The sequence below is a fragment of the Rhodanobacter sp. GW835-FHT13D09 genome, assembly GCF_058793995.1.
Genome location: NZ_JBXAGL010000001.1, coordinates 420592 through 535934 on the forward strand (window position 1 = coordinate 420592; position 115343 = coordinate 535934).

General features: G+C 68.2%; 87 protein-coding genes, 3 pseudogenes and 1 riboswitch. Of the genes and pseudogenes, 50 read left to right on the forward strand and 40 right to left on the reverse strand.

The features are described 5' to 3' along the window. Positions 1-83: 83 nt before the first annotated feature. The 3 genes from clpB to rluD form a co-directional block, all read right to left on the reverse strand. Positions 84-2675 (reverse strand): ATP-dependent chaperone ClpB, encoded by a 2592-nt coding sequence (clpB, locus tag AC1Q5A_RS01995; protein WP_492697739.1) that lies wholly within the window; start codon positions 2673-2675, stop codon positions 84-86. A 126-nt stretch (positions 2676-2801) separates the two neighbouring features. Further along, positions 2802-3551 (reverse strand): peptidoglycan editing factor PgeF, encoded by a 750-nt coding sequence (gene pgeF / locus AC1Q5A_RS02000; protein WP_492697741.1) that lies wholly within the window; start codon positions 3549-3551, stop codon positions 2802-2804. A gap of 68 nt (positions 3552-3619) precedes the next feature. Beyond that, positions 3620-4594 carry a 23S rRNA pseudouridine(1911/1915/1917) synthase RluD gene (gene rluD, locus AC1Q5A_RS02005; RefSeq protein ID WP_492697742.1) on the reverse strand — a complete coding sequence of 325 codons (975 nt, stop codon included), beginning with the start codon at positions 4592-4594 and terminating at the stop codon, positions 3620-3622. Between the two features lie 71 nt (positions 4595-4665). On the opposite strand from rluD, the gene AC1Q5A_RS02010 reads away from it, so the two are divergent. Further along, positions 4666-5532 carry an outer membrane protein assembly factor BamD gene (locus AC1Q5A_RS02010; protein ID WP_492697744.1) on the forward strand — a complete coding sequence of 289 codons (867 nt, stop codon included), beginning with the start codon at positions 4666-4668 and terminating at the stop codon, positions 5530-5532. Positions 5533-5688: 156 nt separating this feature from the next. Here the strand turns inward: AC1Q5A_RS02010 and AC1Q5A_RS02015 are convergent, their stop codons facing one another. Together AC1Q5A_RS02015 and AC1Q5A_RS02020 are read right to left on the reverse strand one after the other, a co-directional pair. Next, on the reverse strand, positions 5689-7320 hold the full coding sequence (locus AC1Q5A_RS02015; RefSeq protein WP_492697746.1) for an NAD+ synthase: 1632 nt from the start codon (positions 7318-7320) through the stop codon (positions 5689-5691). A gap of 65 nt (positions 7321-7385) precedes the next feature. Then, entirely contained in the window at positions 7386-8003 is a 618-nt protein-coding gene (locus tag AC1Q5A_RS02020; protein WP_492697748.1) for a LysE/ArgO family amino acid transporter, read from the reverse strand. A 198-nt stretch (positions 8004-8201) separates the two neighbouring features. On the opposite strand from AC1Q5A_RS02020, the gene AC1Q5A_RS02025 reads away from it, so the two are divergent. Then, positions 8202-9107, forward strand: a complete 906-nt coding sequence (locus tag AC1Q5A_RS02025; protein ID WP_492697749.1) for a LysR family transcriptional regulator ArgP — start codon at positions 8202-8204, stop codon at positions 9105-9107. Positions 9108-9180: 73 nt separating this feature from the next. On the opposite strand, the gene sucD is transcribed toward AC1Q5A_RS02025, so the two are convergent. Both sucD and sucC read right to left on the reverse strand, forming a co-directional pair. After that, entirely contained in the window at positions 9181-10056 is an 876-nt protein-coding gene (gene sucD / locus AC1Q5A_RS02030) for a succinate--CoA ligase subunit alpha (RefSeq protein WP_492697750.1), read from the reverse strand. A gap of 14 nt (positions 10057-10070) precedes the next feature. Beyond that, the gene (gene sucC, locus AC1Q5A_RS02035; protein ID WP_492697751.1) at positions 10071-11231 is read right to left on the reverse strand and encodes an ADP-forming succinate--CoA ligase subunit beta; all 1161 of its coding nucleotides are present in this window, start codon (positions 11229-11231) and stop codon (positions 10071-10073) included. Positions 11232-11538: 307 nt separating this feature from the next. Between sucC and AC1Q5A_RS02040 the strand changes: the two genes are divergently transcribed. Then, positions 11539-13188, forward strand: a complete 1650-nt coding sequence (locus tag AC1Q5A_RS02040) for a sensor histidine kinase (protein WP_492697752.1) — start codon at positions 11539-11541, stop codon at positions 13186-13188. Between the two features lie 10 nt (positions 13189-13198). Here AC1Q5A_RS02040 and AC1Q5A_RS02045 read toward each other — a convergent pair whose 3' ends face one another. Then, complete coding sequence (locus tag AC1Q5A_RS02045; protein WP_492697753.1) at positions 13199-14203, reverse strand: LacI family DNA-binding transcriptional regulator; 1005 nt, start codon at positions 14201-14203, stop codon at positions 13199-13201. A gap of 352 nt (positions 14204-14555) precedes the next feature. Between AC1Q5A_RS02045 and pgmB the strand changes: the two genes are divergently transcribed. From pgmB to AC1Q5A_RS02070, 5 genes are all read left to right on the forward strand, one after another. Then, entirely contained in the window at positions 14556-17534 is a 2979-nt protein-coding gene (gene pgmB, locus AC1Q5A_RS02050; RefSeq protein WP_492697754.1) for a beta-phosphoglucomutase, read from the forward strand. A gap of 77 nt (positions 17535-17611) precedes the next feature. After that, on the forward strand, positions 17612-20152 hold the full coding sequence (locus tag AC1Q5A_RS02055) for a TonB-dependent receptor (protein WP_492697755.1): 2541 nt from the start codon (positions 17612-17614) through the stop codon (positions 20150-20152). Between the two features lie 210 nt (positions 20153-20362). Further along, positions 20363-21625, forward strand: coding sequence for an MFS transporter (locus AC1Q5A_RS02060; protein WP_492697757.1), 1263 nt, complete (start codon positions 20363-20365; stop codon positions 21623-21625). A 19-nt stretch (positions 21626-21644) separates the two neighbouring features. Beyond that, positions 21645-23903 carry a glycosyl hydrolase family 65 domain-containing protein gene (locus AC1Q5A_RS02065; protein ID WP_492697759.1) on the forward strand — a complete coding sequence of 753 codons (2259 nt, stop codon included), beginning with the start codon at positions 21645-21647 and terminating at the stop codon, positions 23901-23903. A 268-nt stretch (positions 23904-24171) separates the two neighbouring features. Continuing rightward, positions 24172-25563, forward strand: coding sequence for a sigma-54-dependent transcriptional regulator (locus AC1Q5A_RS02070; RefSeq protein WP_492697761.1), 1392 nt, complete (start codon positions 24172-24174; stop codon positions 25561-25563). A 65-nt stretch (positions 25564-25628) separates the two neighbouring features. Here the strand turns inward: AC1Q5A_RS02070 and AC1Q5A_RS02075 are convergent. From AC1Q5A_RS02075 to AC1Q5A_RS02100, 6 genes and pseudogenes are all read right to left on the reverse strand, one after another. Next, positions 25629-25835 (reverse strand): annotated as a pseudogene (locus tag AC1Q5A_RS02075) (ABC transporter permease); the annotation flags it as partial. Next, a pseudogene (locus tag AC1Q5A_RS02080) lies at positions 25832-26020 on the reverse strand (ABC transporter permease); the annotation flags it as partial. The pseudogenes AC1Q5A_RS02075 and AC1Q5A_RS02080, both read right to left, overlap by 4 nt. Positions 26021-26123: 103 nt before the next feature. Further along, a complete protein-coding gene (locus AC1Q5A_RS02085; RefSeq protein WP_492697763.1) occupies positions 26124-27686 on the reverse strand; it encodes a sensor histidine kinase in 1563 nt (520 codons plus the stop codon). A 91-nt stretch (positions 27687-27777) separates the two neighbouring features. Beyond that, complete coding sequence (locus tag AC1Q5A_RS02090) at positions 27778-28224, reverse strand: response regulator (protein ID WP_492697765.1); 447 nt, start codon at positions 28222-28224, stop codon at positions 27778-27780. Continuing rightward, entirely contained in the window at positions 28221-29993 is a 1773-nt protein-coding gene (locus AC1Q5A_RS02095; protein WP_492697767.1) for a sensor histidine kinase, read from the reverse strand. The genes AC1Q5A_RS02090 and AC1Q5A_RS02095 overlap by 4 nt, the downstream gene beginning before the upstream one ends. A 112-nt stretch (positions 29994-30105) precedes the next feature. Further along, positions 30106-32448: a GH92 family glycosyl hydrolase gene (locus tag AC1Q5A_RS02100; protein WP_492697769.1), complete on the reverse strand. Its 2343-nt coding sequence runs from the start codon at positions 32446-32448 to the stop codon at positions 30106-30108. Positions 32449-32575: 127 nt separating this feature from the next. On the opposite strand from AC1Q5A_RS02100, the gene AC1Q5A_RS02105 reads away from it, so the two are divergent. From AC1Q5A_RS02105 to AC1Q5A_RS02125, 5 genes are all read left to right on the forward strand, one after another. Continuing rightward, entirely contained in the window at positions 32576-33628 is a 1053-nt protein-coding gene (locus AC1Q5A_RS02105; protein WP_492697772.1) for a LacI family DNA-binding transcriptional regulator, read from the forward strand. A gap of 94 nt (positions 33629-33722) precedes the next feature. Continuing rightward, on the forward strand, positions 33723-34979 hold the full coding sequence (gene fucP / locus AC1Q5A_RS02110; protein WP_492698103.1) for an L-fucose:H+ symporter permease: 1257 nt from the start codon (positions 33723-33725) through the stop codon (positions 34977-34979). Beyond that, positions 34976-35962: a carbohydrate kinase family protein gene (locus AC1Q5A_RS02115; RefSeq protein WP_492697776.1), complete on the forward strand. Its 987-nt coding sequence runs from the start codon at positions 34976-34978 to the stop codon at positions 35960-35962. The genes fucP and AC1Q5A_RS02115 overlap by 4 nt, the downstream gene beginning before the upstream one ends. Next, entirely contained in the window at positions 35959-37185 is a 1227-nt protein-coding gene (locus AC1Q5A_RS02120; protein WP_492697779.1) for an AGE family epimerase/isomerase, read from the forward strand. Before AC1Q5A_RS02115 ends, AC1Q5A_RS02120 begins: the two co-directional genes overlap by 4 nt. 25 nt (positions 37186-37210) lie before the next feature. Further along, positions 37211-39193 carry a M1 family aminopeptidase gene (locus AC1Q5A_RS02125; RefSeq protein WP_492697781.1) on the forward strand — a complete coding sequence of 661 codons (1983 nt, stop codon included), beginning with the start codon at positions 37211-37213 and terminating at the stop codon, positions 39191-39193. A 79-nt stretch (positions 39194-39272) separates the two neighbouring features. Here AC1Q5A_RS02125 and AC1Q5A_RS02130 read toward each other — a convergent pair. From AC1Q5A_RS02130 to AC1Q5A_RS02150, 5 genes and pseudogenes are all read right to left on the reverse strand, one after another. Further along, positions 39273-39602 (reverse strand): annotated as a pseudogene (locus AC1Q5A_RS02130) (IS3 family transposase); the annotation flags it as partial. Then, the gene (locus tag AC1Q5A_RS02135) at positions 39503-39892 is read right to left on the reverse strand and encodes a hypothetical protein (protein ID WP_492698110.1); all 390 of its coding nucleotides are present in this window, start codon (positions 39890-39892) and stop codon (positions 39503-39505) included. The gene AC1Q5A_RS02135 and the pseudogene AC1Q5A_RS02130, both read right to left, overlap by 100 nt. Positions 39893-40055: 163 nt before the next feature. Further along, positions 40056-40574, reverse strand: a complete 519-nt coding sequence (ssb, locus tag AC1Q5A_RS02140) for a single-stranded DNA-binding protein (protein ID WP_492697783.1) — start codon at positions 40572-40574, stop codon at positions 40056-40058. Positions 40575-40737: 163 nt separating this feature from the next. Beyond that, positions 40738-41721, reverse strand: coding sequence for a DedA family protein/thiosulfate sulfurtransferase GlpE (locus AC1Q5A_RS02145; RefSeq protein ID WP_492697785.1), 984 nt, complete (start codon positions 41719-41721; stop codon positions 40738-40740). A 101-nt stretch (positions 41722-41822) separates the two neighbouring features. After that, positions 41823-43025 (reverse strand): MFS transporter, encoded by a 1203-nt coding sequence (locus tag AC1Q5A_RS02150; protein WP_492697787.1) that lies wholly within the window; start codon positions 43023-43025, stop codon positions 41823-41825. A gap of 130 nt (positions 43026-43155) precedes the next feature. Here AC1Q5A_RS02150 and AC1Q5A_RS02155 point away from each other — a divergent pair, with 130 nt between their 5' ends. The 6 genes from AC1Q5A_RS02155 (at position 43156) to AC1Q5A_RS02180 (ending at position 48244) form a co-directional block, all read left to right on the forward strand. Then, positions 43156-44157, forward strand: coding sequence for a polyprenyl synthetase family protein (locus tag AC1Q5A_RS02155; protein ID WP_492697789.1), 1002 nt, complete (start codon positions 43156-43158; stop codon positions 44155-44157). A 296-nt stretch (positions 44158-44453) separates the two neighbouring features. Continuing rightward, positions 44454-45074, forward strand: coding sequence for a YceI family protein (locus AC1Q5A_RS02160; protein WP_492697791.1), 621 nt, complete (start codon positions 44454-44456; stop codon positions 45072-45074). After that, entirely contained in the window at positions 45071-45652 is a 582-nt protein-coding gene (locus AC1Q5A_RS02165) for a cytochrome b (protein WP_492697794.1), read from the forward strand. The genes AC1Q5A_RS02160 and AC1Q5A_RS02165 overlap by 4 nt, the downstream gene beginning before the upstream one ends. Next, on the forward strand, positions 45649-46197 hold the full coding sequence (locus AC1Q5A_RS02170; protein ID WP_492697796.1) for a YceI family protein: 549 nt from the start codon (positions 45649-45651) through the stop codon (positions 46195-46197). The genes AC1Q5A_RS02165 and AC1Q5A_RS02170 overlap by 4 nt, the downstream gene beginning before the upstream one ends. 10 nt (positions 46198-46207) lie before the next feature. Then, a complete protein-coding gene (locus AC1Q5A_RS02175; protein WP_492697798.1) occupies positions 46208-47575 on the forward strand; it encodes a DUF697 domain-containing protein in 1368 nt (455 codons plus the stop codon). 96 nt (positions 47576-47671) lie between these two features. After that, entirely contained in the window at positions 47672-48244 is a 573-nt protein-coding gene (locus tag AC1Q5A_RS02180; RefSeq protein ID WP_492697803.1) for a DUF4337 domain-containing protein, read from the forward strand. 79 nt (positions 48245-48323) lie between these two features. Here AC1Q5A_RS02180 and AC1Q5A_RS02185 read toward each other — a convergent pair whose 3' ends face one another. Next, positions 48324-48560, reverse strand: coding sequence for a glutaredoxin family protein (locus AC1Q5A_RS02185; RefSeq protein ID WP_492697805.1), 237 nt, complete (start codon positions 48558-48560; stop codon positions 48324-48326). 77 nt (positions 48561-48637) lie between these two features. On the opposite strand from AC1Q5A_RS02185, the gene AC1Q5A_RS02190 reads away from it, so the two are divergent. Then, positions 48638-50020 (forward strand): L-serine ammonia-lyase, encoded by a 1383-nt coding sequence (locus tag AC1Q5A_RS02190; RefSeq protein WP_492697808.1) that lies wholly within the window; start codon positions 48638-48640, stop codon positions 50018-50020. 209 nt (positions 50021-50229) lie between these two features. Here the strand turns inward: AC1Q5A_RS02190 and AC1Q5A_RS02195 are convergent, their stop codons facing one another. After that, positions 50230-50628, reverse strand: coding sequence for a helix-turn-helix domain-containing protein (locus AC1Q5A_RS02195; RefSeq protein ID WP_492697811.1), 399 nt, complete (start codon positions 50626-50628; stop codon positions 50230-50232). Between the two features lie 106 nt (positions 50629-50734). Between AC1Q5A_RS02195 and AC1Q5A_RS02200 the strand changes: the two genes are divergently transcribed. Next, positions 50735-52714 (forward strand): DNA methyltransferase, encoded by a 1980-nt coding sequence (locus AC1Q5A_RS02200; protein WP_492697813.1) that lies wholly within the window; start codon positions 50735-50737, stop codon positions 52712-52714. 29 nt (positions 52715-52743) lie between these two features. Here AC1Q5A_RS02200 and AC1Q5A_RS02205 read toward each other — a convergent pair whose 3' ends face one another. After that, positions 52744-53049, reverse strand: coding sequence for a HigA family addiction module antitoxin (locus AC1Q5A_RS02205; protein ID WP_492697816.1), 306 nt, complete (start codon positions 53047-53049; stop codon positions 52744-52746). 12 nt (positions 53050-53061) lie between these two features. Beyond that, positions 53062-53343 carry a type II toxin-antitoxin system RelE/ParE family toxin gene (locus tag AC1Q5A_RS02210; protein WP_492698105.1) on the reverse strand — a complete coding sequence of 94 codons (282 nt, stop codon included), beginning with the start codon at positions 53341-53343 and terminating at the stop codon, positions 53062-53064. Between the two features lie 85 nt (positions 53344-53428). On the opposite strand from AC1Q5A_RS02210, the gene AC1Q5A_RS02215 reads away from it, so the two are divergent. Then, entirely contained in the window at positions 53429-56368 is a 2940-nt protein-coding gene (locus tag AC1Q5A_RS02215) for a DEAD/DEAH box helicase family protein (RefSeq protein WP_492697818.1), read from the forward strand. Between the two features lie 268 nt (positions 56369-56636). Then, positions 56637-58301 carry an APC family permease gene (locus AC1Q5A_RS02220; protein WP_492697821.1) on the forward strand — a complete coding sequence of 555 codons (1665 nt, stop codon included), beginning with the start codon at positions 56637-56639 and terminating at the stop codon, positions 58299-58301. Positions 58302-58353: 52 nt separating this feature from the next. Here the strand turns inward: AC1Q5A_RS02220 and AC1Q5A_RS02225 are convergent, their stop codons facing one another. Beyond that, positions 58354-59940: a hypothetical protein gene (locus AC1Q5A_RS02225; protein ID WP_492697824.1), complete on the reverse strand. Its 1587-nt coding sequence runs from the start codon at positions 59938-59940 to the stop codon at positions 58354-58356. A 233-nt stretch (positions 59941-60173) separates the two neighbouring features. On the opposite strand from AC1Q5A_RS02225, the gene AC1Q5A_RS02230 reads away from it, so the two are divergent. After that, a complete protein-coding gene (locus AC1Q5A_RS02230) occupies positions 60174-60773 on the forward strand; it encodes a YceI family protein (protein ID WP_492697826.1) in 600 nt (199 codons plus the stop codon). Positions 60774-60897: 124 nt separating this feature from the next. Continuing rightward, a complete protein-coding gene (locus AC1Q5A_RS02235; RefSeq protein ID WP_492697828.1) occupies positions 60898-61596 on the forward strand; it encodes a CDGSH iron-sulfur domain-containing protein in 699 nt (232 codons plus the stop codon). Between the two features lie 21 nt (positions 61597-61617). Here the strand turns inward: AC1Q5A_RS02235 and AC1Q5A_RS02240 are convergent, their stop codons facing one another. From AC1Q5A_RS02240 to metX, 3 genes are all read right to left on the reverse strand, one after another. Further along, positions 61618-62700, reverse strand: coding sequence for a homoserine dehydrogenase family protein (locus AC1Q5A_RS02240; RefSeq protein ID WP_492697829.1), 1083 nt, complete (start codon positions 62698-62700; stop codon positions 61618-61620). After that, positions 62697-63884 (reverse strand): cystathionine gamma-synthase, encoded by a 1188-nt coding sequence (gene metB, locus AC1Q5A_RS02245; RefSeq protein WP_492697830.1) that lies wholly within the window; start codon positions 63882-63884, stop codon positions 62697-62699. The genes AC1Q5A_RS02240 and metB overlap by 4 nt, the downstream gene beginning before the upstream one ends. A 134-nt stretch (positions 63885-64018) precedes the next feature. After that, entirely contained in the window at positions 64019-65050 is a 1032-nt protein-coding gene (metX, locus tag AC1Q5A_RS02250) for a homoserine O-succinyltransferase MetX (protein WP_492697832.1), read from the reverse strand. A gap of 86 nt (positions 65051-65136) precedes the next feature. Continuing rightward, a riboswitch (SAM riboswitch) is annotated at positions 65137-65252 on the reverse strand. Between the two features lie 146 nt (positions 65253-65398). Here metX and AC1Q5A_RS02255 point away from each other — a divergent pair. The 13 genes from AC1Q5A_RS02255 (at position 65399) to AC1Q5A_RS02315 (ending at position 84308) form a co-directional block, all read left to right on the forward strand. Then, positions 65399-66034, forward strand: coding sequence for a peroxiredoxin (locus tag AC1Q5A_RS02255; RefSeq protein ID WP_492697834.1), 636 nt, complete (start codon positions 65399-65401; stop codon positions 66032-66034). Positions 66035-66210: 176 nt separating this feature from the next. After that, positions 66211-67224, forward strand: a complete 1014-nt coding sequence (locus AC1Q5A_RS02260) for a cysteine synthase A (RefSeq protein ID WP_492697835.1) — start codon at positions 66211-66213, stop codon at positions 67222-67224. Positions 67225-67265: 41 nt separating this feature from the next. Beyond that, the gene (locus AC1Q5A_RS02265; RefSeq protein WP_492697837.1) at positions 67266-67988 is read left to right on the forward strand and encodes a 2OG-Fe dioxygenase family protein; all 723 of its coding nucleotides are present in this window, start codon (positions 67266-67268) and stop codon (positions 67986-67988) included. 54 nt (positions 67989-68042) lie between these two features. Then, positions 68043-68405, forward strand: coding sequence for a DUF1304 domain-containing protein (locus tag AC1Q5A_RS02270; RefSeq protein ID WP_492697838.1), 363 nt, complete (start codon positions 68043-68045; stop codon positions 68403-68405). A gap of 13 nt (positions 68406-68418) precedes the next feature. Next, positions 68419-69081 carry a M24 family metallopeptidase gene (locus tag AC1Q5A_RS02275; protein ID WP_492697839.1) on the forward strand — a complete coding sequence of 221 codons (663 nt, stop codon included), beginning with the start codon at positions 68419-68421 and terminating at the stop codon, positions 69079-69081. A gap of 98 nt (positions 69082-69179) precedes the next feature. After that, positions 69180-71309 carry an elongation factor G gene (fusA, locus tag AC1Q5A_RS02280; RefSeq protein ID WP_492697841.1) on the forward strand — a complete coding sequence of 710 codons (2130 nt, stop codon included), beginning with the start codon at positions 69180-69182 and terminating at the stop codon, positions 71307-71309. A 197-nt stretch (positions 71310-71506) separates the two neighbouring features. Next, positions 71507-74440 carry a TonB-dependent receptor gene (locus tag AC1Q5A_RS02285; protein ID WP_492697842.1) on the forward strand — a complete coding sequence of 978 codons (2934 nt, stop codon included), beginning with the start codon at positions 71507-71509 and terminating at the stop codon, positions 74438-74440. Positions 74441-74681: 241 nt separating this feature from the next. After that, positions 74682-76091, forward strand: a complete 1410-nt coding sequence (locus AC1Q5A_RS02290; RefSeq protein ID WP_492697844.1) for a M20/M25/M40 family metallo-hydrolase — start codon at positions 74682-74684, stop codon at positions 76089-76091. Positions 76092-76408: 317 nt separating this feature from the next. Next, positions 76409-77281 carry a DUF3800 domain-containing protein gene (locus AC1Q5A_RS02295; RefSeq protein WP_492697845.1) on the forward strand — a complete coding sequence of 291 codons (873 nt, stop codon included), beginning with the start codon at positions 76409-76411 and terminating at the stop codon, positions 77279-77281. Between the two features lie 460 nt (positions 77282-77741). After that, positions 77742-79343 carry a peptide chain release factor 3 gene (locus tag AC1Q5A_RS02300; RefSeq protein ID WP_492697847.1) on the forward strand — a complete coding sequence of 534 codons (1602 nt, stop codon included), beginning with the start codon at positions 77742-77744 and terminating at the stop codon, positions 79341-79343. A 91-nt stretch (positions 79344-79434) separates the two neighbouring features. Continuing rightward, positions 79435-80334 carry a CPBP family intramembrane glutamic endopeptidase gene (locus AC1Q5A_RS02305; protein WP_492697849.1) on the forward strand — a complete coding sequence of 300 codons (900 nt, stop codon included), beginning with the start codon at positions 79435-79437 and terminating at the stop codon, positions 80332-80334. Between the two features lie 73 nt (positions 80335-80407). Further along, complete coding sequence (locus AC1Q5A_RS02310; protein WP_492697851.1) at positions 80408-83242, forward strand: ATP-binding protein; 2835 nt, start codon at positions 80408-80410, stop codon at positions 83240-83242. A gap of 73 nt (positions 83243-83315) precedes the next feature. Next, positions 83316-84308, forward strand: coding sequence for a diguanylate cyclase domain-containing protein (locus AC1Q5A_RS02315; protein WP_492697853.1), 993 nt, complete (start codon positions 83316-83318; stop codon positions 84306-84308). Positions 84309-84327: 19 nt separating this feature from the next. On the opposite strand, the gene AC1Q5A_RS02320 is transcribed toward AC1Q5A_RS02315, so the two are convergent. Genes AC1Q5A_RS02320 through AC1Q5A_RS02330 form a run of 3 tightly spaced genes read right to left on the reverse strand, consistent with a single transcriptional unit; the run spans position 84328 to position 88218 of the window. Continuing rightward, positions 84328-84801 carry a hotdog fold domain-containing protein gene (locus AC1Q5A_RS02320; RefSeq protein ID WP_492697855.1) on the reverse strand — a complete coding sequence of 158 codons (474 nt, stop codon included), beginning with the start codon at positions 84799-84801 and terminating at the stop codon, positions 84328-84330. 51 nt (positions 84802-84852) lie between these two features. Continuing rightward, positions 84853-87303: an acyl-CoA dehydrogenase gene (locus AC1Q5A_RS02325; RefSeq protein ID WP_492697856.1), complete on the reverse strand. Its 2451-nt coding sequence runs from the start codon at positions 87301-87303 to the stop codon at positions 84853-84855. A 9-nt stretch (positions 87304-87312) separates the two neighbouring features. Then, positions 87313-88218, reverse strand: a complete 906-nt coding sequence (locus AC1Q5A_RS02330) for an alpha/beta fold hydrolase (RefSeq protein WP_492697858.1) — start codon at positions 88216-88218, stop codon at positions 87313-87315. A 140-nt stretch (positions 88219-88358) separates the two neighbouring features. On the opposite strand from AC1Q5A_RS02330, the gene AC1Q5A_RS02335 reads away from it, so the two are divergent. From AC1Q5A_RS02335 to AC1Q5A_RS02355, 5 genes are all read left to right on the forward strand, one after another. Continuing rightward, positions 88359-88937 (forward strand): TetR/AcrR family transcriptional regulator, encoded by a 579-nt coding sequence (locus tag AC1Q5A_RS02335; RefSeq protein WP_492697860.1) that lies wholly within the window; start codon positions 88359-88361, stop codon positions 88935-88937. Between the two features lie 126 nt (positions 88938-89063). Further along, positions 89064-90848, forward strand: a complete 1785-nt coding sequence (locus tag AC1Q5A_RS02340) for a phosphoenolpyruvate carboxykinase (GTP) (protein ID WP_492697862.1) — start codon at positions 89064-89066, stop codon at positions 90846-90848. Between the two features lie 144 nt (positions 90849-90992). After that, positions 90993-91538: an RNA polymerase sigma factor gene (locus tag AC1Q5A_RS02345; protein ID WP_492697864.1), complete on the forward strand. Its 546-nt coding sequence runs from the start codon at positions 90993-90995 to the stop codon at positions 91536-91538. Then, positions 91535-91978 (forward strand): hypothetical protein, encoded by a 444-nt coding sequence (locus tag AC1Q5A_RS02350; protein ID WP_492697867.1) that lies wholly within the window; start codon positions 91535-91537, stop codon positions 91976-91978. The genes AC1Q5A_RS02345 and AC1Q5A_RS02350 overlap by 4 nt, the downstream gene beginning before the upstream one ends. Before the next feature lie 17 nt (positions 91979-91995). Beyond that, positions 91996-92898 carry a DUF4097 family beta strand repeat-containing protein gene (locus AC1Q5A_RS02355; RefSeq protein ID WP_492697869.1) on the forward strand — a complete coding sequence of 301 codons (903 nt, stop codon included), beginning with the start codon at positions 91996-91998 and terminating at the stop codon, positions 92896-92898. 86 nt (positions 92899-92984) lie between these two features. On the opposite strand, the gene AC1Q5A_RS02360 is transcribed toward AC1Q5A_RS02355, so the two are convergent. Further along, positions 92985-93890 carry a hypothetical protein gene (locus tag AC1Q5A_RS02360; RefSeq protein ID WP_492697871.1) on the reverse strand — a complete coding sequence of 302 codons (906 nt, stop codon included), beginning with the start codon at positions 93888-93890 and terminating at the stop codon, positions 92985-92987. A 245-nt stretch (positions 93891-94135) separates the two neighbouring features. Between AC1Q5A_RS02360 and AC1Q5A_RS02365 the strand changes: the two genes are divergently transcribed. Continuing rightward, entirely contained in the window at positions 94136-97033 is a 2898-nt protein-coding gene (locus tag AC1Q5A_RS02365; RefSeq protein ID WP_492697873.1) for a bifunctional diguanylate cyclase/phosphodiesterase, read from the forward strand. Between the two features lie 56 nt (positions 97034-97089). Here AC1Q5A_RS02365 and hslO read toward each other — a convergent pair whose 3' ends face one another. Further along, a complete protein-coding gene (hslO, locus tag AC1Q5A_RS02370; protein WP_492697875.1) occupies positions 97090-97989 on the reverse strand; it encodes an Hsp33 family molecular chaperone HslO in 900 nt (299 codons plus the stop codon). A gap of 98 nt (positions 97990-98087) precedes the next feature. Between hslO and mtgA the strand changes: the two genes are divergently transcribed. From mtgA to AC1Q5A_RS02385, 3 genes are all read left to right on the forward strand, one after another. Then, complete coding sequence (gene mtgA, locus AC1Q5A_RS02375; RefSeq protein ID WP_492697876.1) at positions 98088-98828, forward strand: monofunctional biosynthetic peptidoglycan transglycosylase; 741 nt, start codon at positions 98088-98090, stop codon at positions 98826-98828. 62 nt (positions 98829-98890) lie between these two features. Next, entirely contained in the window at positions 98891-99829 is a 939-nt protein-coding gene (locus tag AC1Q5A_RS02380; protein WP_492697878.1) for a glycosyltransferase family 2 protein, read from the forward strand. Positions 99830-99924: 95 nt separating this feature from the next. Next, the gene (locus tag AC1Q5A_RS02385) at positions 99925-100353 is read left to right on the forward strand and encodes a CBS domain-containing protein (protein ID WP_492697880.1); all 429 of its coding nucleotides are present in this window, start codon (positions 99925-99927) and stop codon (positions 100351-100353) included. A gap of 52 nt (positions 100354-100405) precedes the next feature. Here AC1Q5A_RS02385 and AC1Q5A_RS02390 read toward each other — a convergent pair whose 3' ends face one another. Further along, complete coding sequence (locus AC1Q5A_RS02390; RefSeq protein WP_492698106.1) at positions 100406-101644, reverse strand: NTP/NDP exchange transporter; 1239 nt, start codon at positions 101642-101644, stop codon at positions 100406-100408. Positions 101645-101765: 121 nt separating this feature from the next. Between AC1Q5A_RS02390 and AC1Q5A_RS02395 the strand changes: the two genes are divergently transcribed. After that, positions 101766-103355: a GMC family oxidoreductase gene (locus tag AC1Q5A_RS02395; protein ID WP_492697882.1), complete on the forward strand. Its 1590-nt coding sequence runs from the start codon at positions 101766-101768 to the stop codon at positions 103353-103355. Positions 103356-103479: 124 nt separating this feature from the next. Beyond that, entirely contained in the window at positions 103480-104775 is a 1296-nt protein-coding gene (locus AC1Q5A_RS02400) for a serine hydrolase domain-containing protein (protein WP_492697884.1), read from the forward strand. 26 nt (positions 104776-104801) lie between these two features. On the opposite strand, the gene AC1Q5A_RS02405 is transcribed toward AC1Q5A_RS02400, so the two are convergent. From AC1Q5A_RS02405 to AC1Q5A_RS02435, 7 genes are all read right to left on the reverse strand, one after another. Further along, a complete protein-coding gene (locus AC1Q5A_RS02405; protein WP_492697886.1) occupies positions 104802-105833 on the reverse strand; it encodes an energy transducer TonB in 1032 nt (343 codons plus the stop codon). A gap of 394 nt (positions 105834-106227) precedes the next feature. Further along, positions 106228-106749, reverse strand: a complete 522-nt coding sequence (gene metJ, locus AC1Q5A_RS02410) for a met regulon transcriptional regulator MetJ (RefSeq protein ID WP_492697888.1) — start codon at positions 106747-106749, stop codon at positions 106228-106230. A 665-nt stretch (positions 106750-107414) separates the two neighbouring features. Beyond that, complete coding sequence (gene gcvH / locus AC1Q5A_RS02415) at positions 107415-107810, reverse strand: glycine cleavage system protein GcvH (protein WP_114340673.1); 396 nt, start codon at positions 107808-107810, stop codon at positions 107415-107417. An 89-nt stretch (positions 107811-107899) separates the two neighbouring features. Continuing rightward, the gene (gcvT, locus tag AC1Q5A_RS02420) at positions 107900-109000 is read right to left on the reverse strand and encodes a glycine cleavage system aminomethyltransferase GcvT (RefSeq protein WP_492697890.1); all 1101 of its coding nucleotides are present in this window, start codon (positions 108998-109000) and stop codon (positions 107900-107902) included. An 88-nt stretch (positions 109001-109088) separates the two neighbouring features. Beyond that, on the reverse strand, positions 109089-110981 hold the full coding sequence (gene cysC / locus AC1Q5A_RS02425; protein ID WP_492697892.1) for an adenylyl-sulfate kinase: 1893 nt from the start codon (positions 110979-110981) through the stop codon (positions 109089-109091). Next, positions 110981-111898 carry a sulfate adenylyltransferase subunit CysD gene (cysD, locus tag AC1Q5A_RS02430; RefSeq protein WP_492697894.1) on the reverse strand — a complete coding sequence of 306 codons (918 nt, stop codon included), beginning with the start codon at positions 111896-111898 and terminating at the stop codon, positions 110981-110983. Before cysD ends, cysC begins: the two co-directional genes overlap by 1 nt. 253 nt (positions 111899-112151) lie before the next feature. After that, positions 112152-113549: an amidase gene (locus AC1Q5A_RS02435; protein ID WP_492697896.1), complete on the reverse strand. Its 1398-nt coding sequence runs from the start codon at positions 113547-113549 to the stop codon at positions 112152-112154. Positions 113550-113716: 167 nt separating this feature from the next. Here AC1Q5A_RS02435 and AC1Q5A_RS02440 point away from each other — a divergent pair, with 167 nt between their 5' ends. Continuing rightward, positions 113717-115330, forward strand: coding sequence for an electron transfer flavoprotein-ubiquinone oxidoreductase (locus AC1Q5A_RS02440; RefSeq protein WP_492697899.1), 1614 nt, complete (start codon positions 113717-113719; stop codon positions 115328-115330). Positions 115331-115343: the final 13 nt, after the last annotated feature.

Here is a 115343-nt window from a genome sequence, read left to right on the forward strand (position 1 = left end):
GAGTGTTTCTGTGTGTCCACACCCTGTTCTCTCTTCATTCCCCCCCCCCCCCCCCCCCCCCCCGGCCGCGCGCAAGGGTTGCCTCAACCCTTGCGGAACACCAGGTGGCCGCCTTCGGCAGCGACCTGGACGGTGTCGCCGGACTGGAAGCGTCCCTCGAGGATTTCCCTCGCCAGCGGGTTCTCCAACTGCTGCTGGATCGCCCGCTTCAGCGGCCGCGCCCCGTAGACCGGATCGAAGCCGACGTTGCCGAGCAGGGCCAGCGCGTCGTCGCTGACCGACATCTTCAGCTGGCGCTCGGCCAGGCGCTGCTCCAGGTAGGCCAGCTGGATGCGGGCGATCGCGCGGATCTGCGTCTTGTCCAGCGGGCGGAACACCACGATCTCGTCGAGCCGGTTGATGAACTCCGGGCGGAAGTGCGCCTGCACCACGCCGAGCACCGAGGCCTTCATCTGCATGTACTGCTCTTCGGCGTCGCCGTTGCCTTCGGCCGCGTCCTGGATCATCTGCGAACCGAGGTTCGAGGTCATCACGATCACCGTGTTGCGGAAGTCCACGGTACGGCCCTGGCCGTCGGTGAGGCGGCCGTCGTCGAGCACCTGCAGCAGGATGTTGAACACGTCCGGGTGCGCCTTCTCCACCTCGTCCAGCAGGATCACGCTGTACGGTCGGCGGCGCACCGCCTCGGTGAGGTAGCCGCCCTCCTCGTAGCCGACGTAGCCCGGCGGCGCGCCGACCAGCCGGCTCACCGAGTGCTTCTCCATGAACTCGCTCATGTCGATGCGCACCATCGCGTCGGTGGTGTCGAACATGAACTCGGCCAGCGCCTTGCACAGCTCGGTCTTGCCCACGCCGGTGGGGCCGAGGAACAGGAACGAGCCATTCGGCCGGTTCGGATCGGACAGCCCGGCACGCGAACGGCGGATCGCGTCGGACACCGCGTGCACCGCCTCCTCCTGGCCGACGACCCGCTTGTGCAGCTCCGTTTCCATGTGCAGCAGCTTGTCGCGCTCGCCTTCCAGCATCTTGCTGACCGGGATGCCGGTCCAACGGCTGACCACCTCGGCGATCTCCTCGGCGGTGACCTTGGTCTGCACCAGCTTGAAATCCTGCGTCTCGGCGGCCTGCGCCGCGGCCAGCTGCTTTTCCAGCGCCGGCAGCTTGCCGTACTGGATCTCGCTCATCTTGGCGTAATCCTGCCGGCGCTGGGCGGCGTCGAGTTCCTGCCGCGCCTGTTCGATCTGTTCCTTCACCCTGGTCGCGCCCTGCAGCGCGGCCTTCTCGGATTTCCAGATCTCGTTCAAGTCGGAGAACTCGCGCTCCAGCTTGCCGATGTCGGTTTCCAGGTCGGCCAGGCGCTGCTTCGACTCGCTGTCCTTCTCCTTCTTCAGCATCTCGCGCTGGATCTTCAGCTGGATCAGCCGGCGCTCCAGCCGGTCGAGCTCCTCCGGCTTGGAGTCGATCTCCATGCGGATGCGGCTGGCGGCCTCGTCCATCAGGTCGATCGCCTTGTCCGGCAGCTGGCGGTCGGCGATGTAGCGGTGCGACAGCGTGGCCGCGGCGACGATCGCCGGGTCGGTGATCTCCACCCCGTGGTGCACCGCGTAGCGCTCCTTCAGACCGCGCAGGATCGCGATGGTGTCCTCCACCGACGGCTCGCCCACGAACACCTTCTGGAAGCGGCGCTCCAGCGCTGCGTCCTTCTCGATGTACTTGCGGTACTCGTCCAGCGTGGTGGCGCCGATGCAGTGCAGCTCGCCGCGCGCCAGCGCCGGCTTCAACATGTTGCCGGCGTCCATCGCGCCTTCGGCCTTGCCGGCGCCGACCATGGTGTGCAGCTCGTCGATGAACAGGATGATCTGGCCTTCGTTCTTGGCCAGGTCGTTCAGCACCGCCTTCAGGCGCTCCTCGAATTCGCCGCGGAACTTCGCGCCGGCGATCAGCGCGCCCATGTCCAGCGCCAGCACGCGGCGGTCGCGCAAGCCCTCGGGCACCTCGCCCTTGATGATGCGCTGGGCCAGGCCCTCGACGATCGCGGTCTTGCCCACGCCAGGCTCCCCGATCAGCACCGGGTTGTTCTTGGTCCGCCGCTGCAGCACCTGGATGGTGCGGCGGATCTCCTCGTCGCGGCCGATCACCGGATCGAGCTTGCCCGACTCGGCGCGCGCGGTGAGGTCGATGCAGTATTTCTCCAGCGCCTGGCGCTGCTCCTCGGCGTTCTCGCTCTGCACCTTCTCGCCGCCGCGCAGTTTCTCGATCGCCGCCTCAAGGTTCGCCTTGGTCGCGCCCGCCGCCTTCAGCGCCGCGCCCAGTTCGCCCTTGTCCTCCAGCGCCGCCAGCACGAACAGCTCGCTGGCGATGAACTGGTCGCCGCGCTGCTGCGCCAGCTTGTCGGTGAGGTTGAGCAGCCGGTTGAGGTCGTTGCCCAGGTTGATGTTGCCTTCCTGTCCGCTGACCTTCGGCAGGCGCTCCAGCAGGTCGTTGACACGCTGGGTCAGCAGCGGCACGTTGACCTGGGCCTGGGTCAGCAGCGGCGCGGTCGAGCCGCCCTGCTGGCCGAGCAGCGCCGCCATCAGGTGCACCGGTTCGAGCATGTTGTGGTCGCGCCCCACGGCCAGTGACTGCGCGTCGGCCAGCGCCTGCTGGAAGCGCGAGGTGAGTTTGTCCATCCGCATGAGTAATCCCCCGCAAGAGGTGAAAGGTTCTGGCGGACGATGCCGCCACTGTCCGGCTAAATGCGGACAACGGGGAGCGATTCAAGCAAACGGCGTGACGACGCCGCGTCAAGGGCCGGCCGTGGCTCAGCCGTCGGCCAGCCAGACCAGGCTGGCGAAGCGGCCGCTGCGGGCACCGTCGCGGCGGTAGGAGTAGAAGCGCGCATCGGCCAGCGTGTCGAAACCGCCGCCATGGATGCGCTGGATGCCGGCCGCCTGCAGCCGGCGCCGTGCCAGGGCGGCGAGGTCGCACAGCCAGTGTCCGGCACGGATGGCCGCGAAGCAGTTCGCGGCGCCGGCATCGGATGCCACGAAGGCGCTGCGCACCTCCTCGCCCACCTCGTAGGAAGCCGCGCCGATGCACGGTCCCAGCCAGGCCAGCAGCCGCGCCGGCGGGGTTTCCAGCTGGGTCAGGGTGGCCTCCAGCACGCCGGCGGCCAGCCCGCGCCAACCCGCGTGGGCCGCGCCGATCTCGCTGCCGTCGGCGGCGCAGAACAGCACCGGCAGGCAGTCGGCGGTGAGGATCGACAGCACCGTACCGGGAATGTGCGACACCGCCGCGTCCGCCTGCGGCTCGTCCGCGCTGGGCAGCGGCCCCAGTTGGGCCACGCCGGTACCGTGCACCTGGCGCAGCCAGCGCGGCGCCGACGGCAGGCGCAGTGCCTGCTGCAGCGCGCTGCGGTTGGCTTCGACCACGTCGGCCGAATCGCCGCTGCGAAGCCCCAGGTTGAAACGGTCGAACGGCGGCGCCGAGATGCCCGGCCCCAGGCGGGTAGCGACTGCCGCGTGGACCCGCGACGGGGCCGGCCAGTCGGGGAAGATCCAGGTATCGGTCATTTTCCGGGAATCGGCAGTCGGGGTGGGGAGTCGGCAAGCATCGCATACCCGCCGCCCCGATTCCCGCCTCAGTAGTGGTCCAGACCGTGCTCGGCCAGGTCCGCGCGCAGCGCCTCGATCAGCGCCTGCTGGTCAGCCGGCCGCTTCGCTTCGAACGACAGCGCCTCGCCGGTGGCCGGGTGGACGAACGACAGCTTCTCGGCATGCAGCGCCTGCCGGCGGAAGCCACGCAGGGTGGCAGCCAGTTCCGCGGTGGCGCCCTTCGGCAGCTTCAGGCCACCGCCGTACAGCGGGTCGCCCACCAGCGGGTGGCCGATGTGCGCGAGGTGCACGCGGATCTGGTGGGTGCGGCCGGTTTCCAGCTGGCACTGCAGCAGGCTGTGGGCGCGGAAGCGTTCGCGCAGGCGGTAGTGGGTCACGGCGTGCTTGCCGTCTTCCTCGTCGCGCACCGCCTGGCGCAGGCGGTCGCCCATGCTGCGCCCGATCGGCGCGTCCACCGTGCCGCCGGCCGCCAGCGTGCCCAGCACCACCGCCTCGTACTGGCGCTCCACCTCGTGCCGCGACAGCAGGTCGACCAGCGCGGTGTACGTCGGCAGGGTACGCGCCACCACCATCAGGCCGGAGGTGTCCTTGTCCAGCCGGTGCACGATGCCCGCCCGCGGCAACTCGGCCAGCTTCGGATCGTGATGCAGCAAGGCGTTGAGCAGGGTGCCGGCGGGGTTGCCGGCGCCGGGGTGGACCACCAGCCCGGCCGGCTTGTCCAGCACCAGCAGGTGCCCGTCCTCGTGCACCACGGTCAGCGCGATGGCCTCCGGCGCGCTGGACACCTCGTTTTCCAGCTCCACCTGCAGGCGCACGCGCTCGCCGCCGCGCAGCAACTGTCGCGGTGGCGCCTGCACGCCGTCCAGGGTCACCGCGCCGGACTTGATCCAGCCGCTGAGCCGCGAACGCGAGTAGTCCGGGAACATCTCGGCCAAAGCCTGGTCGAACCTGCGTCCCGCCGCGCCCAGCGGGACTTCCGCCTCGTGCCGGACCGTGGTCATGCCGCCCACCGCGGCCGGCGGCCGGTTTCGGCTATCATGCCTTTTCGCTCAAACATCCGAATTCCTTCCTTATGCGCCCAACGATCGACCTGCCCAAGCTGCCGATGTCCCCGTTGCCTGTCCTGAAAATGCTTGTGGTGCTCATGCTCGCCGTGTCGATCGGTGCGTGCTCGATGTTCAAGTCGAAAGGCGACTCGATCGACACGATGCCGGTGGACGCGCTGTACAACAACGCGCACAACTCGCTGGAAAACGCCGACTACGCCGCCGCCACCAAGGCCTACCAGCGCCTGATCGCGCGCTTCCCTTCGGGTGATTACAACGAACAGGCGCAGCTCGAGCTGGCCTATTCGCAGTACAAGGACAACGAGCCGGATGATGCCCTGTCGACCGTGAACCGCTTCATCAAGACGTATCCGGCCAACAAGCACGTCGATTATGCCTATTACCTGCGCGGCCTGATCAACTTCGACCGCACCAGCACGTTCCTGGAGCGCTACATCCCCCGTTCCACCGTGAACGCGCGCCGCGACCAGGGCTACAACCTGCAGGCATTCGACGATTTCTCCGAGCTGTCGCGCCGCTTCCCGGACAGCGCCTACACGGCGGATGCGCGCCAGCGCATGATCTACCTGCGCAACGTGCTGGCCCAGTATGAAATCAACGTGGCTGAATTCTACCTGCGCAACAAGGCCTATATCGCCTCCGCCAACCGCGCGCAGTACGTGATCGAGCACTACCAGCAGTCTCCGCAGACCGGCGACGCGCTGGCCATCCTCACCCGCAACTACCTGGCTTTGGACCAGAAGACCCTGGCCGACCAGAGCCGCCAGGTGCTGGCGCTGAACTACCCGAACCACCCTTACCTGACCGATCCCAAGTGGCCGCACGCGCCCTCCACGCTGCGCAAGATGGTGCCGTTCTCGGGGCACCACTGAGTTTTACCGATCCATCCGACCACAGGAAAGCCGGCGCACACGCGCCGGCTTTTTCATGGGGATTTCGCAAACTCCGACCCTCGCCCGAAGGGGAAGGGACGAAGGTGGCATCGGGTGCGGCTTCGCTGATGCCGCTGCGCCTCTTCGCTTCGAGGTTCAATGCCAGCCGGAAGTAATCGGATAACGCCGTTCGCGGCCGAACGCACGGGTGGTCACCCTGGGTCCCGGCGCCGACTGGCGGCGCTTGAACTCGTTCAGCAGCACCAGCCGCACCACCCTGCGCACCACGTCGGCCGGGAAGCCCTGCGCCACGATCTCCGCCTGCGACTGCTCGCGCTCGATGAAGCGCTCGAGGATCGCGTCCAGCTCGTCGTACGGCGGCAGTGAATCCTGGTCGGTCTGATTGTCGCGCAACTCGGCCGACGGTGGGCGTTCGATCACTTCGGTCGGGATGGGGGTTTCGGGACGACTGGTCATCCCGATCTCGTTCCGCCAGCGCGCCAGCCGGTACACCGCGGTCTTGTAGACATCCTTCAGCGGCGCATAGGCGCCGCACATGTCGCCGTACAGCGTGGCGTAGCCCACCGCCATCTCGCTCTTGTTGCCGGTCGCCAGCAGCAGCAGGCGATGCTTGTTGGACAGCGCCATCAACATCGTGCCGCGGATGCGCGACTGCAGGTTTTCCTCGGTGGTGTCGGCGCTCTTGCCGGCAAACGCCGGGGTGAGCGCGTCGATGAAGGCCTGGTAGGTCGCCTCGATCGGGATCACGTGGTAGGCCACGCCCAGTCGCTCCGCCTGGGTGCGCGCGCCGTCCAGCGACAGCTGCGAGGTGTAGCGGGTGGGCATCATCACCGCGGTGACCCGCCCGGCGCCGAGCGCATCGACCGCCAGCGCCAGGGTCAGCGCCGAGTCGATGCCGCCGGACAACCCCAGCAACACGCCGCCGAAACCGTTCTTGTCGATGTAGTCGCGGGTGCCGCGCACCAGCGCGGCGTACAGCGTTGCCTCGGGCGTCGGGTCGGCGACGACCGGCCAGTCCTGCGCCGACAGCGTGCGCGTGGCCGGATCGAATTCGGCCCATAGCAGCGCATCGACAAAGGCCGGCGCACGCGCGGCGACCGTGCCGTCGCCGTTCACCAGCAGCGAGCCGCCGTCGTAGACCACCTCGTCCTGGCCACTGACCAGGTTGAGGTAGGCGAGCGCGCAACCGGTTTCGCGCGCCCGCGCCTGCAGCACTGCCTCGCGCCCGGCCTGTTTCGCGCCGTCCCACGGCGAGGCGTTGATCACCAGCAGCAGCTCCGCGCCCTCGGCCGCGGCCTGCGCGGCCGGCTCCGGCTGCCACACGTCCTCACAGATCAGAAACCCCACCCGCACCCCGTCGACCACTGCGGTGGCCGACTCGTGGCCGGGACGGAAATAGCGCTTGTCGTCGAATACGCCATAGTTCGGCAGCGCCTGCTTGTGCGCGGTGCACTCCACCCGGCCATCGCGCAGCAGGCTGGCCGCGTTGAACACCTCGCCTTCGCTGTGCGGATGGCCGACCAGCGCGGCGATGCCGCGGGTGGTCGTCGCCAGCGCGGCCAGCTCGCCGGCGCAGGCGGCCAGGAAGCTGGGCCGCAGCAGCAGGTCTTCCGGCGGGTAGCCGCTGAGGGTCAGCTCGGGGAACGCCACCAGCGCGGCGCCGCCGCTGCGCGCGCGTGCGATCAGTTCACCGGCCTTCGCGGCATTCGCCGCCACCGCACCGACCGGAAAATCGAACTGCGCAAGGGCGAGGCGTAGGGAGGACATACCGACGAATCCGTGTTCCGGGGTAGCTCCCTATGATACCCGAGGCGCCCATGCGCCCCGGGGCGTCAGCCTATACGCCGGACCAGCAACAGCGCCGCCAGCACCAGCATGAGGACGCCGACGCCCACGTCGAACAGCCGCCATGCCACGGGGCTGCGGAACACCGGCAGGAGCACGCGGGCGCCATAGCCCAGCGAAAGGAACCACAGCACGCTGGCCGCGGATGCGCCTGCGGCGAACGCCCAGCGGCCGTCGCCGCCGTACTGGGTGGACAGGCTGCCCAGCAGCACCACGGTGTCGAGGTACACGTGCGGGTTGAGCAGGGTGAAGCCCAGGCAGGCGAGCACCACGCGCCGGCGGCTCGCCGCGGCGGCGCTGGCCGGTTGCAGGCCGCTCTCACCGCGCCAGGCCCGCTGCAGTGCCAGTGCCGCGTAGGCGGCGAGGAACGTCGCGCCGGCGTAACGCAGCCATTGCAGCAGACCGGGATGCTGCTGCACCGCCAGGCCCATGCCCATCACGCCCAGCAGGATCAGGCAGAGGTCCGCCAGGATGCACACCAGCACCACGGCACCGACGTGGTTGCGCTGCAGCCCCTGCCGCAGCACGAAGGCATTCTGCGCGCCGATGGCGACGATCAGGGCCGCACCGCTGCCGAGCCCGGCCAGGCAAGCCGAAGTAGACATGTGGACGCCCTCGGTAAAGACGGCCACTCTGGCGCAAGTCCCTGCATCAGTAAAACTAAATATTCTCAAGCGTGTTCAGTTTTACTAATCTCTCGGGGAGCCGCCGTGGAAGCGTGCCGCGGGACGAAGCGGGATGGATGCCCCGCTCCGCCGGCCCGGCGCGCGGCGGGTGCGTTTCTCCAGACTGGCGGGTGTCCGATGAGCCTCCTCAATCCGCAACTCGCCGCTTTCGCTGCCGTGCTCGACGAGGGCAGCTTCGACGGGGCCGCCCGGCGGCTCTCGCTGACGCCATCGGCGATCTCGCAGCGGATCAAGGCGCTGGAGGATCGCCTGGGCCAGGTGCTGCTCCTGCGCCGCACGCCGTGCACGGCCACGCCCGCCGGCGAGCGGCTGTTGCGCAGCGTGCAGCAGATGCGACTGCTGGAAACCGAAACGCTGCAAGCCTTCCACGTGGAGCCGGCCAGCACCGGGCCGGCCGCCGTCGCGGTTGCCGTCAATGCCGATTCGCTCGCCACCTGGTTCGTGTCCGTGCTGGCGGACCTGCACGAACAGCACGGGATGCTGTTCGACGTGCGCGTGGAAGACCAGGACCATTCCGCCGACCTGCTGCGCGACGGCTCCGTGCTCGGCGCCGTCACCGCCGTCGCCCGACCGGTGCAGGGCTGCAGCGTGCAGAAGCTGGGCGTGATGCGCTACCTGCCGGTCGCTTCGCCCGCCTTCGTCGAGCGGCACTTCGCGCGCGGCGTCGACGCCGCCTCGCTGGGCCGGTCGCCGATGCTGGTGTTCAACCGCAAGGATGCGCTGCAATGGCGCTTCATCCACGGCGTGACGCGCGCCCGGCTGGCGCCGCCGATGCATTACCTGCCCTCCGCCACAGCCTTCGTGGAAGGCGCAACGCTCGGCATGGGCTGGGCGATGGCGCCGGAGAGCATGCTCGAGCAACCGTTCGCCGCGGGAACGCTCAAGGCGATCGCTCCCGGCCGCTGGCTGGACGTGCCGCTGTACTGGCAGCACTGGTCGATCCGTTCCGCCACGCTGTCGACGGTGACCGCGACGATGCTGCGCGCCGCCCGGCGGAGCCTGCGAAGCCCGCCGCGGGCTTGACCGCGGGGCTGCGGCGGCAAAGAAAAAGGGCCGCATCGCTGCGGCCCCCATCCAATCAGTCGTGCCGACCTGATTACTTTTTCATCAGCTTCGCCAGCGTCCTGCCCAGATCGGCCGGCGACTTCACCGTGGTGACGCCGGCCTTCTCCAGCGCGGCGAACTTCGCCGCGGCGGTACCCTTGCCGCCGGAGATGATCGCGCCGGCGTGGCCCATGCGCTTGCCAGCCGGGGCCGAGGCGCCGGCGATGAACGACACCACCGGCTTGGTCACGTACTCGCCGATGAACTCGGCCGCGTCTTCCTCGGCGCTGCCGCCGATCTCGCCAACCATGATGATGCCCTCGGTCTGCGGGTCGTCCTGGAAGAGCTTGAGACAGTCGATGAAGTTGAGGCCGTTGATCGGGTCGCCGCCGATGCCGATGCAGGTGGACTGGCCCAGGCCCTCGTTGGTGGTCTGGAACACGGCTTCATAGGTCAGCGTGCCGGAACGCGAGACGATGCCGACCTTGCCCGGCTGGTGGATATGGCCCGGCTGGATGCCGATCTTGCACTCGCCCGGGGTGATGATGCCGGGGCAGTTCGGCCCGATCAGGATGGTTTCCGGATGCTGCGCCAGCACGTTCTTCACGCGCAGCATGTCCAGCACCGGGATGCCCTCGGTGATCGCCACGATCACGCGGATGCCGGCGTCGACCGCCTCCAGGATCGAGTCGGCCGCGAACGGCGGCGGCACGAAGATCACCGACGCGTCGGCGCCGGTTTCCAGCACGGCTTCATCGACCGAGTTGAACACCGGCAGGCCGATGTGCTCGGAGCCGCCCTTGCCCGGGGTGACGCCGCCGACGACCTTGGTGCCGTAGTCGAGGCACTGCTGTGCGTGGAAGGTGCCCTGCTGGCCGGTGAAGCCCTGCACGATCACCTTGGTGTTTTTGTTGACGAGAACTGACATGACTTAGTAACTCCTCACTTCGCGGCTGCCACGGCTTTCTGCGCCGCGTCGTTGAGATCGTCCGCCGGCGTGATCGCCAGGCCGGAGTTGGCCAGCAGTTCGCGGCCCTGATCGACATTGGTGCCCTGCAGGCGCACCACCACGGGAATCTTCAGCCCGACTTCCTTCACCGCCGCGATGATGCCCTCGGCAATCAGGTCGCAACGGACGATGCCGCCGAAGATGTTGACCAGGATGCAGCGCACCTTGTCGGAGGACAGGATCAGCTTGAACGCCTCGGTGACGCGCTCCTTGGTGGCGCCGCCGCCCACGTCGAGGAAGTTGGCCGGCTCGCCGCCCGCCAGCTTGATCACGTCCATGGTGGCCATGGCCAGGCCGGCGCCGTTGACCATGCAGCCGATCGAGCCGTCCATCGTCACGTAGTTGAGGTTGTTCTGCACCGCGGCCGCCTCGGCGGCGTCTTCCTGGGTGAGGTCGCGCATCGCGGCCAGGTCGGGGTGGCGGAACTCGGCGTTGTCGTCGGAGTTCACCTTGCCGTCCAGCGCGGCAAGGTTGCCGTCGGCGAGGATCGCCAGCGGGTTCAGCTCGACCAGCGACAGATCCTTCTCGTTGAACAGCTTGTACAGGCCCAGCATGATCTTCGTCAGCTGGTTGACCTGTTTCGCGTTGAGGTCCATCGCGAAGCCGAGCTGGCGGCACTGGTAGGGCTGCAGACCTTCGACGAAGTCCACCACGATGGTGTGGATGTCCTCGGGGGTGTCCTTAGCCACCTGCTCGATGTCCACGCCGCCGTGCTTGGAGGCGATGAACGAGACGGCCCTGGAATCGCGGTCCACCAGCACCGACAGGTACAGCTCCTTGGCGATGTCGGTGGCATCGGTGACCAGCACCAGGTTCACCGGCAGTGCGCGGCCGGCCGACTGGTAGGTCTCCATGCGCGTGCCGAGCATGCCCTTGGCGGCAGCGCGGACGTCGTCAAAACTCCTGCAGAACTTCACGCCGCCGGCCTTGCCGCGGCCGCCGGCGTGGATCTGCGCCTTGACCATCCATTGCGTGCCGCCAAGCGCCTTGGCGGCATCGACGGCGGCGTCGGGGGAGTTGGCGATCTTGCCCGGAGGCACGGCAATGCCGTACTGCGCGAACAGTTCTTTGGCCTGGTATTCGTGGAAATTCATTCGATACCTCGAGCGAACGGGAAACGGGTGACGGCCGCACGCGGACACAGCAGCGTGGGTCAGGAAGTCGGACAGCCGATGAAAGCGCCGCCGGGGTGCATGCGCCTGCCACACAACCGGCAAAACCTGCGCAACATGGCCGCCCATTTTCGCGGAAGCGGACGCCGATGGAAAGTGTCGCCTGCCCGGCAGCCCGCACGGCGCGGTTTCATGCGCTTTCGACCGCCCCGCACGGGGCCGGCCGGCCCGTCTATACTCGCCGTGAACCGTCGGGGACGCTCCAAATCCATCCAATACAGGCGGCATGATGTCCAGCACACCCTCTCCAGCCAGCGCGCGCGCGGGTACCGCGGCGATCCGCCACGAGCTGTCGTTCCTCAATGCGTTCCGGTTGGTGCAGGCGCTGGTCTACGTCGGCCTGGCCTTCAGCCCCCCGGGCCTGGGCTGGCCGGTGCTGGCCATGCCCAACTTCGCCCGCGGCATGGCCATGCTGTACGTGGTATTCGCGCTGGTCATGCTGCTGTTCAACCGGCGCAGCATGCCGTACGCGCGGGTGGTGGTGGCCGCGAGCCTGGCCGTGGACATTACCGCCGCGGTGCTGGCGATCATCGCCATGCACGATGCGCGCATCGGCATCGCGATGATGCTGGCGGTGAACCTCAGTGCCGGCGCGCTGATCCTGCCGCTGCGGCTGTCCAGCTTCTTCGCCGCGCTGGCCACGCTGGGCGTGCTCGGGCATACCTTCTTCAGCAAGTCGGCCCAGAGCCCCGGCGACCGCGACCTGCTCGAGGCCGCGCTGTTCGGCCTCGCCTATTTCGCCACCACCACGCTGTGCCACGTGCTGGGCCGGCAGCTGCGCGCCACCGAGGCGCTGGCCGAGCAGCGCAGCACCGACCTGGCCAACCTGGCCCAGGTCAACGAGCTGATCATCCGCCGCATGAAAACCGGCGTGCTGCTGGTGGACGACGCCAACCGCATCCACCAGATCAACGAGTCGGCCTGGATGCTGCTGGGCAACCCCGGCGCCGACCAGCGCGACCTCGGCCAGCTCGCGCCGGAACTGTCGCGCCGGCTGTACCACTGGATGACCTCGGGCAAGCTGGACGAGACCGCCACCCAGCTTGCCGACGGCGTGCCCGAGGTGGTGCCGCGCTTCACCCGGCTGGCGCCGAACGACGACTCGCACGTGTTGATCTTCCTCGACGACACCTCGCTGCTGTCGCGCCGCGCCGAGGAACTCACGCTGACCTCGCTGGGCCGGCTGTCCGCCTCGATCGCGCACGAGATCCGCAATCCGCTGGCGGCGATCCGCTACTCGGCGCAACTGCTCGCCGAGTCCCGCAGCATGGACGCCACCGACCAGCGCATGGTCGAGATCATCAACAACCACTGCATACGGCTCAACGAGATCATCGAGAACATCCTGCAGCTGTCGCGGCGCGAACGCTCGCGCCCGGAGACGCTTGATCTCGGCCACTGGGCGAATAACTTCGTCGAGGAATACCGGCAGGGCAACGACCTTGGCGCCGACTCGCTGCGCGCGATCGCCAGCAGTGGCAGCCCGGTGGCCGCGGTGGCCGATCCGCAGCAGTTGCAGCAGGTGGTGTGGAACCTGGTGCAGAACGCGCTGCGCTACGGCCGCCTGCCCGGCGAACCGGCGCGGGTGATGGTGGTCAGCCGCCAGGGCGAGCACGGCGTGCCGATCCTGGAGGTGATCGACCGCGGCCCCGGCATCGCGCCGAAGGTGGCCGCGCAGATCTTCGAGCCGTTCTACACCACCCACGAGTACGGCACCGGCCTGGGCCTGTACCTGGCCCGGCAGATGAGCGAGGCCAACCAGGCCGCACTGGAGTACGTGCGCGTGGCCGGCGGCGGCAGCTGCTTCCGGCTGGTGCTGACGCCGCCGGCGCGCAGCCCGGCCGAGACCGCCGAGACCGCCGAAGCTGCCGCGCACTGAACGCCGGCGCTCAGGTCGAGCGCAGGATCAGGCTGACCGGCAGGGATTCCGAACTGGCCGGTTCGCCCTCGATCAGCGCCAGCACCTTGCGCGCCAGCAGCATGCCGCCTTCCTGCCAGTCCTGCCGCACCGAGCTCAACGGCGGCAGGAAGCTGGCGCCGAGCGGCATGTCGTCATAGCCCACCACCGACACGTCGGCCGGCACCGAGCGCCCCAGGTCCAGCGTGGCGCGGATCGCGCCCATCGCGAGCAGGTCGTTGCAGGCGAAGATCGCGTCGAAGCCGACCTTGCGCTGGTGCAGCGAGTGCACCGCATCCATGCCCGAGTCCACGGTGAACTCGTCGCGCCGCATCAGCAGCGGCTTGATCCCGCGCACCGCCAGCGCATCGATGAAGCCGTTCAAGCGTTCGAAGATTTCCGGGTGGCTGGGATTGCCGATGAACACCGGCCGGTGCCGGCCCAGCGCAATGAAGTGCCGTGCCACCATCGCGCCACCGAGGCGGTTGTCGCTGCCCACCACCACGTGCGTGTCGCTGGCTGACTGCGCGCCCCACACCACCATCGGCAGGCTCAGCTTGTCGAACCGGCGCACCGCGTCCTGGTGCGCACCCTGGCCCAGCAGGATCAGCCCGTCCGCGGCCTGCACCGCCGCCGCGCTGGCGCCCTGGCGGGTGGTCAACAGCACGCTGTAGCCGGCCGCGGTCAGTTCCTGCGAAATGCCGCCCAGCAGCACCAGCGGATACGGGTCGAACATGGTGCGGTCGGTGGACGGCTTCATCTCCACGATCACCGCCACGGTATGGCTGCTGCGCAGGCGCAGATTGCGCGCGCTGATGTTGAGCTTGTAGCCGTGTTCGCGCGCCAGCGCCTGGATCCGCTCGCGGGTTTCCGGATTGACCAGCGGGCTGTCGCCCAGCGCCCGCGAGACGGTGATCTTGGATACCCCGGCCAGTTGCGCCAGGTCGGCCATGGTCGGGCCGCCCGACGCGTGCCTGCGCGTGCCCTTCTTGCTCAACTGTACGCTTCCCTGTTGATCTGGCCGAGCCGCTGCCGCGGCACCGCCGGGCTGCAGCGATGGCGGCTACCGGCGCCAGCAGTGTGTCGACATTCGCCCTGCCGATGCAAGCGCGCCCCGCGCAGGGGCCAGCGGCGCGCCGATGCGAGCGGAAAGCACGTATCCATGCCCTCTCCTTATCATCGCGAAACCATCCCGGCAAGTCTGCAGCATCAAATGTTATCGGTATCTTGATACCGATAACATTTGATGCCAAGCTCCCTCCGGCCGGGTGCTGGACGGCCCATGCATGAAAAAGGGGAGACTTACCGTGGATCACCAGATGACCGCTGCAGCGAGTCCGGATGCCCGGATGCCTGAAAGGCAGGCCGTGGGCGACCCGTGGCTGCTGGTCCGCCACGGCACCGACCCGGCCGGCTTCGCCCGGGACGAAAGCCTGTTCGCCCTCGCCAACGGCACGCTCGGCGTGCGCGGCAACCTGGAGGAAGCCGACAGCGCCAGCCAGGCCACCCTGCTGTCCGGGGTATGGGAACGCACCCCGATCGAATACCACGAGCGTTTCCCCGGCTTCGCCAGCCATACCGACACGCGCATCCCGGTCGCCGACGCCACCCACATCCGGCTGCGCCTGGGCGACACCCCGGTGCGGCTGGACCAGGGCGAATGGCTGCAGTTCGAGCGCACCCTCGACCTGCGCCACGGCTGCTACCGGCGGCGGCTGCGCTGGCGCTCGCCGCAAGGCGCCACGCTGGAGATCGAGGCCGAGCGCCTGGTCAGCCTGGCGGAGGCCGGGCTGCTGGCGATCCGCTACCGCGTGCGTTCGATCGACTACCGCGGCCCGGTCACGCTGGAGTCGTCGATCGGCTGCGGCCGCGAGGCCGCCGGCCAGGGCGACGACCCGCGCATCGGCAGCCGCCTCGCGGGCGGCCTCACCACCTGGGCCGCGCAGGCGGACGAGGCCTCGGCCTGGGTCGGCCAGCAGACCACCCACAGCGGCATCCGGCTGGCCTGCATGCAGCGCCACGAACAGGTCGCCGGCCTCGCCTTCCGCGACGCCGGCCGGACCGCCGATGGCGTGATGCAGGCTTATACCGGCACGCTCGCGCCGGGCCAGGCCGTCGGCTTGGACAAGTATGTCGCCTACGCCTTTGCCGAGCCATTCGCCACGGATGCCGCGGACGCCCTGCCGGCCCGGGCCGAGGCCATCCTTGCCGCGGCGATCGCGCTCGGCTACCCGGCCCTGCTCGAACGGCAGGCGCAGGTGCTGGCGGGATTCTGGGCGCAGACCGACCTGGCCATCGCCGGCGACCCGGCGACCGAGCAGGCGCTGCGCCTCAACCTGTTCCACCTGTTCCAGTCCAGCGGCCGCGACGGCCGCAGCAGCACCGCCGCCAAGGGGCTCACCGGCGAGGGCTACGAAGGCCACTACTTCTGGGACGCCGAAGCCTTCATGCTGCCGGCGCTGGTCACCCTGGCGCCGGAGCTGGCGCGAGCCATGCTGGCGTACCGCCACCGCACGCTGGACCACGCGCGCCGGCACGCGCGCGAACTCGACCACCGGCGCGGCGCGCTGTACGCCTGGCGCACGATCAGCGGCGACGAATGCTCCGCGTACTTCCCGGGCGGCTCGGCGCAGTACCACATCAACGCCGCGGTGGCGTGGGCCGTCCGCCTCTACGTCGACGCCAGCGGCGACCAGGCGTTCCTGCTCGAAGGCGGCGCCGAGATGATCTTCGAGACCGCGCGGATCTGGCTGCAGGTCGGCCACTTCAATCCGCGCCGCGGCGGCGCGTTCTGCATCCACGAGGTCACCGGCCCGGACGAGTACTCCGCCCTGGTCGACAACAACCACTACACCAACCGCATGGCGCAGCGGCACCTGCGCGACGCGGCCGCCACCGCCGAATGGATGGCGCTGAGCCACCCGGCCGACTATGCCGCGCTGGCCGCGCGGATCGGCCTCGAGGCCGACGAGCCGGCGCAATGGCAGGCCGCGGCGCAGGCGATGTACCTGCCGGTGGATGCCGCGCTGGGCATCTTCCCGCAGGACGACGGCTTCCTCGACAAGCCGCGGCTGCCCGCCGCGCTCGCCACCACGCCGGACAAGCGCCCGCTGCTGCTGCGCATGCATCCGCTGAGCATCTACCGCCACCAGGTGTGCAAGCAGGCCGACGCGCTGCTCGCCCTGATGCTGGCCGGCGAGCAGGTCGACTTGGCCGCCAAGCGGCGCAACTTCGACTACTACGAAAGCGTCACCGTGCACGACTCCACCCTGTCCGCCTCCACCTTCGCGGTGATCGCGGCCGAGGTGGGCCATGCCGACAAGGCATTCCATTATTTCCTCGACACCTTGCGGGTCGACCTGGACGACCTGCACGGCAACGCGGCGCACGGCCTGCATATGGCGGCGATGGCCGGCAGCTGGCTGGCGCTGACCTGGGGCTACGGCGGCCTGCGTGTGCACGACGGCCTGCCGGCGCTGGCGCCGCGGCTGCCGGCGGCATGGAAAAGCTACCGCTTCGGCCTGCGCTGGCGCGACGCGCATCTGCGCGTGGAGGTCGACGGCGACGGCGTACGCTACACGCTCATCGAAGGCAGCGCGCTCACCTTCCTGCACGACGGCCTGCCGCAACGTCTGCATCCCGGCCAGCCGTTGCGCCTGCCCTGCGCGGGCTTCGCCGCGCCGCCACCGTTGAAGGCGGTGGTCTTCGATCTCGATGGCGTGCTCGCTGACACCGCCGTGCTGCACCGCGCGGCATGGCAGCAGCTGGCCGACGAGATCGGTGCGCCGCTCGACGAGGCCACCGCCGAACGCATGAAGGGCGTGGATCGCCGCGGTTCGCTGGACATCCTGCTGGAACAGGCGCCGCGCTCCTACAACGAAGCGGAGAAGGAAGCGCTCGCCGCGCGCAAGAATACCCATTACGTCGAGCTGATCGAACGCCTCGGCCCGCAGGACCTGCTGCCTGGCGCGCGCGCCGCGGTGGAGTCCGTGCGCCGCACCGGGCTGAAGACCGCGCTGGCCTCGGCCAGCCGCAACGCGCCGCAGCTGCTGGACCGGCTGGGCATCGCCAGGCTGTTCGACTACGTGGTCGACGCCGGCCGTATCGCCCGCTCCAAGCCCGACCCGGAGATCTTCCTGGCGGCGGCGAGCGGGCTGGGCCTGGCTCCGCAGGAATGCCTCGGCGTGGAAGACGCCGCGGCGGGCATCGCCGCCCTGCGTGCGGCGGGCATGGTGGCGGTCGGTATCGGCCGTGCGCAGGAGCTGGACAGAGCGGATGTGCTGCTGCCGAACATTGCCGCGTTCGACATCAGTCGTTTCATCGCGTGAGCGGCCATTCCGCGCAGCCGGCACGCTGCGTTGCGCGGCAAAAACAATCCAATCCAACTGGTGGGGAGTGACGTAAAATGAAGATCAAGCAGCTGTCCAGACTAAGCCTTCCGGTGGCGATAGCCGCCATCCTGTTCTGCGGCACAGCCATGGCCCAGGACGCCACGCCGGCACAGGCTGCCCAGGCACCGGCGAAAAAGAGTGCCGCCCAGCAGAAGGCCGACGCCGCCAAGGCCAAGACCCTCGAGCAGGTGGTGGTGACCGGCAACACCGCCACCGGCGGCCTGAAGAAGATCGATACCAGCTACTCGGTCACCACCGCCACGGCCGAGCAGATCAAGATGGCCAACCCGAAGAGCACGGCGGACCTGCTGAAGATCTCGCCCGGCATGTGGCCGGAATCCACCGGCGGCCAGACCGGCGCCAACATCGAGATCGCCGGCTTCCCGGGCGGCGGCGACGCGCCCTACTTCTCGACCCAGCTGATGGGCTCGCCGCTGTACGGCATGCCCACCCTGTCGTTCTTCGAGACCACCTCGATCTTCCGCCTCGACGACACCGTCCAGCGCGTGGAGATCCTGCAGGGCGGCCCGTCGGTGGTGTTCGGCGACGGCCAGATCGGCGCCACCGCGAACTTCATGCTGAAGACCGGCACCGACGTGCCCAGCGGCAGCGTCGGCGTCACCTACGGCAGCGAGAACCTGCGCCGGGTCGACGGCTTCCTTGGCTTCCCGCTCGGCAACAACTGGTACGGCAGCGTGGGCGGTTTCTATCGCGATTCCGACGGCGTGCGCGACCCGCAGTTCGCCGCGGACAAGGGCGGCCAGCTCACCGCCACGCTGAGCCACGACAGCGACAACGGCAGCATGACCTTCTACGCGCGCCAGCTCAACGACCGCAACCAGTTCATCACGCCGGTCCCGCTGCTCCAGCACGGCACCGACCAGTTCAGCGCCTACCCCGGCTTCGACCCGCTGACCGACACCTACTACAGCAAGGCGATCCAGCACGTGCACCTGCCCGGCTACCCCGGCGGCGGCACCGACGCCAACCTGGCCAACGGCCGCGGCACCAAGTTCAGCTTCTTCGGCGGCAACTTCGACTACGACCTGGGCAACGGCTGGAACATATCGGACAAGTTCCTGCTCGATGGCGGCGACGTCGACACCAACGCGCTGTTCTCGGGCAACAACCCGGGCAGCATGCGCGACATGCTGTACACCAATACCTCGAGCATGGGCGCCTTCAACCTGCCGGCCGGCTCGGCCACCGCCAGCTACGTGAACGGCGGCGGCATGGTCGACCCGAACCAGAGCGTGATCCACCAGGGCTGGTGGTACATCCACAAGCACCTGAAGAACATGAGCAACGACTTCCGCCTGAGCAAGGAGCTGTTCGAGGGCAACACGCTCACCGGCGGCCTCTACCTGGCCCACTACACCATGAACGACAAGTGGGCGCTGGGCAACCAGATGCTGATGACCAACGCGCCCAACGCGCAGCCGATCCGGGTCAGCTACGTCGACAACGGCCAGACCAAATACCTCACCGACGGCCAGGGCTTCCTCGACTACGGCGCCTACAACATCGCCCAGCACGGCCACGCCACCAACAAGGCGTTCTACCTGTCCGACGTGTGGCGCATCGGCAAGTGGCTGATCGACGTGTCCGGCCGCATCGAGAACGAGGATGCCACCAACAACGTCTGCAACCTCACCAACGTCAACCTCGACGGCAACCCGAACACGCTGTACGACAACAGCGTGCCGGTATGCAACGGCACCTATGCGCAGACCCGATACGACAAGACCCATCCGTCGTGGACCGTCGGCGTGAACTACGAGCTGGCCGACAACATGAGCGTCTACGTGCGCGCCAACAAGGGCGCGCACTTCGGCGACTTCGACAACGCGCTGCGCGGCAACACCACCGGCAATACCCCGCCGCTGCAGAAGGTGCAGAACTTCGAGGGCGGCTTCAAGTACCAGTCCGACCTGTTCTACGCCGACATCAGCGTGTACCACCGCCAGTTCAACGGCCTGACCTACCAGCCCACCAACACCCAGGGCGTGCCGGTCGGCGCGCAGGCGCTGTACGGCTCCGACTCCAAGGGCGTTAACCTCGCCGGCGCGGTCACGCCGTTCGAGAACTTCAAGCTGCAGGTGGTCGCCAACTACCTCGATGGCCACTACACGCACAACAACTCCTGCTTCGTGTTTACCGATCTCGTCAGTGGCTCCTCCCAGTGCATCGGCATCAACGGCAAGCAGCTGCAGCGCCAGCCGAAGGTGCGCTACATGCTCACGCCGAGCTATCGCCTGCCGTTCTCCTGGGGCGACGTGACCGCCTTCGTGACCTACACCCACGTCGGCGCGCACACCCAGGACCAGTCCGCCCTGCAGCAGCTGGGCAGCTACAACACCTGGGACTTCGGCATCGTCGCCAACGTGGAAAAGAGCTGGCAGATCCGCCTGCAGGGCACCAACATGACCAACGAACTGGGCCTGACCGAGAGCAACTCGCGCATCTTCGGCTCCGCCGCCGGTACCGATGGCGTGATCCTCGCCCGACCGATGGAAGGCCGCGAGGTCAACGTGACGGTGAAGTACCTGTTCTAAACCTGCGATCATTGCAGGGCGCGCGGTCCGGGCCGTACCCCCAAGAGCGGCCCGGACCGCGGTTTTCCCCTGGCGCGGGTTCCGGAAAATACCCTGCCGGTGCGGACCACGGACGGGACGAACACCTGCGCCGGAGCTGGCGCGTCGAAGAGGCCGGGATGGCCTTCTGCAGCAACCTGTTGATGCCGATGCCGTACCGCCGGGGGTGACATGAACCGAATCCGCATGATCGTCGCGCTGGCGCTGATCTACATGATCTTCGCGATCCTGCTCAACAGCGTCGGCACGGTGATCCTGCAGTCGATCGCCACGTTCGGCATCGACAAGCCCGCGGCCAGCGCGCTGGAGCGCTACAAGGACCTCACGATCGCGTTCACCTCGTTCCTGGTCGCCTCGTTCCTGCCGCTGTTCGGCTACCGGCGCTCGATGATGCTGGCGCTGGCCATCGTCGGCGGCGCCTGCCTGCTGATGCCGCTCTACCCCAGCTTCCTGACCACGCGGCTGCTGTTCGCCTGCGTGGGCTTCTCGTTCGCGCTGGCCAAGGTCGGCGTGTATTCCTCGATCGGCCTGCTCACCGCCGACCGCACCGCCCACTCGCGCCTGACCAACACCATCGAGGGCCTATTCATGGTCGGCGTGCTCGCCGGCAACTGGATCTTCAGCGCCTACATCGACCCGGCGGACCCGGGCGATCCGGTGTGGTTCAACGTGTACTGGCTGCTCGCCGGCGCGTGCGCGCTGACGATCGCCTTGCTGGCCACCAGCCAGCTGGACGAAAACGCGGCGCATGCGCAGGGGCACAACAACTCCTTCAGCGACGCAATCATGGAGATGCTGCGCCTGTTCGTACGCCCGCTGGTCTACGTGTTCCTCGCCTCCGCCTTCCTGTACGTGCTGATCGAGCAGAGCTTCGGCACCTGGCTGCCCACCTTCAACAACGAGATCCTGAAGCTGCCGAATGCGATGAGCATCCAGTTCGCCAGCATCCTCGCCGGGATGACCGCGCTGGGCCGCATCGGCGCCGGCGTCGTGCTGAAGCGGGTGCGCTGGTATACGCTGCTGAATGCGTGCGTGCTCGGCATGGGCGTGCTGGTGGTCATGGTGCTGCCGCTGGCGCACGGCGTGGTGGCGCGCCCGGACGTCGGCTGGTTCGACGCGCCGCTCGCGGCGTACCTGATCCCGCTGCTGGGCCTGCTGATGGCGCCGATCTACCCGGTGATCAACTCGGTGGCGCTGAGCTCGCTGCCCAAGCCGATGCACGCGGCGATGACCGGATTGATCGTGGTGTTCTCCGCGCTCGGCGGCACACTCGGCTCGTACATTACGGCCAGGGTGTTCGCCAGTTTCGACGGCATCCACGCGTTCTATTTCTCGCTGCTGCCGATGACGCTGATCCTGGCCACCCTGTTCCTGTTCAAGCGCGAGACCGACCGCGCCGACGCCGCGGCGGCGACCCGGCTTGCCGCGAAATAAGCCGACGCCCGGAACGATCATGAACCCTCGCAACGCCTGCCTCGCCGGCCTGCTTCTGATCGTCGCCGCGACCGCGCGCGGGCAGACCGAGCCAGGCTTCCTGCTGACCGCCACCGCGAAGGACTTCGCCAGCTATTTCCCCGGCCAGCTGGCCAACGGTTATCTCTCGACCCTGACCGCGCCGCGCGGTACCGAGGGCAATCTCGCCTACCTGGTCGCCTTCATGGATCACACCAGGGGCGACATCGCGCGGCCCGCGGCGATCCCAGGCTGGAGCGAGATCGACTACAGCACCGGGCAGTCCGCCGCCGGCCATTTCTGGATGAACCAGGTGGAACTCTCCCCGGCATCGTTCCAGGACTACCGGCAGACGCTGGACCTCTACAACGCCACGCTGACCACCCACTACCGCTACCTGGATCATGGTCGGGCCACGACCGTCGCGGTGACCAGCTTCGTCAGCCAGGACGCGCCGCACCTGGCGGCCACGCAGCTGTCGATCACGCCGGATTTCGACGGCGAGATCGAGCTGTCCTTCGCACTCAATACCTGGGCGCCGCACCAGCCACGCTTCGCCCTGGGCAAGTTGACCGGTGAACAGATGCAGGAACAGGTGGCCTCGCACAACCTGAAGCTGCAACCGCTCCCGCCCGCCACGCCGGATCGCGCGGCGCTCTGGTACCACGGCGACACTCGCGTGCTCGACAGCGTGGGCGACGCGCACGACCTCACGCTGCGCCTGGACGGCCGCGCCGAACAGGGACTGCGCATGGCCGAGGCCGCGGCGATCCGGCTGCCGGACGGAGTGGTGCCGCGCGCATCGACGTTCTACCGCAGCGACTACCGCCTGGCCCTGGACCTGCGCATCCCGGTGCGCAAGGGCCGCAGCTACACCTTCACCAAGTACGTCGCCGTGTCGCGCGAAGGCTGGGGCGGCGACGCAAACGCCAACCTCGCACTGGCAAAGGCGGCGCGCGAACGCGGCTTCGACGCGCTGCTCGCGGCGCACCAGGCAGCGTGGCACACGCTGTGGAAAAGCGACATCCGCATCGACGGCGATGCGCAGGCGCAGCGGATCGTGCGCGCGGACCTCTACTACCTGCTGGCCAACACCACCGCCGACACGGCGTGGGCCACCGGCGCCTGCGGCCTGACGCCCGGCTATGCCGGCCACGTGTTCTGGGACAGCGACTCGTGGGTGTTCCCTGCGCTGTTGCTGCTGCATCCGCAGCGCGCGAAATCGCTGGTGATGTTCCGCGACCGCACCCTGCCGGCCGCCGAGCAACGCGCCCGCGAACGCGGCCTGCACGGGGCGATGTACCCGTGGGAAGCCGACCCGCAGGACGGCAGCGAACAAACCCCCCACTTCGCCTACGTGCTCGGCGAGCGCGAGATCCACGTCAACGCCGACATCGCGATCGCGCAGTGGCAGTACTACCTCGCCAGCGGGGACCAGGCCTGGCTGAAGCAGCACGGCTGGCCCGTGATCCGCGCCATTGCCGGGTTCTGGGCCAGCCGGGCCAGCTACGACCCGGAGCGGCAGCGCTACGAGATCCTGCACGTCACCTCGATCGACGAGGACTACAACGACGTGCCGAACGACACCTTCACCAACGTCTCCGCGGCCAAGGCCCTGCGCATCGCCACGGCCGCCGCCAGGGTCGTGGGCGCCGCACCCGATCCGCGCTGGGCGGACATCGCCGCACACCTGGTCGTGCCGTTCTCCGTGCAGGGCGGCCACCACCTCGACTTCGACCCCAGCGTGCCGCACAACATCGACTCCTGGGGCGGCAGCGCATTGCCGATGCTGGCCTATCCCTCGCTCGACCTGCCGATGGACGCGGCCCTGCGCCGGCGCGATTTCGACTACGCGCTGGCCCCGATCACGCACTCGCACCGCGATCCCAACAGCATGGGGCTGGCGCCGACCTCGATCGCCGCCGCCACACTGGGCGACAACGCGGCGGCCAGCGAATGGTTCCAGCGCAACCTCACCGCCCACGTGATCAAGCCGCCGTTCGACGTGCGCACCGAAACCGCGAACAACAACACCGGCTACTTCCTCACCGCCGGCGCCGGCCTGCTGCAGAACATCGTCTACGGCTTCTCCGGGCTGCGCATCGAAGCTGACGGGCTGGTCGAAGCGTATCCGCCGATGCTGCCGCCGCAGTGGCAATCGCTGACGCTGAAGAACGTCGCGTTCCGCGGCCGGCGCTATGACATCACCATCCGCCGCGACGCCGACGGCAAGCCGAGGCTGACCCGCAAAGCGCACTGAAACCATGTCCTGGCGGCGCTGCCAGGGGAGCCTTCCTGCACGTCGCAGGCGCCCAGCGGCCATCGTGGCCGCACTCTCCGTCACCGCCGGCGACCACACGGACACCGCGGCCGGATGGCCAGGCCGGACGGTATCCACAAGAGGTCCGGAACGCGCCCGCGCACGCCGCGGTGACGGGCTTGCGGAGGCCGGCTGCGACATCGGGAGTCTTTGCCCCGCAGCGCGGGGCCGGGTATTCTCTGTTGCATCGTCTGCCACACGCCGTGCCATGAACCCACAGACCGTCCTGGTCATCGACGACGAACGCGACATCCGCGAACTGCTGACCATCACGCTGGGACGGATGGATCTGCAGGTCGACGCCGTCGGCACCGTCGCCGAGGCACGCCGCGCACTGGCCGAACGCAGCTACGACCTGTGCTTCACCGACATGCGGCTGCCCGACGGCACCGGCCACGAAATCATCGAACTGATCGCCGCGAGCCATCCCGACATGCCGGTGGCGATGATCACCGCCTACGGCAACGTCGACGCCGCGGTGAACGCGCTGAAGGCCGGTGCGTTCGACTTCGTCTCCAAGCCGGTCGACATCCAGATGCTGCGCGGGCTGGTGCGCACCGCGCTGCGCCTGGCCGAGGAAAGGCGCACCGGAGCCACCGCGGCGAAGACCGGCGAATCCGGCGACCGGCTGATCGGCAGCTCGGCGGCGATGCAGCAGGTGCGCGCCACCATCGCCAAGCTGGCGCGCAACCAGGCGCCGGTCTACATCGCCGGCGAATCCGGCGTGGGCAAGGAACTGGTGGCGCGGCTGATCCACGAGCAGGGCCCGCGCGCCAGCGGGCCGTTCGTGCCGGTCAACTGCGGCGCGATTCCGTCGGAGCTGATGGAAAGCGAGTTCTTCGGCCATCGCAGGGGCAGCTTCACCGGCGCCAGCACCGACAAGGAAGGCTTGTTCCAGGCCGCCCAGGGCGGCACGCTGTTCCTCGACGAGGTGGCCGAGCTGCCGCTGCACATGCAGGTGAAGCTGCTGCGCGCGATCCAGGAAAAGGCGGTGCGCCCGATCGGCGGCCGCGACGAGATCCCGGTCGACGTGCGCATCCTGTCCGCCACCCACAAGAACCTCGGCCAGCTGGTCGAGCAGGGCCAATTCCGCCAGGACCTGTTCTACCGCATCAACGTGATCGAACTGCGCGTGCCGCCGCTGCGCGAGCGCCGCGGCGACGTGCCGCAGCTGTCCGCGTTCATCCTCAAGGCGCTGGCCGGCAAGAGCGGCGAAAGCATGGGCCAGCTGTCGCCGTCCGCACGCGATGCGCTGGAAGCCTACGATTTCCCCGGCAACGTGCGCGAGCTTGAGAACATCCTCGAACGCGCGATGGCGATGTGCGATGGCAGCACCATCGAGGCGGCCGACCTGATGCTGCCGCAGCGCAGCGCACGGCCGAGCCAGGAAACGGCGGTACCGGGCCAGCCGCCGGCAGTGCAGGCACCGCCACCCGCCGGCGCGAACGGTGGCCTCGACGACTACATCAGCAACCTCGAGCGCACCGCCATCGTCAAGGCGCTGGAAGAATCGCGGTACAACAAGACCGCCGCCGCCCGCAAACTCGGCATCACCTTCCGCGCGCTGCGCTACAAGCTGAAGAAGCTCGGCATCGACTGAGCCCACGACAGGCACGTCACCCTTGGTAGGACGGGCACCGCCCACCAGCTCTCGCCTCATGCGATGCCGAAGAGCTGGTTGTTGATGACGAACAGATGCGCCTCGTCGGTGCCGCTTGGGCGCGACAGGTGCATCAGCCGCGTCTTGACGGTGAACAGCGCGTTGCTGACCACCGCCAGGGTCAGCGCGATCTGCAGCACGATCAGCAGGGTGGCCATCTTGTGCCGGCGCAGCGCGGCAAGGATCGGACGCAGCTGCATGGCCGCGTTCATCCATTCGACTTCAGCTGCCACGCCGGCTGCACCTGGGCGGCGCGCCAGCTGGGGTAGAGCGCAGCGATCAGGCTGGCAGTTGCCGCAACCAGCACGGTCAGCAGAAACAGCGATGTATCGAGCCGCGCCAGCCGGGCGAGCTCCGGTTCGAACGCCGTGCCGATGCCGGCCATGCCCAGCGCGGTCGGTGCCTTGCTGCGCCGGCAACTGCGCAGGGCCAGATCGAAGCAATGCGTCAACCAGGGCACCCCCGGGTGGCCACCACGCACACGACGCGGAACGGCTTGGCTAGCTGCGCCTGCTGGTGGCTTGCAGCGCCTTGCGCAGCGCGCGCAGCAACGCCTGGGTGGTGACCGGCTTGTCGACCACGCACAAATGCTGCAGCGGCGGCAGTTCGTGCAGGTCCGGCGCGGCGCCGGCGCGGGCCAGCAGCACCACCGCACCGCCGTAGCCCCGTTCGATCAGCGCGGCCAGCGTGCGCACACCCGTGAAAAGGTTCATGTCCGCATCCAGCACCACCATGTCGGGCAGACCGGCGGCCTCGATCCACTGCAGCGCGGCGGTGCCGCTCTGGCTGGCGTGCGCCTGGTAGCCCCAGGCATCCAGCGTATCGGCCAGCAGGGACAGCTGGCCGGCCTCCTCCACCACCACCAGCACCCTCTCGGCGGAGCCCTCCAGGTTGTCCTGGTCGTCCATCTGCTCGTCGACGCCAGCCGGTGCCTCCAGCGGGAGGTACAGGTCGAAACGGCTGCCGCGGCCCGGCTCGCTGCCCACCCGCATCACGCCGCCATGGCTGGTGACGATGCGCTTGCACGAGAGCAGGCCGAGCCCGGTGCCGGCTTCCTTGGTGGTGAAGAACGGCTCGAACAGGCGCTCCCTCACCGCCGGTTCCATCCCCGGGCCGTCATCGATCACGCTGATGCACAGGTAGCAGCACTGCCGCGATGGCTCGCCAGGCCGGAAGAAGTCCTCCGGCGGTTGGACCCGCGCGGCCTCGACGCGCAGGTGGCCGCCGCCGGGCATGGCCTGGATCGCGTTCAGGCACAGGTTGAGCAGACACTGCTGCAGCTCGGTATGGTTGCCTTCGAACGTCAGGTCCGGATCGTCGATGGCCAGCTCCATCGCCACCGTGCGCGGCACGCTGCCTTGCATCAGCAGGTCGAACGCGCTGAACAGCGCACCCAGCCGGACCTGCTCCGCGCGGCGCGCGCCGCGCGCGAACGACAGCATCGAGTGCACCATGTCCAGGCCGCGCTTGCCGCAGTCGCGCACCAGCTTGCCCAGCCGGGCCAGGCGGGGATCGTGCTGGTAGTCCTGCAGGCTGTCGCCGACCAGCAGCAGCGGCTGCAGCAGGTTGCGCAGGTCGTGGCTGAGGCCGCCGGCGAGCATCGCCAGGCTCTCGAAACGCTGCGCGCGGATCAGCTCCGCCTCGGCGGCGCGCCTGGCCCGGCGCGCCTCGGCCTCGTCGAGGGCACGCCGCACGGCGCTGGCCAGCCGGGCCGGGTTCTGCTTCAGGATGTAGTCGGTGGCGCCGTTGCGCAGCGCCTCGATCGCCGCCTCTTCTCCCAGCGTGGCGGAAACGAAGATGAACGGCAGGTCTTCGTCACGCTGGCGCAGCAGTTCCAGCGCATGCTGGCCGGAGAATCCGGGGACGCTGAGGTCCGACAACACGATGTGCGGCTTGAACTCGTCCAACGCGGAGACGAAATGCGCTTCGTCGTCGACCAGCCGCGCCTCGTAGCCGATCCGGTCGGCATCGAGCTCGGCCAACACCAGCTCGGCATCGAGCTGGCTGTCCTCGACCTGAAGCACGCGAACGTTCGGCAATGTCTGTCGCCGCCGGCTTGGCATAGGAATTCCCGCGACTTCCCTATTGATCTGTACTTGCCAGCCCGCGAGCCAACGGCAGCGCGCGGACTGGTCCCTGTCATGGAACCTGCGTTCAGTCCTGCTCCGGCGCCTGGTTCAGCACGGCCCAGAACTGTCCCAGCGTGCGCACCGCATCGAAGAACTGGTCCACGTCGACCGGCTTGATCACATAGGCGTTGGCGCCCAGATCCCAGCTGCGGGCCAGATCGCTTTCCTCGCGCGAGGACGACAGGATCACCACCGGGATGCGCCGCAGCCTTTCGTCGCCGCGCATCGCGGTCAGCACGTCCAGCCCGTTCATGCGCGGCATCTTGATATCCAGCAGCACCACCGCCGGATCGCCCGGCTCGCGCGAATCCCACGCGCCGCGGCCGTGGAGGTAGTCCATGCATTCCACGCCGTCTTCCACGTGCACCACCGGGTTGGCCAGATGCGCCTCGCTCAGCGCATCGATCGCCATCTCGGCGTCGGCCACGCTGTCTTCCACCAGCAGGATGGTGCGCAGGTCTCTCTTGTTCATGCTTGACTCTCGGTGCGTGCTCCGGACACATCGGTGGCCGGCAGCGAAAAATGGAAACGGGCGCCGCGTTCCGGCTCGGCCTCGGCCCATACGCGACCGCCGTGGCGGGCCACGATCCGCCGCACGTTGGCCAGGCCGATTCCGTTGCCAGGGAATTCCGAGGCGCGATGCAGGCGCTGGAACACGCCGAACAACTTGTCCGCGTACTGCATGTCGAACCCCGCGCCATTGTCGGTCACGGTGAATTCGTAGTCGCCATTGCTCCCTCTTCGCACGTTCACTCCGATCTGCGCCACCTCGCAGTGGCCGGTGTATTTGACCGCATTGCCGAGCAGGTTCTGCCATACCGTGCGCAGCATGTTCTCATCGCCGATCACCATCGGCAACGGTGCGATGCTCCACACCATGCGCCGGTTCTCCACCCCTGCCTCGGCCAGCGCGCGCGCCTCCTCGGCCAGCGACTGCATGTCTACCGCCTGCAGCCGCAGCGCGCCGCGGCCGAGCCGGGAGAACACCAGCAGGTCGTCGATCAGCACGGCCATGCGCTGGGCCGAGCTGGCGATCACCTCGATGTAGTGGCCGGATTTTTCGTCGACATGGTCACCGAGGTACTGCTCCAGCTTGCGCGCGAATCCGGCGATGTGGCGCAGCGGTGCGCGCAGGTCGTGCGAGACCGAATAACTGAACGCCTCCAGCTCGCGGTTGACGTCGGAAATCTGCGCCACCTTGCCTTCGAGCTGGTGGTTGAGCTCGATGATCTTCTGTTCCGCCAGCGCGCGCGTGGTGACGTCGCTCACCGTGAGCAACAACGCATGCACGTTGGTATCCTGCTGCAGGCGTCGCGCGTTGATCACCACGTGCCGGTCGACCCCGTCGGCGGTGCGCTGGACCATGTCGTAATCCCACAGCTCGCGGTCCCGCAGCAGCACGTCGCTCAGGCGCTGCAGCAGCACGCTGTCGCCCCAGGCGCCATTGCCGATCTGCGCCAGCGGCACCGTCCGCTGCCGTGGGTCGACGCCGTACAGCTCGCCGAATGCGTTGTTCACCAGCAGGCTGTTCAACTCCTCGTCGAACAGCGCGATCGGTTCGCGCACGGACTGGAAGATCATCTGCGAACGCAGCACCGCGCGGCCCTCGCGGGTTTCGGCCAGCTGGCGCCGGCCGATCTGCCGTTCGGAGGTGACCACGATGATGACCAGCAGCATGAGCTGCGCCAGCGCGGTGATGACGAGCGCGACCTGCCCGTTGAAGGACTGCCGCGCGACTTCGGCCTGGCGCAGCTTCAGCAGATCCTCTTCGCTCCTGGCGATGCCGGCGATCTTGTCGCTCATGCCGAACAGGTCGTCGCCGTCGCGCAGCGATTGCCGCGCGCCGGCCTGGTCGCCGTGCCGCAGCCGATCCAGCGCCCGGTCCATGAAGGCGATGCGGCCGGCGACACTGCCGCCCAGCGCGCCCAGCGCGGCCTGCTGCTCGGCGTTGTCGCGCGTCATCAGGCGCAGCTGCTGCATCAACTGCGGCGCCTCCCGCCTGGCGCGCGCGGCGCGCTTGCGGGTAGCGTCGCTCTCGTCACCGTCCAGCAGCCGGTAGGTGGCCGCCTCGCTGTCGTGCACGACGTAGGCCACGTGATAGACCAGCGATCTCACCGCGACCGAATGGCCCACCCAGTCCGTGGCGTGCTCGGTACTGCGCGCGCTCTCGCGCGTGACGAAGTAGGGCAGGCCGACGATGATCAGCATCGCCAGCAGCAGCCCGGCGGTACGCCAGCGCATGATGCCCCTGGTTTTCATCCCGCTCGCCGCATCGGCAGGTTCGCCCCGGAAGGTCTCCGGGGCATTCTTGCATGATTCATTCACGCCGCGTCCACGGGCCGGCCGGCGTCGATCATCCGCCGTAGCGGCTCATCGCCGCTGGCCGCGCCGTTACCGCACTGCCCCACTCCCGATTCGGTTGGGCCTGCATGGTGAAGTGCAACTCGCCGCCGGCCACGATCTCGCCCTGGCGCAAGTACGTGCGATCCAGCGGCTTGCCGTTGAGGGTCACCGCGCCGACGTACGGATGGGCGTCGTCCAGCGGCGCGGCACTGACCACGAACGTGCGGCCGTTGGCGAGGTGGATCGCCGCCTTCGCCACGAACGGCCGGCCGATCGCGTACTCGTCGCTGGCCGGCGTCACCGGATAGAAGCCGAGCGCGCTGAACACGTACCAGGCCGACATCTGGCCGAGGTCGTCGTTGCCGGCGAGGCCGTCCGGGCGCGCGGCGTACTGGCTGTCCATGATCTGCTGCAGCCGCGCCTGCGTCTTCCACGGCGCGCCGGCGTAGTCGTAGAGGTAGGCGATGTGGTGGCTGGGCTCGTTGCCATGCGCGTACCAGCCGATCAGGCCGGTGATGTCCTCGACATTCTTGAAATGGCTCGGGTCGACCTTCGCCTCGAACAGCGCGTCGAGCTTGGCCACGAACTTCGCGTCGCCGCCCATCGCGCCGATCAGCCCGGCCACGTCCTGCGGCACGTACCAGGAGTACTGCCAGGCGTTGCCCTCGGTGTAGTCGCTGCCGTAGCCGGCGGCTTCCGGGTCGAACGGTTCGCGGAACTTGCCGTCGCTGAGGCGCGCACGCATGAAGCCGGTCTTCGCGTCCCACGCATGGCGCCAGTTGCCGGCGCGCTTTTCAAACGTGGCGGCGACGTCGGCCTTGCCGATCGCCTTGGCCATCTGTGCCAGCGACCAGTCGTCGTAGGCGTATTCCAGCGTCTTGGAGGCGGCCTCGGGCTCCTTGTCGATCGGTACGTAGCCGAGTTTCATGTAGTCGGCCAGGTCGCCGTACGGGCCGTAGCTGGCGCTGGCCACCATCGCCGCGAGTGCCTGGTCCGCGTCGAAGCCGCGCACGCCCTTGACGTAGGCGTCGGCGATCACCGGCACCGCGTGGTAGCCGATCATGCACCAGGTCTCCAGCCCCTGGTATGCCCACACCGGCAGGATGCCGAACGGGCTCGCCTCGCGCGCGGCGATCAGCGAGCGGACGAAATCGGTGCTGCGCGCGGGGTGCAGCAACGCCATCAGCGGCTGCTGCGCGCGGTAGACATCCCACAGCGACCAGGTGGAATGGAACTCGAAACCGTCCGCGCGGTGCACCGCATGGTCCGGCCCGCGGTACTCGCCGTTGACGTCCATGCTCAGCGTGGGCGACAGCATGGCGTGGTACAGCGCGGTGTAGAACTGCGTCTTCGCGGTCTTCGGCGCGTCCACGTCGATCACCGCCAGCGCCTTGTCCCAGGCCGCGGCCGCCTCGGCGCGGCGGGCGTCGAAATCCCAGCCGGCGCCGTCGTGGTCGAGGTTGGCCACGGCGTTCGCCTCGCTCACCGGCGAGATCGCCACCTTTACTTCCAGCGGCCGCTTCAGCTGGCCGAAGTCGAACGCACCGACCAGCGCGCGGCCGTCCTGCGCATCGCGGTCCTCGGCCTGGTTGCCCGGCCCCTTGAAGCCCTTGTAGGTGATGTCGGTCTCGCGGTTGTACAGCTCGCGCGAGGTCATCGGCTGCGAGAAGCGCATGGCGAAGCAGAGCTCGCGACCCGGCGCCCAGCCGCGGGTGGTGCGGCAGCCGGTGACGGTGCTGTCGGCATGCACGCGCAGGCTGGCCCACAGCACCTTGCCGGGGTAGTCGTAGATGCTCGGGCGCAGGTCCAACAGCACATGCGCGGGCTTGCCGGCCGGAAAGGTGTAGCGGTGCCAGCCGATCCGGCGCCCGGCGGTGAGTTCGGCGCGCACGCCGTAATCGCTCAGCGTCACCGCGTAGTAGCCGGCCTGCACCACCTCGCTGTCGTGCGAGAAGCGCGAGCGGTAGCCGCTGCCCGGCGCGGCCGGGTCGCCCGGCTCCAGCCGCACGTCGCCGGCGATCGGCATCACCAGCACGTCGCCCAGGTCCGAATGGCCGGATCCGGAGAAGTGGGTATGCGAGAACCCCATGATGCTGCTGTCGGCGTACTGGTAGCCGGCGGCCCACTTGTAGGCGTGCTTGAAGTCGGGCATCACGGTGTCCGGCGACAGCTGGATCATGCCGAACGGCACCGTGGCGCCGGGAAAAGTGTGGCCGTCGCCGCCCGTGCCGATGCGCGGGTCGACCTCGTCGGCGTGGCCCGCCGCGGCATGCGCGCCGACCGGTGCGAGGGCGGCAGCGCCGAGCGCGACGGCCAGCAGAAGGGACAACGGGGGATGCAAGTGGACGGTCATCTGGGCTACCTTTTGGAACGATCCAGCCGCACGCTAACACCCACTGGTGGACAAGGCATGTTGCGCCGCGTCGTGCTTAAAAGCGTCGATAAGCTAATTTTGGATCGTTCCAAACCGGTAAAGTCGCATGTCCAGCCATATCCCGATCGGGCGCAAGGTCACCTTGAACGACATCGCCGCCGGCTGCGGCATGTCGCGCGCCACGGTCTCGCTGGTGCTGCGCGGCAGTCCGCTGGTGAACAAGCTCACCCGCGCCCGGGTCGAGGAGGAACTGCGCCGCCAAGGCTACGTCTACAACCGTGCCGCCGCCAACCTGCGCCGGCGCACCTCGACCAGCATCGCGCTGGTGCTGAACGATCTGGCCAACCCGTTCTTCGCGGAATTCGCCGCCGGCGTGGACGAGGCGCTGGCCGCCGCCGGCTTCGTCACCCTGCTCGGCTGCACCGGCGAATCGCCCGCGCGCGAACAGGCCGTGCTCGGCTCGCTGCTGGAGCACGGCCCGGCCGGGATCATCCTGTCGCCGGCCGAGCACAGCCGTGCAGCGGACGTGCTGGCCGCGGTCGGCCGGCGCGCGCCGCTGCTGCTGTTCAACCGCGAGCTGGGGGGCACGCTGCCCGAATTCGCGCACTGGGACCAGCTGATGCTGGACAACCAGCGTGGCGCCCGCCTGGCCACCGAACACCTGCTCGAGCGCGGCCACCGGCACATCGCGTTCTTCGGCGGCCATCACGATTCCAGCTCGTGCCGGCAGCGCCACGCCGGCTACGCCGAGGCGATGCGCGGCGCCGGCTTGCGCACCGAGCCGCACTGGCGCATCGAATGCGCGCCGACCCGGCTGGATGCCGCCCACCACACCCCGGCCCTGTTTGTCGGTGCGCTCGCTCCCACCGCTGCGGTCTGCTACAACGACGCGGTCGCGCTGGGCCTGATGCTCGGCCTCAACCAGCGCGGGCTGCGTCCCGGCCATGACTTCGCGCTGACCGGTTTCGACGATATCGCCGAGGCCGCGCTCGGCATGCCGCCGCTGACCACCCTGTCGGCCGCGCCGCACGAGCGCGGCGGGCAGGCGGCGGAGCTGGTGCTTGAGCGCCTACGGCAACCGCAGGCTGCCAGCCGGCAAACCGTGGCGCCGGTACGACTGATTGTCCGCGAAAGCAGCTGTCCACCACCCATCGCCTGACCACCAAACCCCGGGGAACCCCATGGCCTTCGTCCAACCCGCGTCACACACGCCCGGCACTCCTGCCCGCGGCGAGCATTACACCGACTTCCCGATGGCGATGAGCGTGCTCACCGTTATTTTCTTCATGTGGGGCTTCCTGACCTGCCTCAACGACATCCTGATCCCGCACCTGAAGTCGACCTTTCAGCTCAGCTACGCGCAGGTGATGCTGGTGCAGTTCACCTTCTTCGGCGCGTACTTCCTGATGGCGATGCCGGCCGGCCGGCTGGTCGCCACGCTGGGCTACAAGAAAGGCATCGTGGCCGGGCTGGCGATCGCCGGCGTCGGCGCGCTGGGCTTCTGGCCGGCCGCGGGGCTGCATCTGTACCCGGCCTTCCTCGGCGCGCTGTTCGTGCTGGCCACCGGCATCACCGTGCTGCAGGTGGCGGCCAATCCCTACGTGGCCCTGCTCGGCCCGGAGCGCACCAGCTCCAGCCGGCTGACCCTGGCGCAGGCGCTGAATTCGTTCGGCACTTTCCTGGCGCCGTGGTTCGGCGGCCTGCTGATCCTCTCCAACGTGGTGAAAAGCCCGGACGAACTGGCTGCGCTGGAACCGGCGCAACGCCTGCTCTACGACACCCAGCAGGCGCAGGCAGTGCAGGGACCATACATCGGCCTGGCCGTGGTGCTGTTCCTGCTGGCGGTCTTCGTGTGGCTGTTCCGCCTGCCCGCGCTGAGCGAGGCCACCGACAAGGGCGACCATGCGCGCCACGGCTTCGCCGAAGTGCTGCGCCATCCGCACGTGCTGTTCGGCGTGCTCGGCATCTTCTGCTACGTCGGCGCGGAAGTGTCGATCGGCAGCTTCATGGTCAACTACCTGTCGATGCCCGAGATCGGCCACCTGAGCGAGCAGCAGGCCGCCGGCTACGTTTCGTGGTACTGGGGCGGCGCGATGATCGGCCGCTTCGTCGGCTCGGCGCTGATGGCGAAGTTCTCGCCGCGCAAGCTGCTGGCCGCGTTTGCTGCGATCAACGCACTGCTGGTGCTGACCACCATGTCGAGCAGTGGCGCGCTGGCGATGTACAGCATCATCGCGATCGGCCTGTTCAACTCGATCATGTTCCCCACCATCTTCGCACTCGGCATCGAGCGGCTGGGTCCGATGACCAGCAAGGCCTCAAGCCTGCTGATCATGGCCATCGTGGGCGGCGCGATCGTGCCGTTCGCGCAGGGCATCGTCGCCGACCGGATCGGCCTGCAGCATGCGTTCTTCCTGCCCCTGCTGTGCTACCTGTACATCGTGTTCTACGGCCTGCGCGGTTCGCGCATCCGCAGCGCCCCGGCGCCGGATGCCGGTGTAAGCCCTTGAGCATGACCACGCGATCCATCCTGTGCTTCGGCGAGGCGCTGATCGACCTGCACGCCGACGGTGTCGACACGCGCGGATTCGCCGCCCGCTTCGTGCCGTTCGCCGGCGGTGCGCCGGCCAACGTGGCGGTGGCCGCGGCGCGGTTGGGCGGGCAGGCCCGCTTCGCCGGCATGCTTGCCTGCGACCGCTTCGGCGACTTCCTGCTCGACAGCCTGCAGCAGGCCGGCGTCGGCACCACCGACGTGGTGCGCACCGACGCGGCGAACAGCGCGCTCGCGTTTGTCACGCTGGATGCCCACGGCGAACGCAGCTTCAGCTTCTACCGCAACGACACGGCGGACCTGCGCTTCCGGCCGACCGACTTTCGTACGGAGGCGTTCCGCGACCTCGCCGTGTTCCACGTCTGTTCCAACAGCATGACCGATCCGGCGCTGGCCGCGACCACCCGCGAAGGCATGCAGCGCGCGCACGGCGCCGGCGCGCTGGTCAGCTTCGACGTCAACCTGCGGCCGGCATTGTGGCCGGCCGATGCCGATCCGCGTCCGCTGCTGTGGCCGGCGCTGCACCTGGCCGACGTAGTGAAGCTGAGCGCCGAGGAGTTCGCCTGGCTGGCGGTCGACGGCGAACAGGTCACGCTGGACCGGCTGTGGCTGGGGCGTACACGGCTGGTGGTGGTGACCGACGGCGCGCGGCCGCTGCGCTGGTTCCATCCCGAGGCCGAAGGCGAGCTGCCGTGCTATCCGGTTGCGGTGGTCGACAGTACTGCCGCCGGCGACGCCTTCGTGGGCGGGCTGCTGTGCTGCCTGGCCGAGCTGGAAGCCGCCCCCGACCGGCTCGACCGCCTGGTCGCCGCCCTGCCGCGCCTGCACGCCATGCTGCGCTTCGCCGCCGCCTGCGGCGCACTCACCGTGACCCGCCAGGGCTCGTTCGCCGCGATGCCGCATGGCGACGAGGTACTCGCTTTCATGGAGCACCAGGCATGAACACCACGCCCGACTTCCGCTCGGCGACCTTCCTGCGCGAGCACATTGCCCAGACGATGGCGTTCTACCATCCCCGTGCGATCGACCCGGCGGGCGGCTTCTTCCATTATTTCAGGGACGACGGCACGATCTACGACCGCAGCCACCGGCACCTGGTCAGCAGCACCCGCTTCGTCTTCAACTACGCGATGGCGGCGATCGAGTTCGGCGACGACGCGAGGCTCCAGCGCGAATACCTGGAGGCGACGCGCCACGGCCTGCGCTACCTGCGTGAGGTGCATCGCGACCCGTATACCGGCGGCTACGCCTGGACGATCCGCGACGAGCAGCCGGAAGACCGCACCAACCATGCCTACGGCGTGGCCTTCGTGCTGCTCGCCTACGCCAGCGCGGTGAAGGCCGGCATCGGCGAGGCCGCCGCCTGGATGGACGAAACCTGGGGCCTGCTGGAGCAGCGCTTCTGGGATGCCGACGCCGGGCTCTACCGCGACGAGGCGGATGCGAACTGGCAGTTCAGCGGCTATCGCGGGCAGAACGCGAACATGCACATGTGCGAGGCGATGCTGGCCGCGTACCAGGCCAGCGACGAGCCGCGCTACCTGGAGCGGGCACTCACCCTCGCCGACCACATGACCCGCCGCCAGGCGGCACAGGGCGGCGGGCTGGTGTGGGAACACTACGACGCCGGCTGGCGCATCGACTGGGACTACCACCGCGACGACCCGAAGCACCTGTTCCGCCCATGGGGCTTCCAGCCGGGCCACCAGACCGAATGGGCCAAGCTGCTGCTGATCCTGGAACCGCTGCTGCTGGAGCGCGGCCGCGAGGAAAACTGGCTGCTGCCCACCGCGATGCACCTGTTCGACACTGCGCTGGCGCGCGCCTGGGACAACGAACACGGCGGCCTCTGCTACGGCTTCGCGCCGGACGGCAGCGTCTGCGACGACGACAAGTACTTCTGGGTGCAGGCCGAATCGCTCGCCGCCGCCGCGCTGCTGCACGCGCGCACCGGCCTGGCCAGGTATGACGATTGGTACGGCAAACTGTGGGCTTACGCCTGGCAGCATTTCGTCGACCACCGCCATGGCGCCTGGTACCGCATCCTCAGCCGCGACAACCGCAAGCTCAGCGACGAGAAGAGCCCGGCCGGCAAGACCGACTACCACACCATGGGCGCCTGCCACGAAGTGCTGGCGCTGCTGCGCGCCGGTGGCCGGCCGTGATCCGCCACCTTTCCCAAGGCATCGCATGAAGAAGCCGGCGCTGTTCCTCGCCATCACGACCACCATGTTGCTGGCGGCGCCCGCGTTCGCCGACGACACGGCCTCGCGCTTCGACCCGCTGCAGACCTTCGCGCCGTACAGCTACCCGCAGCCAGCCACCGCGTACCGCTCCGCCAGCGGCAAGCCTGGTCCGCTGTTCTGGCAGAACCGCGCCGACTACAGGATCGAGGCCACGCTCGATCCGGCCACGCGCCGGCTCAGCGGCAGCGAGGTGATCAGCTACACCAACCACAGCCCCGACGCGCTCGACGTGCTATGGCTGCAGCTCGACCAGAACCGCTACCGCCGCGACGCCCGCGGCGCGTTCACCAGCAGGTTCCCCACCGAGTTCACCGACGGCGACAAGATCGCCTCGGTCGAGGTGGAAGACGCGCACGGGGGCAGGCAGCCGGTGAAGTGGCTGGTTTCCGACACGCGCATGCAGGTACAGCTGCCCGCGGCGCTGAAGGGCAACGGTGGCAGCCTGCGCCTGCACGTCGCCTGGAGCTACACCGTGCCCGGCGAGTTCGGCGGCCGCACCGACGTCAACCCCAGCAAGAACGGCGAGATCTTCGAGATCGCGCAGTGGTACCCGCGCATGGCCGTCTACGACGACCTGCGCGGCTGGGATACCGCGCCCTACCTCAACAGCGAGTTCTACCTCGAATACGGCGATTTCGACTACGCGATCACCGTGCCGTGGGACATGATCGTGGCCGGCTCCGGCGAGCTGGTGAACCCCGGCGAGGTGCTGACGAAGACCGAGCAGCAGCGGCTGGAGCAGGCGCGCCACAGCGACGCCACCGTGATGATCCGCACGGCGGAAGAAGTGACCCAGCCGTCCAGCCGCCCGCAGCCCCGTGATCCAAAAAAGCCGGGCACGCTGACCTGGCATTTCCGCATGCAGAACACCCGCGACGTGGCGTTCGGCGCCTCAAAGGCGTTCGTGTGGGACGCGGCGCGGATCAACCTGCCCGAGGGCAGGACCGCGCTGGCGATGTCGGTCTACCCCGCCGAAAGCGGCGGCGCCGATGCCTGGGGCCGCGCCACCGAATACCTCAAGGCGTCGACCGAGTATTTCTCCAGGCAGTGGTATCCGTACCCGTGGCCGGTGGCGATCAACGAGGCCGGCACCGCTGGCGGCATGGAGTATCCCGGCATCACCTTCGACCACAAGCTGGCCAGGGGCAGGATTCTGCATATGGTGATCGCGCACGAGATCGGGCACAGCTGGTTCCCGATGATCGTGGGCAGCAACGAGCGCCGCGACGCCTGGATGGACGAAGGCTTCAATACCTTCATCGACGTCTACGAGGCTGACGCCTTCAACCACGGCGAGTACGCGCCCAAGCGCGACAGCGAATACGCGCCGGGCAAGGGCAACCCCGCCGACGAGATCGCCGCCGTGCTCGCCGACCCCGCTGCGCCGGCCCTGCTCAACGGCGCCGACATGACGCCGGAGAAGTACCGCCACCCGATCAGCTACTTCAAGGGCGCGTTCGGCCTGGTCCTGCTGCGCGAGCAGATCATCGGGCCGGAGCGCTTCGACTCCGCGTTCCGCCGCTACATCGCCACCTGGGCGTACAAGCACCCCAGCCCGTCGGACTTCTTCCGCTTCATGGAAAGCGAGACGGGCGAGGACCTCGGCTGGTTCTGGCGCGGCTGGTACGGGCACAACTGGACGTTCGACATGGCGGTGCAGAAAGTCGCACCGATCGACGGCAACTGGAGCCACGGCGCCGAAGTCACCGTGGCCAACCTCGACCGGCTGGTGCTGCCGGCCACGCTGCAGGTGGTCTACGACGACGGCAGCAAGCAGGATGTCCGCGTGCCGGTGGAAACCTGGCAGCAGCACCGCAGCTACGTGGTGCGCGTGGCCGGCACGCGCAAGGTGGTCTCGGCCACCATCGACCCGGCGCATGCGCTGCCGGACGCACAGCGCGCGAACAACACGCTGCAGGTGAAGTAGAGCGTCCTCGTCTCCCGTAAGCCGCAGAGAAGTTTAGTAGGGCGGGCACCGCCCGCCCCAGCGCCTCGCTCAGTGGGTTCTACCCCGTTCCCACGGACGGTTTGATTAAGGCTGAAAACTCCCGGTCGCGCCGGGCAACTCTACGACGCATACGCAGGTTGTGGAACCGCTCGAGGTAATCGAACAGATCGGCTCGCGCCTCGTCGCGAGTCCGGTAACAGCTATGGTGCACCCGCTCTCTTTTGAGCATCCCGAAGAACCCCTCGCAGGCTGCGTTGTCGGCGCAATGGCAGACTGCACTCATGCTACTCACCAAGGCGTTCCCACCGAGGAACTTCTGGTATGTGCGGCTGATAAACTGGCCACCGCGATCGGAGTGCAGGATGACCTCCGAGCGGCCCTGCCGCTGCGCTTCTGGCATTCATCCCTGATCGCGTCCAACTCCGCAGGATTGAAAAAATGCCGCCCCCGAATTCGAGTCTCCAGATCGATCCCGCGCTCGGTGCAGTAGGTAAGTAGTACGTTGATCGCCGCAGAAGCGGCATCCATGCTGGCTATCGATAACGATCGATTTCGGATCTGCGTCGTCACAAACAGGTTCGGGTAGAAGAGAGGCATGCCAGTGTCGGGATCGACGAGCAGGCAATACCTTTCGCCGTCCTCCAGAACGAAGCCCTGTGTTCTATATCCGAGTTGCATCTCCACGCTCCGATCAAAGGCCCGCAACAGTTTCCAAGGTGCAGCTTAGGCGAGGACTCGGAACGGAAATCGGCACGAATTTGTCCAACTTGAAAAAGAAAAAACCCCCGAAAGATCGGGGGTTTATGGATGAAGTCAGTACAAGGACGACCTGAGGTATGTCCTAGAACGGAATCTCATCGTCCGCGAAGCCGTTGTCGGCCGGTGCCGGTGACGAGGGGCGCGACGGGCTGCCGTAATCGCCGCCGCGCGACTGGCCACTGCCGGAGCTGCTGCCGCTGCCCTGGCGCTGACCGCCCTGCTGGCGTTCGCGCTGGAAACCGCCGCCACCCGCGCCACCCTCGCTGCCGCCGCCGAGCATCTGCATCTCGCTGGCGATGATGTCGGTGAAGTACTTTTCCACGCCATCCTTGCCGGTGAACTTGTCGGTGCGGATGGATCCCTCGATGTAAACCTGGCGCCCCTTCTTCAGGTACTCGTTGGCGATTTCGCCCAGCCGGCCGAAGATCTTGATCCGATGCCACTCGGTACGCTCCTGCTTCTCGCCGGACTGCTTGTCGGTCCACGACTCGGAGGTGGCCAGGCTGAAGCTGCAGATGCTCATGCCGCTGCCGGTGCTGCGCAGCTCCGGGTCTGAACCGAGGTTGCCGATCAGGATGACTTTGTTGACGCCACGTGCCATGGGTATGTCCTCGTTGAGCCGGGCGCAAGTCTGCGGTGGGTTGCGGCCGGAGTGGTGGATCAGGCTGGCTATGATAACCGCGGGAAGGGCCTGGCGCAGCGGCCCGGAATCCCCGGCAGACGTGGGTTTCGTCCAGCCCGGTCGGTCCGGGCCAGGCGACGCTTCAGGCCGGCGTGCCGGCCGGCCGCGGGTCGGCGGCAGCGGACGGGGCAGGCAGGCGTTCGACCCCGTAGCCGGCCGCGTCCCACGCCTCCAGCCCGCCCAGCAGCGGGCGCACCCGGCGATAACCCTGCGCCATCAGGACCTTGGCCACCCTGGCGGCGGATACTTCGTTCGGGCAGTTGCAGTAAACCACCAGCTCGCGGTCGAGCGGGATGTCGTGCACGGTGCGGTCGATGCCGCGGTCGTCGAGCAGCAGAGCGCCGGGGAGCACCCGCGTATCGAGCTGCCGTGAGCCTTCCGCGCGCGCGTCCAGCACGATCGGCGCCGGCGACGATTTCATCGCCCGCTCCAGTTCCTCGACCGTGATGCGCGCCATCCGCAGCGTGCGCAGCAGGCGCCGGCGCTGCCACCAGCGTGCCAGGACGTACAGCGCCAGCAGGCCCAGCAACACTCCCAGCGCAAATGTGCCGGTATTCGCGATGGCCTGCAGCAGGTCGTCGATCTGTTCGGCAAAGGCATAGCCCAGCCCGATCGCCACCGCGCCCCACAGCAGCGAACCCAGCCCGTCGAACAACACGAACCGCGACAGCGGCAAGCCCATCGCGCCCACCAGCGGCGGCGCCACCGTGGTCAGCCCCGGCACGAACTTGGCGATCAGCAGCACCTGCCCGCGCCAGCGCTGGAACTGCAGCTCGGAGCGCTGCACGCACGAATCGGGCGACAGCGAGATGCGGCACAGCAGGCGCATCACGCCCCCGCCATAGCGCCGGCCGGCGGCGTACCACAGGGCGTCGCTGAGCAGGCAGGAGGCCACGGTGACCAGCAGCACGCTGACCGGCGACACCTGCCCATGCGCCGCCAGCGCACCGGCCACCACCAGCGTCGGCACCGCCGGCACCGGCGCGCCGAGCTGGGTCACCAGCACGTTGAGGAACACCAGCAGCACGCCGTAGTGCGCGATCAGCGCGATGATTTCATGAGCCATCGAAGCGGTACCCGATGCACGGTGCGGCCACGCCGCAGGGGCTCATGATTGGGCCGCGGGGCGGCCATTGCAAACCCCTTCGCGCCTGCAGGAACCGCGCCTTACACGGCCTGCATCCGTACCGCGGCAGCGCGGCCGATCCGGCGCGAGCCGGCGACCACCAGCGGCAGCCACAGCAGGGTCAGTGCGGCGGCACAGACGAACACGCCGTCAGGGCCGAGCCGGCCCAGCGCGATGCCGCCAAGCGCGCCGCCCACGAATGCGCCGATGAACTGGCTGGTCGAATACGCCCCCATCGCCGCGCCGCGCAGGTGCCCCGGCGCCAGCCGCGAGACCAGGCTGGGCAATGCCGCCTCGAGCAGGTTGAAGGCGGAGAAGAACACCGCCGCGGCCACGCCGAACGCCGCCAGGTGGCTGCCGGACAGCGCGAAGCCGAGCAGGGCCAGCCCGATCGCGACCACGCACACCGTCACGATGCGCAGACTCTGCGCGATCTCGCGCATGTGGTGCAGGCTCGCGCCCATCACGAACGCAGCCACCGTCATCACTGGCAGGTACAGCTCCCAATGCCGGTTCACCGGCAGGTGCAGCGTGTTCGCCAGCAGCAGCGGCAGCCCGACGAAACTGGCGGTGAGCAGCGCATGCAGGAAGAACACCGAGCCGTTCAGCACCAGCATGCGGCCGTCGCGCAGCATCGCCAGCACCGGGCCGAAGCCGGCCGCCGCCGGCGCACGGGCCCGCGCCGGCGTGGGCACGATCAGCCACAGCAGCGCCAGCGAGGCCAGCGCCAGGATCGAGGTGGCGGCGAACAGTCCGGGCAACCCGGCGACCGCTTCCAGCGGCGGCCCCAGGATCAGCGCCAGCAGGAACGCCAGCCCGATCGACACGCCGATGATGCCCATCGCCTTGCCGCGGTTTTCCTCGGCGGTAAGGTCCGCCGCCAGCGCGATGCCGGCGCCGGCCACCGCGCCCATGCCCTGCACCGCGCGGCCGACCGCGATGCCGACCAGCGTGTGCGACATCGCCGCGATCAGCCCGCCGAGAGCGAACAGCAGCAGGCCGAACGTGATCGCCGGCTTGCGCCCGATCCGGTCCGACAGCAATCCCAGCGGGATCTGCAGCAGCACCTGGCCGATGCCGTACACGCCCAGCGCCAATCCGATCATGAAGCCGGTGGCGTCGGGCATCGCCTTCGCGTACAGCGAGAACACCGGCATGATCAGGAACAGGCCGAACAGGCGCAGGCTGATCACGCAGGCCAGGGTCAACGCGCTGCGCAGTTCGAGACTGGAGAGTTTGCTCACCGGGAGATGTACATCGCCAAAGACATGACCGGCATTATAGGGGGCGCCATGCGCCACGACTGTGGTGACATGTCGCGGCGCAAATTCCTGCAGCCCCTATAATCACGCCTAACGCCGCTGCGATGCACCCATGAACTCGATGCCTGCCGACGCCACCCGCCCCGCCGACTTCGCCCAGGTGCGCGACCTCGCTGCCGCCGACATGCAGTGCGTCGACGCGCTGATCCGCCGGCGGCTGTCCTCCGACGTGGTGCTGATCAACCAGATCGCCGACCACATCATCGCCGGCGGCGGCAAGCGCCTGCGTCCGATGCTGCACGTGCTGGCCGCCGGCGCCGCCGGCTACCGCGGCGAGCATCACACCAAGCTCGCCGCGATCATCGAGTTCATCCACACCTCCACCCTGCTGCACGACGACGTGGTCGACGATTCCGACCTGCGCCGCGGCCGCAAGACCGCCAACGCGCTGTGGGGCAACGCCGCCAGCGTGCTGGTGGGCGACTTCCTCTACTCGCGCTCGTTCCAGCTGATGGTGGAACTGGACGACATGCGCATCATGCGCATCCTCGCCGACACCACCAACACGATCGCCGAGGGCGAGGTGCTGCAGCTGCTCAATATCGGCAACGCCGACGTCAGCGAGGCCGCCTACCTGGCGGTGATCGAACGCAAGACCGCGGTGCTGTTCGCCGCCGCCACCGAACTGGGCGGCCTGCTCGGTGGCCTGCCCGAAGGCGAAGTGGCCGCACTGCGCCGCTACGGCATGGAACTGGGCTACGCATTCCAGATCGCCGACGACCTGCTCGACTACACCAGCGACGCCGGCACCCTGGGCAAGAACATCGGCGACGACCTCGCCGAGGGCAAACCGACCCTGCCGCTGATTTACGCGCTGGAGAAGGCCAATCCGGAACAGGTGCAGTCGCTGCGCCATGCGATCGAACACGGCGGGCTCGACTCGCTCGACCGCATCATCGCCGCGATCCGCGATTCCGGCGCGCTGGAACGCACCCGCGACCGCGCCCTGCTGCACGCCCGCGCCGCCCGCGAGGCCCTCGCCGCCCTGCCGTCCTCGCCCCACCGCGACGCCCTGGCCACGCTGGCCGACTACTCGGTGCAGCGCACGTTCTGACTCCATGAACCGCGTTGCTCCTTCCCCCGCAACGCGTGGGAGGGTTGACGCAGGGCCGCTCTTCGTGAACTTGGCGAAGATCAAGAGCACCCCCTCCTGACCTCCCCCTGCTACGCAGGGGGAGGAACCAAACGTGCCGCTTCTGCCCCCTCCCCTGCAACGCAGGGGAGGGTTGGGGTGGGGTTGCTCTTCGCCCCAGGCCACACCTCGCACCCCCTCATTGGCTCACCCACGGAAACCCATCGTTCAGCCCCCGTCGCTGGCGGCCTCGCCACTGATCGGCCAGACTTCACCGCATGTTCCGACTGCGCCCAACCCGCTGGCTGTGGTGTCTCGCGGCGACCCTGCTGCCACTGGCGGCGGCGCACGCCGCCGCGGACGGCTGGCGCTACGACACGGTGCACAGCCAGGTCGTCTTCAGCATCAGCCACAACGGCTACTCGCGGCCATTCGGGCGGCTGCACATTGCGCGCGGCTGGCTGCGTTTCGACCCTGGCGACTGGAGCACGGCGGCCACTGAGCTGGACATCGACCTGGCCGGCGTGGACATGGGCGACGCCGACTGGAACAAGGCCGTATGCAAGCCGGCCCTGCTCGATTGCACGAATCACCGCTACGCGCACTTCCGCAGTACCGGGGTGGAGCGCAAGGACGAGTACCACGGCGTGCTGCACGGTGAGCTGACCCTGCATGGCGTCACCCGCCCGCTGGACCTGTCATTCACCTTCAACCGCGCCGCCAGGACCATCTACGAACGGCACGAGGTCGCCGGCTTTTCGGCCACCGCCAGCCTGGACCGCAACAGCTTCAGCATCACCGCCGATCCGAATTCGATCGGCGCCAACGTCAGCATATGGCTCGAGCTGGAGGCCATCCGTGACGACCAAGCCGCTCCACCCGACAAGGAAACGCCATGACTCTGCGCAGCAACGACCGCCAGTGGGGTTCGGTCGCCAGGTTCTTCCACTGGATCATCGCGCTGGGCATCCTCGGCAACGGCCTGTTCGGCCTGTTGATGGACCTGGCCAGCTCGCCGATGCAGAAGATCAACTGGCTGGCCCTGCACAAGTCGATCGGCCTTACCGTGCTGGCGCTGGTGCTGCTGCGCATCGCCTGGCGCTGGACCGACCGCCGCCCGGCCGAGGAACCGGCGCCGCGCTGGCAGCAGCTTGCCGCGCGGGCGGCGCACGGCGCGCTGTACGTGCTGATCGTGCTGCTGCCGCTCAGCGGCTGGTGGTTCAACTCGGTCACCGGCAAGCCGCTGCAGTGGTTCAAGCTGTTCAACCTGCCGGCGCTGGCGCAGAAGAACGACGCGCTGCGCGATTTCGCGCACGGCGTGCACGAGTACCTGTTCTGGTTCCTCATCCTGGTGCTGGTGGCGCATGTCGGCGGTGCGCTGAAACACCACCTGCTCGACCATGACAACACGCTGCGCCGGATGCTGCCGTTCGGCCGTCTGCGCGCCTCCCCCGCTTCCGAAGGAGACTCCCGATGAAACGCCTTGCCACCCTGCTGCTGGCGCTCGCCCTGCCCGGGCTTGCTGCAGCCACCGACTACACCGTACAGCCGGCGTCCAGCACGCTCGGTTTCAGCAACACCTTCCAGGGCGAATCGTTCGACGGCCACTTCGGACAGTGGACCGCGGCGATCCGCTACGACGCGGCCAACCTCGCCGCGTCGAAGTTCGACGTGGAGGTGAACCTGGCCAGCGTGAAGACCGGTGACAAGGACCGCGACGGGGCGCTGCCCGGTTCGGCCTTCTTCGACGTGGCGAAATTCCCGAAGGCGCACTTCGTCACCACCGGCTTCCACCGGAGCGGCGGCAAGGTGACCGCCGACGGCACGCTCACCCTGCACGGCGTGACCAAACCGGTGAGCCTGGACGTGACGTTCAAACCGCAGACCGGCGGCGCCACGCTGGACGTGGCCGGCACGGTGAAGCGGCTCGACTTCGGCGTGGGCACCGGCGACTACGCCGATACCTCGGTGATCGGCGGCGAGGTGAAGGTCACCGCGCACCTGCAACTGGCGCCGAAATAACGCCGCCGCGATGGCGCGCGACACGCTGTGGCAACGCCTGCGCGGCTGGGTCAGACCCGATCCAGGCCGCCAGGTAGCCACACCGCCTCGCGGCGCCGCCGGTTCGACGCGGGTGGCCGACAGCCTGCGCGCGCTGCTGGACGACCCGACCATCCCGGCCGCGGTGCGCGGCGAACTGGCCGGCGACTTCGGCCGCATCGAGGCGATGCTGGACAAGCTCGAGCGCGGCGAGCTGCACGTCGCCGTGTTCGGCCGCGTCTCCACCGGCAAGTCGGCGCTGGGCAACGCCCTGCTCGGCCGCGAGGCGTTCGCCGTGGGCGTGCTGCACGACACCACCAGCGAAGCCGGCCACGCGATGCTCGACGAGGCGCAGCACGACGGTCTGGTGCTGATCGACACGCCCGGCATCAACGAACTGGACGGCGAGGCGCGCGAGCGGCTGGCGTTCGAGCTGGCCGAGGTCAGCGACCTGGTGGTGTTCGTCGGCGATGGCGACCTCACCCGCGAGGAACTCGACGCGCTGAAGACGCTGGCCGCCACCCAGCGTCCGCTGCTGCTGGCGTTGAACAAGGCCGACCGCTACGGCGCCGACGAACTCGCCGACCTGCTGGCACACCTGCGCCTGCGCGTGGCCGGCCTGGTGCGCGCGGAAGACGTGCTCGCGGTGGCCGCGCGGCCGGCGCCGCAACGGCTGGTCGAGGTCGATGCGCGCGGCCACGAGCAGATCCGCGAGCAGGCGCGCATGCCCGACGTCGCCGCCCTGCGCGAGCGGCTGCTGGCGATCGCCGCGCGCGAAGGCAAGACGCTGTCGGCGATCAACGCCGGGCTGTACGCCGGCCGGCTCACCGATCAGGTGAGCGCGCGCATCGCACAGACACGGCAGGCGGTGGCGGCGAAACTGATCCGCCAGTACTGCCTGGCTAAAGGCCTGGCGGTGGCGCTGAACCCGATCCCGGTGGCCGACCTGCTCGCCGCCGCCGGACTGGACGCGGCGATGGTGGTGCAGCTGTCGCGCGTATACGGCCTGCCGCTGACCCGCGCCGAATCCGGCCGGCTGGTGGCGGTGATCTCGGCGCAACTGGCCGCGCTGATGGGCGCGATCTGGGGCATGCAGCTGGTCGCCTCGGCGCTGAAGGGCGTCAGCGCCGGCCTGTCGGTGCTGGTCACCGCCGCCGCGCAGGGTGCGCTGGGCTGGTACGCCACGGTACTGATCGGCCACGCCGCCGAACGCTATCTCGTCGCCGGCAAGTCGTGGGGTGAGGCCGGCGCCAAGCGCGCCGTCGCCGAGATAGTGGCCGGGCTCGACCGCGACTCGATCCTGCGCGAGGCGCGCGAGGAGATCCTGCGCCGGCTCAGGAACCCCGGCGCCACCCGCTGAACCGGTCACACCGCGATAGTTCTTGCGGATATGCTGCGTGCACGGCAATCGCGTCTAGAATCCGCATCCCACCTTGGCCAGCTGTTCGGAGAGCGCATGTCAGAAGAATTCGAAGTCCGCGGCGTGCACGAGAACCACATGGACGAAGCCGCCGAACGCGAGCCGCGCGGCATGGCCGGCCGCCTGGCGGTGATCACCGCCATCCTGGCCACCATGGGCGCCATGTTCTCCTACATGGCGGGCAGCACCCAGGCCGACGCCGCCCTGCTCAAGAACGATGCCGCCATCCGGAAAACCGAGGCGGCCAACCAGTGGAACTACTACCAGGCGAAGGGCAACAAGCAGAACCTGAGCGAGCTCGGCATGGAGCTGTCCAGCGATGCGCGCAAGCCGTTCTTCGCGGCCGAAATGAAACGCTACTCGGCGCAGAAGGCCGAGATCAAGCTCGCCGCCGACAAGCTCGAACAGGCTTCGGCCGCGCTCGACGAAAAGAGCGAGGCGCAGATGCACCGCCACCACCGGTGGGCGCAGGCCACGATGCTGCTGCAGATCGGCATCGCCATGGCCGCGATCGCGCTGCTCACCCGCAAGCAGTGGCTGGCCCGGCTGGTGCTCGTGATGGGCGGTCTCGGCCTCGTCGTCGGCACGCTGGCGTATTTTGGCATCTGAGTCGTCCCCGGCATGGGGCGCTGCGGCAGCGCGATGCGGCTGCCGCCTCGCGGCGCGGCTGAGCGGAAGGACCGGGCGCTTATCCGGCCACCCGCAGGAACGCGGCCACCGCCGCCGCGTCGAACGGCCAGTCCAGCTCGCGGCCGTCGCGCAGGTCGCGCAGCACCGGCACGCGGGTGCCGTAACGCTGCTCCAGTTCCTGCGCATCGTCCACCCACACGCTGTCGAAATCCGGCGCGCGCGCCTCGGCCATCACGGCCAGGGCGAGATCGCACAGGTGGCAGTAGTCGCGCTGGTACAGGATCAGGTCGGACATGCGCTTGCGAACGGACTGCCAAAACCAGGGGTGCCGCGTAGAATAACCGGTTCATTCACTTCACCAGCAGCACATCCATGGCCGTCAGCGTATTCGACCTGTTCAAGATCGGCATCGGGCCGTCCTCCTCGCACACGGTGGGGCCGATGCGCGCCGCCGCGCGCTTTGCCGAACACTGGCTGGAGGAGAAGGGCGTGCTCGACCGCGTCGCCCGCGTGCGCGCCGAGCTGTACGGTTCGCTGGCAATGACCGGCCGCGGCCACGGCACCGACAAGGCGGTGCTGCTGGGGCTGGAGGGCCAGCACCCGGATACGGTCGATCCCGACCGGATCCCCGCCACGCTCGAACGCATCCGCACGACGCAACGCCTGCGCGTGCTCGGCAAGCACGAGATCGCGTTCGAGGAGAAGCGCGACCTGGTCTTCAACAAGCGCCAGAAACTGCCGTTCCACACCAACGGCATGCGCTTTTCCGCCTACGACGCCGACGGCAACGAGCTGGCCAGCCGCGACTACTACTCGGTCGGCGGCGGCTTCGTGGTCAACACCGACGAGGCGGCGGAGGACCGCATCGTCGCCGACACCACCGAGCAGCCTTACGCCTTCACCACCGGCGAGCAGATGCTGGCGCTGTGCAAGCAGCACGGCCTGACCATCGCCCAGCTGATGCTGGCGAACGAAAGCGTGTGGCGCCCGGAGGCGGAAACCCGCGCCGGCCTGCTGACCATCTGGAAGGCGATGCAGGACTGCGTCACCCGCGGCCTGCGCTCGCCCGGCACCCTGCCCGGCGGCCTGCACGTGGCGCGCCGCGCCCCGGCGATGGCCGAGGAACTGCGCAACCAGCCCGAGGCCGCGCTGAAGGATCCGCTGACCATCCTCGACTGGGTCAACCTGTACGCGCTCGCCGTCAACGAGGAGAACGCCGCCGGCGGGCGCGTGGTCACCGCGCCCACCAACGGCGCTGCCGGCATCGTGCCCGCGGTCGGCCACTACTACCTGCGCTTCTGCCCGAAGGCGGACGACGAAGGCATCGTCAACTACCTGCTCACCGCCGCCGCCATCGGCATCCTGTACAAGGAAAATGCCTCGATCTCCGGCGCCGAGGTCGGCTGCCAGGGCGAAGTCGGCGTGGCCTGCTCGATGGCCGCCGGCGGCCTTGCCGCCGCGCTCGGCGGCAACGTGATGCAGGTCGAGAACGCCGCCGAGATCGGCATGGAACACAACCTCGGCCTCACCTGCGACCCGATCGGCGGCCTGGTGCAGATCCCCTGTATCGAGCGCAACGCAATGGGCTCGGTCAAGGCGATCAACGCCAGCCGCATGGCGCTGAAGAGCGACGGCAAGCACCGCGTCTCGCTCGACAAGGTGATCAAGACCATGCGCGACACCGGCCGCGACATGAAGGACAAGTACAAGGAAACCTCGCGCGGCGGTTTGGCGGTCAACGTCATCGAGTGCTGAAGTCCTTGCTCCTCTCCCTGCTGGCAGAGGGAGTCCTTCAGGGGAGGGGTTGTCCGAGCTTGCCGGAAGGTCAAAAGCACCCCACCGCTGCTCGCGGGGAAGGCGCAAGGCGCCGATGCAGCTTGGGCGGGCACTGCCCGCCAGCTGTTGCGTCACGAACATGAAGCGGCGGGCACGGCCCGCCCTAAGGCAAGGCCCCACCTGGTGCGTCAGCGCAGCTTGCCCGGCGCACCTTTTGCCAACTCCGCGATCAGGTCGCGGACGAGTTTTCGCTTGTCGTCGGAAAGCTGCAGGTAGTCCTCGAAAGCCAGCCGGTCGCGACCGCGCACGTGGTCAGGCCATGCAATGTTCACGTCCTGCACGCCTTTTGGCCGGACTCTCCGATACTCCAGTTCGTGCGGCTCGACGCCAACAATCTTTGCCAGCGCCTCCATGTGTGTCGGGCGCGGACGATGCTTTCCGTTAAGCCATCCCGACACCGCCTGTGAGGAGACTTCCTCGCCCTGCAGTTCGAGGAGCCGAGCCAGTTCCGAGGCATTCGCCTCGATCCCCTCGTGCTTCAAGGCAGCCCTGAGGCGGTCGGCAAAGGCTTTCTTGTCGATCTTCATGGCCTGCGACCATAGGCGTCGCCCAGCCGCGTTATTGAAAGTTTCGCTTTATAAAAATTGAAAGTTTTGCTTTCATGATCGACCACGCCTCACGTTGGTCGTCGCCATGCCGAAGTCGTTGCTGGAACAACTCCCCGAGATCGTCGCCCGCGGACGCCAGCAGGCCGAGAAGATCCTGGAGAGTCTGGAAGGGCGGCACCGGGTCAGCCTGCAGACACGCGAATGGGTACTGCCGTCGAAGGACACGCGCGACAGCGACTGGATCGCCGCGGCGAACCGGCGGGCACATCTGGGCGAGGAAGGCACGGCCGACTGGACCAACCGCCTGATCTACGGCGACAACCTGCTGGCGATGGCCGCGCTCCTGGCCGGCGACGAATACACGCCGAGCCTGCGCGGCAAGGTCGACCTGATCTACATCGACCCGCCGTTCGACTCCAAGGCCGACTACCGCACCAAGATCTCGCTGCCCGGCGGCCCTTTTCGGCCATCCATGGCCTCCGGGGCACTCGGGCTCCTGCCCATCGTTGAACTGGAGCAGCGGCCCACGGTGATCGAACAGTTCGCGTATTCCGATACGTGGTCGGACGGCACGGCGTCGTATCTGGCGATGATCACGCCGCGGTTGGTACTGATGCGAGAGCTATTGAGCGACAGTGGGTCGATCTATGTGCATCTCGATTGGCATGTGGGCCATTACGTGAAGGTCGTTATGGATGATGTCTTTGGGAAGGACTCGTTTTTTAACGAAGTCATCTGGCACTACCCGGACAAGCTTCAGGGCAACATCAACGGTCTTCCAAAGAATCACGACACGATTTTTGCGTACCGAAAAACAAAAGACGCAATCTGGAACGGCGTAAAGATCCAGTTGGACGGTTCAAGAAAGATCAATCGACGCGTATGGAATCCGCTAACGCAGAAGCTGGATACTGCTCGCGATGAGTTTGGCCGCGTCATCTACGACACATATACCGACAAAAACGCCGACGATGTATGGCAAATCGCACAAGCTGAGGTCACAAAAAATCCAAACAACACTGGCTACAACACCGAAAAACCAGAGTCGCTGTTGACACGAATCATCGAAGCCTCATCCAATTCAGAATCGCTCATCGCCGACTTCAACGGCGGCTCCGGCACCACCGCCGCCGTCGCCGAAAAGCTCGGCCGCCGCTGGATCACCACCGACCTCGGCAAGCCGGCCTGCATGATCATGCGCAAGCGGCTGATCGACCAGGGCGCCAAGCCGTTCCTGTACCAGGCGATCGGCGATTACCAGGTCGAGGCGGCAAAGAGCGCGATGGGGCGCAGCTTCCGCGTCGGCGACCTGTCCGGCATCGTGCTGTCGCTGTACGGCGCGCTGCCGCTGCAGCCGGAGGACAACCCGCTGCGCAATCTCGGCGCGGTGGTCTACGGCGGCAGGAAGACCCTGGTGCTGGTCGATTCGCCGAACAAGCTCACCGGCGATGCCACCCTGCGCAAGGCGATCGCCCAGCGCGACCACTTGCTCGGCGGCTGGGATCGGGTGGTGGTGCTGGGCTGGAATTTCGAGCCGTCGATCGGCCAGAGCATCACCGCGCTGAACGATGCGCGGCTGGAAGTGCTGGTCATCCCGCCCGACCTGCTCGATCGCCTGCGCAAGAAAGGCGGCATCGAGAAGCTGCGCGGCCAGGTGCGCTTCTCCAGCCTGCAGTACCTCACGATCAAGCCGGTGCGACGCACGCGCAGCGGCGACGAGGAACAGCTGCAGGTCGCGCTGGACAACTACGTGCTGCTCTCACCCGAGGCGATCAGCCTCGACGAGGAGAACAGGAAGAAGCTGCTCAAGGTAGCGAACGCCGAGCCGCTGGCGTTGATCGAATACTGGGCGGTGGACCCCGACTACGACGGATCGGTGTTCCGCTCGGTCTGGCAGGACTACCGCGGCAACACCGCCAACGACGACGATCCGTTGCGCGTGGTCACCGAGGCGAGCTTCAGCGTGACGCGCAAGGCTGGCGAACGCCGCGTATGCGTGCGCGTGGTCGACGTGTTCGGTTTCGAGGCCGAGGTGGTGCAGGTGGCGGCGGGGCCGACTGCATGAACATACTCGCGAATGCCAGCAATCGACACTCAGGCTGCCAGTCGCTGAACTTTCCGCAGACTCGTCTTCAGTTCGCGCTCGGCGAGCCTGAGGTCGTAGTCAGTCTGCAGGTTCATCCAGAATTGCGGGCTCTGGCCGAAGGCCCGACCGAAGCGCAAAGCGAGTTCGGCCGTGACAGGACGCTCTTCGCGAACCACGTGCGAAATGCGCATCGGCGACACGCCAATCGCCCGGGCAAATGCTGCCTGGCTCAAGCCACGGTCGGACAGGATTTCTTCCAGAAGCTCGCCCGGATGAATGGGCGGCAGGCCGTTCGTGATGGCGGGATTGGACACGGCTCTAATTCCTCAATGGTAGTCGACGATTTCAACATCGAAGGCGTCGCCGCCCTCGAAACGGAAGCACAGCCGCCATTGATCATTGATGCGGATGCTCCATTGGCCCGCGCGATTGCCGCTCAACATTTCCAGGCGGTTGGAAAACGGCTCGCGCAAGTCTCCGGGACAGGTGGCGAAATGCAGGTATTTCAGGCGACTCCGCGCCCGTCGCGTGAGGTCCGGCGGAAGCCGCCGGCTCGTTCCAGTGGCGGACAGCCGCTCTGTTTCCTTGTCGGCGAAGCTCCTTATCACCCGATGACTCCTGTCTGCACGGTCGATGTTCGCCTGCCAACCATAAACAATCCGTTTACGCCGTGCAAGCCGATGGAGTGCGCCCATGTCTGACGCCAACCATCCCATGGCGCTCGCCGCCGCCCTTACCCGCCGCACCGAGCAGCTGTGCATCGGCCTGGAACAGGGCATCGCCGATATCTACGAGCTGGTCACGCCGGTGACCGCCGAACTGCTGCGCTGGTGGTTCGGCGAGGACGCGTGCCAGTCGCGCTCGTTCAATTTCCATCCGGGCCAGCGCCAGGCGATCCTCAACGTGATCGTGGCGCACGAGGTGCTGGACAGCCCGAACCTGAAGAACCTCTACGAGCAGGTCTGCGCCGAGGCGCTGCTGGAAGGCACGCGACTGGCCGACGTGGCGCAGGACAAGCACGGCCACCCGAAGTACTGCCTGAAGATGGCCACCGGCACCGGCAAGACCTGGGTGCTGCAGGCGCTGCTGGTGTGGCAGCTGCTGAACAAGACCGCGGCGCTGGACAAGGGCCGCGACGACCCGCGCTTCACCCGCCGTTTCCTGATCGTGGCGCCGGGGCTGATCGTGTACGAGCGGCTGCTTGATGCGTTCCTGGGCAAGGAGAACGAGGACAAGAGCCGCGATTTCGCCAGCTCCGACATCGCCAGCTACGCCGATCTGTTCGCCCCGCCGGCGCGGCGCGAGCGCATCGCGCAGTTCGTGCGCGGCAATGTATGCACCAAGACCGAGATCGGCCTGAAGGCCACCGGCAACGGCATGATCGCGATCACCAACTGGCACCTGCTCAGCGACGCCGGCGAGGAGATCGAACAGGACGAGGCCGGGCGGGTCGATGCACCCGGCATGGTCGCCGACGCCGCCCGCGTGGCTTACGACGTGCTGCCGCTGACGCCGGGGCGCGCCGCCGGCAACAGCCTCGACGTGCTCGACCGGCGCTGGGCACACGGCAACGTGCTCTCCTACCTTGCCGACCTGCCCGAGCTGATGGTGTTCAACGATGAGGCGCACCACATCCACGAGCTGAAATCGGGTGGCGAAACCAGCGAGGTCGAGTGGCAGAAGAGCCTGTCGATCATTGCCGCCGGCAAGAGCCGCCGCTTCGTGCAGATGGATTTCTCGGCCACGCCGTACAACGACGTCGGCAGCGGCAAGAAGAAGAGTAAGCGGTACTTTCCGCACATCGTGGTCGATTTCGACCTCAAGGACGCGATGCGGCTTGGGCTGGTGAAGTCGCTGGTGCTGGACAAGCGCAAGGAGCTGGGCGCGCTGCCGCTGGAGTTCAAGGCCGAGCGCGATGCCGACGGCAACATCACGCTTGCCGAAGGCCAGCGCGTGATGCTGCGCGCCGGCCTGCAGAAGCTGCGCAAGCTGGAGGCGGATTTCGCCCGGCTCGACCCGGTCCGCCACCCGAAGATGCTGGTGGTGTGCGAGGACACCTCCGTATCGCCGCTGGTCGCGCAGTTCCTGCTCGACGAAGGGTTGCACGAGCAGGACGTGCTCACCGTCGATTCGGGCAGGAAGGCCGAACTGGGCGAGAAGGACTGGGCGCCGCTGCGCCAGCGGCTGTTCGACCTGGACCGGCATGCGCAGCCGCGGGTGATCGTCAGCGTGCTGATGCTGCGCGAGGGTTTCGACGTCAACAACATCTGCGTGATCGTGCCGCTGCGTTCCAGCCAGGCGCAGATCCTGCTGGAGCAGACCATCGGCCGCGGCCTGCGGCTGATGTGGCGCGACCCGGAATACGCCGACATCAAGCGTGAGAACCGCGAGCGGATCAACCACGGCGAGGAGCCGGGTTCGCTGATCGACATCCTCTCGATTGTCGAGCATCCGGCGTTCCAGGGTTTCTACGACGAGTTGATGGCCGCGGGCCTGGTCGGCAGCACCGGCGACGACGACGATGGCAGCAGCACCGGCGACCTGATTGCCGCCGAGTTGCGCGAGGGCTACGAAACGTACGACTTCGCCATCCCGTTCATCCTGCGCGAGGCGGACGAAAGCGTCGAACACCTGCCGATCGACGTCGCCACGTTGCCGCCGTTCACCCTGATGAGCCGCGCGAAACTGGCCGAACTGCTCGGCAAGGGCGACACCTTCACCTCGCAGGACCTGCAGAGCAGCACGCTGTTCGGCGACTACCGCGTCGACGGCGCGGCGATGAACGTCAGCGGCTACAACGAACTGCTGTCGCGGCTGACCCGGCGGGTCAGCCAGGCGCTGAACCATCCGCTGCCGAAGGGCAACAAGGTTTCGCCCCACCTGGATCGCCCCTATCTGCAGATGAATACCGCCGCGCTGGCGACCGCACTGGACGACTACATCCGCGAGCGGCTGTTCGGCGAAGCGTTCGAGCCATTCAAGGACGAGGGCTGGCGGCTGTTGCTGCTGCTGCCGGTGATCGAGCATATCGTGCGCATCTTCGGGCTGGCACTGGTGCATGCCGAGGAACACACCACCACCGGCAGCACCGAAGTGCGCCATCGCCGGCTGTCGGAAGTGAGCAAGCTGATGGTGCGCGAGAGCGCTTCGCTGGAAGTGTCCAAGTGCATCTACACGCGCTTGCCCTACCCCATCCGCAGCGGCGGGCTGGAACGCGCCTTCATCGAATGGGCGCAGGCCGACGCCGGCGTGGAGGCATTCTGCAAGATCAGCGAGAACCGGCACGACTTCGTGCGGCTGCGTTACGTCAAGGACGACGGCATGCCGGCGCTGTACATCCCCGACTTCCTGGTGCGCACGGCCGACGCGATCTACCTGGTCGAGACCAAGGCGCAGCAGCAGGTCAGCCACCCGAACGTGCAGCGCAAGCTGAAGGCCGCGACCACCTGGTGCGAGCGGATCAACGCGCTGGAGCCGGAGCAGCGCGACGGGCGCGTGTGGCATTACGCGCTGGTCGGCGAGTCGCTGTTCCATGACTGGAGGGAGAAAGGCGCCCGACTGGGCGAGTTGCTGGCGTTCTCGCGGGCTCGCGCGGCGCCGACGGCGCAATCGCAGGGCGGCCTGGCGCTTTGACGCTGCGCTCCCTTCCTGCTTGCAATCGAGAAGAAGTCTACAGGCGCCGACAGCCTGGTAGGGCGGGCACCGCCCGCCGCTCCGCGCCCGCTTGAAGCGAAAGCCGGCGGGCCGTGGCCGCCCTGCGGCTTGAAGCGAAAGCTGGCGGGCGGTGCCCGCCCTACGACGGCCAGAAGATGGCGTGACCGCTGGCAGGTGGCGGGGAGCAGGCAATTCTGCAACCATCGGCCTCTTTTGGCGCATCCAGACGCCCTCCGCAGGAGCTTCCATGTCCCAAGCCAGCCCCATCCGCCGCGACGTCGGCCCGTTCGCCCTGATGCTCACCGGCCTGGGCTCGATCATCGGCTCCGGCTGGCTGTTCGGCGCGTGGCGCGCGGCGCAGATCGCCGGGCCGGGAGCGATCTGGGCCTGGGTGATCGGCGCGGCGGTGATTCTCGCCATCGCGCTGACCTACGCCGAACTCGGCTCGATGTTCCCCGAGTCCGGCGGCATGGTGCGCTACGGCCACTACTCGCACGGTTCGCTGGTGGGTTTCATCGCGGCATGGGCGAACTGGATCGCGATCGTCTCGGTGATCTCGGTCGAGGCGGAGGCGTCGGCGCAGTACATGTCGTCGTGGAAATGGCAATGGGCGAAGGACCTGTACCACCAGGTGCCCGGCGGCCACGGCGAGCTGAGCACCAACGGCCTGCTGATCGCCGCGGCGCTGGTGATCGCGTATTTCCTGCTGAACTTCTGGAGCGTGAAGCTGTTCGCGCGCTCGAACACCGCGATCACGCTGTTCAAGCTGGTGATTCCCGCGCTCACCGCGGTGCTGCTGATGATGAGCGGCTTCCACCCGGAAAATTTCAGCGTCGGCATCCACGGCGAGATGCATTCGACCGACTTTGCCTCGGTGCTCACCGCGGTGGCGATCGCCGGCATCGTATTCAGCTTCAACGGTTTCCAGAGCCCGGTGAACCTGGCCGGCGAGGCGCGCAACCCGGGCCGCAGCATCCCGTTCGCGATCGTCTGCTCGATCGCGCTGGCCACGGTGGTCTACGTGCTGCTGCAGGTGTCGTTCATCGGCGCGGTGCCGCGCGAGATGCTGGCCAACGTGGGCTGGCACGGCATCAACTTCAGCTCACCGTTCGCCGACCTGGCGATCATCCTCGGCCTGCAGTGGCTGGCCACGCTGCTGTTCATCGACGCGGTGATCAGCCCCAGCGGCACCGGCATGACCTACACCGCCACCACCGCGCGCATGCTGTACGGCATGGAGCGCAACGGCACGCTGCCGAAGATCCTCGGCCGCATCCACCCGAAGTGGGGCGTGCCGCGCCCGGCGATGTGGGTGAACCTGGCGGTGTCGTTCCTGTTCCTGTTCTTCTTCCGCGGCTGGGGTTCGCTGGCGGCGGTGATCTCGGTGGCCACGATCATCTCCTACCTGACCGGCCCGGTCAGCGTGATGACCCTGCGCCGCACCGCGCCCGGCCTGCACCGCCCGCTGCGCCTCGCCGGCCTGCCGCTGCTGGCCGGCGTCGCCTTCGTCATGTCCACCGAGCTGCTGTACTGGGCGCGCTGGCCGTTGACCGGCGAGATCATCCTGCTGATGGTGGTCGCGCTGCCGGTGTATTTCTATTACCAGGCCAAGTCCGGCTGGCACGACTTCGGCCGGCAGATGAAGGGTGCGTGGTGGCTGGTGTTCTACCTGCCCACGCTGGCGTTCGTCTCCTGGGCCGGCAGCACCACCTTCGGCGGCAAGGGCTACCTGTCCTACGGCTGGGACCTGGTGGTGGTGGCGGTGATCGGCCTGGCGTTCTACCTGTGGGGTGTGAAATCCGGCTGGCGCACGCCGTCGGTGGAAGCGGCCGAGCTGGAGGCGCACGCCCACCCGGACGCGCCGCTGGTACCGCCGGACGAACGGGCCGCCGAGCGCATCAGCGGGCATTGAGCGGCCCCTCGATCGACACGAACGCGCGGCGACGAGCCGCGCGTTTTCGTTTTCAGCGAGCGGTCGCCCGCTCGCGGCCGCCCAGCGACAACAACACCAGCACGGCCGCCAGCACTCCGTAGGCCCCGGCAAACTGCCACACGATGCCGCGCGAGGCCGCATCGAGCAGCCACGGCAGGTAGATGCCGCCGGACGGCTGCACCGAGTGGATCACCCCGAACAGGCTCAGCGCGCCGCCCAGCAGCAGGATCAGCGCGGCGCGTCGCGGGCGATGGTCGATCAGCGCCACCACGAAGCTGGCCCAGACCATCGCGGTGATGATGAAGCCGTTGCCCAGCACGGTGATCACCGCCAGCTCGGAGATGCCGTGCGTGCCGTCGTTGAACAGCCGGGCGAATTGCTCCGGCGGGATGTAGGTCGGGTCGCTGAGCTTGATCGTCAGCATCCGCGCGATCGCCGGGAAGAAGCTGAACACCACCGCCGCCGCGTAGCGCATCGGCGTCGCCTCGAACGCCTGCACGGTGATGCCGATCGCCACGAACACCAGGATCGGCGCGAGCACCGGCAGCGGCAGCAGCTCGACCAGGTTCGACAGATAGCCGAACACGCCGCCCAGCCCGACCACGATGCCGGTGAGCAGGGTGTAGCCGCTGCGCGCGCCCATCGCCTTGTACGAGGGCTGGCCGATGTACGGCGTGGTCTGCGCCACGCCGCCGCAGAAGCCGGCGGCCAGCGTGGCCAGCGCCTCGACCAGCAGGATGTCGCGGGTGGAATAATCATCGCCGGCGGCGCGCGCGCTCTCGGTGACGTTGATCCCGCCGACCACCATCAACAGGCCGAACGGCAGGATCAGCGGCAGGTACGGCACGATGTACGCCAGCCCGCCCACCCACTGCAGCGTCGGCCACGGCAGCGCGAAACGCCACTGCCACGCCGCCGGCGCGTGGTAGCCCGCGCCCAGCCAGCCCGGCGCGCCGAGCCCGTAGTACAGCAGCGCACCGAGCACGAACGCCACCAGCACGCCGGGCAGGCCGAACGGCATCCGCGCGTGCGCCACCAGCGCGTACAGCACCACGCCGAGCCCGGCGAACCCCACCACCGGCAGCTTGAGGATCTCCACCAGCGGCAGGAAGCCCATCAGCACCAGCGCGATGCCGGCGATCGAACCGAGCAGGCCGGCACGCGGCACATGCCGCTGCACCATCGCGCCGAAGAACGACAGCACGAACTTCAGCACGCCCATCACCACCAGTGCGGCCATGCCCAGCTGCCAGGTGGCGATCGCCGCGGCGTGTTCGTCCATGCCGCCCTGCCTGAAGCCGAGGAAGGCCGGGCCGAGCACGAGCAGCGCCATGCCGATGCTGGTCGGCGCATCCAGCCCCAGCGGCATCGCGGTGACATCGTCGCGGCCGCGGCGCCGCGCCAGCCGGCGCGCCATCGCGGTATAGGCGAGGTTGCCCAGCAGCACGCCCAGCGCGGTGCCGGGAAACATGCGCAGGAACACGACGTCCGCGGGAAAGCCGAACAGGCCGATCAGCGCCGCGGCGAGAAAGCCCATGATGGACAGGTTGTCCACCAGCAGGCCGAGGAAGCCGTTGAGGTCGCCGGGGGCGAGCCAGCGGTTGGCTGAGGCGCTCATGCGCGCGGCCCGCCCGGGCCGATCGCGCAGCCGCCGTGCGAGGATGCCGGCGGCGCCGGCGAACGGGAGTTCATCGAGTCGTCTCTCCTGGATGTGGACATCCGGACATTGGCGGCAACCGCGCAGCGACGCAATACGGGATGATGGCGAGCACCCGGCGCATGGCACTGTCGAAATCGCGGCGCCCGATTCGTCGCTCCCGCAGACCCTCCTGCCACGCAAGGAAACCGCCCATGCCGTCCACGACCCGCGCCAGCCTCCACGCCCTCGGCCTGCTCGCCCTGCTGTCGCTGACCGCCGCCAACGCCGCCGAGGTGAAGTACCGGCTGGACCCCGACCACACCTACCCCAGCTTCGAGGCCGACCACCTCGGCGGCCTGTCGGTGTGGCGCGGCAAGTTCAACCACAGCCGCGGCACGGCGACCCTGGACAAGGCCGCCGGCACCGGGACGGTCGAGGTGGTGGTGGACATGAAAAGCGCCGACTTCGGCCAGGAGCAGCTGAACCGGAAGGCGCAGGACAAGGAGCTGTTCGACACGGCGGAGTATCCGCAGGCCATCTACCAGGGCCGCCTCGCCGGTTTCGTCGACGGCAAGCCGACCCGGGTGGACGGCACGCTCACCCTGCACGGCGTGACCCGCCCGCTGCAATTGAAGATCAACAGCTTCAAGTGCATGCCGCATCCGCTGCTGAAGCAGGAGCTCTGCGGCGCCGATGCGCTGGCGACGTTCCAGCGCGACGCCTTCGGCATGGACGCCGGCAAGGCCTACGGCTTCGGCATGACGGTGACGCTGCGCATCCAGGTCGAGGCGATCGCCGTGCCCGCCACCTGAGTCGCCTCGGGCCAGCGCCACGTACCGCGCGCTTTGCATTTCGAATGACTGCCCCACCAAGATACAAGTTGTACAGTGGATTTCTGGATCGTGGCCTTCACATTGTTCAGCCAAGGGGCGTCAGATGAATCCGCAGAAGCCGGTGGGTGCGCGAGTCAAGATTTCGAAGCACGGTCCCTATCTCGTCTCCGGCGCGCTGCCTCTGCACCAGCAGACCATCGGCACCAACGAAGAGGGCGAGTCGACAAGCTGGGACAAGGGGCGGCAGTACCCCGCGCAGGAGCAATATGCGTTGTGCCGCTGCGGCCACAGCGCGAGCAAGCCGTTCTGCGACGGCACGCACGCCAAGATCGGATTCGACGGCGGCGAAACGGCGAGCCGCGAGCCGTATCTCGATCAGGCTGAAGTCATCCGCGGCCCGACCATGTCGCTCACCGACGTCGAGGGCCTGTGCGCGTTCGCGCGCTTCTGCGACCCGCATGGCAAGGTGTGGAACCTCGTCGGCGAATCCGACCAGCCCGCGGCCGGCAAGCACTTCGTCAGCCAGACCTGCGCCTGCCCGTCCGGGCGGCTGGTGGCCTGGGACAATGAGACCGGCAAGCCGATCGAGCCCGCGTTCGAGCCATCGATTGCCCTGATCGAGGACCCTGCCCAGCAATGCTCCGGCCCGATCTGGTTGCGTGGTGGCGTGCAACTGATCGGCGCCGACGGCTTCGTATACGAAATACGCAACCGGATGACCCTGTGCCGCTGTGGCGCGTCTCGGAACAAGCCGTTCTGCGACGGCACGCATGCATCGATCGGATTCAGCGACAGCGAATGAACAGTGTCGGCCCGTACGGGCTCAAGCCAGTGCCAGCACGTCGCCCAGCAGCGCCTGCGCGGTCACCTCCGGACCCGCGCCCGGACCCTGGATCACCAGCGGCTGCGCGTAGTAGCGGGTGGTGGTGAGCGCGAACTGGTTGTCGGTGCCGTACAGCCGCGCGGCCGGGTGGGTGAGCGGCACTTCGGCCAGGCCGACGCGGGCATGCCCGCGCTGATTGAGCCGGGCCAGGAAGCGCAGCACGCAGCCGCGCGATTTCGCCTCGGCATGGCGCGCCGCCAGCGGTGCGTCGAGTTCGGCCAGCCTTGCCAGGAACGCCTCGGTGTCCAGTTCGCGCAGCGACTCGGGCACCAGGCCCTCCACCTGCACCTCGTCGGTGCCCAGCGCGAAGCCGGCGTTGCGGGCGATGATCAGCAGCTTGCGCGCCACGTCCTCGCCGGACAGGTCCGAGCGCGGATCGGGTTCGGTATAGCCGAGCTGGCGCGCCTCGCACAGCAGCTCGGAGAACGGACGGCTGCCGTCGTACTGGTTGAACAGCCACGACAGCGAACCGGAGAACACGCCTTCCAGGGTGAGCAGGCTGTCGCCGCAGGTACGCAAGCGACGCAGGGTGGACAGCACCGGCAGGCCGGCGCCCACCGTGGCCGAGTCGCCGTAGCGGCCGCCATTCGCCAGCGCCGCCTGCAGCGCGCGCCAGCCGGAGAGTTCGCCGCCGGCCAGCGCCTTGTTCGCGGTGACCACGTGGTAGCCGCGCGCCAGCCACTCGGCGTGACGCGCGGCCAGCGTCGCGCTGGCGGTGGCGTCGACGATCACCTTCACCACAGCGTCGCTGGCGTCTAGCGCGGCGAGCAGGCTGGCGTTGTCGCGCGGGACACCGTGCTGGTTCAGCTGCTCGCGCAGGTTGCGCCGGGCCAGGCTGGCCGGGTCGGTCTGCTGGCGCCGCGAGTTCGCCGCACCGACCAGCCGCAGCGAACCCGCGGCGGCGGTGTTGAGCAGTTTCAGCAACGCGCCGCCGACCACGCCGGTGCCGAGCAGCACGATCGCGATGGTGGAGGATGCCTTGTTCGCGGTGCCCGTCTCGCGCTCGGCCAGCACCGCGCTCATGCAAGCACCCGGCGTTTGGACTTTCCTGCCGCCGTGGCGCGGAGCAGCGCCGCGTCGAGGTCGCGCAGCAGGTCGTCGCCGTCCTCGATGCCCACCGACAGCCGCAGCAGGCTGTCGGCGATGCCGGCGGTGCGGCGCGCTTCCGGCGCCATCGCGGCATGGGTCATCGTGGCCGGGTGCGCGATCAGGCTTTCCACGCCACCCAACGACTCGGCCAGCGAGAAATACTGCAAGCCGTTGACGAACGCCTCGATCTGCGCCACGTCGCCGTCCAGCTCGAAGCTCAGCATCGCGCCGAAGCCCTGCTGCTGGCGTGCCGCCAACGCATGGCCGGGGTGGCTGGCCAGGCCGGGGTAGTAGACCTTGCGCACGGCGGCGTGCGCGTCCAGCCGTTCGGCGATGCGTGCGGCATTCTCCTGGTGCTGGCGCAGCCGCACGCCGAGCGTGCGCAGGCCGCGAAGGGTGAGGTAGCTGTCGAATGGCGCGCCGGTAAGGCCATTGCAGTTGGCCCACCACTTCAGCTGCTCGGCCAGCGCCGCGTCGCGCGCCACTGCCGCGCCGCCGACCACGTCGCTGTGGCCGTTGATGTACTTGGTGGTGGAGTGCACCACCACGTCGGCGCCGAGCAGCAGCGGCTGCTGCAGCGCCGGCGACAGGAACGTGTTGTCCACCACCAGCAGGGCGCCCACCGCGTGCGCCGCCTGCGCCACATGGCGGATGTCGGTGATCCGCAGCAGCGGGTTCGACGGCGTCTCCACCCACACCAGCGCCGGCTTCCTCGCCAGGCCGGCGGCCAGCGCCGCGCTGTCGGTGAGGTCGGCGAACTCGACCTTGAAGCGGCCCTTCTTCGCCCATGCATCGAGCAGCCGCCAGGTGCCGCCGTAGCAGTCGTGCGCCGCCAGCACGGTGGCGCCGGCCGGCACCAGCTCCAGCGCCAGCGCCACCGCCGACATGCCGCTGGAGGTCACTACCCCGCCGGCGCCCTGCTCCAGGTCCGCCAATGCCTCGCCGAGCAGATCGCGGGTGGGGTTGCCGCTGCGCGAGTAGTCGTACGCGCGCTTGCGGCCGAAGCCGGCGAAGCTGTAGTTGGTCGACAGGTGCAGCGCGGGCACCACGGCGCCGTGCTGGGTGTCGCTCTCGATGCCGGCGCGTACGGCGCGGGTACAGGGGGCGGGCTCGGTCATCTCGATCTCCAGGTCTTTCGTCAGTCGATGAATGCGGGTTCTTGCGTAGGGCGGGCACTGTCCGCCGGCTCTTCGACGATGCGGATGGCTCGGAAGCGGCGGGCACTGCCCGCCCTACGAACCGACCCGCGCTGCTAGGCCAGCGCTTCGCGCAGCAGCGGCGCGAGCTGTTCGGGTTCTTTCAGGAAGGCGTCGTGGCCGTACGGCGATTCGACCACCTCCAGCGTGGCCGGGCCATGCAGGCGGCGCTGCAGTTCGCACAGGTCGGCCAGCGGCACCAGCCGGTCGGAGGGGAAGCCGATCAGCGTGGCCGGGACGGGAATCCGCTCAGGCTGCACGTCGTGCAGGTCGATCGACTCGGACAGCGCGAGGAAGCGATCCGCATCGAAGCGTTCGACGAACCGCCGGCCCTGGTGCGCCAGGTAGTCCTCGACCGGGAAGTGAAAGCGCTCCTCGCGCCACTCCGGCCCGCCGGCGAAGCGCCGGCCGAACTCGGCGCTGCCACGGTAGGTGGTGATCGCCAGCTGGCGCGCCAGCGCCAGCGCCGCATCAGCCTGGCCGCTGGCCTGGCCCAGCCGCACGATGCCGCGCTGTACGCTGCGCTGCGCGGTGCTGAGCGGATGCGGCCGGTGCGCGCCGGCCAGCAGCAGCAGGCGCCCGACGCTGCGCGGATGCCGCGCGGCGAACGCCAGCGCCACCATCGCGCCGTAGGAGGAGCCGACGAAGGCATGTGCCTGCGCGATGCCCAGCTCGCCGAGCAAGGCAGCCAGCGCGTCGGCCTGGTCCTCGCTGGAGACCGAGCCGGTGCCGAGCCGGTCCAGGCTGAGCCAGTCGATGGACAGCACGCGCCAGCGCTCCAGGTCGATCGCCGCGCCGGTGCCGACCAACGCCTGCCACCAGCCCGGCGCCGCGCCGCCGTCCAGCGCGGTGACGTCGCGATCGGCCGAGATGCCGCCCTGCACGATCACGGTGGGCGCGCCCGGCGCACCGCACCACAGGTAATCCACCTCCACCTCGCGCGGGCCGCTGCCGTACTTCGGGCTGAGCCGCAACCGGCGGGTGCTGCGCTGGGCGGTGAGCGGCGAACGCACGTACGCCGGCTCGGCAACGGCGGCGCAGGCGGCCTGGCGGGCTTCGGTACGGCGGGTTTCGGGCAGCAACGTCATGAAACTCTCTCCGGTCGGCATCGCCCTGCGCGGGACCGGAAGGGTCGTCGGTACCGGTTTGGCGGGAGCTGCCGCGAGCCGGACGACGCCCATCTTCCGGTGGATGCCGCAGCATCCCCGCAGGAGTTGGCACCGTGGCGGAAGCGCTCCGCAGGTTGCCCCGGCTTCAAAGGGCCTGTCCCTCAGCCGGTCTCGATGAGTGGGCAGATAGTGATACCTGCCGCCATGCCTTGTCAATAGACGTCTAAACGTCTAGACACATATATGTTTATTCGATCACATCATTTGTCGATGGCATGGCGACGGGACAAAGCTCGGCCTACCGCAACATTCCCCACGGAGACCGCCATGAGCCTGCAACTGGGCGACACCGCCCCCGACTTCACCCTCGACTCCACCGAGGGGCCGATCCGCTTTCACGACTATGCCGGCGACCGCTGGGTGGTATTCTTCTCGCACCCGAAGGACTTCACCCCGGTGTGCACCACCGAACTGGGCGCGTTTGCCGGCCGCAAGGCCGAGTTCGACGCGCGCAACACGCGGCTGCTCGGCCTGTCGGTGGACTCGGTGGCCGACCACCACGGCTGGGCGAAGGACATCGAGGACGTGGGCGGCGTCGCGCTGAACTACCCGCTGCTGGCCGACCCGGCGCTGGAGGTGGCGAAGCAATACGGCATGTTCCACCCCAAGGCGGACCCCAAGGTCACCGTGCGTTCGGTGTTCGTGATCGATCCGCAGAAGAAGGTGCGCCTGGTGCTCACCTACCCACCCAGCGCCGGCCGCAACGTGGACGAGGTGCTGCGCGTGCTCGACTCGCTGCAACTCACCGACGGCCGCAAACTGACCACCCCGGTGGACTGGCAGCCGGGCGACGACGTGATCATCGCGCCCTCGGTTTCGGACGACGACGCGAAGAAGCTCTACCCCGGCGGCTGGAAAACGCTGAAGTCCTACCTGCGCCTGGTGCCCGCGCCGCAGGCCTGAGCATCGCGCGCCCTCCCCTGCTGCAAGCAGGGGAGGGCTGGGGAGGGATTCGCTCTTGATCCTGAAGCCCAGGTCAAAAGCCACCCCCTCACCTGAAGGACTCCCTTCGGTCGCCAACCTCACCCTGCAAGCAGGGGGAGGAGCACAATTCACGCCTCTCCTCAACACCCTCGCCCATGAGCATCCAGCCTGACCTCTCCGCCACCGTCGGCCGCACCCCGCTGCTGCGCCTGCGCCACGCCTCCGCCCTGACCGGCTGCGAGATCCTGGCCAAGGCCGAGTTCCTCAACCCCGGCGGCTCGATCAAGGACCGCACCGCGCTCGGCCTGCTGCTGGATGCCGAGCAGCGCGGGCAGATCCGCCCCGGCGGCCGCATCGTCGAGGGCACCGCCGGCAATACCGGGATCGGGCTCGCCCTGCTCGGCGCCAGCCGCGGCTACCGCACCACCATCTTCATGCCGGACACGCAGAGCCGGGAGAAGATCGACGCGCTGCGCATCGCCGGCGCCGAGGTGCGGCTGGTGCCCGCGGTGGCCTACAAGGACCCGAACCACTACGCGCACCAGGCCCGCGCCCACGCCGAGGCGGCGAACGCGGCCGCGCCGGGCAGCGCATGGTTCGCCAACCAGTTCGACAACACCGCCAACCGCGACTGGCACGAGACCAGCACCGGGCCGGAGATCTGGGACGATGCCGGCGGCCGCGTCGACGGCTTCGTCTGCGCCGCCGGCACCGGCGGCACCCTGGCCGGCGTGGGGCGCGCGCTGAAGGCGCGCAATCCGCAGGTGCGCATCGCGCTGGCCGACCCGGCCGGCTCGGCGCTGGCCAGCTACGTCAACACCGGCGAGCTGGTCGCCAGCGGCAACTCGATCAGCGAAGGTATCGGCTCCAGCCGGGTCACCGCGAACTTCGACGGCGCGCCGATCGACCTGGCCTGGTCGATCCCCGACGACGAGTCGGTGCCGCTGCTGCACCGCCTGCTGGCCGAGGAAGGCTGGTGCACCGGCGGTTCCAGCGGCGTCAACCTGGCCGGCGCGATCCGCCTCGCCCGCGAACTCGGCCCCGGCCACACCATCGTCACCGTGCTCGCCGACGCCGGCACGCGCTACCAGGCCAAGCTGTTCAACCCGGCGTTCCTGCGCCAGAAAAACATCCCGGTACCGGACTGGCTGGCAACGGCCTTCCCGTAGGAACGGGCGCCGCTTCGCCCGCGTCCTGCTAACGTAACCGGATGACTCCCCGCCCCGACACGTCCGCACTGCACGACCGGCTGCAGCGCGACGGCTTCGCCTTCGTCACCGCCGACATCATGCGCCACCTGCTGGACGCGCCGACGCTGGGCGACTGGCCCGCGTTCGTCGCCAGCTGGAACGACCTGGCGCCGGACACCTACCTCGCCGCCAGCGGCCGCCACCGGCGTCGCCGGCATGCCACGTTCTCCGCCGATGCCGACGGCGGCCTCCGCCGCGAGGCGCACCAGCCGCATTACCAGAGCCTCGCGTACAACCCGCTGCAGGGCGACATCCAGCGCTGGTTCGAGCCGGTGCTGCCGGCCATCGCCGACGGCGCCAGCCTGCGCCGCATCCTCGCCTTCTGCCGCGACTGCTTCGGCGCGCTGGCCCCGGCCATCCGCCACTGGCACATCGAGGTGCACCAGTTCCGCATCGAGGCGCGCGCGGACGAGGCCGGCGAACCGACCCCCGAAGGCGTGCACCGCGACGGCGTCGACTACGTGCTGGTGCTGCTGATCGACCGCGAGAACATCGAGCGCGGCACCACCACCATCCATGCGCCGGACGGCCGCGAGCTGGGCAGCTTCACCCTCGCCCACGCCTTCGACGCGGCGCTGGTCGACGACCACCGCGTGTTCCACGGCGTCACTCCGGTCACGCCGTTCGACCCGCAGCAGCCGGCGCACCGCGACGTGCTGGTGGTGACGTTCAGGTCCGCCTGAGCCAGCGCGACTGCGTTATGCTTGCGCTGACTCACCTCCGCTCCGGGAGATCGCATGTCCGTCGCTGCCAACATCGTGATCGCGTTGATTGCGCTGCTGCACGTCTGGTTCCTGATCCTGGAAATGTTCCTGTGGACGCGACCCTCCGGCCGCCGCGCATTCGGCACCACGGCGGAATTCGCCGAGCAGTCGAAGGCGCTGGCCGCGAACCAGGGTCTCTACAACGGCTTCCTCGCCGCCGGCCTGGTCTGGGGCCTGCTGCTCGGCAACGGCGGCGCCGGCTTCAGCGTCAAGTTGTTCTTCCTCGCCTGCGTGGTGATCGCCGGTATTTACGGCGGGCTGACCGCAGCCCGGAAGATCCTGCTGTTCCAGGCCCTGCCGGCGGCGATCGCCCTGGTGCTGATCCATCTGGCCTGACCGGCAGACACTCATGACCACGCCCTCACGCGAAGCGGTCGGCCAGCGCTTCGACCCCGCCCTGATGCAGCGCGCCCGCGAAAGAACCTGGGACGTGCTGCACGGCATCCGCGCGCGCATGCGGCCAGGCATCAGCGAGGACGAGGCCAGGCTCGAAGCGGCCGACGTATTTCGCGAGCTGGGTGTCGAGCGGCTGTGGCACCCGGTGATCATCCGCATCGGCGCGAACACCGTGAAAACCTACCGGCAGCGCTCCGACCCCGGCGTGCGGCTGGGTGAGAACGACAGCTACTTCATCGACCTCGGCCTGGTCTTCGACGGCCACGAGGGCGACGCGGGCGACACCTTCGTGGTCGGCCACGCGCCGCAGCGGCAGGCCTGCGCGGAGGCGGCGCGCGCGCTGTTCGGCGAAGTCGCGGCGGCGTGGCGTTCGCGGGGGCTGAGCGGGCAGGCGCTGTATGCGTTCGCCGGCGAGCGCGCCGCGGCGATGGGCTGGCGGCTCAACCACGCGATCAAGGGCCACCGGGTCGGCGATTTCCCGCACTCGATCCACCAGGGTGGCGACCTCGGCGAGCTGGCGGCGTCGCCATCGAGCGGGTTGTGGGTACTGGAAATCCAGATCGCGCATCCGACGGAACCGTTCGGCGCGTTCCACGAGGACCTGCTGTCGACGTAGCCCGCCAGGAAGCAGGCACTCATTGAAAAAGCCCGCGAAGGACAGCATCTGAACGGTCCCCTCGCTGCCTTTGCGCAGCTCTTCCCGGAGTCCCGCCCGTGGCCCGCAAGAAAGCCCTGACCCTGTACCGCAACATCGGCATCATCGCGCACATCGATGCGGGCAAGACCACCACCACCGAACGCGTGCTGTACTACACCGGGCGCAAGCACCAGATCGTCGACGTGCACGACACCAAGGAAGGCAAGGGCTCCACCACCACCGACTACATGGAGCAGGAGCGCAAGCGCGGCATCACGATCCAGTCGGCGGCGGTGACCGCGGAGTGGAAGGGCCACCAGATCAACGTGATCGACACGCCCGGGCACGTCGACTTCACGATCGAGGTGAACCGCTCGCTGCGCGTGCTGGACGGTGCCGTGGTGGTGTTCGACGGCGTCGCCGGAGTGGAGCCGCAGACCGAGACCAACTGGCGCCTGGCCGACCAGTACAAGGTGCCGCGGCTGTGCTACGTCAACAAGATGGACCGCATCGGCGCGAACTTTGCGCACTGCGTGAAGGGCATCCGCGAGCGCCTGGGCGCCCACGTGCTGCTGTGCCAGGTGCCGCTGGGCAGCAGCGACGAGTTCGTCGGCATGGCCGACCTGGTCGCGGGCGTGGGCTACCTCTGGGCCTCCGACGACAAGGACAGCGTGTGGGAGACCGTGCCGCTGGAACAGCTGAAGGATCGCCTGACGTTCGGCGCCAGCGCCGACAACGCGTGGATCGCCGACCTGCCGAAGCTGCGCCAGGACCTGCTGGAAACCGCGCTGGCGCTGGACGATGACGCCTTCGAGCGCCTGCTGGACACCGGCGGGTTCGATCCGGCCGTGCTGAAGCGCTGCATCCGCCAGGGCACCGTCAGCGGCGCGCTGGTGCCGGTGCTGTGCGGCTCGTCGTACAAGAACAAGGGCGTGCAGCAGCTGCTCGACGCGGTGGTCGACTACCTGCCCTGGCCGGGCGAGAACGGTGGCATCGCGCTGGTCGACGAGGATGGCCACGTCATCGGCGAGCAGGCGGTGACCGACGACGCGCCGGCGCGCGCGCTGGCGTTCAAGGTGATCAACGACCAGTTCGGCACACTCACCTTCTGCCGCATCTATTCGGGCGTGATCAGGAAGGGCGACACCCTGCTCAACGTCACCCGCGGCAGGAAGGAGCGCATCGGCCGCATCGTCGAGGTGCAGGCCGACGACACCCGGGAAATCGACGAGGTGCGCGCCGGCGACATCTGCGCATTCGTCTCGCTGAAGGACACCGAGACCGGCGATTCGCTGGCCGACCCGGCGCACCCCGCGCTGCTGGAACGCATGCGCTTCCCGGAGCCGGTGATCAGCGTGTCGGTGGAGCCGAAGAACCGCAACGACGTCGACAAGCTGTCCACCGCGCTCTACAAGATGGTCAAGGCCGACCCGTCGCTGAAGCTGGAGGTGGACCAGGAAACCGGCGAGACCGTGCTCAAGGGCATGGGCGAGCTGCACCTGGAGGTGACCATCGACCGCATGCGCACCGAACTGGGCGTGGAAGCGACCATGGGCAAGCCACGGGTCAGCTTCCGCGAGGCGTTCGGCAAGACCATCGAGCACACCTACACGCACAAGAAGCAGACCGGCGGCAGCGGCCAGTTCGCCGAAGTCACCATGATCTTCGAACCGGGCGAAGCGGGCTCGGGCGTGGTGTTCTCCGACGAGGTGGTCGGCGGCCGCGTACCGCGCGAATACATCCCGGCAGTCGAGCACGCAGTGAAGACCGAGTCGCAGGAAGGCCAGGTCGCCGGCTACGAGGTGGTCGACTTCAGGGCGCGCCTGATCGACGGCAAATACCACGACGTCGACTCGTCCGCGCTGGCGTTCGAGATCGCCGCCCGCCAGTGCTTCCGCGAGGCGCAGAAGCTCAGCAAGCCGAAACTGCTCGAGCCGATCATGCGGCTCGAGGTGGTGATGGAGGCGGACTACCTCGGCGACGTCATCGGCGACATCAACCGCCGCCGCGGCAGCGTCAGCGACCAGGGCCAGAAAGGCAGCTCGGCGTTCGTGCAGGGCTTCGTGCCGCTGGCCGAGATGTTCGGCTACATCAACTTCCTGCGCTCGGCCACCCGCGGCCGCGGCACCTTCAGCATGGAGTTCGACCACTACCAGGACGTGCCGGCCGGCATGGTGGACAAGCTGATGGAGAAGGAGGCGAAGTAGACCCTCGCCTCTTCGGGAAACCACCCGCACGACGATCGCCAGCGCGGGCCGCCATGGCGACTCCACTCATCCTGTACTGAAGAAAAACGACAGGGCACACCCTGCGCCCGGCGAGCGGTAGCATACTGGTCGCCCGCAGGAGCGCATCGCCTGCATCCGGGTGCCGGGGGGCGCCCACCATTCCAGTAGGGGTCACCATGAATTCACAACGCACGCATTCGGATTTGCTTGCGCGGCCTGTCCGCCACCGTCAGCGGCCACTGGCCGTCGCCTGCACCGCCGCCCTGTTCGGCCTGATCGTGGCCGGGGCCGCGTCGGCCCAGCAGGCACCGACGCAGCAGGACCAGGCATCCACCCCAACCGGCGCCCAGACGGCACCCGCGGCCAAGAAGGCCGACGCCACCGACAAGAAGAACAGGAAATCCGAGAACAGGGTGAGCAACCTGGACGCCGTCGTCGTCACCGGCATCCGCGCCAGCATCGAGAATTCACTGAAGGCCAAGCAGAGCTCCAACGACATCATCGAGGCGATCTCGGCCGAGGACATCGGCAAGCTGCCCGACGCCAGCATCGCCGAGAGCCTGTCGCGCGTGCCGGGCCTGGCCACCCAGCGTCTGAACGGCCGCGCCAACATGATCTCGATCCGCGGCCTGTCGCCCGACTTCGCCGGCACCACGCTGAACGGGCGCGAGCAGGCCACGGTCGGCGAGAACCGCGGCGTGGAATACGACCAGTACCCGTCCGAGCTGATCAGCGGCGCGGCGATCTACAAGACGCCCGACGCCAGCCTGATCGGCCAGGGCCTGTCCGGCACCGTCGACCTGCACACGATCCACCCGCTGGACCTGCCCAACCGCGCCTTCGCGGTCAACCTGCGCGGCGAGCACACCACCAACGGCGACCTCAACCCGGGCGGCGTGGGCGACATGGGCCACCGCGCCAGCATCTCCTACATCGACCAGTTCCTCGACCACACCCTGGGCATCGCGGTGGGCTTCGCCCATCTCGACTCGCCGATCCAGGAAAAGCAGTACCAGGCCTGGTGGTGGAGCGTGGACAACGGCAGCGCCGGCGCCGAGCAGAACTGGGGCGCGCCGCACACGCCGGGGCTGCCCGACAACGTGATCTCGCAGGAAGGCATGCAGCTGCGTGCGCAGTCGATGCGCCAGCGGCGCAGCGGCCTGATGACGGTGCTGGAATGGGCGCCGGGCGACCACTACCACTCCACGCTGGACCTGTACTACTCCAGCTTCGGCGACAAGACATTCAAAAACGGCGCGCAGTGGTCCAGCAACCCGTGGGACAACATCAGCTACTCCAACGTCGGCGTCACGCCGGCGCAACCCTACCCGGTGGTCACCTCCGGCACGATCAGCGGCATCGCGCCGATCCTGCAGAACGAGTACACCAAGGAACACGACAAGCTGTTCTCGGCCGGCTGGAACAACCAGTACGACTTCGGCAACGGCTGGGCGGCCACCGCCGACCTCTCCTACTCCAGCGCGAAGAAGAAACTGCACGACGCCTACCTGTTCACCGGCCTGGCCGGCGGCGCGTTCACCACCGTCGACTTCCGCACCCCGGTCGGCAACGGCTATCCCTGGTTCAACCCGGGCGTGAACCTGGCCGATCCCTCCAAGGTGGTCTTCACCGACCCGGACGGCTACGGCTACAACGGTCGCCAGGAACTCGACCACCAGAAGGACACCATCAAGGCGGTACGCATGGAGGTGAGCCACCCGCTGGGCTGGATCTTCAGCGACTTCACGCTCGGCGCGGACTACTCCGAGCGCACCAAGACCAAGCAGGCCAACGTGGACTTTGCCTGGCTCAACGGCAACGGCTCCACCCAGAGCACCTATAACAACCACTTCAGCGCGCCGGTGAACCCGGCCTACCTGTGGGCGCCGACCTCGCTCGGCTACGGCGGCATCCCCGGCGTGCTCAGCTACGACGTGCTGGCCGCGCTGACCAACCAGTTCTACTTGACCCAGCGCAATGGCCAGGGCGACTGGAGCCGCAACTACTCCGTGAAGGAGAAGGTGCCGGTCGCCTACGTCAAGCTCAATATCGACACCACGCTGGGCAGCGTGCCGCTGCGCGGCAACGTGGGCGTGCAGTTCGTGCGCACCGACCAGTCGTCGCAGGCGCTGCAGACCAACGGCGACACCCTGGTCGGGCGCATCAGCGACGGCGCCAAGTACAACAAGGTGCTGCCCAGCCTGAACCTGGTGGCCCAGCTCACCGACCGCCAGTACCTGCGCTTCGGCTTCGCCAAGACCATGGCGCGCGGGCGCATCGACGACGAGAAGGTGGCCACCTCCGCCGGCGTGTCAAAGATTCAGGACGGCCCCGCCGCTGGCCAGGTGCTGTGGTCCGGCAGCGGCGGCAACCCGAAGCTGAGGCCGTACGTGGCGGTCGGCACCGACCTCTCCTATGAGTTCTACTTCGGCAAGTCGAGCTACCTCGCCGTGGCGGGCTTCCACAAGAACCTGCTGAACTACATCTACAACCAGACCACGCTGAACTACGACTTCTCGCACTACACCAACGACAACCCCACGCTCACCCCGACCAGCAACATCGGTTCGTTCACCCGCCCCGCCAACGGCACCGGCGGCAAGATGGACGGCCTGGAGCTTTCCGGCGCGCTGGAAGGCGGCCTGCTGGCGAGCGCGCTGGACGGCTTCGGCGTACAGGCCAACTTCTCGCTGACCAACAGCTCGATCCCGACCAGCTCGATCTCCTCGATCCCCGGCGGTCCGGCCACCTTGCCCGGGCTGTCGCGCAAGGTCGCCAACCTCGCGCTGTACTACGAGAAGTACGGCTGGTCGGTGCGCGTGGCCGAGCGCTACCGCTCGTCCTTCACCGGCGAGGCGGTGGCGCTGTTCGACCAGCTCGGCTACACCAAGGTGCTGGCCAACAAGCAGACCGACTTCCAGCTCGGCTATGCGTTCTCCGAAGGCCGCTGGAACGGCCTCTCACTGCTGCTGCAGGTGAGCAACCTCACCAACACGCCGGACAAGACGGTGCAGGTTTCCGGCCTGCCCAACAACGTGCAGGTGGCGCGCCCGCTGGAATACGACACCTGGGGCCGCACGGTGATGCTGGGGTTGAACTACAAGCTGTAGGCGACCCGCAGCGACGCGAAAGCCATGAAACCCGGGGAGCGATCCCCGGGTTTTTCATTGGGCGCCCGCCACGCGGAAAGATGTTCGCCCGGGACCATCGTGGCCATACCCGATCAACCCACCCCGACCAGGACGGTGCCGTCGCGGATCTCCGCATGCCGGCCGCCAGCGCGGCAGATGCAAGCACGCGGGCCGTCGCGCATACTCGGGCATCGTTCAGCACACGCACAGGGAAATTCGAATGAGCACACCACGAGCACTCGGCTCCGCGGCGGCAGCCATGCTGGTCTTCTGCGCCGGCATCGGGTTGGCACACGCCAACACCATGGCCGACACCACCGCCGGGGCGCTACCCGAAACCATGGCCATGCTGAAGCATGCCATCAGCATCCCCACGGTCGAGGGCGAGCACCAGGTGCCGGTGCTGGCGGCCTATCTCGCGGACAAGCTCAAGGCCGCGGGCATCCCCGCCGGCGACGTCGAGATCATCCCGGTGGGCGAGACCGCCGCGCTGGTGGCGCGCTACCGCGGCACCGGTGAAGGCAAGCCGATCCTGCTGTCCGGGCACATGGACGTGGTGGCGGCAAAGCGCAAGGACTGGACCCGCGACCCGTTCACCCTGATCGAGGAGAACGGCTACCTCTACGGTCGCGGCACCGCCGACATGAAAACCGCGGTGGTGGTGCTGGTCGAAACGCTGATCCGGCTCAAGCGCGAGGGCTTCAAGCCGCGCCACGACCTGATCCTGCTGCTGTCCGGCGACGAGGAGACCGCGATGGCCTCGACCCGCGAGCTGGCGAAGCGCTACCACGACGCCGAATTCCTGCTCAACGCCGACGCCGGCGGCGGCACCCTGAACCCCGACACCGGCAAGCCCGCGCTGTACCAGATCCAGGCCGCCGAGAAGACGTATGCGGACTTCCAGATCAGCCTCACGTCGCCCGGCGGACACTCCAGCGAACCCACCGCGGACAACGCGATCTATCGGCTGGCGCGCATCATCGACCGCGTCGCCGGCTACCAGTTCCCGCCGCAGAGCAACGAGATCACGCTAGCCTCGCTGCGTGCGCTCGGCGCCCACACCCCCGGCCCGCTCGGCGCGGCGATGACGCAGTTCGCCGCCCACCCCGACGATGCCGCCGCCGCGGCCACCCTCTCCGCCGACCCCGCCTACGTCGGCCAGATCCGCACCACCTGCGTGGCGACCATGCTCAACGGCGGCCATGCACTCAACGCACTGCCGCAAAGCGCCAGCGTCAACATCAACTGCCGCATCTTCCCGGGCACGCCGGTCGCCAACGTGCGCGACACGCTGGTCAAGGTGATCGACGACAAGTCCGCCAGCGTCACCATGCTGCAGCCCCCGCCGGTGGCCAGCCCCGCCTCGCCGCTGCGCCAGGACGTGATCGCCGCCGTCACCGACGCCGTGCACCAGCGCTACCCCGGCGTGGAAGTGGTGCCCGGCATGTCCGCCGGCGCCTCCGACAGCATGTACTTCCGCAACGCCGGCGTGCCCAGCTACGGCATCGATGCCGCCTTCACCAAACCCGACGACACCTTCGCCCACGGCCTCAACGAAAAGCTGCCGGCGTCGGAAGTGGCCGCCGGGCTGGAGTTCTGGCATCGGGTGCTGACCCGGCTGGCGAAGTGAGAGGGCTGACGCTCAAAGCAATTCGGGCATACAAAAGATCACGCCCTATGGCAGTACGCTGCGCTGTCAGCGCAGCGTACTGCCATAGCCTATAAATTCTATAACTTATTGAAATTTCTAAAAATAACAAATCTTCCAGTGATGCTTTCTAGGTTGGCGATTCAATAACTATTCAATTTATTGGTTGACAAGGCGGGAGCCGCCTCGGAACATACGCAACCAGATGCCAAGAGCATCGGTAGTCGAACCGGGAATACCGGGCGACAAATCCTAAGGCCGCGCAAGCGGCCTTAGTTGTTTCTGGGGGGAAAATTTCGGTGCACATTTGCTACGTTGATGAGGCGGGATGTCCCGGCATGTTACCGTCAGCGACCTCCCAGGTGCAGCCAGCACTCGTGCTCGCCGGCCTGATGATCCCGCAGGAAAATTTGCATAACCTCACCGAGAGGTTTATGCGCCTGAAATTGGAGTTCAACCCCAAGATTCGCGGATCATCTCGCGCAAAGCACTGGCTCGACATCGTGAAGCATGAGATCAAGGGTTCGGATCTTCGCGGGGACGTGCGCAACAAGAATCGAAATCGCGTTCGCGCAGTATTTCGATTCATTGACGGGGTTCTTGGTTTGTTGGAAGACTGCGACGCCAAGCTAGTCGCACGTATGTACATCAAGGCACCAGGTTCACCGTTTCCGGGGCGCCGGGTTTACACGGCATCCATGCAGGCCGTGTGCGAAGTATTCCAGCATTTGCTGGAGTCACAGAATCGACAGGGCATGATCGTCGCAGACCATCGAACGGCGGCGTTGAACTCGATGGTCGCGCACTCGATCTTTACTCAAAAATTTAGGCAGGGCGGTGATGCGTACCCCCGTATAGTTGAAATGCCTACATTCGGACATAGCGAAAACCATGCGCCTTTGCAGATCACGGACCTCCTCTGCTCGGCCATCCTGTACCCCATGGCCACAAGCACCTACTGCGTTGGACATATCAAGAGTGTCCATGTGCAAGTGAAGGATCATCTGCTACGCGAGCGCTATGCAAACCGCCTGAAGGCGATGACTTACAGGTTCTACGACGGGCCGAAGCAACGCGGCGGGATCACGGTTCACGACGCGATTGAGAAGCGAGGCCCTGCCCTCATGTTCCAAGTAAGGACTGAGGAAACTCGGGCCAGAGGGCACTTTTGAGCAGCTGCTTCTGGCCGAACTGAGACATTCGCACACTCGCGAATGGCGTCCGAAACACAGGCCCTGGCGATCGGCTTTTCCGCCACCGCGCAGCGGTGGCGCACCGAGTGCGGGCCAGGATGGCGCGCTGCTCTACTGGGACCCCTGTGCGGCGGTGAGTCGGGGACGACAGGCCGCGCAGCGGGAGTCGATAGGAGGTCGACTCCTTTTCGCACGGGCAGGAGGCCCGTTCGAAAAGCCCGGCCCTGGCTCACGGACTTGCCGGGCAGGATGCCCGGCAAGCGCCAAGCGGGGTGGCCTTCTCTTTTGGTTACTTTTCTCTTGGCCACGCAAGAGAAAAGTGACTCGGCTGCCGCAGGCAGACGAAAGCTCTTGCCCTTCAGCTTTAGCCCTGCCAATCCGAGCCAACTCCCGATCCAAGCTACAATTACCGGTTCGCGCTCCCGCCGACCCGCACCCCATGCCGACCCATCTGCAAGAAACCCGCCGCCGCCGCACCTTCGCCATCGTCAGCCACCCTGACGCGGGCAAGACCACGCTGACCGAGAAGCTGCTGCTGTTCGGCGGTGCGATCCAGATGGCGGGGAGCGTGAAGAGCCGCAAGACGGCGCGGCATGCGACATCGGACTGGATGGCACTGGAGAAGGAGCGCGGCATCTCGGTGACCTCGTCGGTGATGCAGTTCCCGTACGAGGGCAAGATCGTCAACCTGCTCGACACGCCGGGCCACGCGGATTTCTCCGAGGACACCTACCGCGTGCTGACCGCGGTGGATTCGGCGCTGATGGTGATCGACTGCGCCAAGGGCGTGGAGGAGCGCACGATCAAGCTGATGGAAGTCTGCCGCCTGCGCGACACGCCGATCATGACCTTCATCAACAAGCTCGACCGCGAGGGCCGCTCGCCGATCGAGCTGCTGGACGAGGTGGAGTCGGTGCTGGGCATCGCCTGCGCGCCGCTGACCTGGCCGATCGGCATGGGCAAGCGGCTGAAGGGCGTGTACCACCTGGCACTGGACGAGGTGCACATCTTCGAACAGGGCAAGAATTTCACCCGGCAGGATTCGACCATCTTCCAGGGCCTCGATGCGCCCGGCCTGGCCGAGAAGATCGGCATGGACGCGATGCGCGAGCTGCGCGAGGAACTGGAACTGGTGCAGGGCGCCGCGCCCTCGTTCGACCTCGACGAATACCTGGCCGGCCGGCAGACGCCGGTGTTCTTCGGCTCGGCGGTGAACAACTTCGGTGTGCAGCTGCTGCTGGACTTCTTCGTCGAGCACGCGCCCAGCCCGCGCCCGCGCGCCACCACCACGCGCGAGATCCAGCCGGAGGAGGAGAAGCTCTCCGGTTTCGTGTTCAAGATCCAGGCCAACATGGACCCGGCGCACCGCGACCGCGTGGCCTTCATGCGCGTGTGCTCGGGCACCTACTCGGCCGGCATGAAGATGGTGCAGACGCGCACGAGCAAGGAGGTACGCATCGCCAACGCGCTGACCTTCATGGCCTCGGACCGCGAGATCGTCGAGACCGCCTACCCGGGCGACGTGATCGGCCTGCACAACCACGGCACCATCACCATCGGCGACACCTTCACCGAGGGCGAGCAGGTTTCCTTCACCGGCATCCCGAACTTCGCGCCCGAACTGTTTCGCCGCGCGCGGCTGCGCGACCCGCTGAAGATGAAGGCGCTGCAGAAAGGCCTGGCGCAGCTCTCCGAGGAAGGCGCCACCCAGTTCTTCCGCCCGCTGATGTCGAACGACCTGATCCTGGGCGCGGTCGGCGTGCTGCAGTTCGAGGTGGTCGCCTACCGGCTGAAGGACGAGTACAACGTCGACGCCAGCTTCGAACCGGTGACGGTGACCACCGCGCGCTGGGTGCACTGCGACGACCCGAAGAAGCTGGAGGAATTCCGCGAGAAGAACGCAATGAACCTCGCGCTGGACGCGGCCGGCGAACTGGTCTACATCGCGCCCACGCGGGTCAACCTGCAGCTGGCGCAGGAGCGCTGGCCGCAGGTGCGCTTTGCCGCCACGCGCGAGCATGCGGCCTCGGTCGAGGTGTGAACCTGACTTCCGGCCAGACGTGACGATCGTCACTGGAGGCCGTCGCGGACGGCCGCTAGCGTGCCGGACTACTCCAGCAGAGATGCTCCGCATGCCCAACATCACGGTCGCCTGCACCATGCCCGCCACGGCCCCTTCCTGGCAGCGCTGGCTGCTGTTCTCGCCGCTGGCGCGGATCGTGATCTTCGTCGCGATGTTCCTGGTCCTCAGCCTGGCGATGAACGCGCTGCTGCATGGGCTGGGCTGGCTCGGCAAGGACACTCCCGTCGCCATCCATGCCCTGGCGCAATGCCTGATGCGCGCGCTGCCGGCGCTGCTGGCCTACCTCCTGCTGCTGCGTTTCGTGGAACGCCGCCCGCCCGCCGAACTGGCCCCGCACCGGCTGCTGCCGGACGGCATCGCGGGAAGCGTCGCCGGCCTGTTGCTGTTCAGCGCGGTGGTCGGCGTGCTGTACCTGCTCGGCAGCTACCACGTCACCAGCACCAACCCGCACGCCCAGTGGCTGCCCGCCCTGCTGGTGGCGGGGCTGGGTGCAGGTGTCGGCGAGGAGATCATCGCCCGCGGGGTGATCTTCCGCATCGTCGAGGAAGGCCTGGGCAGCTGGTGGGCGCTGCTGGTCTCGGCGCTGTTCTTCGGCGCGGCGCACGTCGGCAACCCCGGCGCCACGCTGTGGAGCTCGGCCGCCATCGCGATCGAGGCCGGCCTGCTGTTCGGCATGCTCTACCACGTGACCCGTTCGCTGCCGGCCTGCATGGGCCTGCACGCGGCGTGGAACTTCGCCCAGGGCACGATCTACGGCATCCCGGTTTCCGGCACCCGCGCCGACGGCTGGCTGGTCTCCACCCGCAGCGGCCCGGACTGGCTCAGCGGCGGCGTGTTCGGCGCCGAGGCGTCGGTGGTCGCGCTGGCGTTGTGCCTCCTGTGCACGACCGGCCTGCTGATCGTGGCGCGGCGGCGCGGTTCGATCGTGCCGCCGGCCTGGCGCCGCTGAACAGCGGCCGCCGACCGCCGACCCTCACCCGGGGCATACGACAGGCGAGGGGGCAAACTGCGATGATGTCCGCATGCCGATGACCCGAACGTCCAACACCTGGCTGGCCGACCGGCCGCTGCAGCACAAGGTCGTGCTGGCCATCGGCCTGCTGCTGGGACTGTTCCTGCTGGCCAGCGCGATCACCCTGTACTCGCTGCGCCAGCAGGAGGACGACCGCCGCTGGTCGATGCACACCTACCAGGTGCTGCTGCAGCTGGATCACGTGCTGCAGGCGGTGCAGGCTAGCCAGGTAGGCGCCCGCGGCTACCTGCTGGTCCAGGATGCCGCGCAGCGCGATGCGTTCGACAATGCCACCCTGGATCTGGACACCCAGATCGTCCGGCTGCGCGAGCTGATGTCGGACAGCCCGCTGCAGCTGTCGCGCATCGACACGGTGGAGGCGATGGCGACGCTGTCGCAGCGCGAGTTCCGCAGCGAGGTGATCGACGCCATCACCGGCCCGGGCACGCTCGACCCGGCGCAGGCTGCAGCGCAGCGGCTGCGAATCCAGTCCGACTACCTGCAACACCGCAGCATCAGGGTGAAGGACATCAAGGACATCATCGGGCAGATGACGGTTGACGAGAACCGGCTCTTGATCACGCGCAACCAGCGCCTGGACCGGACCCTCGCCATCACCCGCGTGGTCAACCTCGTGGCGGCGCTGCTCGCGATCCTGTTCGGCGTGGCGGTGATCCGGTTGACCCTGCGCCTGGTTACCCGTCCGCTGCGCGTCCTGACCGACCAGCTGACCCGGCTGGCGAACCACGACCACGAATTCGAGATCCACCGGCTCGAACGCCGCGACGAGATCGGCGAGATCGTCCGCGCGCTGCAGGTCTTCCGGCAGATGTCGGTGGACACCCAGGCGCAGACCTGGATCAAGGAACAGGTATCAGGCATCTCCCACCTGCTGCTGCAGGCCACCACGCACAAGGAGTTCGCGCAGTGGCTCACCAGCGAACTGGCGCCGCTGTGCAAGGCCGGCGTGGGCCTGTTCTACTCGTACGACGACGCGCGCCTCCGGCTCGACCTGCTCGGCAGCTACGGCCTGCGCCTGGGCAATCGTTCGGCCGACCATTACATGCCGGGCGAGGGACTGGTCGGGCAATGCGCGCTCGAACGCCAGCCGATCATCCTGGACAACGTGCCCGCCAACTACCTGCACATCGACTCCGGCAGCGGCGAGGCGCTGCCCAGCCATCTGGTGATCATGCCGGTGCTGTACCGCGACACCCTGATCGGCGTGCTGGAGCTGGCCGGTTTCACCCCGCTGAGCCCGCTGGTGCGGCAGATGCTGGACGAACTGCTGCCGCTCGTGGCGCTGAGCCTGGAGAACCTCAACCGCACCGCCAGCGCGCAGGATCTGCTGCAGCGTACGCAGGAGCAGGCCGACGAGCTGCGCGTGTCCGAGCTGGTGATGCGCCAGCAGAAGGAGGTGCTGCGCGACAACAACGACGCGCTGCAGGCGAAAACCGCCGAGCTGGAGGAGCAGTCCCAGCGGCTGATCGCCTCGGAGGAGGAACTGCGCGTCCAGGCCGAGGAGCTGCAGGTATCCAACGAGGAATTGCGGGAGATGACCGACAGCCTGAACCGGCAGAAATACGTGCTGGAGGATCTGCAGCAGGAAACCGCCGAGAAAGCCGCCGAACTGGCACGGGCCAGCCAATACAAGTCCGAATTTCTCGCCAACATGTCGCACGAGCTGCGCACGCCGCTGAACAGCCTGCTGATCCTATCGCGCAGCCTGGCTGACAACGACACCGGCAACCTCGACGAGGAACAGGTCGAGTCGGCGCGGATCATCCACGACGCCGGCAACAGCCTGCTGCACCTGATCAACGACATCCTCGACCTGTCCAAGATCGAGGCCGGCAAGATGGAACTGGTGATCGACGAACTGCCGCTGGCCGAACTGGCGCAGCGGCTGCGCCGCACGTTCGCCCATGTCGCCGCGCAGAAGTCGCTGGCGTTCGCGCTGGAGATCGAACCCGGCCTTCCGGCGATCCTGCGCACCGACGGCGCCCGCCTGGAGCAGATCGCCAACAACCTGCTCGGCAATGCCTTCAAGTTCACCGCCACGGGCGCGGTGCGCGTGCACGTCGGCCGCCCCGACGACGCGGTCGACGTGCCCGATCCGCTGCGCGGCCAGCTGCTGCTCGCGCTCAGCGTCGACGACACCGGCATCGGCATCCCCGCCGACAAGCTCGACCGCATCTTCAATGCGTTCGAGCAGGTGGACGCCAGCACCAGCCGGCAGTTCGGCGGTACCGGCCTGGGCCTGGCGATTTCACGGCGGATGGCGCGGATGCTGGGTGGCGACCTGGTCGTGCGCAGCGAACCAGGCCAGGGCAGCCGCTTCACCGTGCTGTTGCCGCAGACGCCTCCGGCGATCGCGCCGGCCGGCACGCCGGAACCCGCTGCCGCGCCCGACCGGCCGGCCAGCCCGCCGTGCATCGCTGCCGACCAGCCGGTGACGGCCGGCGGCGAACTGGCCGGCCATCGCGTGCTGCTGGTGGACGACGACATGCGCAACCTGTTCGCGCTGTCCAGGGTGCTGCGCGGCTGGGGCATGCAGGTGAGCCTGGCGCAGGACGGCAACAAGGCACTGCGCATGCTGGCCGAGGAGGCCATGCCGGAGTTGCTGCTGATCGACATCATGATGCCGGGCATGGACGGCTACGCGATGATCCGCACGCTCCACGCGCAACCGCGCTACAGCACCCTGCCGATCATCGCGCTGACCGCCAAGGCGATGTACGGCGATCGCGAGAAGTGCCTGGCGATGGGCGCCAGCGACTATCTGTCCAAGCCGATCGACCTCGACCATCTGGCGGCCACCCTGCTGGCGTGGCTGCGACGTTGAACACGACGGCATTCACACCCGCCGCCGGCTGCAGGGGTTAAGGTAACTCCGGGCCCGCCTCCTGGTGAATACGATGCTGCCGAAGGTCCTGGTCGTCGACGACACCGCCGCCAACCTGGTCGCCATGCGCCGGCTGCTAGCCAACAGCGGCGCGCAGCTGTTTGAAGCACGCAGCGGCAACGAGGCGCTGGCATTGTGCCTGGATCACCACTTCGCGCTGATCCTGCTCGACGTCAACATGCCCGACATGGACGGCTTCGAGGTTGCCTCCCTGCTGGGTGAGGCCGAGCACCTGCGCGACACGCCGATCATCTTCGTCACCGCCGCCTACGCCGACGACATGAACCGGCTCAAGGGCTACCGCTCCGGCGCGGTCGACTACATCGCCAAGCCGATCAACGACGTGATCCTGCAGTCGAAGGTACGCGTGTTCCTGGAACTGTATGCGGCGCGCGCCAAGCTGCAGCACGCGCTGGACCAGCTGGCCGAGCGCAACCAGCAACTGACCCGGGAGATCGCCGAGCGCGAGCTGATGGAGGCGATGGTTCGCCATCAGGCCCACCATGACATCCTGACCGGCTTGCCGAACCGCATCCTGTTCCACGACCGCCTGCGTGGTGCGATCCAGCGTGCCAACCGCCACCACAGGCGCTTCGCATTGGCGTGCATCGACATCGACGGCTTCAAGCACGTCAACGACAACCATGGCCACGCCGCCGGCGATGCCTTGCTGCAGGAAATCGCCGCGCGGCTGTCGGCACATTTGCGCAGCAACGACACGGTGGCCCGGCTGGGGGGCGACGAATTCGCGCTGGTGCTGGAGGACATCGATGAGCCACAACTGGCACTGCAGCTGTGCGGAAAGTTGTGCGCGGCGCTGGGTGAACCCTATGCGCTGAGCGTCAACGGCCAGCCGATCGAGGTATGCGTCGGCGCCAGCATCGGCATCGCGCCCTATCGGCCGAACGGGCGACCCGACGCCGACGAGCAGCTGATGCTGGCGGCCGACCGCGCCATGTACACGGCCAAGCGCAGCGGCAAGAACCGCTGCGTGCTGGCGGACTGAGCGGAGGCACGCGGTGCGCTCAGGTGTGCTTGCGCGGCGACACCCACATCAGCACACGCGCCCGGAACACCGCCTCGCCCGCGTCGTCTACCACCTCCACCTTCACCGGCCACTCGTGGCCGTCGCCGGACACGGGCGCGGCCGGCTCCGGCGTGGCGACGCCGTGCATCGTACCGACGGCTTTTCTCAGGTATTCGACCGCCATGCCCTTGGGAATCCAGCGCATGTCGGCCGGGATGGTGGCGTCGGTCATCACCCCGGCGGCGAGCTCGGCCAGGTTGCACAGCGCGATCGCATGCACGGTGCCGAGGTGGTTGTGCACGCGGCGCCGGTCGCGGATGCGCACTTCGCAGCGCCCCGGCTGCAGCGCCACGAAGCGCGGCGCGATCGTGGCAAAGTACGGCGCCTTGAGGCAGACCAGGCGCGAGAAGATCCAGTGGCCTGCCGGCCAGCGCGTGATGCGGCGGTACAGCGACAACACCGAAGCACTCATCGATTGCTCCCGGGAAAAGAACCGGCCCGCACGGCGGGCCGGTCGGTCGATTTACGCGGCATCCGCCCGCGTCTTGAACGCGCGCAGCTCGTCCGTGTCGAAGTCGTCCACCGAGATGAACTCGAACACGCCCTCGCGCACGCGCTTGAGCAGGTCCGCCTCGGCTTCCGAAATCATCCCGGCCCGCTGCGCCTCGGCCAGCTGGCCCAGGTAGTCGTGCGACCTGAACTGCCCCGCCTTCAGCGCCTTGCCGAACTTGCGGTCGACCGGCTCGGCGGCGATCACGTCGGGCAGCAACGCCTTCATGCGGCCGATCGTGTTGTTCGCCGTCGGCGTGGTGTAGACCCAGTCGGTGAGGCGGTCGAGCGCGTCGTTCGGCGCGGTGAGCAGTGCAGCGACGCGGCGGCCGAGGCGATCCGACGGCGGCACGTCGCGCCGGCCCAGCGGGAACACCAGCGCACGCAGCAGCCACGCCACCGGGCGCACCGGGAAGTTGCGGATCGCGCCGTCCAGCGCGTTCTGGATCAGCCACATGCACTCGTGGAAACCCCAGGCCAGGAACGGGCGATCCGCTTCCGGCCGGCCGGTGTCCTCGTAGCGCTTGAGCATGGCGCTGGCGATGTACAGGTAGCTCAGCACGTCGCCCAGGCGCGCCGACAGCTTCTCCTTGAACTTCAGCTTGCCGCCGAGCACGCCCATGAACACATCGGCGGTGAGCGCCAGCGCGGCCGAGTAGCGATCGAGCTTGCGGTAGTAGCGGCGGGTGTAGGTGTCGCCGGCGGTTTTGCCAAGGCGCGCGCCAGAGAGGCCCATCGCGAAGCTGCGCACCGCGTTGGAAATGCCGAAGCCGACGTGGCCGAACAGCAGCCGGTCGAACGTCTTCAGCTGCTCGCCGCGGTCGGCGATCGACAGCGCCTGCATTTCCTTCAATACGTACGGATGGCAGCGGATCGCGCCCTGGCCGAAAATCATCAGGCTGCGCGTCATGATGTTGGCGCCCTCCACCGTAATCGCGATCGGTACCGCCGACCAGCCGCGGCCGGCGTAGTTCTTCGGGCCCAGCTGCACCGCCTTGCCGCCGTGTACGTCCATGCTGTCGCTGGCGATCCGCCGCGCCCACTCGGTGGCGTGGTACTTGGCGATCGCCGACGGCACCGCCGGCTTCTCGCCGCGATCGACTGCGGCCGCGGTGGCGCGCGACAGCGCGGCAGTGGCGTAGGTGAGGCCGCCGATGCGCGCCAGTGCTTCCTCCACGCCCTCGAAGCGGGCTACTGCCAAGCCAAACTGCTTGCGCATGCGCGCATAGGCGCCGGTGGCCAGCGCCGAAGCGCGCATGCCGCCGGTAGCGTTGGACGGCAGCGAGATCGCGCGGCCCACCGACAGGCATTCGACCAGCATGCGCCAGCCGTGGCCGGCCATGTGCGGGCCGCCTATCAGCACCGACAGCGGCGCGAACACGTCCTTGCCGCGCACCGGCCCGTTCTGGAACGGGATGTTCAGCGGGAAGTGGCGGCGGCCGATCTCCAGCCCCGGCGTCGAACGCGGCAGCAGCGCCAGGGTGATGCCGAGGTCTTCCTTGTCACCGAGCAGGTGCTCGGGGTCGAACATGCGGAAGGCCAGGCCGACCACCGTGGCGATCGGCGCCAGCGTGATGTAGCGCTTGTCGAAGCTGAGCCGGATGCCGAGCGTCTCCACGCCGTCGACGACTTGCTTGCAGACGATGCCCGTATCCGGAATCGAGGTGGCGTCGGAACCGGCGTACGGGCCGGTCAGCGCGAAGCAGGGAATCTCCTCGCCCACCGCCAGGCGCGGCAGGTAGTGGTTCTTCTGCTCCTCCGAGCCGTAGTGCAAGAGCAATTCGGCCGGGCCCAGCGAATTGGGCACGGCCACGGTGGAGGACACCGTCGCCGACATGGTGGACAGCTTCTGCAGCACCGCCGAATGCGCCAGCGCGGAGAACTGCAGGCCGCCGTACTGCTTCGGAATGATCATGCCGAAGAAGCGGTTCTTCTTGATGAACTCCCACACGTCCGGCGGCAGATCGGCCAGCTCGTGGGTGATCTGCCAGTCGTCAATCATCCCGCACAGCTCTTCCACCGGGCCGTCCATGAAGGCCTGCTCCTCCACGGAGAGCTCGGGCTTGGGCTGCTTCAGCAGTTCGTGCCAGTCCGGCTTGCCGGAGAACAGCTCGCCCTCGAAACCGACCGTGCCGGCCTCCAGCGCGGTCTGTTCGGTCTCGGACAGCTGCGGGGTGACCTTGGCGAACAGCTTCAGCAGCGGCAGGCTGATCCGCTTGCGGCGGAAGTCCACCAGCAGCAGCGGCAGCGCGATCGCCAACTCGATGAGCAGCAGGATCGTGGTGGTCCACGGCGCGTGTGCGATCAGGCCGACCACCAGCGTGGCGACGAGCGTGGCGATCGCCCAGGTGCGCAGGCTGCTGCGGTGATAGGCGCAGGCGCCGGAGGCCAGCAGCGCCGCCAGCAGGGTCAGTATCACGGACATCTCAACACCTCATTGCGATGGAACGGCACCGGCGACACGCCGGCCGGCGGGTAAGGGAGCAAGACCCAGCGCGAAGCGCGCGACCTCGAGCGTGAAGGCATCATTCGCGTCGCCGGCCACCATGTGGGTGGCGTGCGCCAGTTCCACATGCTGCGCATGCGGCACCAGTTGCAGGAATTCGTCGACGGTGGTGCGCGACACCACGTCGCTGCGCGCGCCGGACAGCAGCAGCACAGGCACCTCGATCTTCGTCGCGGCGGCGAGCAGGCGCGGCTGGTAACGCTCGCTCTCCTGCACCAGGTCGCCGGCCAGCAGGGCCGGATCCCAGTGCCAGCGCAGCCTGCCGTCGACGCCTTCGCGCAGCAGCGGGCGCAGTTGCTGCTCGCTCTTGCGTTCGCGCCGCTGGGGCAGGTACGCGGCGATCTGCTCGGCCGCTTCGGCGTAATCCGCAAAGCCGTCCGGATGCGCCTGCATGAAGGCCAGGATGCGTTCCACGCCGCCGGTTTCCCAGCGCGGCGTAATGTCCACCAGCACCAGCGCCCGGAACGGCGCCGGACGCGTTTCGCCGGCCAGCACGATGCCCAGCAGGCCGCCCATCGAGGCACCGACCAGGATCGGCGGCTGCGGCTGCGCCGCGGCCAGTTGCAGCAAATCGTCGGCAAACTGATCCATGTGGTAGCTGCCGCCGGGCACCCGGTCGCTTTCGCCGTGACCGCGCGCATCGAAGGTGACGCAGCGGCAGCCGGCCTGGACCAGCGCCGCGGCCGCCCCGTTCCAGGCGCCACGGGTCTGGCCGAAACCGTGCGCGAACAGCAGGGTCGGATAACCATCCGGGCAACGCGTCTCCACCGCCAGACTCAGGTCGGCGGTGGCAAAGCGGCTGATCGCCGCGAACGCGGGGGTATCGTTAACCATACGGAAGAGTATGGATTGCCCCGGCGAGCGGCGTCAACCATGCGCCATGCGTTCTGCAAGCGGGCCGGGGAAAAGCCCCCGCATTCAAGAAAATTGACGTTTCGCATTACAAATGTGCGGGGTGCCGCTACCATACGCACATGAATGTCAGTAGCAAGCCAGAACGCACCCGGCTGTCGGCCGAAGATTGGGAACTCGCCGCCCTGCAGCTGATCGCCGAACAAGGCGTCGGTGCGCTCGCGGTGGAGGCGCTGGCACGCCAGCTGGGCGTGACCAAGGGCAGCTTCTACTGGCACTTCCGTACCCGCGAAGCGCTGCTGCATGCGGCGCTGGAACGCTGGGAGCAGTACGGTGAACGCGAGGTGCTGGGCCAGATCGAGCAGATCGCCGATCCGCGCCAGCGCCTGCCCGAACTGTTCCGCCGGGTCGCGCACGAATTGCAGCCGCACCGCGTCTATGCCGCGCTGCTGAAGGCGCTGGACCACCCGCAGGTGGTGCCGGTGATGGCCCGCGTGTCGCAGCGGCGCATGGAATTCCTCACCACCGCCTATCGCGAAGCCGGCCTGCCCCCCGGCGAGGCGCTCAACCGCGCACGCCTGACCTACGCCGCCTACGTCGGTTTCCTGCAGCTGAACTTCACCCTGGGCCTGCCGCGGCTCAACCTCGAGGAGTTCGACACCTATGTCGAACACATGATCGCGACCCTGATTCCGGCCTGAGCCAGCTCCATGGAACACCCCGAACGGCGCCATCTGGCGCCGTTTTTGTTGCGCGGAACCTTGCAATACCAGTGTGCGCAAACTACCGTGCCAACTCCTTTTTTCCACAAGACCTTAGAGGGCACGATGGCCAGCAAGCTGGAATCGCTTGATCGTTGGGTGGCCGAAGTGGCGGCGCTGACCCGCCCTGCCCGGATCCACTGCTGTGACGGTTCGGACGCCGAGTACCAGGCCCTGGTGCAGCAGATGCTGGCCGACGGCACCTTGATCGAACTGAACCAGCGGACCCATCCGGGCTGCTACCTGCACCGCTCCCATCCCTCCGACGTGGCCCGCGTCGAGCACCTCACCCTGGTCTGCCACCCGGACGAGGAAGACGCCGGCCCCAACAACCACTGGATGGACCCGGCCGCGGCGCACGCGAAGATCGACGCGCTGTTCGACGACTGCATGGAAGGCCGCACGATGTACGTGATCCCGTACTGCATGGGCCCGATCGACTCGCCGCTGGCGCGCTGCGGCGTGGAGATCACCGACAGCCCGTACGTGGTCGCCAACATGAGGATCATGACCCGCATGGGCGCCGCCGCGCAGGCGCGGATCGAGCGCGAGGGTTCGTTCGTGAAGGGCCTGCACTCCGTCGGCGAACTCGACCCGGAACGTCGCTGGATCATGCATTTCCCGGCCGAGCTCACGATCAAGTCGTACGGCTCCGGCTACGGCGGCAACGCGCTACTGGGCAAGAAGTGCCACGCGCTGCGCATCGCCAGCCATCAGGCGCACAGCGAAGGCTGGCTGGCCGAACACATGCTGATCGTCGGCATCGAGAACCCGCGCGGCGAGACGCACTATGTCGCTGCCGCCTTCCCGTCCGCCTGCGGCAAGACCAACCTGTCGATGCTGATTCCGCCGGAAGGCTACCTGCGCGACGGCTGGAAGGTATGGACGGTCGGCGACGACATCTGCTGGATGCACCCCGGCGCGGACGGCCGGCTGTACGCGATCAACCCGGAGGCCGGCTTCTTCGGCGTGGCGCCGGGCACCAGCGACGCCACCAACCGCAATGCGCTGAAGAGCATCTCGCACGACACCATCTTCACCAACGTGGCCGTCACCGCCGACAACCAGCCCTGGTGGGAAGGCCTGCCCGGCACGCCGGTCACCGACTGGCAGGGCCGCCCGTATGACCCGGCCAACGGCCCCGCCGCGCACCCCAACTCGCGCTTCACGGTCAGCGCGAAGCAGTGCCCGACCTGGTCGGCGCAGGCCGAGGTGCCGCAGGGCGTGCCGATCAGTGCAATCGTGTTCGGCGGCCGCCGGCCCTCGCTGCTGCCGCTGGTGATGGAAGCGCGCGACTGGACCCACGGCGTGCTGATGGGCGCCGCGATGGGTTCGGAAACCACCGCCGCGGCCACCGGCGCGGTCGGCGTGCTGCGCCGCGACTCGATGGCGATGAAGCCGTTCTGCGGCTACCACTACGGCGACTACTTCGCGCACTGGCTGTCGCTGGACCGACCCGGCGCGAAGCTGCCGAAGATCTTCCACGTCAACTGGTTCCGCAAGGGCGCCGACGGCAAGTTCCTGTGGCCTGGCTTCGGCGACAACCTGCGCGTGCTGGAGTGGATGATCGACCGCGCCGAAGGCCGCGCGGGCGGCGTCGAGACGCCGATCGGCATCCTGCCCGGCGAGGGCGAGCTCAAGCTGGACGGGCTCGGGCTCGACCGCGCCGGGCTCGACGAACTGCTCGACGTGGACAATGCCCTCTGGCAGGCCGAGCTGTCCGCCATCGACGAGTACCTCGCGAGCTTCGCACCGCGCCTGCCCGAACGCCTGCGCCGGGAGCAGCAGCGCGTGGCGCAGGCACTGGAGGACGATGCCGGGCAGTCGCGCCGCGAAGCCGTCGCCTCCTGAGCCGTGCCGCCCGCGGGCGGATCCACCGCGATCCGCCCGCGATGCCTGCGGCTCCGCCACTGCGGCGCCCGTTCCAACCCTTTCGCGCCACGCCGCATCCAAGCTGGCAAGATGACCGCCGCCTGTCCTGCCCTTGGAAGCTCCATGTCGCCTGCCTCAGCGGGAGCCAACGACAGCGATGACGTGCGCGCCGCGGCCGCCGGCGACCGCCGTGCGTTCCAGCGGCTGTACCAGCTGCACGTGGGCCGCGTGCATGGTGCGGTGTACCGGCTCGCCGGCTACGACCATGCCCGCGCCGAGGACCTGACCCAGGATGCGTTCGTCCGTGCCTGGCAGAAGCTGCCCGGCTTTCGGCACGAGAGCGCGTTCGGCACCTGGCTGTACCGGCTCGCGGTCAACCTGGCGCTGATGGACATCCGCGCCCGCGGCGCCGACCCGGTGAGCATGGTCGACGACGAGCACCTGCCGGATGCCGGCGAAACGCCGTTCTGCGCGGCCGAGCGCGAGGAACTGGAACACGCCGTCGGCAAGCTGCCGCCGCGCGCCCGCGCCGTGCTGGTACTGCACGACATCGAAGGCTGGAAGCACGAGGAAATCGCAACCGAACTGGCGATGGCCGTCGGTACATCGAAAGCGCAGTTGCACCGCGCACGCGGCCTGTTGCGCAAGGCATTGGGAGAAAGCTCATGAACGAATTCGAATGGCGCCGGCAACTGCGCGGCCTGCGCCAGCCGCTCGCACCGCCGCGCGACCTGTGGGCCGCGATCGAGGCCTCGCTGGACGAGGCCGGCCAGGGCGATCCGCACATCGCCGCCACCGGGGCAGCTCCCGGCCGCCGCTGGCTGGGCGTCGCCGGTCTCGCCGTCTCGCTGCTGCTGGCCGGCGGCCTCGGCTGGCACCTGCGGCAAGTGCCGGCGGTCACGCCGCTCGCCACCGTCAGCCCATACCCGACGAGCTGGAAGCCGTCCGACCCCCGCCTGGCCGGCGCCGCCATCGAGCTGGATGCCGCGCGGATGGAACTGCAGCTGGCGATCCGGCAGGCACCGGATTCGCCGGCGCTGCAGCGCCTGCTCGGCCGCACCGAACGTCAACAGGCGCAGCTGCGCCAACTGGCCGGCCAGGCCGGATGAGATCCACAGGAACGATCATGAAAACCGCCCGCTACCTTCCCCTGCTGCTGTGCTTCTGCATCGGCCAGGCCCTCGCCGGCACGCCGATCCAGCTGCGCCACGACGCCACCCCGACCGCGCGCATCAGCATCAGCAATATCGCCGGCACGGTGAACGTGACCGCCTGGGACCGCAACGAGGTGCAGGTGGGCGGCCGCCTTGGCGAGGGCGCCAAACCGCTGGCGATCAGCGGCAGCAACGGCAACCTCGAGATCAGGGTCGAATCGCAGGGCGGCTCCGGCCGGTTCAACTGGGGCGGCGACAGCAAGATGGCGCCCACCACCCTGGAACTGCACGTACCCAGGGCGGCCTCACTGGAGGTCAGCGTGGTCAGCGCGCCACTGGTCATCGACGGCTTGAACGGCGGCAGCATCCAGGTCAACACGGTCAGCGGCAAGGCACGCATCAATGCACGCACGCCCTCGCTGAAGGTGGACAGCGTCAGCGGCGGCATCGAGCAGGCCGGGCGTGCCGAACAGGCCGAACTGCAGACCGTCAGCGGCGACATCCTGGCTCCTGCGCTGGGTGGCACCGTCAGGCTGCAGACGATTTCCGGCCATATCCAGGCCAACGGCGGACCCTGGCAGAAGCTCACGCTCAGCACGGTGTCCGGCGACGTGCAGCTGGCCGGCGCACTGGCGGCCGGCGGCAGCCTCGGCATCGACAGCATGAGCGGCAACGTGCAGTTGCTGCTGCCGGCGAACACTTCCGGCAGCCTGCACGCCAGCAGCTTCAGCGGCAACCTGCGTAGCGATTTTGGCACCCCCACGCAACCCGGGCACGGCCCCGGCAGCTCGCTCGACGTCCGCCTCGGCGATGGCCGCGGCAAGGTCAACATCGAGACCTTCAGCGGCGACCTGCGCGTGCGCAAGCAGGGCTGAGCGCCGCCGCTGCCGCCGGAAACGAAAACGCCGTCGCGGTTGCGACGGCGTTTTTCATGATGGGCGGGAACAGGTGGGCCGGCCGCTCAGAGATCCTGGTGATACTGCACGTAAGGCGTGCGTGACTGGTCCGGCTCCGGGCCAGCCGGCGTATTGGCCGGGGTGCCGGACGACCACAGGTTCTGCGCGCCGACGCTCAGCGAGCCGCGCCACGGCAAGCGCCAGGTCACGCCCAGGTCGATGCTGTTCCAGCGCCGGTCCGCGTTCAGGCTGCCGGGAATGCCGGCCTGCGGCTGCATCGTGCGGCCGATCAGCACGCCGCTCAGCGGGCCATGGTCGACGCCGAAACTCAACGCCTTCTGGTCCAGCGTATTGATGCCGAGCAGGTTGCCCGGCAGCAGGTGGACGCGGCCCACGCTGGCGCCCACATCGATGCCGCTCTTGCTGCCCAGCGCCAACCGGCCATGCGCCTTCAGCTGCGAGCTGCTGTCGAAATCGGACAGCCCGTCGACACCCGGCGCCGCACCCGGCAGTACGCGCGGCAACACCGCATTGTTGTCCGGCGCCCTGCTCGCGCCCACGCTCACGCCCACGCTGTAACGGCCGGCATCGAACGTGGCGCCCACTTCGCTGTCGAGCACGCGCAGGTTCGAATTGGCCCACGAAAGCTCGCTGATCTCGGCGTGCGCCTGCAACTGCGGACCCAGCCCATATTGCAGGCCGGTCGTCGTCACGCCGGTGGCGTCCACCACACGCGGGGCCAGCTGCGCATTCCTGCCCAACGCTTCGCCGCCGGTGCTGCGGTCCGCCTTGAGCGTCAACAGCTGGCCGTCGGTACCTCGCCACAGCGGCACCACCGTACCGGTTCCGCTCACCTGCCCGGTCGGCCGCGCCAGCAGCTCCTGGGCCGTGGCATTGTCGGCGCCCACCGACTGTCCTGCCGCCGCAAACGGCAGCAGGAGAATCAGCAGCAGGGCAGACAGGCGACGCATGAATTTGAACCCGTGGATCTCGGTGAAGGGACATTCGGGCGACAGTATACCCCGTTTTACGTTTTACTAACACCCTGGGAACTCGCCGCAACTCACAAAATGGCAGGGTTTCCGCGCCTGTTCGACCCCTGCAGCGCCGCCAGGTTCCCGCCCGTGGAAACTGGCGACGGGCCACGCTTACACGATATAAAGGCGTGCAGCACCGCACCGATCGTGCCAGATCGCACCGGAATCAACCCAGCCCCATGAGCGCCACGCCGACGATCCGTCCATCCCAGCCGTTTCCGGTGGCGCGGGATCTTGCGGCCCTGCATGAGGCGGTGGAACGCCTGTTCGAGGCCGCCGACGCCGCCAGCGTGATGGAAATCTGCGAGCTGATGCTGGGCAACTTCGGCATCCAGGGCCGCCTGCGCTGGCGTCGCGGGGACGAATCCCCGGGGCACCTGACGGGGCAGATGGAGCTGGCCGTGGATCCCCAGGGCCCACGCACCCTGGTGCTGGACTGGGCCGACCTGCCGCTGCCCGAACCGGTCCGTGACCGGCTGGACTGGATGGGCCGGCTGGCCGGGGCCCGCCTGCGCCAACTGGCCGAGACCAGCCGCCTGTACGAGGCGATCTCGCGGCTGGCACAGGCAGAGCGGCTGCAGCGCGCCCTGTACGCGATCGCCGAGCAGGCCGGCGCCGAGCACGACATGCCGGAGATGACGCGCTCGCTGCACGCCATCGTCAGCAGCCTGATGTATGCGGAAAACTTCTACATCGTGCTTTACGACGCCGCCACCGACACGGTGCGTTTCCCCTACTACGTCGACATCAAGGACACCGACCCGCCGCCGGAACAGGGCCTGCCGTTACATGACATGCTGCACAGCCTGACCTGGAACCTGCTGCAGGAAGGCCGGCCGCTGATGGGCTCGATCGACGAGCTGCGCCAGCAGTTCGGCAACCACCTCATGCCGCTCGGCCCCAGCTGCGAGCAATGGCTGGGCGTGCCGCTGCTGCGCACCGGCCGCGTCGTCGGCGGCATCGTGATCCAGAGCTATCGCGACGACACGCATTATTCGCAACACGACCTGGAGCTGCTGAACTATGTAGCCCAGCACGTGCAGACCGCGCTGGAACGGCGCGAGGCGCACCTCGAACTGGGCCGCCGGGTCACCGATCGCACCGCCGCGCTGCGCGAGGCCAACCGCGTGCTGCGCCAGCAGGTGCTGCAGCGCCAGCGCGGTGAGCGCCTGCAGGCCGCGCTGTTCCGCATCGCCGAACTGGCCAGCGCGCCGGAAAGCCTGGATACGTTCTACGCGGCGGTGCACCAGGTCATCAGCGGCCTGCTGTACTCGCGCAATTTCTATATCGCGCTGATCGACGAGGAAAGCGGCCAGCTCACCTTCCCCTACTCGGTGGACGACGTGGAAGGCGTGCGACCGCCGCGCGCGCACGGCCGTGGCGCCAGCGAATACGTGCTGCGCCATGCCAAACCGCTGCTGGCCACGCCGGCCGAACTGGCCCGGCTCGCCGCACTCGGCGAGATCATCCACATCGGCGCACCCTCGGTGTGCTGGCTCGGCGTGCCGCTGATCTGGGGCGGCAAGGCGATGGGCGTGCTGGCGCTGCAAAGCTACTCGCCCGAGCACACCTACAACGAGCGCGACCAGGAGCTGCTGACCTTCGTCAGCTACCACATCGCCAACGCGCTGCAGCGCAAGCAGGCCGCCGCGTCGCTGAAGCACGCCTACGCCGGGCTGGAGCGTCGCGTCACCGAACGCACCCGTGCGCTGGCGCTGGCCAACCGCGACCTGCGCGAGCAGATCGCCGAGCGCGAACGGATCGAACGCCGCCTGAAGTACGAGACCCTGCACGACTCGCTCACCGGTCTGCCCAACCGCACCCTGCTGCTGCAGCGGCTGGAGCAGGCGATGCAGCGCCACCACGCGAACCCGGACGATCAGTTCGCCGTGCTGTTCATCGACCTGGACCGCTTCAAGGTGATCAACGACTCGGTCGGCCACCTGATCGGCGACGACCTGCTGTTCCAGGTCGGCGGGCGCATCCGCGCCTGCCTGAAGACCCGCGACGTGGTGGCGCGCCTCGGCGGCGACGAGTTCGCCGTGCTGCTGGAGGGCATCGTCGACACCCACAAGGCAAGCCTGATCGCCGAGCGCATCATCAGCGAACTGCACACGCCGTTCCGGCTCGGCACCAAGGAGATCTTCACCTCCGCCTCGATCGGCATCGCGCTGGCCAGCCCGCACTACCGCCAGCCGGAGGAATTGCTGCGCGACGCCGACGCGGCGATGTACCACGCGAAGGACGGCGGCCGCCACCGCGCCGCGATTTTCGACGACCGCCTGCGCCGCGAAGCGCTGTCGCTGCTGGACATGGAGAGCGACCTGCGCCACGCGCTCAGCCGCAACGAGTTCGAGCCGTTCTACCAGCCGATCGTGGAACTCGCCGACGGCCGCGTCGTCGGCTACGAGGCGCTGCTGCGCTGGCACCACCCCGAACGCGGCCTGCTGCCGCCGAACGACTTCCTGCTGATCGCCGAGGAATGCGGCTGCGCCGAGGCCATCGACTGGCAGATCTTCGAGCAGGTGTGCACCCAGGCCGTGCGGCTGATCGGCACCGAGGGCTTCATCAGCATCAACGTCTCCGGCCGGCACTTCCGCTCGGCCGACCTCGACCAGCGCCTGCTCGCGCTGTTCGACCAGTACGCCGTACCGACGCACTGCATCCGCATCGAGGTCACCGAGCACGCGCTGCTGGAGAATCCGACCCAGGTCAAGCAGATGCTGCAGAACCTGCGCAGCCAGGGCGTCGGCATCTCGCTGGACGATTTCGGCACCGGCTATTCCTCGCTCAGCTACCTGCACCAGTATCCGTTCGAGTCGCTGAAGATCGACCGCTCGTTCATCACCGAGCTGCCTGCCGACGACGCCGAGACCCAGGGTCTGGCGCTGGTGCGCACGATCCAGGTACTGGCCGATTCGCTGCGCATGAAGGTGATCGCCGAAGGCATCGAGGAGGAATCGCAGCGCCGGGCGTTGCTGTGGGTCGGCTGCCGCTATGGCCAGGGCTTCCTGTTCGCCGAACCGCAGCCCGCCAGCACCTGGCTCGACGCGGGCAGGTCGCTGCCTGCGGGCTGAGCGCCCTGCCGCGGCCGCCTCACCCGGCCGGCCGAAGGCCTCCGGTGAGGGGGTTTCTACTGCGCGGTCCCGGGCGCGCCGGGCGCCGCCGCCGTGCTGAGCAGGTGTTCGGCATCGATGCGGTCGAAGTGGTAGTGCTGCGCACAGAACTCGCAGATCACCTCGATCTCGTCGCCGCGCGCGGCCAGCGCCGCCTCCACCTCGTCACGGCCGAGCGAACGCAACATCGCGCTCACCCGCTCGCGGCTGCAGCTGCAGCCGAACGCCAGCGGACGCGGCTCGAACAGGCGCACCGATTCCTCGTGGTAGAGCCGGTACAGCAGCTGTTCCGGCGCGCTGGCCAGCAGTTCCGCCGCGCCCAGGGTGGCGGTCAGGTGCAGCACGCGGTTCCACGCATCGTCGTCCTGCACGGCATCGTGGCCGCCCTCGCCCGGCATCTTCTGCAGCATCAGGCCAACCGCGTGCTCGCCATCGGCGGCCAGCAGGATCCGCGCCGGCAGCTGCTCGGACTGCACGAAGTAGCCCTCCAGTGACGCCGCCAACCCGGCGTGCCGCAGGTCGACCAGACCCTGGTAGCGCTGGCCGCGATCGACGTTGCCGATGGTGATCGCCATCACCGCGTCGGCCAGCGCATCCAGCGCCAGCGGCTCGGGCAGCGGCGCGTTCCAGCGCGCCAGCCCGCGCAGGCGGCCGTGGTCGCTGCACTCGGCGAACAGCAGGCGCAACGCGGCGGCGCTCTTCAGCTCGATCGACAGCGCGCCGTCCAGCTTGATGTTGCCGGTCAGCAGCGCGCTGGCCGCCAGCGCCTCGCCCAGCAGCGCGTGCAGCGCCGGCGGGTAATCGGCGCGACCGGCCACCTCGCGCCAGGCCTGCCCCAGCCGCACCAGCGTGCCGCGCACCCCGGCGCGTTCGAGCAGGAAGCGGTGCAGCAGGTCTTCGACAGGCAGGTTTTCCACGACGGGCAGTCTCTTTGAGGACAAGCGCCCCAGATGGGGGCACGGCTGCTTCGGAACAACGCCCCTTATACTGCCCGCCTCTTTCCGCGCACGCCGCCATGCCCCTTCCGTTCCGACGCCCCCGCCTGATCCGCCTGCTGCGCGTGCTGGCGATCCTCGTGCTGGCATGGCTGGCGCTGAGCTGGCTGGTGGTGCTGGTGTTGCGCTTCGTGCCGCCGTGGACATCGGCGGTGATGCTGGAACGCCAGCTCGGCGCGTGGCTGCACGGCGAGCAGGATTTCCGCCTGCGCCAGCACTGGGTACCGTGGCAGCAGGTGTCGACATGGGTGCCGCTGGCGATGGTGGCCGGCGAGGACCAGAAATTTCCCTATCACCACGGCTTCGACCTCGATTCCATCCAGGACGCGCTCGACGCGGCCGACGACGGCAGGCGCCTGCGTGGCGCCAGCACGATCAGCCAGCAGACCGCCAAGAACCTGTTCCTGTGGAACGGCCGCAGCTTCGTGCGCAAGGGGCTGGAGGCGTACTTCACCGTGCTGATCGAACTGAGCTGGCCGAAGCAGCGCATCCTCGAGGTGTACATGAACATCGCCGAGCTGGGCGACGGCGTCTACGGCGTGGGCGCGGCCAGCGAGGCATACTTCCACGTTGCACCGGCCCAGCTCGGCCCGGCCCAGGCCGCTCGCCTCGCCGCGGTACTGCCGAGCCCGCGCCGGCTGCACGCCGACCGCCCCAGCGCCTACGTGCAGCGCCGCGCCGGCTGGATCCAGCAGCAGATGGTCCGGCTCGGCGGCCCCGGCTATGTCGAGGGCCGCGCGCCGCTGCGTCCGCCGCATTGAGCGCGGCTCGCCTCGCCGCAGCCAGTTGGTTAGCATGACGCCGACTTCCGCAGGTTCCACCCATGCCGCAGCTCACCGTCGTCGTTCCCGCCTACAACGAATCAGCCGTGCTGCGGCCGTTCCATGAGCGCCTGCGCAAGGTGCTGGACGGCCTGCCGCTGGCGTGTGACGTGCTCTACGTCGACGACGGCAGCCACGACGACACCTGGTCGATCATCGAGTCGCTGGTCGCCGCCGATCCACGCACCGGCGCGCTGAAGCTGTCGCGCAACTTCGGCAAGGAGGCGGCGCTGACCGCCGGACTCGACGCCGTGCTCGCCGATGCCGCGGTGGTGATCGATGCCGACCTGCAGGACCCGCCCGAACTGATTCCCGCCCTGGTCGAGCAATGGCAGGCCGGCTACGACGTGGTCTACGCCACGCGCAGCGCGCGCGAGGGCGAGAGCGGCTTCAAGCGCCTCACCGCGGCGGCGTTCTACCGCAGCATGGAGCGCCTGTCCGATACCGCGATCCCGCGCGACACCGGCGACTTCCGCCTGCTCTCGCGCCGGGCGCTGGACGCGCTGCAGCAGTTGCGCGAACGGCAGCGCTTCATGAAAGGCCTGTTCAGCTGGATCGGCTACCGGCAGACCGCCGTGCACTACCAGCGCGAACCGCGCCAGGCCGGCAGCACCAAGTGGAACTACTGGCGACTGGGCCAGCTGGCGATCGAGGGAATCACCTCGTTCTCCACCGCGCCGCTGCGGCTGGCCACCTGGGTCGGGCTGGCGGCGGCCGGGGTGTCCTTCGCCTACGGCGCCTTCGTGCTGCTCAAGGCCCTGCTCTACGGCGACCCGGTGCGCGGCTACCCCACCCTGATCCTGGTGGTCCTGTTCCTCGGCGGGATGCAGTTGCTGGCGCTCGGCGTGATCGGCGAATACCTCGGCCGCAACTATGCCGAGAGCAAGCAGCGGCCGCTGTATTTCATCGAGGAACGACGCCCGCCGCGTGCGCCGCGCTGAACCCGGCAGGGCTTCACAACTTCGCTACACGCCAGCCCGGCCGCGGCGCTAGACTCGTTCCGGGCGGCCCGCCCGGGCCGATGGGAGAGTCCAGCATGAGCCAGGTCAAGCATCTGCTGCAAGGCAAAGGCAACGCGATCTACAGCATCGCTCCGAGTGCACCGGTGCTCGAAGCGATCAAGCACATGGCCGAGCATCGGATCGGCGCCTTGCTGGTGATGCAGGGCGAGCAACTGGTCGGCGTCATCTCCGAACGCGACTACGCACGCAAGGTGATCCTGCAGGGACGCTCCTCGTCGCAGACCGCCGTGTCCGACATCATGAGCGGCACGCCGCTGACCGTCGGGCCGGACACCGACGTGTTCGACTGCATGCGCCTGTGCACCGACAGCCGCATCCGCCACCTGCCGGTGGTGCAGGGTGGCAAGGTGGTGGGCGTGATCTCGATCGGCGACCTGGTCAAGGCGGTGATCGACGCGCAAGCCGAACAGATCGAGCACCTGCAGCGCTACATCACCAGCTGAGGCGGGTCCCGGAAAGAAGCAGGCCTTGCACCGCCGGCTGGCGGCGCCCCCCTCATGGGAGGTTTGCGTGCTTCTCCGGCGCCAGGTCAGGCGACCAGCCGGCACGCCGCGCCACCATGGCCGCCAGCGCGGCGACGCCGGCGCCGGCCAGGGCCAGGCCGGCCACGCCCCAGCCCAGCAGGCGCAGCCCGCTCACCGCGCTGGTCACCACCAGGTCGCCGAAGCGCCAGACCGCAGTCTCCACGAAATTCTTGCCCTTGTAGCGGGTCTCGCGCGGCACCCGCGTGTACAACGCATCCACCGCCGGCTTGGTCATGCCGTAGGCGAAGCCGCGCGAAATCACCAGCATCACCGCCAGCAGCGGCACGGCATGACCGAGCAACACCAGGTTGCCGCCGCCCAGCAAGGCCACCGCGACCAGCAGCGTCAGGTTCACCAGCGCTGGCAGGACCAGTCCCCAGCCGGCACCGCGCCGCACCAGCAGCCACGGCGTCACGCTCAGCTGCAGCAGCGCGCCGAGCAGGTTGGTGGTCAGGTCGAGGTCGTTGTAGAACGCGGTGCGCGCCACCGCGTCGGCGAAATGCGCCTTCGCGTAATCGGCCACCAGTGCATAGGCCAGCGTGCCGATACCGTCGCCGAACAGCATCAGCAAGGCCATGTAGCGCAGGAACGGGCGCGACCAAAGCTCCTTGATGCCGGCCCACAGCGAGCCACCGACCGCCTCCTCGCCCCGGCTGCCCGATTGCCGGCCGTGAGCCGCCGACAGCCGCAGCAACAACGTCAGCGACAGCGACAGCGCCAGCGCCGACACCAGCAACAAAGGCGCCACGCCGATCAGCCCTACCAGCAGCTTGGTCACCAGCGGGCCGGAGATCGCGCCGCCCATCCCGCCCAGCGCGATCAGCGAGAACACCCGCCGCGCCTGGCCGCTCGAGAAGATGTCGGCCATGAAGCTCCAGAACAGCGACACCACGAACAGGTTGAACACGCTGACCCAGACGAAGAACACCACGCCCAGCTCGCGCGCGCCGATGCGCTCCTGCGCCATGAACGCGGGGATGAACGCAAGCAGGCACAGGATGAAGAAGCTGTAGCTCCAGCCCAGCAGCTGCCGGCGCCGGAAGCGCGCCACCAGCATGCCGAACAGCGGCGTCAGCAGCAGCATCACCACGAACACCGCGCCATAGAACAACGGCAGCGACTGCGAGCCGACCGCACCGCTCAGCTGGTCCCGGACCGGCCGGATGATGTAGTACGAGGTCATCACGAAAAAGAACGCCAGCGCGGACATCGTCGGCGCCGCGGCTTGTTCCACAACGGCTTGGCGGGGCAAACTCACGGGCGCATCCAGCGTGGGGCGCGGCAAGCCTAGCATGCGATCACGCCCATCCAGTCAGGCACGGGGAGCCCCCTTGCACAGCTACGACTACATCATCGTCGGCGCCGGCTCGGCCGGCTGCGTGCTGGCCAACCGGCTCAGCGCCGACCCGGGCAAGCGCGTGCTGTTGCTGGAAGCCGGTCCCGCGGACTGGAACCCGTTGATCCACATGCCCGCCGGCATCGCCCGGCTGGCCAACAACCGCACGCTCAACTGGAACTACCGCACCGAGCCGGAACCGATGCTCGGCCAGCGCCGCCTGTGGTGGCCGCGCGGCAAGACACTCGGCGGCTCCAGTTCGATCAACGCGATGTGCTACATCCGCGGCGTGGCGGCCGACTACGACCACTGGGCCGCGGCCAGCGGCGACCCGCGCTGGTCATGGCGCGAGGTGCTGCCGTGGTTCCTGCGCAGCGAGGACAACAGCCGCGGCGCCAGCGCGCTGCACGGCGTCGACGGCCCGCTCGGCGTTGCCGACCTGCGCCATCACAACCTGCTGTCGGAGGCTTTGATCGACGCGGCCGCGAGCGCCGGCTTCCCACGCAACGACGACTTCAACGGCGAACGGCAGACCGGCTTCGGGCTGTACCAGGTGACCCAGCGCCAGGGCGCGCGCTGCTCGTCGGCCACGGCATTCCTGAAGCCGGTGCGCCAGCGCGCGAACCTGCACGTGCGCACGCATGCGCTGGTCGGGCGCGTGCTTATCGAGCATGGCCGGGCCGTCGGCGTGCAACTGCGTCGCGGCCGGCACGACGTCGAGCGGATCGAGGCGGGCGAGGTGATCCTCGCCGGCGGCGCGATCAATTCGCCGCAGCTGCTGATGCTGTCCGGGCTCGGCCCGGCCGACCACCTGCGCGAACACGGCATCGCGGTGCGCGCCGACCTGCCCGAGATCGGCGCCAACCTGCAGGACCACCTGGACATCTGCACGCTGGACGGCAATCCCGGCAAGCTCAGCTACGACCACCTCAACGAGCTGTCCGCCGGTTGGCGCTGGCTGCGCCATCGCGACGGGCCAGGCAGCTCCAACGTGGCCGAGGCCGGCGGTTTCGTGCGCAGCCGCCACGCCGCCGATGCGCGCTGCGACCTGCAGTTCCACTTCGTGCCCGCACTGCTCGACGACCACGGCCGCCACCGCCTGCCCGGCTACGGCTATACCCTGCACGCCTGCTACCTGCACCCGCGCAGCCGCGGCCGGTTGCGCCTGCGCTCGGCCGATCCGGCACAGCCGATCGCGATCCATGCCAACTACCTGGGCGACAAGGAAGGCCACGACCTGAAGGTGATGATTGAAGCGGCGCGGCTGTCGCGCAGGATCCTCGACCAGGCCGCGTTCGCGCCGCATCGCGGCGCCCCGGTGTTCCCCGAGCGCCGGATCAGCACCGACGCCGAGTACGCCGACTTCATCCGGCGCAAGGCGGAAACCATCTACCACCCGGCCGGCACCTGCCGCATGGGCAGGGACGATCGCGCGGTGGTCGACAGCGAGCTGCGCGTGCGCGGCGTGGAGTGCCTGCGCGTGGTCGATGCCTCGGTGATGCCAGCCCTGCCCAGCGGCAACACCAACGCGCCCACGATCATGGTCGCCGAACGGGCCGGCGCGCTGATCCTCGGCGCGGGTTGACCCGTCCGTTGTGGATCGCCACGAAGTGCAAGACAATCGGCAGGATCACGATCGATGGAACGATCGGCCCATCGCCGAGTTCCCGCCCCGAGGCGACTCCCACGCCGGAATCACACCAGACACCATGCAGTTTCGAACGACCTTCCTGCTGATCGCGGGCACGCTGGGGCTGGCCTGCACGCCGGTTCGCGCCGCCACCCCGCTCACCACGCCGAGCGTTTCGCCGGCCACCGGCCACGCAACGCAGGAGCTGCCGCCAGCGCGCGTCAAGCAGACCCTTGCCGACTACCAGCACTGGCTGGATCGCCTCGCCGAGCGCCACGCCGTCGCCGGGCTGGCCACGGCCGTGGTGGTCGACGACAAGGTCGTCTACGAACATACCGTCGGTTACGCCAATACGGTCACCAGGCAGCCGATCACCCCGGAGACCGTGTTCCGGCTCGCCTCGCTGTCGAAGGCGTTCGCCACCGCCGTCACCGGGTTGCTGGTCGACGACGGCAAGCTGGGATGGGATACCCGGCTGATCGACGTGCTGCCGTACTTCAAGCTGAAGGACATGCAGGCGGCCTCGCACGCCACCGTCGCCGATATCCTCGGCCAGCGCCTGGGCCTGCCGCGCAACACCTACGACAACATGCTCGAGGGTGACGCGCCCTACGAGGAACTGGTGCGCAAGCTGGACGAGGTCAGCATGGTCTGCGGCGTGGGCCAGTGCTACGGCTACCAGAACGTCGCCTTCAGCATGATCGGCGACGTGGTGCTGGCGCGCACCGGCGACTTCTTCTACCGCCAGGTCGACAAGCGCATCTTCTACCCGCTGGGCATGACCACCGCCAGCTATGGCCGCGCCGCGCTGGAATCCAGCAAGAGCTGGGCACGCCCGCACCGCCCCACCAGCGGCGGCTGGGTGCCGTTCGAGCCCAGCGAAACCTATTACCGGGTCGCCCCGGCGGCCGGCGTCAATGCCAGCCTGCGCGACATGGAAAAGTGGCTGATCGCTCAGATGGGCGGCCGCCAGGATGTATTGCCCGGCAGCCTGCTCGACGTGCTGCACACCCCCGGCGTCGCCACTCCCAGCGAGCTGCACGCCACGCCCTGGCGCAGCGGACGCCTGACCGCCGCGCACTACGCGCTCGGCTGGCGGGTCTACAAGTACGGCGGCGAGACCCTGATCTACCATGCCGGCGCCGTGGCCGGCTATCGCACCATGATCGGATTCTTCCCGAAGTACCGCACCGGCGTGGTCACCCTGTGGAATTCCACCGGGCCGATGCCCAGCGGGCTGATGCCGATGGTGTTCGACGCGTTGCTGGGGTTGCCGCACGTGGACTGGGCCGGCGTCGAAAGCAACGCCAAGCCGGCAGCGGCCGCGCCGAAGTCCGCATCGCGGCGGCCGCATCGCGCATCACGCCGTCGCTGAGCCCCGGTCGGTCGGTGCCGGCACGATCAGAGCTTGAACTCGATCCGCTGCTGCTTGGTGCTGGAGACGGCCACGCCGCTGCGCATGGCTGGAGTGAACTGATAGCGCTCCACCGCGTCCATCGCGGCGCGATCGAAAACGTGGCGCGGCTGCGATTCGACCACCCTGACGTCGCTGGTCCTGCCGTCGGGATCCACCGTGAACGACACCACCACCCAGCCTTCCTGGCGCGCGCGCATGGCCGCGGTGGGGTAGCGCGCACTGGCCCCCTTCACCAGCACCGCCGCGCTGGTCTGCGCGGTGTCGCCGCCTTCGCTGCTCGCCACGCTGCCGGCCGTCGGCGCCGACGGGCCGGCCGCCGCCTGACGCGACGGCTGCGCGGCGCGCGACACCTCTGCCTTCTGCGCGGCCAGCTGGGTCTTCTGCTGCTCGGCCAGTTGCTCCGCCGCCTGCTTGTCGGCCGCGGCCTTCTGCGCAGCCACCTGGGCCGCCGCCTTCTGCTGTTCCTGCGCCAGCTGCTGCTTGTCCACCGTCTTGCGCTGGGCATCCAGTTTGGAACGCAGGATGGTCAGGGTGAAGTTGGCCGCGTCGGCCTTGGCCAGCAGGTCGATCTGGCGCTGCGCTTCGTTGAAGTCGCGCGAGTTGATCGACTGCTCGGCCGAGGTGGCGGCGAACGGGAAGGTCTCGCGCAGCGCGTCGGAAGCCACCTTGTTGCCGGGCTCCTTCTGCAGCACGCGCAGGTAGAACTCGAACGCGTTGTTGCCGGCCGGCGCCAGGTAGCGCTGCTCGTTCATGGCGGTGCGTGCCTCGGCCAGCAACTGGTCGATGCCCATCACCGCCACGTTGGCCGGCGGGGGCGCCGCCACCTGCGTCGTGGTCGACACCGGCGTCGACGGATGGCCGCCCGAATCGGCCATGATCAGCTCCTGGTGCGGCTTGATGATCAGGAACCAGGCGCCCACGGCGAGCAAGGCAAAAATGGAGATGATGGTAATGAGCATGGGCTTGGCGGCCCCGCGCGCATGCCGGCGCACGTCGAGTGTGTATCGGGTATCCATGGTCTCTCGCTGAGTGTCGACAGATACCCGCGCTTTTTCCCCCCTGTCGATCCAGGAGCGGCGAATCCCCTGATTCGCCGCGGCGCGGATGGAGGAAAGGTAACTCCAATGTCCCGGCACGGCAAATGGCGCGGGAGTTCACGGCAGCGCGCGCCGATTTGTCCAACGCGACCGCGACGCCTGGCGGCGGCGGACGGTGGCGGAACCAATGGCGGAAAGGCCCGGCGCCGCGTCGAGGAAAATGCGCGGCAGGCGCCGACGCCGACTTCCGTACCCCTGAAACGAAGCGTCCCGGCCAGGCCGGGACGAAGGCTTCTCGAAGTGCTCTCCCCGCGCTGGGCACCGCGGGGAGAGAAGTCGACAACTTTTCTGATTGTAGGGTGAAGCGCGTGGCTTACTTCTTCGCTTTCGCGGTCCGGGTGGCCTTCACCACCTTGGCCGGTGCAGCCTTCTTCGCAGTGGCCTTCTTCGCAACCTTCTTCGCAACCTTCTTCACGGCAGCCTTCTTGGCGGCCGCCGGCTTCTTGGCCGCCGGCTTCTTGGCGACCTTCTTCGCAGCCTTCTTGGCGGCCGGCTTCTTGGCAACCGGCTTCTTCGCGGCAGCCTTCTTCACGGCGGGTTTCTTGGCGGCGGCCTTCTTGGCGGCCGGTTTCTTTGCAGCGGATTTCTTGGCAGTGGCCATGGTTCGTCTTAGCTCCTCATCAGTTGGCAGTGGTTGCCCAGTAAAAGCGTGAAGGAACGCTTCGACCAACAAGTCGCTGTTGGTAGCGTGCCGAAGATTGTTCACTTGGCGGTGGGTGCGTAAATCAGAAAGTCGCCGCAGCACATGCAACGGAATCGAGACGGTGATCTTGCGTACTGCGTTGGCTTTTTCACCGTGCTCGACATACGGCTTGATGAATTTCGTTGTCGCCATAAAACACATTCCCCGTGATCTGTTGCGAAAGCTATCCCCGAAGATTTCGGCTGTCAATTGATTTCATCCATGAAATCAATCCGCTCCGACCCGCCCCGGACGGGTCGAAAACCCGGTACGACAAGGCTTTCGGGGTAATGCATCGGCATTATGTTTGGACGTCCATACGTCCAAACATAATCTGCACGAAAACAAGGCATGCCCTTGAAACCCTTGCAGTGCAATGCTTTTCAGGCACTTGCCATGTTTCATGGCGAAAATCCTGTTGCGAGACGCGCTCGCAAAACGAGTCGCGTCGCGGGTCGTCCAGCCGCATTCCACAGATGAACGAAACGCGACTGGGGGTGGCTGCAGCGGTCTCCCCGCAGGGAGAAAAAATCCGCCGTCCCGGGGGAGTGGCACCCGCGCCGGCGATGTCGCGGGCGACGGACGACGGCGCCTGTCCGACACCATTCGTCGATCCCGATTCGCCACGACGCGACGACCAGATGTGCAACGACGAAGGTCCGCATGCGCTGCCCCGGCATCGAGGCGATGGCATCGCCGCGCACGGGAAGGGATTCGTTTCGCACCGTCGGCATCCGCCGGGAACGCGGCGATGGCACCATCAAAAACGACGCCGGCCGCACATGGCGGCCGGCGGGGTTACACGGAAAGACGGAGGTTCAGTGATCTTCGTTCTCGACCAGTTCCTCGTACTCGTTCGCATCGAGCAGCTCGCCAAGCTCGGCGCGGTCGCTCGGACGCACGAGGAAGATCCAGCCTTCGCCGAAGGCGTCCTCGTTGATCGTCTCGGGCTTGTCGTTGAGCAGTTCGTTGACCGCAACCACCTCGCCGGACACCGGCGAGTAGATGTCCGAGGCGGCCTTCACCGACTCGACCACGGCCGCCCCGGTGCCGGCCTTCACCGCGGAGCCGATTTCCGGCAGCTCCACGTAGACCAGATCGCCGAGCTGGTCCTGTGCGTGGTCGGAGATGCCCACCCGGACCAGGCCGTCATCTTCGGCGCGGGCCCATTCGTGGGATTTGAGGAATTTCAGATCGCCGGGAATCTCGCTCATGATCGGGGTCCAGTCGTTGGGTTGGGTCGGGGTACTGGCGGAGATTCTAGCCACATCCGCCGTCGGAAAAACGTGTTGCGCGGAGCTGCTCAGATCCCTTCGCAGGGCTTGCCGTCGCGCACGAACGGGTACTTCACCAGGCGCACCGGCACCTCGCGGCCGCGGATGTCCACCCGGGTCGCACCCGGTTCGCCCACCGGGATGCGCGCGAACGCCACCGCCTTGTCGAGGGTCGGCGCGAAGCTGCCGGAGAGGATTTCGCCCTCGCCGTTGGCGGTGAACACCTTCTGGCCGTGGCGCAGCACGCCCTTCTCGTCCAGCACCAGGCCGACCATCACGCGCTTCACGCCGGCGGCCTTCTGCGCCTCCAGCACCTTGCGGCCGATGAAATCGCGGCCCTCGTCCAGTGCGATGGTCCAGCCGAGGTTGGCCTCCCACGGCGACACGGCCTCGTCCATGTCCTGGCCGTAGAGGTTCATGCCGGCTTCCAGACGCAGCGTGTCGCGCGCACCGAGGCCGGCCGGCTTCACGCCGGCGGCGGCCAGCGCCTCCCACAGCGCCACCGCATGCTCGGCCGGCACGATGATCTCGAAGCCGTCCTCGCCGGTGTAGCCAGTACGCGCCACGAACAGCGGCATGCCATGCGGGCCCTGCGCCGCCGCGGCGGCGAATTTGCCCAGCTTCTCGATGCGCGGGCGATCCACCTCGTGCAGCACGCCAAGCACCTTCGCGCGCGCGTGCGGACCCTGCACTGCGATCATCGCGAACTCGGGGCGCTCCTTCACCTGCACGTCGAACGCCTCCGCCTGCCGTTCGATCCAGGCCAGGTCCTTGGCGCGGGTGGCGGCGTTCACCACCAGCCGGTAGAACTCGTCGCCGAGGAAGTACACGATCAGATCGTCGATCACCCCGCCCTGCTCGTTCAGCATGCACGAGTACAGCGCCTTGCCGTGCGCCTTGAGCTTGTCCACGCTGTTGGCCAGCAGGTGGCGCAGGAAGTCCCTCGTGCGCGCACCATGCAGGTCGATCACGGTCATGTGCGAGACGTCGAACATGCCGGCGTCGCGGCGCACCGCGTGATGTTCCTCGATCTGCGAGCCGTAGTTGATCGGCATGTCCCAGCCGCCGAAGTCGACCATGCGCGCCCCGAGCGCGCGGTGGGTGGCGTTGAGTACGGTTTTCTCGGTCATCGCGGAGGTCGCCTGGCGGGGGAAGTCCCGCATTATCGCCGCCGGCCCCAGGCAATCCAAGCGGTGCGCGGCCGTTGGCCGCGGCACGTCAGTCGTCCGCGCCGCCGTCCAGCGTGGCCACGATCCGCGCCACCACCTGTTCGGCCAGTTCCTCCGGCCGCCGCCCGCCCCCCGCCAGGTGGATGTCCGGCGCCTCGGGGCGCTCGTACGGCGCGTCGATGCCGGTGAAATTGCGGATCGCGCCGGCACGGGCCTTGCGGTACAGCCCCTTGGGGTCGCGCCGCTCGCATTCCTCCAGCGGCGTGTCGACGAACACCTCCATGAACTCCGAGGCGGCGAACAGCTCGCGTGCCGACTGCCGCTCGCTGCGGTACGGCGAGATCACGCTGACCAGCACGATCAGCCCGGCGTCCACCATCAGCTGCGCCACCTCGGTGATGCGCCGGATGTTCTCCACGCGGTCCTCCGGGGTGAAGCCCAGGTCGCGGTTGATGCCGTGGCGCACGTTGTCGCCGTCGAGCAGGTAGGTGTGGCAGCCCAGCGCGTGCAGGCGTCGCTCGACCAGGTTGGCGACGGTGGACTTGCCGGCGCCGGACAGGCCGGTGAACCACAGGCACAGCGGCTGCTGCCCCTTGCTGGCGGCGCGCACGGACTTGTCGATGTCGACATGCTGCCAATGCACGTTGGCCGAGCGGCCCAACGCGAAGTCGAGCATGCCGCATGCCACCGTGGCGTTGCTCTGGCGGTCGATCAGGATGAAGCCGCCCAGCGTGCGGTTGTCCGCGTAGGCCTCGAACGCGACCTCCTCGTCCAGGCCAAGCGTGCAGTAGCCGACCTCGTTGAGTTCCAGGTGGCGCGCGGCCAGCCGTGCCTGGCTGTTGACATCCACCTTGTGCTTGATCGCCATCACCCGCGCGTTGACCGTGCGCGTGCCGAGCTTCAGCCAGTAGGCGCGATTGGGCAGCAGCGCGCTGTCGCCCAGCCACAGCAGATGGCAGGTGAACTGGTCGGCCACCGGCGCCGGTCGCAGCGCGTCGGCGATCACGTCGCCGCGGCTGGCATCCAGCTCGCGGTCCAGGCACAGCGTCACTGCCTGGCCGTCGCCCGCGCTGTCCAGGTCGCCGTCGGCGGTGACGATGCGCTCGATGCACGCCCGCTGCAGGCCGGGCTGCACCACCACCTCGTCGCCCTTCGCCACGCGGCCACCGCAGATCGTGCCGGCGTAGCCGCGGAACGACTGGTCGGGCCGGTTCACCCACTGCACCGGCATGCGGAAATCCGCCGCCCGGGCCGGCGCCGCATCGGCCGATTCCAGCAACTCCAGCAGGCTGGGGCCCTGGTACCACGGCATGCGCGCCGAACGCGTGCCCACGTTGTCGCCGCCCGGCGCGATCACCGGCAGGCACTCCACGCGGGCAATGCCCAGCGCCTGCGCCAGCGCCCGGTAGGCCTCGCTGATCTCGCGATAGACGGCCTCGTCGCCATCGACCAGATCCATCTTGTTCACCGCCAACACCACCTGGCGGATGCCGAGCAGGCTGCATATATATGTGTGCCGGCGCGTCTGCGGCAGCAGGCCCTTGCGCGCGTCCACCAGCACCACCGCCAGCTCGGCGTTGGAGGCGCCGGTGGCCATGTTGCGCGTGTACTGCTCGTGGCCGGGGCAGTCGGCCACGATGAAGCTGCGCCGCGCGGTGTGGAAGTAGCGGTAGGCGACGTCGATGGTGATGCCCTGCTCGCGCTCCGCGTCCAGCCCGTCAGTGAGCAGGGCGAAATCCAGCGTGTCGCCCGCATCGGCATGCAGCCGTCGGCTGTCGTGCGCCAGCGCGGCGAGCTGGTCGTCCGACACGGTGCCGGCGTCGTACAGCAGGCGGCCGAGCAGGGTGCTCTTGCCGTCGTCCACGCTGCCGCAGGTGATGAAACGCAGCAGACTCTTGTCGGTATCGGCAGCCGTGATGGCGGAAGCGGTCGGAGCGGCCATCAGAAGTAGCCCTCCTGCTTCTTGCGCTCCATCGAGGCGTCGGGGTCGTGGTCGATCACCCGGCCCTGCCGCTCGGAGCTGCGCGAGTCAGCCATCTCGGCGATGATCTTGTCCAGCGTGTCGGCGGACGATTCCACCGCGCCGGTGAGCGGGTAGCAGCCCAGCGTGCGGAAGCGCACCTCGCGCATTTCCACCGCCTCGCCCGCGCGCAGCGTGAAGCGCTCGTCGTCGACCATGATCAGGGCGCCGTCACGCGCCACCACCGGGCGTGGCCTGGCGAAGTACAGCGGCACCACCGGGATGCCCTCGCGGCGGATGTACAGCCACACGTCCATCTCGGTCCAGTTGGACAGCGGGAACACCCGCACGCTCTCGCCCTTGCGGATCTGCGTGTTGTAGGTATGCCAGAACTCCGGGCGCTGGCGCTTCGGGTCCCAGCGGTGCTGCGCGTTGCGGAACGAGAACACGCGCTCCTTCGCGCGCGACTTCTCCTCGTCGCGGCGGGCCCCGCCGATCGCCGCGTCGAAGCCATACCGGTCCAGCGCCTGCTTCAGCGCCTGGGTCTTCATCACGTCGGTGTGCACGGTGGCACCGTGGGTGAGCGGCGAGATGCCCTGGCGCACGCCTTCCTCGTTGATGTGCACCAGCACCTGCACGTCACCTACCGCGGCCACCTGGTCGCGGAACGCGATCATCTCGCGGAATTTCCAGGTGGTGTCCACGTGCAGCAGCGGCAGCGGCGGCTTCGCCGGGTAGAAGGCCTTGCGCAGCAGGTGCAGCAGCACCGAGGAATCCTTGCCGATCGAATACAGCATCACCGGATGGCGGAAGCTGGCCGCCACCTCGCGGAAGATGTGGATGCTTTCCGCCTCCAGATCGTCCAGGTGCGAATGCGTCGGCGCGTTGTCTGTGCTCATGCGTGGAACCCAAGCTGGTCTTGCGCGGACGCGCCATCGCGCGCCGGTTATCAGCATGTTACGCGATCGCCGGCGGGGTTCCGAAATAACCTCGGCGCGCCGTGCAGTGCATGCAGGGCATATGCGGGTGAATTTCCCCTCCCCCTGCGTGCAGGGAGAGGCCGGAAGGGGGTGCTTCTCGGGATGAGCGCACGAGCAAAAAGCACCCCACCCCAACCCTCCCCTGCGTGCAGGGGAGGGTGCGCGACGCACGTCAGACGATCGCCGGATACACCGGCTCGGCGTCCAGCGTGGCCGCGCACACCGCGGCCAGTTCCAGCAGGCGCAGGTCCGAGCCGCGCGCACCGACCAGTTGCAGGCCTACCGGCATGCCGTTCGGCAGCGTGCCCATCGGCAGGCTCACCGCGGGGCAGCCGGCCAGGCTGGCGAAGCTGGTGAGGTCGGCCTGCGAATCGGGCACCGGGCCGTCCAGCGGGAATGCGCCCTGCGGCGTGGTGGGCAGCACCAGCACGTCGACCTGGGCGAACAGCCGGCGCATCTTCAGCGTGGCCGCGTCGAGCACGCGGTCGGCCCGCGCGTAGTCGGCGGCACTCTTGCCGGCGGCGTAGCCGAGCAGGCGGCGGAAGTGTTCCGACACCGGGCGTTCGGTGCTGGCCAGGTCCGCGGCGAAGGTGCCGAGCATCTCCGCCTCCATCAGCAGCAGGCCGGCGCGGCGGGTCCTGGCGAAATCCCAGTCGGCGAAGTCGACCGTGCGCAGCTCGCCCAGCGCGTGCGGCAGCTTCGCCAGCGCCGCCTCGAACACCTCGATCACTTCCGGCTGCACGCCCGGCGCGGCGAGATCCGGCAGCAGGCCGGTGCGCAGGTTGCCCGGCTCCCAGTCCGGCGGCGCGAGCGCGACCCGGCGCCGGCGCGAACGCGCGTCATCGGCGTCGTAGCCGGCCAGCACCTGCAGCAGCACGGTGAGGTCCTCCACGCTGCGCGCCAGCAGGCCGACCGCGTCGAGCCGGCGCGCGGCCGGCAGCATGCCGCGGGTGGAGATCTCTCCGTGCGTGGGCTTCAGCGCGTACACGCCGCAGTAGCTGGCCGGGATGCGGATCGAGCCGAGACTGTCCGAACCGACCGCGGCCACCGCCAGCCCCGCGGCCACTGCGGCCGCGGCGCCGCCGGAAGAACCGCCGGCGGTGTAGCCGTGGCGATACGGGTTGTGGGTGGCGCCGAAATGCGGGTTGTCGGTGACCGCGCCCAGCGCGCCCTCGTCCATGTTGGTCTTGCCCAGCAGCATCGCGCCGGAGGCGCGCAGCCGCGCCACCACGTGGGAGTCCTCCTGCGCCGGCCGGCCGCGGCCAGGCAGGCCGGCCCGGGTGGGCCAGCCGGCGATGTCGAAGTTGTCCTTCAGCGCGATCGGGATGCCGTCCAGCCGGCCGATCACGCCGTCGCGGCGGCGCCGGTCGGCCAGTTCCGCCTGGTCCTGCAGCAGGCCGGAGCGCTGGTCGACATAGGCATGCAGCCCGGGGTCGATCCGTTCGATCGCCTGCTGGTACACATCGGCCAGCGCCCGCGGCTGCACCCGGCCCACCGCCAGCCAGTGCAGCAGCTGGCACAGCGAGGCGCGGCGCAGGTCGAGGTCGGCGATCGGCGGCATCGAATTCATGGACACTCCTCGGGTTGGCCGATTATCGCCGCCTCCGATGACGCTATTGCAAGCGGTAGCGCAGCACGCGTTGCCGCCCGCCGCCCGAAAACGGACAATGGCGGCCTGGGTCCATACCCGCAGGCACGGCAAACACCCGCCCCTTCACCCGTATCAGGAATTCCGCCATGAGCGAACGCGAAACCATGGAATACGACGTCGTCGTGGTCGGCGCCGGCCCGGCCGGCCTGTCGTTCGCGATCCGCCTGAAGCAGATCAAGCCTGAAGCGAGCGTGTGCGTGATCGAGAAGGCCTCGACCGTCGGCGCGCAGATCCTCTCCGGCGCGGTGATCGAGCCGCAGCCGCTGGACGCGCTGCTGCCGGGCTGGCGCGACCGGCCACCACCTATTTGCGTGCCCGCCGGCGAGGACGAGTTCTGGCTGCTGTCGAAAACCGGCGGGCGCAAGCTGCCGGTGGTGCCGCCGGGCATGCGCAACCACGGCAACTTCATCGTCTCGCTGGGCGCCATGTGCGCGTGGCTGGCGCCGCAGGCCGAGGCGCTGGGCGTGGACGTGTTCCCCGGCTTCGCCGCCGCCGACAACATCTATAACGAGGACGGTTCGGTCGCCGGCGTGCGCATCGGCGACATGGGCGTGGCGAAGGACAGCACGCACAAGAGCGGCTACACCCAGGGCATCGACATCAAGGCCAGGGTCACCGTGCTGGCCGAGGGCGCGCGCGGCAGCCTCACCAAGCAATTGATCAAACGCTTCGCGCTGGACAAGGACAGCGAACCGCAGGGTTATTCCATCGGCATCAAGGAGCTGTGGCAGCTGCCGCCCGGCCGCGTCACCCCGGGCAAGATCGTGCACAGCTTCGGCTGGCCCGCCGACACGCATACCTATGGCGGCAGCTTCATGTACCACCTGGACCAGGACCGCATCGCGCTCGGCTACGTCAGCGGGCTCGACTACAGCGACCCGGCGTACCAGCCGTGGGAAGCGTTCCAGCAGTGGAAGAACCACCCGATGAACCAGCCGCTGCTGGAAGGCGGCAGCATCCTTTCCGCCGGCGCGCGCGCCATCGTCACCGGCGGCTGGCAGTCGCTGCCCAGGTGCGAGATGCCCGGCGCGCTGCTGATCGGCGACACCGCCGGCCTGCTCAACGTGCCGAAGGTGAAAGGCACGCACCAGGCGATCAGGAGCGGCATGCTGGCCGCCGAGCACCTGGCCGCGAACGGCCTGGACCCGGCCGGCTTCGACGCGAAGCTGCGCGACTCGGACGCGATGGCCGAGCTGAAGAAGGTGCGCAATATCAAGCCCGCGTTCAAGAAGGGCCTGTGGTTCGGCATGCTCAACGCCGCCTGGGAAACCGTCACCGGCGGGCTGTCGCCGTGGACGCTGAAGAACAAGGCCGACTGGTCCAGCCTGCACAAGCTCGGCCAGCAGGAGGAGCCCAAGCGCGACTACGTACAGCGCCCGCTGCCCCCACGCGATCGCCTGGCCGGCGTCTACTTCGCCGCCACCGAGCACGACGAGGACCAGCCCGTCCACCTGCACGTGGCCGATACCGACATCTGCGCCACCAAGTGCGTCGAGGAATACGACAACCCCTGCACCCGCTTCTGCCCGGCCGCGGTCTACGAAATGGTGGAAGACACCAGCGCCCGTCACGGCAAACGCCTGCAGGTCAACGCGGCCAACTGCGTGCACTGCAAGACCTGCGACATCAAGGACCCGTACGAGATCATCACCTGGGTCACGCCGGAGGGCGGCTCGGGGCCGAATTATCAGAACCTGTAAAACGTAGCAGCCG

What these genes read in the sequence shown, in the direction of transcription:
- AC1Q5A_RS02440 (WP_492697899.1), top strand. Translation starts at nt 113,717, where the DNA reads ATGAGCGAACGCGAAACCATGGAATACGACGTCGTCGTGGTCGGCGCC.
- AC1Q5A_RS02155 (WP_492697789.1), top strand. Translation starts at nt 43,156, where the DNA reads ATGAACTCGATGCCTGCCGACGCCACCCGCCCCGCCGACTTCGCCCAG.
- AC1Q5A_RS02180 (WP_492697803.1), top strand. Translation starts at nt 47,672, where the DNA reads ATGTCAGAAGAATTCGAAGTCCGCGGCGTGCACGAGAACCACATGGAC.
- AC1Q5A_RS02285 (WP_492697842.1), top strand. Translation starts at nt 71,507, where the DNA reads ATGAATTCACAACGCACGCATTCGGATTTGCTTGCGCGGCCTGTCCGC.
- AC1Q5A_RS02055 (WP_492697755.1), top strand. Translation starts at nt 17,612, where the DNA reads ATGAAGATCAAGCAGCTGTCCAGACTAAGCCTTCCGGTGGCGATAGCC.
- metB (WP_492697830.1), bottom strand. Translation starts at nt 63,884, where the DNA reads ATGACCGAGCCCGCCCCCTGTACCCGCGCCGTACGCGCCGGCATCGAG.
- AC1Q5A_RS02160 (WP_492697791.1), top strand. Translation starts at nt 44,454, where the DNA reads ATGTTCCGACTGCGCCCAACCCGCTGGCTGTGGTGTCTCGCGGCGACC.
- cysD (WP_492697894.1), bottom strand. Translation starts at nt 111,898, where the DNA reads ATGAGCACAGACAACGCGCCGACGCATTCGCACCTGGACGATCTGGAG.
- AC1Q5A_RS02305 (WP_492697849.1), top strand. Translation starts at nt 79,435, where the DNA reads ATGCCCAACATCACGGTCGCCTGCACCATGCCCGCCACGGCCCCTTCC.
- ssb (WP_492697783.1), bottom strand. Translation starts at nt 40,574, where the DNA reads ATGGCACGTGGCGTCAACAAAGTCATCCTGATCGGCAACCTCGGTTCA.
- gcvT (WP_492697890.1), bottom strand. Translation starts at nt 109,000, where the DNA reads ATGACCGAGAAAACCGTACTCAACGCCACCCACCGCGCGCTCGGGGCG.
- AC1Q5A_RS02350 (WP_492697867.1), top strand. Translation starts at nt 91,535, where the DNA reads ATGAACGAATTCGAATGGCGCCGGCAACTGCGCGGCCTGCGCCAGCCG.
- metJ (WP_492697888.1), bottom strand. Translation starts at nt 106,749, where the DNA reads ATGGCGACAACGAAATTCATCAAGCCGTATGTCGAGCACGGTGAAAAA.
- AC1Q5A_RS02145 (WP_492697785.1), bottom strand. Translation starts at nt 41,721, where the DNA reads ATGGCTCATGAAATCATCGCGCTGATCGCGCACTACGGCGTGCTGCTG.
- AC1Q5A_RS02100 (WP_492697769.1), bottom strand. Translation starts at nt 32,448, where the DNA reads ATGACCGTCCACTTGCATCCCCCGTTGTCCCTTCTGCTGGCCGTCGCG.
- sucC (WP_492697751.1), bottom strand. Translation starts at nt 11,231, where the DNA reads ATGAATTTCCACGAATACCAGGCCAAAGAACTGTTCGCGCAGTACGGC.
- AC1Q5A_RS02070 (WP_492697761.1), top strand. Translation starts at nt 24,172, where the DNA reads ATGAACCCACAGACCGTCCTGGTCATCGACGACGAACGCGACATCCGC.
- AC1Q5A_RS02315 (WP_492697853.1), top strand. Translation starts at nt 83,316, where the DNA reads ATGCTGCCGAAGGTCCTGGTCGTCGACGACACCGCCGCCAACCTGGTC.
- AC1Q5A_RS02345 (WP_492697864.1), top strand. Translation starts at nt 90,993, where the DNA reads ATGTCGCCTGCCTCAGCGGGAGCCAACGACAGCGATGACGTGCGCGCC.
- AC1Q5A_RS02355 (WP_492697869.1), top strand. Translation starts at nt 91,996, where the DNA reads ATGAAAACCGCCCGCTACCTTCCCCTGCTGCTGTGCTTCTGCATCGGC.
- AC1Q5A_RS02200 (WP_492697813.1), top strand. Translation starts at nt 50,735, where the DNA reads ATGCCGAAGTCGTTGCTGGAACAACTCCCCGAGATCGTCGCCCGCGGA.
- AC1Q5A_RS02275 (WP_492697839.1), top strand. Translation starts at nt 68,419, where the DNA reads ATGACCACGCCCTCACGCGAAGCGGTCGGCCAGCGCTTCGACCCCGCC.
- AC1Q5A_RS02260 (WP_492697835.1), top strand. Translation starts at nt 66,211, where the DNA reads ATGAGCATCCAGCCTGACCTCTCCGCCACCGTCGGCCGCACCCCGCTG.
- AC1Q5A_RS02325 (WP_492697856.1), bottom strand. Translation starts at nt 87,303, where the DNA reads ATGTCCGTGATACTGACCCTGCTGGCGGCGCTGCTGGCCTCCGGCGCC.
- AC1Q5A_RS02230 (WP_492697826.1), top strand. Translation starts at nt 60,174, where the DNA reads ATGCCGTCCACGACCCGCGCCAGCCTCCACGCCCTCGGCCTGCTCGCC.
- gcvH (WP_114340673.1), bottom strand. Translation starts at nt 107,810, where the DNA reads ATGAGCGAGATTCCCGGCGATCTGAAATTCCTCAAATCCCACGAATGG.
- AC1Q5A_RS02400 (WP_492697884.1), top strand. Translation starts at nt 103,480, where the DNA reads ATGCAGTTTCGAACGACCTTCCTGCTGATCGCGGGCACGCTGGGGCTG.
- AC1Q5A_RS02385 (WP_492697880.1), top strand. Translation starts at nt 99,925, where the DNA reads ATGAGCCAGGTCAAGCATCTGCTGCAAGGCAAAGGCAACGCGATCTAC.
- AC1Q5A_RS02340 (WP_492697862.1), top strand. Translation starts at nt 89,064, where the DNA reads ATGGCCAGCAAGCTGGAATCGCTTGATCGTTGGGTGGCCGAAGTGGCG.
- AC1Q5A_RS02220 (WP_492697821.1), top strand. Translation starts at nt 56,637, where the DNA reads ATGTCCCAAGCCAGCCCCATCCGCCGCGACGTCGGCCCGTTCGCCCTG.
- fucP (WP_492698103.1), top strand. Translation starts at nt 33,723, where the DNA reads ATGGCGATGAGCGTGCTCACCGTTATTTTCTTCATGTGGGGCTTCCTG.
- AC1Q5A_RS02265 (WP_492697837.1), top strand. Translation starts at nt 67,266, where the DNA reads ATGACTCCCCGCCCCGACACGTCCGCACTGCACGACCGGCTGCAGCGC.
- AC1Q5A_RS02165 (WP_492697794.1), top strand. Translation starts at nt 45,071, where the DNA reads ATGACTCTGCGCAGCAACGACCGCCAGTGGGGTTCGGTCGCCAGGTTC.
- AC1Q5A_RS02040 (WP_492697752.1), top strand. Translation starts at nt 11,539, where the DNA reads ATGTCCAGCACACCCTCTCCAGCCAGCGCGCGCGCGGGTACCGCGGCG.
- AC1Q5A_RS02065 (WP_492697759.1), top strand. Translation starts at nt 21,645, where the DNA reads ATGAACCCTCGCAACGCCTGCCTCGCCGGCCTGCTTCTGATCGTCGCC.
- AC1Q5A_RS02170 (WP_492697796.1), top strand. Translation starts at nt 45,649, where the DNA reads ATGAAACGCCTTGCCACCCTGCTGCTGGCGCTCGCCCTGCCCGGGCTT.
- AC1Q5A_RS02290 (WP_492697844.1), top strand. Translation starts at nt 74,682, where the DNA reads ATGAGCACACCACGAGCACTCGGCTCCGCGGCGGCAGCCATGCTGGTC.
- AC1Q5A_RS02095 (WP_492697767.1), bottom strand. Translation starts at nt 29,993, where the DNA reads ATGCGCTGGCGTACCGCCGGGCTGCTGCTGGCGATGCTGATCATCGTC.
- AC1Q5A_RS02320 (WP_492697855.1), bottom strand. Translation starts at nt 84,801, where the DNA reads ATGAGTGCTTCGGTGTTGTCGCTGTACCGCCGCATCACGCGCTGGCCG.
- AC1Q5A_RS02380 (WP_492697878.1), top strand. Translation starts at nt 98,891, where the DNA reads ATGCCGCAGCTCACCGTCGTCGTTCCCGCCTACAACGAATCAGCCGTG.
- AC1Q5A_RS02195 (WP_492697811.1), bottom strand. Translation starts at nt 50,628, where the DNA reads ATGAAGATCGACAAGAAAGCCTTTGCCGACCGCCTCAGGGCTGCCTTG.
- clpB (WP_492697739.1), bottom strand. Translation starts at nt 2,675, where the DNA reads ATGCGGATGGACAAACTCACCTCGCGCTTCCAGCAGGCGCTGGCCGAC.
- mtgA (WP_492697876.1), top strand. Translation starts at nt 98,088, where the DNA reads ATGCCCCTTCCGTTCCGACGCCCCCGCCTGATCCGCCTGCTGCGCGTG.
- AC1Q5A_RS02255 (WP_492697834.1), top strand. Translation starts at nt 65,399, where the DNA reads ATGAGCCTGCAACTGGGCGACACCGCCCCCGACTTCACCCTCGACTCC.
- sucD (WP_492697750.1), bottom strand. Translation starts at nt 10,056, where the DNA reads ATGTCAGTTCTCGTCAACAAAAACACCAAGGTGATCGTGCAGGGCTTC.
- AC1Q5A_RS02085 (WP_492697763.1), bottom strand. Translation starts at nt 27,686, where the DNA reads ATGCCAAGCCGGCGGCGACAGACATTGCCGAACGTTCGCGTGCTTCAG.
- AC1Q5A_RS02235 (WP_492697828.1), top strand. Translation starts at nt 60,898, where the DNA reads ATGAATCCGCAGAAGCCGGTGGGTGCGCGAGTCAAGATTTCGAAGCAC.
- AC1Q5A_RS02270 (WP_492697838.1), top strand. Translation starts at nt 68,043, where the DNA reads ATGTCCGTCGCTGCCAACATCGTGATCGCGTTGATTGCGCTGCTGCAC.
- AC1Q5A_RS02240 (WP_492697829.1), bottom strand. Translation starts at nt 62,700, where the DNA reads ATGAGCGCGGTGCTGGCCGAGCGCGAGACGGGCACCGCGAACAAGGCA.
- AC1Q5A_RS02185 (WP_492697805.1), bottom strand. Translation starts at nt 48,560, where the DNA reads ATGTCCGACCTGATCCTGTACCAGCGCGACTACTGCCACCTGTGCGAT.
- AC1Q5A_RS02010 (WP_492697744.1), top strand. Translation starts at nt 4,666, where the DNA reads ATGCGCCCAACGATCGACCTGCCCAAGCTGCCGATGTCCCCGTTGCCT.
- AC1Q5A_RS02300 (WP_492697847.1), top strand. Translation starts at nt 77,742, where the DNA reads ATGCCGACCCATCTGCAAGAAACCCGCCGCCGCCGCACCTTCGCCATC.
- AC1Q5A_RS02175 (WP_492697798.1), top strand. Translation starts at nt 46,208, where the DNA reads ATGGCGCGCGACACGCTGTGGCAACGCCTGCGCGGCTGGGTCAGACCC.
- AC1Q5A_RS02390 (WP_492698106.1), bottom strand. Translation starts at nt 101,644, where the DNA reads ATGTCCGCGCTGGCGTTCTTTTTCGTGATGACCTCGTACTACATCATC.
- AC1Q5A_RS02090 (WP_492697765.1), bottom strand. Translation starts at nt 28,224, where the DNA reads ATGAACAAGAGAGACCTGCGCACCATCCTGCTGGTGGAAGACAGCGTG.
- pgmB (WP_492697754.1), top strand. Translation starts at nt 14,556, where the DNA reads ATGCCTGAAAGGCAGGCCGTGGGCGACCCGTGGCTGCTGGTCCGCCAC.
- AC1Q5A_RS02330 (WP_492697858.1), bottom strand. Translation starts at nt 88,218, where the DNA reads ATGGTTAACGATACCCCCGCGTTCGCGGCGATCAGCCGCTTTGCCACC.
- AC1Q5A_RS02020 (WP_492697748.1), bottom strand. Translation starts at nt 8,003, where the DNA reads ATGTCTACTTCGGCTTGCCTGGCCGGGCTCGGCAGCGGTGCGGCCCTG.
- AC1Q5A_RS02105 (WP_492697772.1), top strand. Translation starts at nt 32,576, where the DNA reads ATGTCCAGCCATATCCCGATCGGGCGCAAGGTCACCTTGAACGACATC.
- AC1Q5A_RS02335 (WP_492697860.1), top strand. Translation starts at nt 88,359, where the DNA reads ATGAATGTCAGTAGCAAGCCAGAACGCACCCGGCTGTCGGCCGAAGAT.
- cysC (WP_492697892.1), bottom strand. Translation starts at nt 110,981, where the DNA reads ATGGCCGCTCCGACCGCTTCCGCCATCACGGCTGCCGATACCGACAAG.
- AC1Q5A_RS02190 (WP_492697808.1), top strand. Translation starts at nt 48,638, where the DNA reads ATGGCCGTCAGCGTATTCGACCTGTTCAAGATCGGCATCGGGCCGTCC.
- metX (WP_492697832.1), bottom strand. Translation starts at nt 65,050, where the DNA reads ATGACGTTGCTGCCCGAAACCCGCCGTACCGAAGCCCGCCAGGCCGCC.
- AC1Q5A_RS02310 (WP_492697851.1), top strand. Translation starts at nt 80,408, where the DNA reads ATGCCGATGACCCGAACGTCCAACACCTGGCTGGCCGACCGGCCGCTG.
- AC1Q5A_RS02135 (WP_492698110.1), bottom strand. Translation starts at nt 39,892, where the DNA reads ATGCAACTCGGATATAGAACACAGGGCTTCGTTCTGGAGGACGGCGAA.
- AC1Q5A_RS02025 (WP_492697749.1), top strand. Translation starts at nt 8,202, where the DNA reads ATGAGCCTCCTCAATCCGCAACTCGCCGCTTTCGCTGCCGTGCTCGAC.
- AC1Q5A_RS02015 (WP_492697746.1), bottom strand. Translation starts at nt 7,320, where the DNA reads ATGTCCTCCCTACGCCTCGCCCTTGCGCAGTTCGATTTTCCGGTCGGT.
- AC1Q5A_RS02405 (WP_492697886.1), bottom strand. Translation starts at nt 105,833, where the DNA reads ATGGATACCCGATACACACTCGACGTGCGCCGGCATGCGCGCGGGGCC.
- AC1Q5A_RS02225 (WP_492697824.1), bottom strand. Translation starts at nt 59,940, where the DNA reads ATGAGCGCCTCAGCCAACCGCTGGCTCGCCCCCGGCGACCTCAACGGC.
- pgeF (WP_492697741.1), bottom strand. Translation starts at nt 3,551, where the DNA reads ATGACCGATACCTGGATCTTCCCCGACTGGCCGGCCCCGTCGCGGGTC.
- rluD (WP_492697742.1), bottom strand. Translation starts at nt 4,594, where the DNA reads ATGACCACGGTCCGGCACGAGGCGGAAGTCCCGCTGGGCGCGGCGGGA.
- AC1Q5A_RS02125 (WP_492697781.1), top strand. Translation starts at nt 37,211, where the DNA reads ATGAAGAAGCCGGCGCTGTTCCTCGCCATCACGACCACCATGTTGCTG.
- AC1Q5A_RS02120 (WP_492697779.1), top strand. Translation starts at nt 35,959, where the DNA reads ATGAACACCACGCCCGACTTCCGCTCGGCGACCTTCCTGCGCGAGCAC.
- AC1Q5A_RS02435 (WP_492697896.1), bottom strand. Translation starts at nt 113,549, where the DNA reads ATGAATTCGATGCCGCCGATCGCCGACCTCGACCTGCGCCGCGCCTCG.
- AC1Q5A_RS02360 (WP_492697871.1), bottom strand. Translation starts at nt 93,890, where the DNA reads ATGCGTCGCCTGTCTGCCCTGCTGCTGATTCTCCTGCTGCCGTTTGCG.
- AC1Q5A_RS02365 (WP_492697873.1), top strand. Translation starts at nt 94,136, where the DNA reads ATGAGCGCCACGCCGACGATCCGTCCATCCCAGCCGTTTCCGGTGGCG.
- AC1Q5A_RS02215 (WP_492697818.1), top strand. Translation starts at nt 53,429, where the DNA reads ATGTCTGACGCCAACCATCCCATGGCGCTCGCCGCCGCCCTTACCCGC.
- AC1Q5A_RS02060 (WP_492697757.1), top strand. Translation starts at nt 20,363, where the DNA reads ATGAACCGAATCCGCATGATCGTCGCGCTGGCGCTGATCTACATGATC.